The organism is Neolewinella agarilytica (assembly GCF_900110645.1).
Classification (GTDB): Bacteria; Bacteroidota; Bacteroidia; order Chitinophagales; family Saprospiraceae; genus Neolewinella; species Neolewinella agarilytica.
The window spans coordinates 230,685-313,553 of record NZ_FOFB01000002.1 but is presented as its reverse complement, the minus strand read 5'-3'; the positions used below and the strand labels follow the sequence as shown (position 1 = coordinate 313,553).

At 52.6% G+C, this 82,869-nt stretch carries 55 protein-coding genes (1 of these 55 cut by a window edge); 18 read left to right on the top strand and 37 right to left on the bottom strand.

The window, feature by feature from the left end; all coding sequences use genetic code 11:
• Both BM123_RS03480 and BM123_RS24540 read right to left on the bottom strand, forming a co-directional pair.
• On the bottom strand, nt 1-6,134 hold a 6,134-nt coding region (locus tag BM123_RS03480; RefSeq protein ID WP_175489232.1), incomplete at its 3' end, for an SdrD B-like domain-containing protein.
• A 568-nt stretch (nt 6,135-6,702) separates the two neighbouring features.
• Nucleotides 6,703-7,356, bottom strand: coding sequence for an NUDIX hydrolase (locus BM123_RS24540; protein WP_090165425.1), 654 nt, complete (start codon nt 7,354-7,356; stop codon nt 6,703-6,705).
• 90 nt (nt 7,357-7,446) lie between these two features.
• Between BM123_RS24540 and pyrE the strand changes: the two genes are divergently transcribed.
• Both pyrE and BM123_RS03465 read left to right on the top strand, forming a co-directional pair.
• Nucleotides 7,447-8,094, top strand: a complete 648-nt coding sequence (gene pyrE / locus BM123_RS03470; RefSeq protein ID WP_090165424.1) for an orotate phosphoribosyltransferase — start codon at nt 7,447-7,449, stop codon at nt 8,092-8,094.
• Between the two features lie 139 nt (nt 8,095-8,233).
• Nucleotides 8,234-9,319: a M42 family metallopeptidase gene (locus BM123_RS03465; RefSeq protein WP_090165439.1), complete on the top strand. Its 1,086-nt coding sequence runs from the start codon at nt 8,234-8,236 to the stop codon at nt 9,317-9,319.
• A 138-nt stretch (nt 9,320-9,457) separates the two neighbouring features.
• On the opposite strand, the gene BM123_RS03460 is transcribed toward BM123_RS03465, so the two are convergent.
• The gene (locus tag BM123_RS03460; protein ID WP_090165423.1) at nt 9,458-11,392 is read right to left on the bottom strand and encodes a vWA domain-containing protein; all 1,935 of its coding nucleotides are present in this window, start codon (nt 11,390-11,392) and stop codon (nt 9,458-9,460) included.
• 142 nt (nt 11,393-11,534) lie between these two features.
• Between BM123_RS03460 and BM123_RS03455 the strand changes: the two genes are divergently transcribed.
• The gene (locus tag BM123_RS03455) at nt 11,535-12,479 is read left to right on the top strand and encodes a UbiA prenyltransferase family protein (protein ID WP_090165422.1); all 945 of its coding nucleotides are present in this window, start codon (nt 11,535-11,537) and stop codon (nt 12,477-12,479) included.
• A 44-nt stretch (nt 12,480-12,523) separates the two neighbouring features.
• Here the strand turns inward: BM123_RS03455 and BM123_RS03450 are convergent, their stop codons facing one another.
• Nucleotides 12,524-13,870 carry a gluconokinase gene (locus tag BM123_RS03450; RefSeq protein ID WP_090165421.1) on the bottom strand — a complete coding sequence of 449 codons (1,347 nt, stop codon included), beginning with the start codon at nt 13,868-13,870 and terminating at the stop codon, nt 12,524-12,526.
• Nucleotides 13,871-14,123: 253 nt separating this feature from the next.
• Here BM123_RS03450 and BM123_RS03445 point away from each other — a divergent pair, with 253 nt between their 5' ends.
• Both BM123_RS03445 and BM123_RS03440 read left to right on the top strand, forming a co-directional pair.
• Complete coding sequence (locus BM123_RS03445) at nt 14,124-16,886, top strand: alpha/beta hydrolase family protein (RefSeq protein ID WP_090165420.1); 2,763 nt, start codon at nt 14,124-14,126, stop codon at nt 16,884-16,886.
• 346 nt (nt 16,887-17,232) lie between these two features.
• Nucleotides 17,233-18,801: a TlpA family protein disulfide reductase gene (locus BM123_RS03440; RefSeq protein WP_139211748.1), complete on the top strand. Its 1,569-nt coding sequence runs from the start codon at nt 17,233-17,235 to the stop codon at nt 18,799-18,801.
• A gap of 181 nt (nt 18,802-18,982) precedes the next feature.
• Here BM123_RS03440 and BM123_RS03435 read toward each other — a convergent pair whose 3' ends face one another.
• Nucleotides 18,983-19,756 carry a biotin--[acetyl-CoA-carboxylase] ligase gene (locus BM123_RS03435; RefSeq protein WP_175489231.1) on the bottom strand — a complete coding sequence of 258 codons (774 nt, stop codon included), beginning with the start codon at nt 19,754-19,756 and terminating at the stop codon, nt 18,983-18,985.
• A gap of 124 nt (nt 19,757-19,880) precedes the next feature.
• Here BM123_RS03435 and rsfS point away from each other — a divergent pair, with 124 nt between their 5' ends.
• The 5 genes from rsfS to argH all read left to right on the top strand — a co-directional run bounded on the left by rsfS (nt 19,881) and on the right by argH (nt 25,311).
• Nucleotides 19,881-20,273: a ribosome silencing factor gene (gene rsfS, locus BM123_RS03430; RefSeq protein WP_245748404.1), complete on the top strand. Its 393-nt coding sequence runs from the start codon at nt 19,881-19,883 to the stop codon at nt 20,271-20,273.
• A 74-nt stretch (nt 20,274-20,347) separates the two neighbouring features.
• The gene (ftsH, locus tag BM123_RS03425; protein ID WP_090165417.1) at nt 20,348-22,345 is read left to right on the top strand and encodes an ATP-dependent zinc metalloprotease FtsH; all 1,998 of its coding nucleotides are present in this window, start codon (nt 20,348-20,350) and stop codon (nt 22,343-22,345) included.
• Nucleotides 22,346-22,576: 231 nt separating this feature from the next.
• A complete protein-coding gene (locus BM123_RS03420; RefSeq protein ID WP_090165416.1) occupies nt 22,577-23,251 on the top strand; it encodes a nitroreductase family protein in 675 nt (224 codons plus the stop codon).
• A 47-nt stretch (nt 23,252-23,298) separates the two neighbouring features.
• Nucleotides 23,299-23,928 (top strand): Uma2 family endonuclease, encoded by a 630-nt coding sequence (locus tag BM123_RS03415; protein ID WP_090165415.1) that lies wholly within the window; start codon nt 23,299-23,301, stop codon nt 23,926-23,928.
• A gap of 42 nt (nt 23,929-23,970) precedes the next feature.
• Nucleotides 23,971-25,311, top strand: a complete 1,341-nt coding sequence (gene argH, locus BM123_RS03410) for an argininosuccinate lyase (protein ID WP_090165414.1) — start codon at nt 23,971-23,973, stop codon at nt 25,309-25,311.
• Between the two features lie 123 nt (nt 25,312-25,434).
• Here the strand turns inward: argH and BM123_RS03405 are convergent, their stop codons facing one another.
• The 18 genes from BM123_RS03405 to BM123_RS03320 form a co-directional block, all read right to left on the bottom strand.
• Nucleotides 25,435-25,773 (bottom strand): hypothetical protein, encoded by a 339-nt coding sequence (locus BM123_RS03405; protein ID WP_090165413.1) that lies wholly within the window; start codon nt 25,771-25,773, stop codon nt 25,435-25,437.
• Between the two features lie 33 nt (nt 25,774-25,806).
• Nucleotides 25,807-26,136, bottom strand: coding sequence for a hypothetical protein (locus BM123_RS03400; RefSeq protein WP_090165412.1), 330 nt, complete (start codon nt 26,134-26,136; stop codon nt 25,807-25,809).
• Nucleotides 26,137-26,519: 383 nt separating this feature from the next.
• Nucleotides 26,520-27,527, bottom strand: coding sequence for an NADP-dependent oxidoreductase (locus BM123_RS03395; protein ID WP_090165411.1), 1,008 nt, complete (start codon nt 27,525-27,527; stop codon nt 26,520-26,522).
• Between the two features lie 400 nt (nt 27,528-27,927).
• Complete coding sequence (pnp, locus tag BM123_RS03385; protein ID WP_090165409.1) at nt 27,928-30,171, bottom strand: polyribonucleotide nucleotidyltransferase; 2,244 nt, start codon at nt 30,169-30,171, stop codon at nt 27,928-27,930.
• Between the two features lie 330 nt (nt 30,172-30,501).
• A complete protein-coding gene (locus BM123_RS03380; protein WP_090165408.1) occupies nt 30,502-30,954 on the bottom strand; it encodes a DinB family protein in 453 nt (150 codons plus the stop codon).
• Between the two features lie 14 nt (nt 30,955-30,968).
• A complete protein-coding gene (gene murI, locus BM123_RS03375) occupies nt 30,969-31,847 on the bottom strand; it encodes a glutamate racemase (RefSeq protein ID WP_090165407.1) in 879 nt (292 codons plus the stop codon).
• A gap of 69 nt (nt 31,848-31,916) precedes the next feature.
• Nucleotides 31,917-32,423, bottom strand: coding sequence for an OmpH family outer membrane protein (locus BM123_RS03370; protein ID WP_090165406.1), 507 nt, complete (start codon nt 32,421-32,423; stop codon nt 31,917-31,919).
• Between the two features lie 143 nt (nt 32,424-32,566).
• A complete protein-coding gene (locus BM123_RS03365) occupies nt 32,567-33,085 on the bottom strand; it encodes an OmpH family outer membrane protein (protein WP_090165405.1) in 519 nt (172 codons plus the stop codon).
• Nucleotides 33,086-33,408: 323 nt separating this feature from the next.
• The gene (locus BM123_RS03360; RefSeq protein WP_090165404.1) at nt 33,409-34,113 is read right to left on the bottom strand and encodes a hypothetical protein; all 705 of its coding nucleotides are present in this window, start codon (nt 34,111-34,113) and stop codon (nt 33,409-33,411) included.
• Nucleotides 34,114-34,702: 589 nt separating this feature from the next.
• Entirely contained in the window at nt 34,703-37,057 is a 2,355-nt protein-coding gene (gene rnr, locus BM123_RS03355; protein ID WP_090165437.1) for a ribonuclease R, read from the bottom strand.
• A gap of 241 nt (nt 37,058-37,298) precedes the next feature.
• Nucleotides 37,299-38,036, bottom strand: a complete 738-nt coding sequence (locus BM123_RS03350; protein WP_090165403.1) for a hypothetical protein — start codon at nt 38,034-38,036, stop codon at nt 37,299-37,301.
• Complete coding sequence (locus BM123_RS03345) at nt 38,005-38,877, bottom strand: ATP-binding cassette domain-containing protein (protein ID WP_090165402.1); 873 nt, start codon at nt 38,875-38,877, stop codon at nt 38,005-38,007. The genes BM123_RS03350 and BM123_RS03345 overlap by 32 nt, the downstream gene beginning before the upstream one ends.
• A 104-nt stretch (nt 38,878-38,981) precedes the next feature.
• Nucleotides 38,982-39,275 carry a hypothetical protein gene (locus BM123_RS24855; RefSeq protein WP_406603236.1) on the bottom strand — a complete coding sequence of 98 codons (294 nt, stop codon included), beginning with the start codon at nt 39,273-39,275 and terminating at the stop codon, nt 38,982-38,984.
• A 106-nt stretch (nt 39,276-39,381) separates the two neighbouring features.
• Nucleotides 39,382-39,642 carry a hypothetical protein gene (locus tag BM123_RS03340; protein WP_139211746.1) on the bottom strand — a complete coding sequence of 87 codons (261 nt, stop codon included), beginning with the start codon at nt 39,640-39,642 and terminating at the stop codon, nt 39,382-39,384.
• A gap of 504 nt (nt 39,643-40,146) precedes the next feature.
• Nucleotides 40,147-41,118: a T9SS type A sorting domain-containing protein gene (locus tag BM123_RS03335; RefSeq protein ID WP_090165400.1), complete on the bottom strand. Its 972-nt coding sequence runs from the start codon at nt 41,116-41,118 to the stop codon at nt 40,147-40,149.
• A 6-nt stretch (nt 41,119-41,124) separates the two neighbouring features.
• Nucleotides 41,125-42,495: a M43 family zinc metalloprotease gene (locus BM123_RS23845; RefSeq protein ID WP_139211745.1), complete on the bottom strand. Its 1,371-nt coding sequence runs from the start codon at nt 42,493-42,495 to the stop codon at nt 41,125-41,127.
• Complete coding sequence (locus BM123_RS23840) at nt 42,492-42,866, bottom strand: hypothetical protein (protein ID WP_139211744.1); 375 nt, start codon at nt 42,864-42,866, stop codon at nt 42,492-42,494. The genes BM123_RS23845 and BM123_RS23840 overlap by 4 nt, the downstream gene beginning before the upstream one ends.
• Nucleotides 42,867-42,962: 96 nt before the next feature.
• On the bottom strand, nt 42,963-43,436 hold the full coding sequence (locus tag BM123_RS03320; RefSeq protein WP_090165397.1) for an Lrp/AsnC family transcriptional regulator: 474 nt from the start codon (nt 43,434-43,436) through the stop codon (nt 42,963-42,965).
• Between the two features lie 358 nt (nt 43,437-43,794).
• Between BM123_RS03320 and BM123_RS03315 the strand changes: the two genes are divergently transcribed.
• The gene (locus BM123_RS03315) at nt 43,795-44,775 is read left to right on the top strand and encodes an NAD-dependent epimerase/dehydratase family protein (protein ID WP_090165396.1); all 981 of its coding nucleotides are present in this window, start codon (nt 43,795-43,797) and stop codon (nt 44,773-44,775) included.
• 80 nt (nt 44,776-44,855) lie between these two features.
• Nucleotides 44,856-46,043: a glycine C-acetyltransferase gene (gene kbl / locus BM123_RS03310; protein WP_090165395.1), complete on the top strand. Its 1,188-nt coding sequence runs from the start codon at nt 44,856-44,858 to the stop codon at nt 46,041-46,043.
• 79 nt (nt 46,044-46,122) lie between these two features.
• Here the strand turns inward: kbl and BM123_RS24535 are convergent, their stop codons facing one another.
• From BM123_RS24535 to BM123_RS03240, 14 genes are all read right to left on the bottom strand, one after another.
• The gene (locus BM123_RS24535) at nt 46,123-47,175 is read right to left on the bottom strand and encodes a flavin monoamine oxidase family protein (RefSeq protein WP_090165394.1); all 1,053 of its coding nucleotides are present in this window, start codon (nt 47,173-47,175) and stop codon (nt 46,123-46,125) included.
• Nucleotides 47,176-47,274: 99 nt separating this feature from the next.
• Nucleotides 47,275-48,669, bottom strand: coding sequence for a sulfatase family protein (locus tag BM123_RS03300; protein ID WP_139211743.1), 1,395 nt, complete (start codon nt 48,667-48,669; stop codon nt 47,275-47,277).
• Between the two features lie 108 nt (nt 48,670-48,777).
• A complete protein-coding gene (locus BM123_RS03295; protein WP_090165392.1) occupies nt 48,778-51,150 on the bottom strand; it encodes an outer membrane beta-barrel family protein in 2,373 nt (790 codons plus the stop codon).
• A 276-nt stretch (nt 51,151-51,426) separates the two neighbouring features.
• Nucleotides 51,427-54,993, bottom strand: coding sequence for an ankyrin repeat domain-containing protein (locus BM123_RS03290; RefSeq protein ID WP_090165391.1), 3,567 nt, complete (start codon nt 54,991-54,993; stop codon nt 51,427-51,429).
• Complete coding sequence (locus BM123_RS03285; protein ID WP_090165390.1) at nt 54,990-55,379, bottom strand: BlaI/MecI/CopY family transcriptional regulator; 390 nt, start codon at nt 55,377-55,379, stop codon at nt 54,990-54,992. The genes BM123_RS03290 and BM123_RS03285 overlap by 4 nt, the downstream gene beginning before the upstream one ends.
• 116 nt (nt 55,380-55,495) lie before the next feature.
• Nucleotides 55,496-55,930 carry a DUF1801 domain-containing protein gene (locus BM123_RS03280; protein ID WP_090165389.1) on the bottom strand — a complete coding sequence of 145 codons (435 nt, stop codon included), beginning with the start codon at nt 55,928-55,930 and terminating at the stop codon, nt 55,496-55,498.
• A 106-nt stretch (nt 55,931-56,036) separates the two neighbouring features.
• Complete coding sequence (locus BM123_RS24665) at nt 56,037-56,207, bottom strand: DUF1731 domain-containing protein (RefSeq protein ID WP_090165388.1); 171 nt, start codon at nt 56,205-56,207, stop codon at nt 56,037-56,039.
• Between the two features lie 68 nt (nt 56,208-56,275).
• Entirely contained in the window at nt 56,276-57,055 is a 780-nt protein-coding gene (locus BM123_RS03270) for an amidohydrolase (RefSeq protein WP_090165387.1), read from the bottom strand.
• Nucleotides 57,056-57,272: 217 nt separating this feature from the next.
• Nucleotides 57,273-58,412 (bottom strand): methionine aminotransferase, encoded by a 1,140-nt coding sequence (locus tag BM123_RS03265; RefSeq protein WP_090165386.1) that lies wholly within the window; start codon nt 58,410-58,412, stop codon nt 57,273-57,275.
• Between the two features lie 311 nt (nt 58,413-58,723).
• Complete coding sequence (locus tag BM123_RS03260; protein WP_090165385.1) at nt 58,724-70,561, bottom strand: HYR domain-containing protein; 11,838 nt, start codon at nt 70,559-70,561, stop codon at nt 58,724-58,726.
• 209 nt (nt 70,562-70,770) lie between these two features.
• Complete coding sequence (locus tag BM123_RS03255; RefSeq protein ID WP_090165384.1) at nt 70,771-71,238, bottom strand: low molecular weight protein-tyrosine-phosphatase; 468 nt, start codon at nt 71,236-71,238, stop codon at nt 70,771-70,773.
• A gap of 10 nt (nt 71,239-71,248) precedes the next feature.
• Nucleotides 71,249-71,749, bottom strand: coding sequence for a GNAT family N-acetyltransferase (locus BM123_RS03250; protein ID WP_090165383.1), 501 nt, complete (start codon nt 71,747-71,749; stop codon nt 71,249-71,251).
• Nucleotides 71,739-72,704 carry a nucleoside hydrolase gene (locus BM123_RS03245; RefSeq protein ID WP_090165382.1) on the bottom strand — a complete coding sequence of 322 codons (966 nt, stop codon included), beginning with the start codon at nt 72,702-72,704 and terminating at the stop codon, nt 71,739-71,741. Before BM123_RS03245 ends, BM123_RS03250 begins: the two co-directional genes overlap by 11 nt.
• A gap of 98 nt (nt 72,705-72,802) precedes the next feature.
• A complete protein-coding gene (locus BM123_RS03240; RefSeq protein WP_090165436.1) occupies nt 72,803-73,285 on the bottom strand; it encodes a CIA30 family protein in 483 nt (160 codons plus the stop codon).
• 181 nt (nt 73,286-73,466) lie between these two features.
• On the opposite strand from BM123_RS03240, the gene BM123_RS03235 reads away from it, so the two are divergent.
• The 6 genes from BM123_RS03235 to clpB form a co-directional block, all read left to right on the top strand.
• The gene (locus tag BM123_RS03235; RefSeq protein ID WP_090165381.1) at nt 73,467-73,847 is read left to right on the top strand and encodes an SET domain-containing protein-lysine N-methyltransferase; all 381 of its coding nucleotides are present in this window, start codon (nt 73,467-73,469) and stop codon (nt 73,845-73,847) included.
• Between the two features lie 114 nt (nt 73,848-73,961).
• A complete protein-coding gene (locus BM123_RS03230) occupies nt 73,962-75,509 on the top strand; it encodes an alpha-L-fucosidase (RefSeq protein ID WP_090165380.1) in 1,548 nt (515 codons plus the stop codon).
• Nucleotides 75,510-75,689: 180 nt separating this feature from the next.
• Nucleotides 75,690-76,229 (top strand): heme NO-binding domain-containing protein, encoded by a 540-nt coding sequence (locus BM123_RS03225; RefSeq protein WP_090165379.1) that lies wholly within the window; start codon nt 75,690-75,692, stop codon nt 76,227-76,229.
• Between the two features lie 3 nt (nt 76,230-76,232).
• Nucleotides 76,233-79,103, top strand: coding sequence for a PAS domain S-box protein (locus BM123_RS03220; protein WP_090165378.1), 2,871 nt, complete (start codon nt 76,233-76,235; stop codon nt 79,101-79,103).
• On the top strand, nt 79,100-79,792 hold the full coding sequence (locus tag BM123_RS03215; protein ID WP_090165377.1) for a LytR/AlgR family response regulator transcription factor: 693 nt from the start codon (nt 79,100-79,102) through the stop codon (nt 79,790-79,792). Before BM123_RS03220 ends, BM123_RS03215 begins: the two co-directional genes overlap by 4 nt.
• Before the next feature lie 1,666 nt (nt 79,793-81,458).
• A protein-coding gene (gene clpB / locus BM123_RS03210; protein ID WP_090165376.1) for an ATP-dependent chaperone ClpB crosses the window boundary here: on the top strand, nt 81,459-82,869 show its 5' portion. The gene runs 1,214 nt beyond the window's last position; 1,411 of the gene's 2,625 nt are visible here — the first part of the coding sequence; the start codon lies at nt 81,459-81,461; the stop codon falls past the right edge of the window.

The window sequence follows — 82,869 nt, the reverse complement described above, 5'->3', positions numbered from 1 at the left end:
TGGTTGATTACTGTAATCGTGTAGGCAATCGTGTCACCTGGCTCAACTGACATACTCTGCGTTGGTGCAAGCATTTTGATCAGGGCAAGGTCAAATACCTGTAGAGAAACTTCTTCAAAGTCGCTTTCATCCTCGTCCTGACCTGGCATAGTACCGTCCTGGGTGATGTCGTCGTTGTCTACATCCTCAACTACATCAGGAGTAATACCATCCGTGTAGTCAGAATCAATATCAATTTGCTCATTACCGTTTGGATCTTCAGCGGACATAATCTCAGCAATATTGCGGAGATCCATGGTCCCCGGTAACTGTGGATTATTTACCGTCAATAGAATTTGAACAGTAGCAGATGTTTCGGGCAGGAGTCCTCCCATAGGGAGTTCCATGTCTGCTACCGTAAGAATAGTCATTGCACCTGCGCTTGTCGCCACCCAATCATTGTTGAGTGAAGCGTCAAAAGTGTAACCATCGGGGACGAAGTCCACTACAGCGATATTATCCGCTGCGATTTCTCCCTGATTGAATACCGTGATGTCGAAGCTTACTGTGTCACCAGGTCTTACGATTGCAGTCTGACCTGGACTTAGTGCTTTAACGAGCGCAAGGTCGAAAGTACGTACAGTAATGGTTTCTTCGTCAGACTCATCTTCGTCACCTGGATTGAGCGGATCTTCTCCATTCTCATCGATAACATCATTATCATTTTCATCAATATCGTCTGGAGTCTCCTCTTCGTCGTAATCAGAATCGTCGTCCTCCTGAGGGACATCCAGCGTATCTGTTGCCATGGTGATATTCGCAACGTTGTCGAACTGCGTACCAGCGGCAACAGGAACATCAACTACGAGACTTAGGCTAACTGTATCTGACGTACCTGGCGCGAGACCCTCTGCTGGGAGGAGGCCTCCTGCGGTGAGGGTTACTGTCCCGTCAGGAGCGAAGTCTGCATTATTGGTCGCATCAAAAGTCATACCAACAGGTATCATATCGGTGATTGCGATGTTATCAGCGTAGATGTTACCCTGGTTAAATACGATGATATCGTAGTTAATAGTATCGCCTGGGTTAACCATGGACGTTTGGCCTTCGCTCAATACCTTAATTAATGCCAGGTCAAAGCTTGGCACGAGGAAACCGAAGTCAATGGTCATATCACCGTTAGCGTCATAGTCGTCTCCGTCCTGGAGTCCACCTTGTCCACCTTCTTCAGCGCCAGTTGGCTCATCTCCGATCGACAACTCAAAGATTGGAGAAGTTGTAACTGCTCCAGCAGTAACCTGGGTACCGTTGTCATCTCCGTCGGTTTCATCATCAGCGGTACTGGTAGGACCAGATGAGAGTGAACTGTCCTCAAGAGCACCGCCCGGTGCGAACTGGTCTGCCGCAATCGAAATCTGGTACATTCCTTCAGGTAAACCTCCGAAGAAGTAATCTCCAGCTGAATCTGTGGTGTCTGTGGCAATGACGTTGTTCATATCGTCAAGCAGTGTAACGACGACACCTGGAATTCCGGTTTCACCGGCGTCCTGCATACCATTATTATTCGGGTCGTTGAAAACAGTAGAACCAACGGACAAGCCTGGGAACAGGCCTAGATCCAGAGTCATATTACCTGACAGGTCATCTTGCGAGCCATCAACACCATCTTGAGTGCCGCCTTGCCCGAGCTCAACGTTATCAGCAGGTTCAGGTCCGTCACCAAGGGTTACGACTCCAGTGTATATAGGAGATCCGGCACCGTCAGACTGAGTACCATTATCATCGCCATCAACTGGCGTAGTATCGGCATCATCTTCATCAAGTGTGTCATCAGAAGAAAGTGGGAGGTCTTCCGTTGGAAGAATACCTACCAAGTAGTCGCCAGCGGGAAGGCCATCGAAGAAGTAATCACCATTCATGTCAGTAGTGGTTGTAGCTACCACCATGTCTCCGGGGGAGAAATCACCACTCATGTCAGTGTCCTCATACAGGGTTACTTCTACACCTTCCACGCCTTCTTCGCCAGGATCCTGTTCGGCATTATTGTTGGTATCCTCGAACACAGTAGAACCGAGACTGAATTCAGGTACTACACCAAAATCAATGGTCATATTACCATTAGCATCGAAGACATTGTTAGCTGGGTCATCAGCATCCTGATCATCGCCAGTGGTACCATCGTTTTCAACAGGATTGTCACCTGCCGCAAGCATAATTACTTGAGAAGATATTGAACCGTCGGCTTGCATGGTACCATTCTGAAGGTCTGCATTCGTTGCCGTACCATCTACTGGTGTAGAAGCAACTGCGTCCTCCACACCATTAGGAAGAACCACTTGGTAGTTACCGTCTGGAAGATTAGAGAAGAAGTAGTCACCATTACCGTTTGTAGTAGTTGTGGCTACTACGGTTTCAGGAACACCATCACCGTCAGTGTCAGCAAGAAGCTGAACTTCTACACCAGCAATACCGGTTTCCGTAGCATCCTGCATTCCATCATCATCATAATCAATGAATACAGTAGAGCCTAGGCTGTTAGAAGGTACAAAACCAAAGTCAACCGTCATGTTACCGCTGCCGTCGTCCAGTGGAGCAGTATCATCCTGCTCACCGCCGGGGAAGCTTTCGTCTCCACCCTGTGGCTCATCGCCTGGTACCAGTTCAAGGATGGAAGAGATAGATTCCGTGCCGGAACCTCCCGCCTGCGTACCATCATTAGTACCATCAACGTCGTCGTCAGACGGCGTGGCAGTGCTCGAAGCTACCAGCGCGTCGCTGCCAGCAACTGGCGTTACACCAACCTGGTAGTTACCAGGAGCAAGGTCTTCGAAGAGATAGTTTCCATCAGCGTCCGTCATCGTCGTCGCAATCGGTGTGGTCAACTCCGTGCCCGTGATCATGCCGTCACCGTCAGCATCAAAGTACAGGTTAACCGTAGCGCCTTCAATGCCGCTTTCCAGTGGGTCAGAAAGATCCTGATCACCACTGTCATCCACATCATAGAATACTGTAGAACCAATGGACATCATCGGTACGAAACCGAAGTCAACAGACATGTTACCGTTCTCATCGGGGAAGCCATTATCGACGTCCTGCGTACCGCCCTGACCGGGCTCGTTGACGCCTTCCATTCCCGCTGTAAGCGTGAAGGGCGCTGAGCTCGTCGGTTCACCAGGTGCTGCCTGGTCACCATTCTCGAGCGTATCATCAGCAGTAATGCCTTCCGTTACGTCCTGACCCGTGGAGTTCATATCGGCTCCGGTGGGAGAGGTGGGGATAACGACCGTGTAAGTACCGTCCGGAAGGTTGCCGAAGAAGTAATCTCCGTTCATGTCCGTCATCGTAGTACCGACAAGCACCGGATCAGTTGCCGGATCATTATCGTCATCGAGGTAAAGCTCGACAGTTACACCAGCAATACCAATTTCGTTAGCGCCGGACTGCATACCGTCATCATTCATGTCGTAGAAGACTGTGGAACCAACGCTGTTCGTCGGGATGAAACCAAAGTCAACCGTCATGTTACCATTACCGTCCTGCAAAGGAGCAGAATCGTCTTGATCTCCACCTTGGAAGCTTTCGTCTCCACCTTGTGGCTCATCTCCTACGACTAACTCAACTAGGCCACTCAAAGATTCGTTTCCAGCACCTGCACCTAGACTTTGGGCACCATCATTTGTACCGTCAAGATCATCGTCAGCTACAGACTGAGTTGTTGACGCAGTAATGGCATCATCCGGAGCCAGAACTCCAACCTGATAGAATCCAGTAGCGAGAGAGTCAAAAAGATAATTACCATCTGCATCCGTCGTTGTCATGGCAATCGGCGTCGTCAGCTCAGCTCCGGTAATCATTCCGTCGCCATTGGCATCAAAGTACAGATTGACTGTAGCGCCTGCAACACCGCTTTCCAATGGATCAGAAGCATCTTGATCTCCACTGTCATCTACATCGTAGAAGACAGTAGAGCCAATGCTCATAGTTGGAACAATACCAAAATCAATTGTCATATTACCATTAGCATCAAAAATGTTGTTAGCAGGATCATCGGCATCCTGATCATCACCGGTAGTACCGTCAAGTTCAGTCGGATTATCGCCCGCAGTAAGGGTAAATTGACCAGAACTGATTGATCCGTCCGCCTGCATCGTACCATTCTGTACCATTTCATCTGCAGGGTCGTTACTAACAACTGAAGAGGCGTCTCCTCCACCAACACCATTAGGTAGTACTACTTCATAGTCTCCATCAGGTAAATTTGGGAAGAAGTAATCTCCGTTCGCGTCGGTAGTATCTGTAGCAATTACTTCAAAGATTCCGTCACCGTCAGGATCGCCAAGTAGCTGTACGATTACACCTTCTACCCCTACTTCGTTGGCGCCCATCTGAATACCATCGTCATTCATATCAAAGAAGACGGTTGAGCCAACGCTATTAGATGGAACGAAACCAAAGTCAACCGTCATGTTGCCATTAGAATCATTATCGTCATCCTGCATTCCGCCAGTACCAACTTCAGTGGTTGGCTCATTGTCGAATTCAAGTGTGATAGGTTGAGAGAACGATTGAGGGAAGGCCATGAAGTCAGGTCCCTGAGTGCCGTCATTAACGCCATCTATATTATCGTCAGGATCAGTCACTGTATTTGACGATGCCTGCAGAGCGTCATCAGGGGGTAATACACCAACAATGTATTCAACTCCTGGTAGTAGGTCATCAAAAAAGTAATCTCCGTTCGCGTCCGTAGTCGTCATGGCCAGAGGTGGCCCCACCGGGCTTCCCGTTAATGGGTCAACTGCATAAATAAATACATCAACGCCTTCAATGCCTCCTTCGAGCGGGTCCGTCAAGTCTTGCATTCCATCATCATTAGAATCATAGAACACCGTAGAACCCAGGCTCATACTTGGAGCAAAGCCAAAGTCAACCGTCATGTCTCCATTTGCGTCATCGTCGCTGGTAGCAGTTGCGGTAGACACATTGTCATCCTGATCTCCTCCCGTGCCACTTTCAGCAGTGCCTGTTGGTTCCATTTGGGCCGTGAGGGTGATAATACCGCTCATCACCGGATCGCCAGACATTGCCTGAATGCCACTATCCGTATCATCTGGTGTAGCGTCATCTGGAGTAGCCGCGTCCGTAGAACTGGTTGGGTAATCCGTGGGAGTAGTAGGAATAGAAACTACGTACATTCCTTCATCAAGTCCACCGAAGAAGTAATTACCATCCGGATCGGTGGTTGTAGTGGCAACTAAGCTATCTGCCATTCCTGTAGAAGACACCGCAAAAAGCTCTACCATAATTCCTGCAATACCCATTTCACCGGCTACCGGATCGTACATGGCATTATTATCGTTGTCCGTGAATACGGTTGAACCAATGCTCATACAGTTTACAGGAACTGGAGCAGCATCACATATGGTGTAACAGGCATTGTCAAGATCAGTACCGGTAGTCATTCCATCAAAGGCCTCCTGTACAGGATCGAAAGAACCACCTGGAATTAAAAACTCGTCCACTGTTTCACCATCCCGGTAGTTTACAGCATACACCATAAAAGTGTCGCTGTCAAGACCGGTAAACAATCCCGTCATATTTGATTGAACAATGATCCCCGCATCATCGACCAAAACATAAGTTTGCACCTGTCCGCTTGAACCGCCGGCCAAAAATGTACCTGGCTCTGACTGGACCAGAATTGCCCCCGTTGGTTCATCAGGGTCGTCCGTGACCATACAAAAACCACCAGAGGCTTGCCCACCATCCGGGCGAACGCCACAAAGAATCTCTGGCACTTCGGCAGTCCCTGATGCTCCGGCATTTGAATTATCATCAGCAGTAACTACTTGTACAGCACCTCCCGCACCGCTATGAGTGAAAGGTCCGAAAGTAAGTGGCGCTCCGGAAAATGTTTGTGTCGTGCCTGCGATCGTAACCTCAAAAGAAGTCACCGTAGTCGCCGTATCATTCGTTACCGCCGTAACGTCAACATAATACTGATTAGCTTCAGCTTGTACGCCCGCAAGATCTGAACAAGAAGCAGCAGCAGTTACAACTACCTGCGCACTCAAAGGCCCACTCAACATCAGGAAGAGCAGACTAAGAAAAACAACGGAGAGGCTTTCTCTTGTTTTCAAAAATCGAATTGAAGTCATGAGATTTCTGTTTCGGGGAACTTGACCAAAAATGTTGATAGAAGAGTAATTATCGAAAAATGTATTCATGAGCGCGGACGTCTAAAAAAAGTTACCTGAAAACTTCTTAACTAAGAGAATTCAGGAACCAAACCGAAGAATTCTGAGAACAGAAGAGGTCGATCTTTAAGGTTTAAGTTTTTCTTTGAGAGTTTAAAAGACAAGTAAAAACCGTCACGTCACCACTGATGTGATAGAGACTTAGACAACTCCTAAAAGAAAGAATAAACCCTTAACAACCAGCAGCTTAGAAAAAAGCTGACTCGTTTAGTGAAAGGCAAAATTTCTTAAAAGATTATGATTACTCTAGGTCTGTAACAATTAAAACTTTCGCAAACAGCCTTAAAACGGGTCTATCTACAGAGACAAATATAACAACAATCATTTACCCATCGGAGCTTCAGCGTGATTTTTTATGGTTGACGGTCAACCGATTGACTTTGGCAAAAAAAGTCGTCCCCAAAAAAATAGCTTTCCTGCACTGCTCTTGGCTACTTCTGGTTAACTGAAACAGCACTTTTAAGCACTCCTAAGCAGGACTAAGAAACTGACGAACAAGCCAATGCAGGCTCTGGTAAAAAGGAGCATCCTCTGCAAGAATTCCATCTACTGTTCTCCATTCCGCCAGCTCAATATCTTCTTCTTTCTGGGGTATTAAAGCCATCGGCTCAGTGCTCATTCTGAACCAAAAAGTCGGTTTCAAAATTCGTTTTTCTTTTCTGTTCCGGTAAGTATGGTAGGTCGTTGGAAGCGCCTCTCCGAGCACTAAATCATGCACGCCCGTCTCTTCCATCACCTCTCTTAAGGCAGCAGTAGGGGCATCTTCTCCGTCGTCAATTTTTCCTTTGGGGAGATCCCAATATCCGCGCCGGAAAATGAATAAAATCTTGTCTGTATCTCCCGTTGGAGAAACGACACCGCCTGCCGCCGGCACCCAGCGATAATGGCTTTTGAAAGCTTCCCATAATGCCTCTAAATCTTCACTTACGATATCAACAGAAGTGACTTTAGGGCTTCCCTTTTCAAGCATATCCGCATAATTCAACAAGGTTCTGGGCTTACCAATGTAGCGGGCCACGAGGTGTGTTTGGGGCCTTATATCATTGTGGGCGCGGACGCGGGTGCGGTGTTCTTCTTCAGAGAGCAGGGTAAGTGGACGTTCGTTGATGTAGATTACGTACATTTGCGGCGAAAAATTGAGTTACTGATGGCCTGCAAGTTACAGGTTATCGGATTGATCTGAAGTTGCACCAGCCCCCAAATCACCCAGCTTATGACTACCTCTGAGAAAATTGCCCGTCGTTTATTGGAAGCTGGCGCAGTGAAGCTCCAACCAGCCTCTCCCTTCACCTGGGCTAGTGGTTTGCGGTCTCCTATTTACTGTGACAACAGAGTACTGCTTTCCTACCCTTCCATACGCTCAGAGGTTATTGACGGGCTGGAAGAACTGGCCGCTGGCTTCAGCGACATTGAAGGTATTGCCGGCGTAGCAACTGCCGGCATCCCACACGGTGCTTTGCTGGCTGACCGGCTCAACCTGCCATTCGTATATATAAGGTCTAAGGCTAAAGAACACGGCCGGCAAAATCAAATCGAAGGCCGGGTGGAATCGGGCCAACGCTACCTGGTGGTGGAAGACCTGATTTCAACGGGAGGATCTTCCCTCAAAGCCATTGACGCCCTCAAAGGAGCGGGAGGAGACATTGCCGGGGCAGTGGCCATCTTTAGTTATGAGTTTCCCGCAGCTGTTCGTGCTTTCCAATTAGCAGATGTAGAACTAAGCACCATCAGTGGCTACGACAAGCTACTGCAGGAAGCTGCCGCTACTGGCTACATCTCTAAAGAAGATGCCCAGGCACTGGCCACCTGGCGCGAAGACCCCAGAGCCTGGAGCGAAGCCTTCCTGACCAGCGGAAAGTAAACGTCTTGCCTCCCCATTGCTTTTTCCCCTTTCTTTGCACCTGCGTGTGCGCCTCATCCGGAAAACCCAAAAGGCCTTTAAACGGCACTACTGATAAGTAAATATGCTTTTCCGGCTTGAACAAATTTCCAACTACTTCATGGCTACCCTTACCAAGCAATCTGAACAGTTCCTCAATAACTACCTGAATAATGCTTCGCCGACAGGCTTTGAGTCTGCAGGTCAAAAGCTCTGGCTGGAGTATATCCGCCCCTACGTAGACGAAGTTGGACTGGACAATTACGGGACAGCCTATGGCGTAATCAATCCTGGCAAGGATTACCGGGTCGTGATCGAAGGCCACGCCGATGAAATCAGTTGGTTCGTACACTATATCTCCGACAATGGATACATCAATGTCATCCGTAATGGCGGCAGCGACCACCAGATCGCGCCCTCGAAGCGCGTCAACATTCATGGCACTAAGGGAATCGTCCGTGGAGTCTTTGGCTGGCCAGCCATCCATACCCGCCGCGGTGACGAAGCCAAACTGCAAGCGCAGATTCACAACATCTTCATCGACGTAGGCGCTAAGGACAAAGCCGAAGTGCTGGAGATGGGGATTCACGTAGGCAGCGTAATCACCTACCCCGATGAGCTCGAAGTGATGAACGATCGCTTCTACTGCGGCCGGGCACTGGACAACCGCATGGGTGGCTTTTGTATTGCCGAAGTTGCCCGCCTGTTGAAAAAGAATAAGATCGAACTGGACTATACCTTATATATAGTCAACTCCGTTCAGGAGGAGGTTGGTCTGCGCGGTGCGCAGATGATTGCCGACAGCATCAAGCCTGACGTAGCCATCGTTACCGACGTTACCCACGACACGGGCACGCCCTTGCTGAACAAGAAAAAAGTGGGTGACGTACAGGCCGGTAAAGGCCCCAGCGTAACCTACGCCCCGGCAGTACACAACAAGCTGCTGCAAATGATCATCGATACGGCGGAAGCCAATAGCATCGACATTCAGCGGGAGGCCAGCAGCCGTGCCACCGGCACGGACACCGACGCCTTCGCCTACTCCAATGGCGGCGTCCCCTCTGCCCTGATCAGTCTGCCCCTGCGATACATGCATACAACCGTAGAGATGGCCCACAAGGACGACGTTGAGGGCGTCATTCAACTCATCTACGAAACGCTGCAGGTAATTAAGGGCGGGATGAGCTTTAAGTATTTTGAGGTGTAGGGAGGTTGCAGGTTGCAAGTTACAGGTTGCTGGTGCTACCGAATAGCCGGGGAAGTTGGATTCCTAAGATTAGGGTAGGATTTACAGGATGCCATCCTATATAAATCCTATCCTGTTTAATCCTAACCCATCTTTGTTTTACCGGCGTGCGTTGGTGAGTTCTTCTGCTTTGCGGATCAGACCGAGCATTTCAGCCCGGTAGCCTTTTTCATCCTTACCCAATGCTGCGGTGGCCAGGCTTTCACAATGAGACCAATCGGCCTTGCCGAGGTGCTCACTTCCACGTAGTAACATGGCGAACTCCGCCACGGCAGCGCCCCAGCGTAAATTTTCCGTTGCCTCCTCCCAACTGCGGACACGGGTCGTGATCATGGCCGACCGTTTGCGCGATCGCTTCCCTACTTTCTCTTTGTAGCGAAGGTGGAGCTCCCCGAGGTGATGATGGTCTTCTATGGTTTTAGCAGGAACAATTTCGTAGAGCACCGTAACGCTGTGGCCCGCCCCCATTTCGGCGGCGTCCTTTTTATCGTCGTCGAAGTCTTCAGTAGCCAGCAGGCGATTTTCGTAACCGATGAGGCGATAGGCCTTTACGGCTTCAGGCTTGAACTTTAGCTGAAGCTTGACGTCAGTGGCCACGGTGAAGAGCGTTCCACCGAATTCCTCAACGAGAACTTTACGGGCTTCGGCGGCGCAGTCGATGTAAGCGTGGTTGCCGTTGCCCCGGTCAGCGAGCTCCTGCATGGTGCCTTCGTTGTAGTTTCCGGTGCCAAAGCCCAGGACGGAGAGAAAGATACCCGACTTACGTTTGCCTTCGATCAGTTTGACCAAAGCTTCCTGGCTGGAGGTACCGACGTTGAAGTCACCATCCGTGGCCAGCACGACGCGGTTGTTGCCATCGGGGATAAAATTAGCTTCGGCGGTCTTGTAGGCGAGTTCGATACCGGCGGCGCCGGCGGTTCCACCGCCGGACTTCAGGCGGTCGAGGGCGGAGAGAATCGTCTCCCGCTCCGAACCTGGTGTTGGCGGCAAGACCAACCCCGAAGCCCCGGCGTAGACGACGATGGAGACGCGGTCTTCGGAGCTCAGTTCTGCCAGCAATAGCTTGAAGCTCTCTTTGACGAGCCCAAGCTTGTCAGCACTATTCATACTGCCAGAAACATCGATAAGGAAGACGAAGTTGGAGGCCGGTGCTTTGTCTCTGGACAGTGGCATGGCTTTGGTGCTGACGCGAAGCAGTCGATTTTTGGGCGCCCAGGGGCAGATCATCGTCTCCGCCGTGAGGGCGATTTTATTCTCGGCATCCGGCGAAGCATCGTCGTAGGGAAAGTAGTTGATCATCTCCTCGGTGCGGACAGCATCGGCGGGCGGCAGCTGGCCATTGTTCAGGAAGCGGCGGACGTTGGCGTAGGCGGCGCGGTCTACATCAGTACTCAAGGTACTGATGGCCTCGTCTTTGGTTCTGAGGAAAGGGTTTTCGGTGATTTTGTTGTAGCGTTCTCGGTTTTCACCTGACTGGCCTCCTCCACTTACCCGAACGCCATCGACAAAGTAATCGGTGTTGTTAGTTCGGGAACCTCGGATCATTATTGGCCCTCCTTCTTTGCTGAGCCCTGCCACTTTTCCCCGACGGGCTCCGACCCGGCGGCGAGGTAAACTTCGGATCTGCGCGGCGGTGACCGTTTGGCCGCTGGTGGTTTGGTCTCGCTGGGTGAGCGGGACTTTGTAAGCCTTTATAACTACTTCATTAAGGTTAACTCCTCCTTTACTGTCCATTCCTATCTCCACAAGTGAAGTATCAACGGGAACACTTCTTATCTGAGCCGAAGGGTAGCCAGTATAATCCACCTGAACATCAACCACACCCGATTTCGGAAGCGGGCACAACTCAAACTTGCCGTCCAGATCCGTTACTGTACCTGCAATAAGTTTTCCTTTCTGAAAAGCCTGCACCGTAGCGAATGGTAGTGGTTCTTTGTCGTCAACATCGATGACTTGTCCCGACAGGCAACTCGTTTGGGCGGTAAGGAAGCCGGTAGCAAGCAATAGGACATAAAGGAGTAGATACTTTCTCATAGCAAAAGGGGGTTTATGGTCGTTGATGCGGGCGTCTTACTGATTACACACCCGGAGAGCAACAGCCCCCTACATTTTGTCAGAGGATTTTTGACTTTGTCGGCCAGCTACCCTGATTACTGGAAGATGTACCTTTGCCCCCATGCCCCTGCGACACCTCTTCAACTGGATTTTTTATGGTCACATCTGGATTGCTGTGGCAGCCACGGGGCTGAGCTGGATGACGCTGCGATTAGCCTACGGCCCACCATACTGGGCCAGTGAAACGCCGGTGCTTACCTTTATTTTTTTGGCCACGTTGGGCGTCTACACCCTGCATCGCTACCTGAGTTTTCAACGGTCTGGCGTGCGCCCTACGACCCGACGCTATGAGTTGATAAGGGACCATCCGACGGCCTCACTAATCATCGGCGGCGGAAGTATGATCGCGGCCGGAGCCATCGGGACGACCTTCATCGAATCCATCTGGAGTTCCTTACTATGGGCGCTACCGATCACTGTTTTTTACCTGACGCCACCGATCAAGGGCTGGCGGCGATTGCGGGACTTGCCTTATGTGAAGGTCCTTTGGGTGGCCTGGGCCTGGACGATTATGACTTGGGATGTGCCGGTGGAGGTCATGAGAGATGCGATACAAACATCTTACGTTGAAAACGGTAGCGGCGGGCTAAACCTCCCCATTACCCCTGCTTCTCCACAACTCCCATTCCCGACGGAGATGCCTTTACGTTTCCTATTCACTCTTTCTATCGCCCTCCTCTTCGATTTTCGAGATGTAGTACTGGACAAATCACAGAGTGTAAAGACGGCCGCCAACCAATATCCGGTTCTAGCAAAGAGCATCGTCTCCGTAGCCATGACGATCTGCATTATCACGGTGTTCCGGGCGGATGGATATTCAACAGCAACGGCCTGGGCCTGCACAATGGCCTACGGAACTACCATCTTAGTTTGCTGGGCGACTAATGATCAACGCAGCGAAAACTGGTACGCGACGGTGGTGAACGGGATGCTGGTCTTGCTACCGGTGTTAGTGGGGTTAGCTTATTATTATGATTGGTATGTCGTAGGTTCTTCCCCTTTTTAGGGCGCGGACGCGGGTGCAAAGGGAGTGTTGTTGAAGCAATGTTTTTACACCCTCCGGCTGAAGCCGCGGGTACAGGCTTCGCGGGCAATGATGGCCGCGCCGTAGGCGCTGGCCTGGGCGGCATCAGCGAGGACAAGCTCGCAGTCGGCACGGCGGGCCAGGAGGTCCAGCCACTCCGGGCTTTTGGTAAAGCCGCCGCTGGCGTGTAAGCGTTGGGCGGGGCAGGTTGCGGCCTCGAGCTGGCGGAGGATGGCGACGAGGTTGTTCGTAACGCCTTCGAGCACGGCCCGGGCGAGGTGACGGTGGTCATGATGACCGGCCAGGCCGGTCAGTTCCGCCGTAGCCGCCGCGTCCCACACCGGCGCACGCTCCCCATAGAGGTAGGGCAGGAAGACGGGGCTTTCTTCGGCCGAGACGGTGAGCGCAGCATCGATCATGGTCCCGACGTCAGAGAAATGAGCCGAGAGGAGATTTTGCCAGTAGGCCAGCGCTTTACCGCCATTGTTGGTAGCGCCGCCAACGACATAGTAATCGTCGTAGAGCTGATAGTTGAACAGTCCGTGCACCGGGTCGATGCGCGACTGACGATGAGTAGTGCGCACGGCACCACTGGTGCCGACGGTGATGGCCACTTCGCCGGGCGCCAGGATGCCGCTGCCGAGATTGGCCAGTACGCCGTCCGAGCCGCCCAGAAAAAGGGGAACCCCTTCAACGCCCAATCTTTTGGCGATATGGTCTGCCCATTCTAAACATTGTTTCGCCGATTGAACGGGCGGGAGGTGGAAAGGGAAAGTCTCTTCGTCGCCCGCAGCCATAGCCAGCGCGCGGGCTGACCATTGCCCCGCTGGTGCATCGTACAGCCCGCTTGCGGAGGCAAGCTGCTGATCGATGACGGCGGTATTCGTCCAGTACTTCGTCAGGAAAGATTTAAGATCGTAGCAAAAGACGGCCTCTTCTTTCCATCCGGGATTATCCTTCAACAGCCAGCGAAGCTTCACCATCGGAGACATAGGGTGAACGGGCGTGCCCGTAAGGCGTAGGAGTTCTTCGCGTTCTGCCTTACTGAAATCATCCATTACGGCCTGAGCGCGGGTATCCGCCCAGGTGATGACATGGTCTATCGGCGTTTCGTAGGCATCACAGAGAATAACGCTGTGCATGGGACAGCTGAGGCCAATAGCGGCTGGTTTCTCTCCGACGGAGCTGACCAGATCGGCCAGGGCGTTCTCTGCGGCTTCGAGGATGACCATCGGCTCCTGTACGGCAGCACCCGGCTCCGGGTGAAGCAGTGGATAAGGGCGCTCTTCCGTTGCCAATAGCTTACCAGCAGGATCAAAAGCGCAGGCTTTGGTGGAAGTGGTGCCGATGTCGAGGCCGATGTGGTAAGTCATAGGCGTAAAGATAGAATCAGGGAGTGAGAGAATGGCATCGAGCCTCCGGCCCCGTAAGGCAATCGCCAACTCGGAGAGTGCGGACGCTTGAAGGTCCCGCCATACTGCGGGACATAGAAGTGCCCCAGCGGAGAGCTTCCGATGCCCTGCCCGGACCCGAAACAGCGTGCTTCACTTACTATTTCACGGGGGCGACCGCCTTCGCTTCCCGCAAAACCATTAGCTTGCAGCCTCAAACTATCCCCTGCAAGCTATGAGACGAGTCTTCCCTACCCTGCTACTGCTAACATTTCTTTGCACCTGCGCCAGCGCCCAAAAAGCCATCACAGTTGCGGATATGCAAGCCTGGAATCAGATTCGCGGCGAGCAGCTCAGTGCTGACGGCGATCATCTGCTCTATAGCCTCGTTCCGGACCTTGGCGATCCGGAAGTGGTGGTTCGGAACACCAAAACACTGGTGGAAACCCGCTTTCCCAGATTACACAACGCCAACTTCAGTTATGACGGCAAGCACCTGGTCGGGATGCTGAAACCAGCTCTGGCCGATAGCCGCGCGATAAAGCTGAAAGACAAAGCCAAAGCGAAGAAAAAACTGGCAAAAATGGATAGCCTGCTGGTGATTAATCTTGCCAGCGGAGTACGCCGTATCGTGCCAGAAGTTTACAGTTTTAAAACCGGAGAGCGCTGGTCAGATGCTTATGCGTACACCACTACATCCGCCCTTCCGGACAGCCTCCGTAAGGGAATGGACGACGACGCTCACCGCCTGCTCGTCCGCAACTTCAACAGCACTGACAGTTTTTACCTGGAAGGGGTAACGGCCTACGAATTAGCCAGGGACGAACCCGTCCTCATCGCTCAGCAAGCCAAAAAGGACAGCAGTTGGGAAGCGGGCGTTCTGCGGCTGGACACCAGAGAGCTTCGCTGGGAAGCCCTGAGCGCAGGCGAAGGAGATTATGGCGGCCTGGCCATCAGCACTGACGGAGATCAGGTGGCCTTCCTTACCTCCGACGCGGACTCCAAAGACAAGCAAAAGCCCTTCCACCTCCACCATTGGGAAAGTGGCGAGAACAAAGCCCGAATGATTAGCGAACAGCCCGGCAACTGGCTGGCCTCCGGCCATCGCATCAGCGACGATCGAAGCCCCGAATTCAGCGAGAACGGGAAGTATCTTTACTTCGGGACGACCCCGCGCCGCCCCGAAAAGGATACAACACTGCTGGATACCGAAGTCGCTGACGTTGAGGTCTGGACCACCGAAGACCCCCGCCTCTATACCCAACGAAATGTGCGCCTGAAGCAAGACGCCAAGCAGACCTATCTGGCGGTTTACCGTACCGGCAGCAACAACTTCCTGCAAATCGGCACACCTGAGCTCCCGTACGACTATCTGCCCCGCCACAGCAACGGCCCCTGGGTAGCCGTCTATGACGACCGCCCCTACGCCAAGCAAACCATGTGGGAAGGTTACCCCGGTGCCCGCAACACCAGCGTGATCAATCTGGAAACCGGAGATCGGCAGGAGATGGAAAACGGTCAGGTAACACCGGTCCGCTGGCTGGAAGGAGGAAAATTCCTGATCTGGTATAACCAGACGGATACTACCTGGAACAGTTTTGACCCTTCCAGTGGCCAGGCGCACGTTCTGACGACTAATGCTACGGGGACCTTTTACGACGAGATCAATGACCGCCCGATGCACCCCAGCAGCTACCGCTACGCCGGCACCCTGGAAGGAGGCAACCAGTTTCTGGTCTACGATCGCTACGACATCTGGCAGCTCGACCCAAAGGGGCAGGCCAGCCCTCACCGGATCACCGCCGGCCGGGAGCGGAAGACAACCTTCCGCCTACAGGATCTGGACCGGGAAAATGACTTTGTGGATTTTGATGAACCCCAGCTCGTCTCCATTTTCAAAGAGGAAAACTACCATAGCGGCTTCGGCTGGCTTGATCTCAAAACCGGTGGCGTAGAGACTTTGCATAGCGGGGCGAAGTCTTTCGGCGACTTCCTGAAAGCGCGGAAGTCTAAGACCTACGTCTATTCCCGCAGCGATTTCCGGGAATTTCCCGATTTGCGCATTACCAAAGATCTGGCTAAAGAAGGGGCGAAGATCACGAACGCTAACCCCCAGCAGAAAGACTTTGCCTGGGGCACGGCTGAGCCTTACGAATGGATCGATAATCAGGGGCGGACCTTACGCGGTATGCTGATCAAGCCCGACGGGTTTGACCCGAAAAAGAAATATCCGATGCTCGTCAATTTTTACGAGCGGAGCAGTCAGGGTGTCTACCGCCACCGGACGCCCGTTCCCGGGCGGTCGAGCATCAATTACAGCCACTACGTGAGTAAGGGCTACGTGATTTTCAACCCGGACGTCATTTATCGGGTAGGTTACCCCGGAGAAAGTGCTTATGACTGTGTGATGAGTGGTGTGACGAGTCTGTTGAGCAAGGGCTTCATCGACCGGGAGCGGATCGGGATGCAGGGGCACAGCTGGGGCGGCTACCAGGCCGCTTATCTGGTCACCAAGACGGACATGTTCGCTGCCGTGGAAAGTGGCGCGCCGGTGGTGAATATGTTCTCAGCCTACGGCGGTATTCGTTGGGGGTCTGGCGTAAGCCGTCAGTTTCAGTATGAACACACCCAGAGCCGGATTGGCGGCACGCCCTGGACGCACTTCCAGCGCTACTACGAAAACAGCCCCTTGTTCACGACCGACAAAATCAACACTCCGCTGCTGATTTTGCACAACGACAACGACGGTGCGGTGCCCTGGTATCAGGGGATCGAGTGGTTCACGGCCTTGCGCCGGCTGGGTAAGCCGGCCTGGTTCCTCAATTACCGCGGCGAGCCGCACTGGCCCGTTAAAACACCTAACCGCGCCGATTTCCAGACCCGCATGGCCCAGTTTTTCGACCACTACCTGATGGACGCGCCGATGCCCGTATGGATGGAGCGCGGCGTAAGCCCGATGGAACGGGGGAAGGAGCAGAATCTGGAGACGAGGGAGTGATTGGTATTTTGGTATTTTGGTTCTTTGGTTCTTTGGGCTGCCGCGCGTGGGAGGCATTGGATGCGTGGGAGGCGTTGGAGGCGTTGGAGGCAATATTGATTTTGAGGGGACGCCAGCTTGGAGGGCTTCGTAATACAGCACCGGGTGCGCTTTGCGTCTGCCTTCGGCGGTCAGCCGGACGCAGGGAGCCACGGTCGTTAGCCGAAGAGTTTAGGGATGGTCGTAACTGAACAGGAGGGCGACGGTGCGCAGGTGCAAGGGAAGGTTAAGGAGCAATTGACCTTTATCCCTTATATTTGAAATATACCCTTATAACTTTTCCTTATTAAACTAAACACCTTCCAAGATGCGTTTCCTCTACCTTTTAGTCTGCATACTCTTGTATGTGGGTAATTCTTTTGCCCAAACATCAACGACTATGCCTTCGCCCCACCATCCGGAGTTTAATGATTATTATCTTAATCCGGAGAACCGGGCGACCATTACCGGAAAGGTTTTAAACCTGCCGGATAGTGTTGATAGGGAAAAGTTAATTGGTTATGCTGCAGTAGCTATGAGTAGCGAGGACCAGGAGCAACTTACCGCCTCAGTGGCTAAAGACGGCACTTTCTACATTGAGTTACCCCAATCTGTACCGCTGCAGGAGGTGTGGTTTTGGATGGGAAAGCAATTTTACTCGGCGCTCAACGTCCGCTCAACGGTTCACGTGGAAATGGACTACGCCGCACTAGCGGCAGATGATGGTGCCCAGTGGACGCATCCGGCGGTCGTCTTTTCCGGCCCTGACGCAGAACTCTGTATGACCAGGGGAAAGCAAATCGCCACTGAAAACACCTCTGGAATTGACTTCATATCCATAATGATGGACCGGAAGTCTTCTACGCTGCAAAAATTATCAAAGCTTGATTCCATTCATACTCTCCTGATAGCCTTGGACGATGAAGTTCTGGAAGGCCGAAGCCAGGAGACAAGTGCAATTGTGCGCAACGAAAGGATGACAGAGTATTTATCCCAAATGAGCGTACTCTATTGGAATGAGCCCATGCCAGACGATCTGCTGCAAAAATACCTTTCTCACTCGCCGCTAGCGGTTAGTAACCGGAGCCGAGACTTCTACAGTCATTTTACCATGAGTCAGCTCATGGAATCCCGTAGAGCAGTAGCAAAAGAACTTGACATCACAAATATGGAGGCTTTCAACCATCCACTTTCAATAGAAAAATTTCTCGTCAAGATTGACAACGACTACTCCCCCACCAGAGCCGATCTGATGAAAATTTACCCGGAAGCGAAAGACCCCATCCTCCATACGTCCATGCTAAAAACTACGCTGGCTACCATGACTGTGCCATGGTCTAAGGCCAGCGTAGCCAGAAGATTGGCGGCTCTTCAGGCAGAAGTGGACCAATTGGCCAAAAGTTTGTCTGGCAAGGTTACCATCATCGACAAAAAGGAATTGGGAAAAGCCTTGGGTCATCTTGAATTCGAAGCCGATCTCTACAAATCCAACGCCACTTCAGGCCAGGAACTACTAGACCAGGTCCGGGGAGGCTTCCCAGGTAAGGCCATCTATCTCGACTTATGGGCCGTGTGGTGTGCCCCTTGTATCCAACAGCTCCCCTTCAGCAAAAAGGCACATGAAGCAGCCGGGGACCTTCCCATTGAGTTCGTCTACCTCTGTACGGAAAGTGGTGGTAACGAAGAGCAGTGGCAGAACCTGATCGCCGGCCATCAGGTACCAGGTACACATTTGTTCGTGCCGGAAGCTCCACACAACGAACTATTGAAATTGCTGCTGGGGCGGGGTTATCCGACCTACGTCCTAATCAAGCCAGATGGGACGGTGGTACATGATGTGCCCCGGCCATCGGAGCTGGACCGGGAGAAGTTGGAGAGATTGTTGGAAGGAGAGTGAGGTAGTCTGGTGGTTCGGTAGTCTGGTAGGCTGCCGTGCGTTGGAGGCGTTGGAGGCGTTGGAGGCGTTGGAGGCAATATTGTTTTTGAGGGGACGCCAGCTTGAAGAGCTTCGTAATGCAGCACCGGGTGCGCTTTGCGTCTGCCTTCGGCGGTCAGCCGGACGCCATTGATTCGTCAGTTCACCGCAAAAACCCAATCTCCCGCAAAGAGAATAATTGCTCTCGCCCGTCCGACATTTCCAGGCGGAGCTGGCCGGTGGGGGCAACACCACGGATGATGGCGGTGAAGTGCTCTCCCGTCTCCGTGTTTCGGTAAGGTGCCGGGATGTTTTTCAGGTAAAGAGATTGGTGGTAGGCCTGGTCCAGCTCCGGGAGGCGGGCCGGGCTGGTGAGTTCATAGGCTTTGCTGAAGGCGGAGAAAAGCTGGTTAGCGACGGTCTCCCGGTCGAAGTCCGTGCCCGCCAGCAGGCGAAGGGAAGTGGCCGTTGTCTTCAGCTCCTGCGGGAAGTTCTTTTCGTTGACGTTGAGACCGATGCCGAAGACCGACCAGGAGATTTGGCTCCCGCGTAGTCCGTTCTGTACAAGGATACCGGCTATCTTTTGCTTGCCGACGTAGACATCGTTGGGCCATTTGAGCCTGACCTCCGCCGCTCGCTCCGGTAAAAAGTGGCGGACGGTGTCGGCCACCGCCAGCCCCGTCAGCTGCGTAAGGGCGAATAAACGGTCGACGGGCAAATGGTTGGGATAGGCAACAATACTGATGGTCAGGTTAGCAGCCGGGGTGGCGTGCCAGCGGTTACTACCCTGCCCCCGGCCCTTACTTTGCTCCTCCGTCCAGTACACGGCACCTGCGTCCGCGCCCTTCCCTGCGTTAATATTCAGGATAGCTGTTTCGTTAGTGCTTGCCAAAGTGTCATACCAACGGGCAACTTTAGGAAAAAGCTTAGTGTTCATAAGGGAGTAATGTCGGCTTAATGTATTGATTTGTCGATAATTTCTATTCTCGCTAACCATATCGGCCCTAAGGCCGTTCTATTTAGGAACGGTTTTTGCTACCTTTAATAGTTAAAGTATAAATTTGAGTACCTCCACGACTTCGGCTCCGGCCAAAATTTCTGCTGACGTTCAAGAACGTCTGGCACTTATTCTGGACAGCATCCGGGATATCAAAGGAAAAAACATCCTGCAAATCGATCTGCGCAAGCTAGACGATCGGCCGGCGGATTTCTTCTTCATCTGTGAAGGAGAGTCCACGACCCAAGTCTCTTCTATCGCCGGCCGGATACAGCAACGGATGAAGCAGGAACTAAGCGAATTCCCCAAAACAGCTACCGGCGCACGCCATGCCAATTGGATTTGTCTGGACTATTTCGACATCGTCGTTCACATCTTCCACCCCGAAACACGGAAGTTTTACGAGCTGGAAGATCTGTGGAGTGACGGTATTATCACTGAATACGAAACGCTTTAGAGTACAATTTTTAGCTCCATTTTCCCCACAAGTAAGCCAACGAATTGGCTGATTGTACGTTAGCCTTTAGAAGTATGAGTACAAATAATCAAGATAATCAACCCGAGGGCAGCGGCCCCAAGTTCCAGAGCTACTGGCTGTATGCCATAATGTCTCTTGTCCTGCTGGCGCTGGTCGTCTCCAGCCTGGGTACCGGCACGAGTAACGAGATCGACAAATCCCGTCTCTATCAGATGCTACAGGATAAGGGTGCCATCACCCGGATTGACCTCGTCAATGGTCGATCAGCGGAAATTTACATCAGCGAAGACAAGAAAGGTGAAGGTGGCCCTTATCAGGATGCCGCAGAGAAGGGCCTTAGTGGTTCCCGCTATGATTACCGCCTGGAAGTGGCCGACGCAAATGTTTTCAACAGCTTCCTGAAGGATGCACAGGACAATCTGGACATTCCTTTTGAAGACCGCGTGCCCGTCAACTCCGTAACCCGCCACAACTATCTGGGAGATGCCCTGCAGTGGCTCCTGCCATTGGCGGTGATTGCCATCATCTGGATCGTGCTGATGCGCCGCATGAGCGGTGGTGCTGGCGGCCCTGGCGGTCAGATTTTCAACATTGGCAAGTCGAAGGCCACGCTTTTTGATCAAAACAGCAAGGTGAACATTACTTTCGCCGATGTTGCCGGGCTCGACGAAGCCAAGGAAGAAGTGATGGAAGTAGTTGACTTCCTCAAGAACCCAAAGAAATACACCGCCCTGGGTGGTAAAATCCCAAAGGGAGTTCTCCTCGTAGGCCCTCCCGGAACGGGTAAAACCCTGTTGGCAAAAGCGGTTGCCGGTGAAGCAGGCGTTCCTTTCTTTACGATGTCAGGTTCTGACTTTGTGGAGATGTTCGTCGGTGTCGGTGCAAGCCGGGTCCGGGACCTCTTCAAGCAAGCCAGGGAAAAAGCCCCCTGTATCATCTTCATTGATGAGATTGACGCCATTGGTCGCGCCCGTGGCCGCGGTGGCATGCAGGGAGGTAATGATGAACGGGAAAACACGCTCAACCAGCTGCTGGTGGAAATGGATGGTTTCAGCACGGACAAAGGCGTGATCCTGATGGCCGCCACGAACCGCCCGGACGTTCTCGACAGTGCACTCCTGCGCCCGGGGCGTTTTGACCGCCAGATCGGTATTGACCGCCCTGACCTGAAGGGTCGGGAAGCCATCTTCAAGGTTCACCTCAAGACCATTAAAACGGATGGTGTGACGGTAGACCCCTTCACCCTGGCGGAGATGACGCCTGGTTTCGCTGGTGCAGAAATTGCTAACATCTGTAACGAAGCCGCCCTGATTGCCGCCCGCCGGAACCAGGACAGTGTAACGCTGGCTGACTTCAACTACGCCCTCGATAAAGTGATCGGTGGCCTGGAGAAGAAGAACAAGCTCATCAACCCCGATGAGAAGGAGATCATTGCCTACCACGAAGCCGGTCACGCCATCTGTGGTTGGTTCCTGGAGCACGCCAGCCCGCTCGTTAAAGTAACGATCGTGCCGCGCGGCGTAGCCGCGCTGGGGTATGCACAGTACCTGCCGAAGGAGCAGTACATCACCCGTACCGAGCAAATGCTGGATATGATGTGTATGACCTTCGGTGGCCGTGCGGCTGAGCAGGTATTCTTCGGAAAGATCAGTACCGGTGCCCAAAACGACCTCGACAAGGTGACCAAACAGGCCTACGACATGATTACGGTGTACGGTATGGACGAAGAGGTCGGCCAGGTAAGTTTCTACGCCATGGGCCGGGATGCTTATCAGCGCCCTTATTCGGATGAGACCTCGACCCTGATCGATAACCGGGTACGGAAAATGCTCGATGGCCAGTATCAACGCGCTCAGGATTTGCTCATCGAGAAGAAGGCAGAAGTGGAGCTGCTGGCGAAGGAGTTGCTCGACAAAGAGGTGCTCAGCAGTAAGGACCTTGTTCGACTCATCGGCCCCCGCCCTTCGGATGCGGACAAGATGCCACCGGTAGAAATGCCCGGTGTGATTGACAACTCTGCCTCCCCGAACGGAAGCGGACCGATCGCTTAAAAAATAACAGACCTTGTGTCTTCATCACCGGCCGTCAGGAACCATCCTGACGGCCGTTTTTTTTATGCCCGAATACGCGATGGGTTCCCTCGCTGGCTTTACCAGCTCGATCAGCCATCGCTACTGATAGACGCCCTTCCAGGGCTCTCAGGTTCAGGGAGTCCCGGAGGTCTTTAGCGTATCTGCTACTACACGGCCTTCCAATTCCCCGGCAACGAATACCTTTGCCATATGGCACACTCGAACGCTGGCTTCCAGCCCTTACAGTACACGGAATATACTCCGGAAGAAATGTTGAACCGGGCGCGTAGCTTTTACGCGCAGCACGAAAGCCGGCGGACGGTAAGAGAATTCAGCGACCGACCGGTAGACCGGGAAATCATCGAACTGATCATCAAAACGGCCTCTACCGCTCCGAGTGGTGCCAATAAGCAGCCCTGGAATTTCGGGGTGATCTCGAGCCCGGAGATTAAGGCCAAAATCCGCGAAGCAGCGGAGAAAGAAGAGTTTGAGAATTACCACGGCCGAATGTCAGAAGACTGGCTGGACGACCTGAAGAAGTTCGGAACGGATTGGCACAAGCCCTTCATCACCACGGCCCCTTACATCATCGTGGCTTTCAAAAAAGCCTATGATCTGAACGCTGCCGGAGAGAAAGAAAAAAACTACTACGTGACGGAATCTGCCGGACTGGCCTGCGGCATGCTGATCTCCGCCATCCACAACGCTGGTCTGGTGACGGTGACGCATACGCCCAGCCCGATGAACTTCCTGAGTGAGGTGCTGGGCCGCCCGGCCAATGAGCGGGCGTTTCTGTTGTTGCCCGTCGGTTATCCGGCGGAAGACGCGCAGGTGCCGGTGATTGAGCGGAAGGGGCTGGGGGCAGTTAGTAGTTGGTATGAGTAACTATACTAGATAAAAAAGCGTTATCTTCTCGTATAAAATACTCAATAATGACCGCCTCACAAGTGAAGAGCCTTGAAAAAACACAGGTATCGTTAGAGATACCCGTTACTGTTTTTCCTCTAGTCGTTACTCAAGAGGTTTCTAATGAAGTATTTGAATCCATATGCTTTACCAACCCTGAATTAGTCATTGAACGTGAGCCTAACGGCAAAATAATTATCATGTCCCCCGTATCATTTAGTAGCGGTGATCGAGAACTGGAAATTTCTGCAGACCTCAAGTTCTACGCAAGAAAACATGGTGGGAAAGCACTAAGTAGCAGTACGGGTTTTACCCTGCCAGATTCCTCCGTCAGGTCACCCGATGCCTGTTATGTGTCTGAAGAAAAGCTAGCGGGCTTTACGGAAGATGATTTTAAGCATTTTCTCGCCGTTGTCCCTGATTTTGTCGTAGAGATACTATCACCAACCGACAGTTTAAAAACCGCCGAAGCCAAGATGCGTGACAGCTGGATTGATAACGGTGTAAAACTAGCCTGGCTGATTGACGTGGACAATGATCGATTATGGATTTACCGCGCTGACCGCTCCGTTGAGCTCGTAACGCCCCTGGATCACGAAATAACTGGCGAAGACATACTCCCCGGATTTACGTTCGATTTACGTTTACTCTCTTAGTGAAAAATACCGACCTTTGGCGGCCAACTAATCTACCCCGCCATGCCCACCAAACTCTGGGAAAAAGACTACGACCTCGATCAGAAAATTGCTGACTTCACCGTTGGCAGAGACCGCGAGCTCGATCTGGAGCTGGCGCCCTTCGACGTGCTGGGCTCGCTGGCGCACGTGACGATGCTATCCGAAGTAGGGCTGTTGGATGCGGGCGCAGCACGCAGGTGCCAGGGGAAGTTAAAGGAGCTGTATACAACCGCCAGCGCCGGAGACTTCGTAATCGAAGACGGCGTGGAAGACGTCCACAGCCAGGTAGAACTGATGCTCACCCGCGATCTGGGGGACGATGGTAAGAAGATTCACTCCGGCCGCAGCCGCAACGATCAGGTCCTGGTAGATCTCCGCCTCTATTTCCGCCATCGGATTCAGGGCATTGCAGAGCGCACAGCGGAGCTGAGCCGGACGCTGACGGAACTTAGCGAAGAACATAAGGACAAGCTCATCCCCGGTTACACCCACCTGCAGGTCGCCATGGTATCGAGCTTTGGCCTGTGGTTCGGCGCTTACGCCGAAGCCCTGATCGATGATCTCCGGATGTGGCAGGGTGTTTACGACGTGGTGGATCAAAACCCCCTCGGCTCCGCCGCAGGTTACGGCTCCAGTTTCCCGCTGAACCGGGATCGAACGACGGAGTTGCTCGGCTTCCGGGCGCCGGTCGTTAATGTAGTGGCGGCCCAGATGGGCCGGGGTAAAACGGAGCAACTGATGGCCTTCGCCATTGCTGGCCTGGCCCAGACGGTGGGCCGCATGGCGATGGATGTTTGCCTCTACAGCAGCCAGAATTTCGGCTTCCTGCAGCTGCCACCGGAGCTTACTACGGGCTCCAGCATCATGCCCCACAAGAAGAACCCCGATGTATTTGAACTGCTCCGCGGACGCTGTAACCTGCTGCAGTCGCTGCCGGGGCAAATCTCTCAATTGACCACCAATCTCCCCTCTGGCTATCACCGCGACTTTCAACTCCTGAAGGAAGCCATCTTCCCGGCGCTGGATCAACTGGAGGACGGATTGGACATTGCTCTTTATGCGCTGCCCCGCACCCGCGTCCGCGCCCAGGAGCTCCCGACCGACCCGCGCTACACCTTGCTTTACACCGTCGAAGCCGTCAATAACCTCGTCCTGGAAGGCGTACCCTTCCGCGATGCCTACACCCAGGTAGGCCGGGATGTAGAAGCCGGCACCTTCGTGCCGCCCACCGAGCTAAAGCACACCCACCTGGGCAGCCTCGGCAACCTCGGTAGTGAGCGGATCAGCGGTAAGCTGGAAGAGGTCATGGGAGCCTTTGGTTTTGAGCGGGCGGAAGTGGCGTTGCGGGAGCTTGCCGGTTAGCCTGGTCAGCACGCGCTCCCGCGCATGTACGGACTCAGCGCGCTTGCACGTTGAGGACAATCTGTCTTTGGGCACGCACGGAGCGCCCATTCACGCCCAGAGCGGCGTGGAGGCCGAGGCTTACTAGAAGCCTGTTACCAATTTAGCGAACAATAGACCTACGACGAACCCAAGAATCGCCAGCAGAAGCCCGCGAATTATCGGCAGTTCTCTTCGCTTTAAGAACTGTCGGATAAAGTAGATGGTAACCATGATGATCGGCAAGGTAGACAGCGCAATGTTTATGTACATCATGGTAAAGAAGTCCACACCCTGAAACCAGCCCAGCCCCCAGTTAACCACTTGGTTATGGCTCCAGGAGCCAATGCCAACACACATCGTAAAATTGACGGAAAATGTAAAAAGGAAAGAAATTAGCGCGAGGGGCAGGTAGTAATAATGGGGTAACCTTGGGGACTGCATATTAGGTGTTAAGGTTCTTACAATGGAAAATGATTACCGCAAAAAACCAGCGATCAAGGAAGTAAGAATATTAACAGCCGTCAGAATAAAGATGGTCTCCCGCAAAGACAAGTCATTCCGACGATTAAACTGCTGTACAAAGTGGACTGCTGCGGTGGCGGCGGGCAGTATGGTGAGAAAGGTCTTGAGATAAATTACTTCGAGTGGATCTCCCGCAGCGCTTACCCCAAAAACTTCAGGACCACCATCACAAGCGCTCAGAAAAAATAGCAGACGTTCCAAGCGGGACCAAATGTAGAAGCCCAGGAGTACGGCAATGGGGAGATTATAGAAATAGGGAAGTCGGATGTCGGGGAAGTACATATTAATGTAGTCAGGTGTCTGGTAAAGTTACAGCATTTGAAGAAAATCAGTCTGCAAAGCAATCCGTTAGATGCAACCTAATAAATCTTATTTAAGACCTTCTCTGAATATGCGCACTTCATCCCGCTATACTGTTTAGTTTTCATTTTTCTTCTTTGTGTAACAACTAACAGTATTAATGCTCAGCTATCAGTAGCAGGCCTGAAACTACCTTATGGACAAAACACGGACACGGTAGGCTACCAGCACAATATTGCTTACGACAGCTCACGAACCTACGGTTGATCATTCTTCAAAAGCCAGGTCTGTATCCTGGGGAATTTCACTTCCGTTCGGACGGGGCTTAGCCCCGTCCGTTTCGAAGCTTCCTGGATAGCGCTAAATCACTCCTCAATCACCTTCAACACCAGCTTACCCTTCTTCTCCCCCGTAAACAGTCGTTGAAAAGTATCGTGAAAATTCTCGATGCCTTCATAGATATCTTCCCGGCTTTTGAGTTTACCTTCCATCATCCACATGCCCATTTGCTGAGCGGCTTCGCGATATTTGGGAGCGTAGTCCATCACGACCATACCCTGCATCGTAGCACGGTTAACAAGCAGCGAGAGATAGTTGCTGGGTCCTTTGACGTTCTCCTTGTTATTGTACTGGCTGATGGCGCCGCAAATAACGATGCGGGCGTGCATCCGCAGGCGGCCCAGCGCAGCATCGAGTATTTCTCCACCTACGTTGTCGAAGTAGACGTCGAGGCCCTTAGGGCAATGTTCTTTAATCCCTTCTGCCACATCACCGTTTTTGTAGTCGATGCAGGCGTCGAAGCCCAGTTCTTCCGTGACGTATTTACATTTGTCAGCGCCGCCGGCGATACCGACTACTTTGCAGCCTTTGATCTTTGCGATCTGGCCAACGACACTGCCCACCGCTCCGGCTGCGCCGGAGACGAGTACAACGTCCCCTTCCTTGATCTTCCCTACTTCAAGGATGCCGAAATAGGCCGTCATGCCGGGCATCCCGAGCGTACCGATGTACATCGGCATGGGGGCAAGATTCGTGTCTACCGGATAATATCCTTCACCATTAGTGATGGTATACTGCTGAACACCACCCCAGCCGGTAAGCACATCGCCCACTTTATACTTTGGGTGATTGCTCGCCTTAACGACGATGCCGACGGTGCCGGCGCGCATCACCTCTCCCAACTCTACGGGAGGGATGTAGGAACGGGCGTCGTTCATCCAACCCCGCATGGCGGGGTCGAGGGAGACGTAGTGGTTCTGGATGAGGACTTCGCCCTCTTTCAGTTCGCGGACTTCGGTGGTGGTCAAAGTCCAGGTATCCGCATCGGGCATACCGACGGGGCGCTTGGCGAGGATTTGTTGTTTGTTGGTCATGTTGGCAAGGTATGAAATGGCTTGCTAAAATCGTGGTCTTATATCTGCTTACCGCGGGTCGTCGGCGATGGTATCCCATTTAGAGCCGCCGATATCTTCGCCGCGGGCGGTGGCGAGCATGATATCTAGCGACGCATAGAGCCTGTTGCCAAGAAATTCGACTAACGGGACTAAGTTCTCCTTATCTGCGGCCTGCAGGCAGGCGTAGTAATCTAAGCGGTCATCTACGGGAACAATTGCAAGTGTTAAGATTACGCATGGTTTACCTGCGACACAACTTAACACCACAAGGTTTCCTCCCAGGTATACTTTCTCTCAAAAGAAAACCGCCTCCCCCATGAAGGGAGAGGCGGCTTTCTTTCGTACTACTGATAGTCGACAATCCGACGGTCAGGCTGTTTTAGTCCCGGCGCGGGCGATCACGACGGTCACGGCGTGGTCCGCGGTCACCACGATCGCGGCGTGGGCGATCCTTGGCGGCTTTGCGTTCCGCTTCGAGTTCTTCGTCCGTAGGGATGGTTCCGTCAGCGCGCGGCATAATGGCCTTACGGCTGAGGCGAAGCTTCCCGGTACGCTCGTCGATGTCGACGATCTTGAAGGTTACTTCGTCGCCTTCGCTGAAGACGTCTTCAACGTTGTCAATCCGGCTGTGGCTCATTTCTGAGACGTGGAGCAGACCGTCCTTACCACCTTCGAAGCCGACAAACACACCGTAAGGCATGATGGTCTTAACCGTTCCGGTGTAGACACCACCCACTTCAGGGGTGAAGGTGATCTTCTTGATGCGGGCTACCGCATCTTCGATGCTCGCCTTATCGCTGGAAGCGATCGAGATGTGGCCCTTACCATCGATTTCGTCGATGTTGATGTTCGTGCCGGTCATTTCCTGCAGCTCCTGAATGATCTTACCACCAGGTCCGATTACAGCACCGATGTAAGACTTCTCGATAATCAGCTTAACGATCCGCGGAGCGTGTGGCTTCAGATCTTCGCGTGGATCCTCCAGCGTTTTGGCCATTTCGCCAAGAATGTGAAGACGACCTTCGCGGGCCTGCTTCAGCGCCTGCTCAAGTTGCTCGTAAGGGAGGCCATCAATCTTGATGTCCATCTGACAAGCAGTAATACCTTCGGTGGTACCGGTCAGTTTGAAGTCCATGTCACCGAGTGCATCCTCGTCGCCAAGAATGTCGGACAGGATAGCAATCTTGCCATCTTCAGCAACCATACCCATGGCGATACCGGCAACGGCACGCTTGAGCTTTACACCACCGTCCATCAGCGCGAGGGAACCCGCACAAACGGTAGCCATGGAAGAGGAACCGTTAGACTCCATAATGTCTGACACCAAGCGAATCGTGTGCGTCATCTCGTCGGGTAGTACCTGACGGATAGAACGGTGTGCGAGGTTGGCGTGGCCTACTTCGCGACGGCCAGGACCGCGCATGGGCTTCGTCTCCCCTACGGAGTAAGCGGGGAAGTTGTAGTGCAGGATGAAATCGGCGTAGCTGTTTTCGTAAGCGATGTCTACCATCTGCTGGTCCGTCTTCGTTCCCAGGGTGAGGCTCGTCAATGACTGGGTCTCGCCACGGTTAAAGATGGCAGAACCGTGAGCAGACGGCAGGTAGTCCACCTCCGTCCAGATATCACGTACCTGATCGAACTTACGTCCGTCAAGACGTACACTTTCGTTAAGCATCAGACCACGGATGGTCTTCTTCTGAATTTTGTCGTAAGCAGCACTGAGCTGTTCTTTATGCTCGGCCTGCCATTCTTCGCCTTTCTCTTCGAGGACGGCGGCTTTGTAGTCCTCCTTTACCTTCTTGAAGGCATCTTTGCGCTGCTGCTTATTGAGGGCACCGCGGGCAACCGTTTCAACGGCTTCCTTTACCAGGCCTTCAACGTAGCTCATGATCTCTTCGTCCACTCCAGCAATTTCTACTTCACGGGGGGTGGGGTCCACCTTGGCGCGAAGTTCGAGCTGTGCTTTACACTGCGTCTTGATGGCTTCGTGTCCGACCTTGAGGGCTTCGATGATCGACTTTTCGTCTACCTCCTTACACTCGCCTTCTACCATCATGATGTTATCCGCATCGGCGGCAACGATGAGGTCCAGGTCAGCATCCTTGAGTGCAGAGCGATCGGGGTTGATCACGTACTCTCCGTCGATACGGCCTACGCGGCACTCCGAGATGGGGCCGGCAAAAGGAATGTCAGAAACCATCAGCGCAGCAGAAGCGGCCAGACCGGCCAGTGCGTCGGGCATCACCTCGGGGTCGAGAGAGATGAGGTTGATGATTACCTGAGTGTCGAACATGTAGCCCTTGGGGAAGAGCGGGCGGATGGCCCGGTCGACGATACGGCTGATGAGGATTTCGTAGTCGTTCAGGCGGGTCTCCCGGCGGAAGAAGTTACCAGGGATGCGGCCTGCAGCCGCGAACTTCTCCTGGTAGTCTACGCTAAGCGGAAAGAAGGACTGGCCATCCCGTACACTGTGAGAAGAGACAACCGAACAGAAAAGCATGGTTTTACCACACTTTACTACGACAGAACCGTCGGCCTGGGTGGCCAGTTTACCGGTTTCGATGGTGACTTCGCGCCCGTTTGGCAGATCGAAGCTCACCGTCATTGGGGTTTTATTACCCATGATTTATATAATGACTTGGTTAGATATTCAAGATGACAGCTTGGTTCGTTTGCAATCATTCTTTGCTTTCAAACGATCCATTCACTGCACCTGCGTCCGCGCCTCCGATCTAATACAGAGGAGGCAGCATCGCCCGGTGCAATGGAGATAAAACAGCCTTGGAATGGGAGGGAGAGGTTGCCACGAAGGGCAGTCGACACTAATGTGTCAGAGGAGGTTCTTCATCCCGCCGGTGGTCCGCTTTAAAGACCGGCGGCTGCCGCACATTTGCAGGCAAATTCTTGTAGTCATTTTATTTCGCTGCGAAGATAAGGAAAATAGTGGAGGAAGCTACTTGAGCAGGTTCCAAATGGCCAGCATCGTTCCCAGGTGCATTGCCTCGTGTAAATTATTAAAGGCCAGGGCGTCATCGATATTGCTCAGGGTAACGCCATAACTGGTCGTGTATTCCCGGAAGTTACTGAAGTCAAGGCTCTTCAAATCTGCCTCGAGCTGAGTCACCCCTGAGAGCAGGCGATCGGCGATGTAAGCCTGTTCTTCCGCAGAAACGGGCCCTTCAGGCTTACTTCCCTTACGGTAGCGATCAATGAATTCCTTTCCGGAAGGCGTCTTCAGGCCGGCCAGACCATAGGTGAGTAACTCCATCGTGGCCACGACGTGGCCGGCATTCCAGACGAGGTTATTGTTGAGCCCTTCGGGGATGAGGTTGCGGAGTTCCGAAGAGTGCGCAGCGTAGAGCTTGTGAATGTTTTTCCGGGTGGGGTGCAGCAGGTCGAATGCCATAATGATAAAAGCCTTTACAAGGATTGATTGGGCACCAGCAAACGCCGGTGATCGTTGAGCGAAGGTAGGCAAAGGAGCGCACGTTGCAAGGGCTGGCTGCTGCCGGTAGCAAAGAAATCGTGGGCGCGGACGCGGGTGCAGGGGAAGTTACCAGAAAGCAATGAGGGACTCGCCTCCACTTCCAAGTCATGCTCCTGAAGCAAGCGCCTGACTTGCCGGGCTGCGGCAGGAGCCGGGTCAATGATAGTAACCCCCGATCCACAAACCGCCTGAATGTCTTCCCTGATCATCGGGTAATGGGTGCAGCCCAGCACCAGGGTATCCAGCCCGTCTTCCAGCATGGGGTCCAGAATAGCGTGCAATTTTGCCGCTAACACCTGGCTACCGGAGCTTTCCTGCTCAATCAATGGCACCAGGCCAACGCAGGGGTTTTCGTAGATGGGCCGATCCGCCAGGTAGCGCTCTTTGAGCGCCAGGTAGCGGGGGCTGTTCAGCGTAGCCGCCGTGGCCAACACGCCTACGCGCCGGCCGGCTGCCGCCGGCTTCACGGCCGGCTCCAGGCCGACGAAAGGTATTTCCGGAAAGCGTTCCCGCAGGCTGTCGATGGCAATGCTCGTCGCCGTATTGCAGGCAACAACAATCATCTTCGCTCCGGTGGCGATAAGCCAGCGGGTAATCTCATGGCTGTAAGCCAGAATGGACTCGGCAGGCTGGGGGCCGTAGGGCGCCCGGGCATTGTCCGCTACGTAAAGTATAGATTCCCGGGGCAATAGCCCGGAAATAGCATTGGCGACCGAGAGGCCGCCAATGCCGGAGTCGAAGACTCCAATTGTGCAGGTTGCAGGTTGCAGGTTGCGGGTTGCAGGTTGCAGGTTGCGAGTTGCAGGTTGCATGTTGCAGGTTGTGAGATGCAGGTTGCAGGTTGTCAGGGTACAACCTGCAACTTGCCACCTGCAACTTGTTTAAAGCCCGAGCTTTGTTTTAACGTCAGCGCTTACGTCAGCCGTTTCTTCTCCGAAGAGAAGTACCTGCTGATCGAAGATGAACTGGTAACCTTTCTCCTTAGCGACAGCAGCGATGGCGTCGTTGACGGATTTGTAGATCGGCTCGAGGAGTTCAGCGCGCTTTTTCTGGAGGTCAGCCACCATCTGCTGCTCGAAAGCAGCGATTTCCTTCTGGCGGGTTTCCAGCTTAGTAGCTTCTTCCTGCTGGGCCTTTGGCGTCAGCTCACCAGCCTGAGCCTTCTCCTGAAGGGCGCGGTAATCGGTTTCAAAATTCTGGACCATAGCCTGGCCTTTTTTCTGGAGCTGCTTCTGCAGACCTTCGAGGTTAGACTCGGCAGCTTTCATAGCTGGAAGTTCAGCGAGAATTTCGGCGGAGTTTACGTAGCCGAACTTCTGAGCAGAGGCCGTAGCCGTTGCAGCGAAGACCAGCACGGCCATCATGGCAATTTGGAGGAACTTTTTCATTTTCGTTGATTGAGTAGTTGTCAATTTTTTTAGCGGGTGCAAAGATAGTTAAGGAAACGCACCCTTAAAAGACAATAGTAATGATGCCCTTGGTTGGGCGTTGATTGGGATTATTTACGGATTGGGCTGTTTCGTCAGCAGCCTTAGTTCTTGAGGGCACGGAGGATGTCGTCGGTCTTATCGTAAGTATCATTGCTGAAGATGATACCTGCAGCACCGGCGCGGTCAAAGATGAAGTCATAGCCGCGGGTGCTGGCGTAGCTTTCAATTGCTTCGTAAACGGCATCCTGGATGGGCTTAACGAGCTCCTGACGGCGCTCGAAGAGCGCGCCCTCGGGGCCGAAGCGCTGGCGTTGCATGTCGCGAACAGACTTCTCCTTAGCGATGATCTCTTCTTCGCGCTGTACACGCTGATCTTCGCTTAGCAGCACCTGCTCGGCCTGATACTTGTTATACATGCCTTTGATGGCGTCGTATTGCTGGTTGATTTCCTGCTGCCACTTGGCGGCCAGCTGGTCGAGTTGCTCCTGAGCATCCTGGTATTCCGTAATGCTACTCAGGATTTTTTCCATGTCTACGGAGGCAATTTTCTGAGCATCCAGTTGGGCACCAAAGCCAATGAAAGCAAGCAGGGCAACGATGAAGGGGGTACGTATGCGCATGATGTTGGTTCTTTATTTAGGGTTCAAAAGTAGTTCCGGTCCGGCGGACCTTTCATAAGTAAAGACGTATAGAACGGTACTTAGTTATACCTGTTACCGTTTTTTAAGACTTTAGCGTTAAGCGTAATTTGCTACAAATTAAGGACTTACACCCACTTAGCTGGGAATTTAGCCCCGGGTGTTTAACGTAAAATTAACGGCCCCCAATCCCGATTTTTTATGCAAAAAGCGATTTTAAGTCTCTCTTTTCGCTAAAAAAACCGGACCATCCCCTTACAGGATGGCCCGGCCATGCATTCATTTGGTCTTGCGGACGAGGTCAATTATTTCACTTTCAGCTCGAAATGAGCGGTAGGGTTCAGCGGACAGCTGTACTGGTAGTCACCGGCGGGCAGGTATACGATTCCGCTGCGGCTGGTCTCACCATTGCCCACCAGTTCTTTCAGGCCGGAAGAAGCTACCTGAGCGCCTTGAGCATCCTGCAGGTAAAAACCGAGATCTTTCTCCACCCCCAGGTTTTCTACCTCAAAGACGTAGAAACCAGGCGTCAGGGCCAGGCCGGTGGTGGTGTAGGTTCCTTCGGTTTGCTCGAGGTGGATCACGCGGGGGGTACCTACGTTTACGGCGTAGTGTGGTGTCGGGTTTAGCGGGCAGCTGTACTGGTAGCTTCCTTCGGTGAGGGTAACAACTCCCGTGCGGCTGGTTTCTCCCTTACCTACGAGTGCTTCGAGGCCGGAGTTAGCTACCTGCGCATCCGTTTTATCCTGGAGGTAGAAGCCAAGGTCCTTGGCTACGTCTCGGTTAGTAACTTCAAAGATGTAGTCACCGGGAGCGAGGTTGAGCTGGGTAGTTTCGTATACACCTTCGGTCTGGCTAAGTTGAATGACCGTAGGAGCGGCTTTCTTCGCCATCATGGCATCTTCTCCTTTAGCGGACATGGCGTCTTTGTGCGCCATTTGGGCGGAAGCGGAGAAAGAAAAAGTCAGCACGAGGGCGAAGAGGGAAAGAAGTTGAACGAAATTTTTCATTGTATTATAAGTTAGTGGCCAACGGCCGTTTTGATTTGATAATACAAAGATGGAGCCCGCAAAGGGCCGAAGGCTTACCCGTTCTTCCCGAGAGGTGATCAATTTTTCCTTTTGGGTTAAAAATCTGCTTTTACGGATTGGATTTGCTGACGGAGATGGGCGGGAGATGGAAGTAAACCGGACAACGTAATACTCCTTTTAACCCATTGAGACGATGATGGCGGCCAACGAAGATGAAGCCGTAGACCAGCTCCAAGAGAAAAGCTCGAAGATGTAGGGTAATCGCAAGCTCGGGTCACGCGAACGCTTGAAGATCCCGCAATACTGCGGGACGCTTCGAGGTCCGCTTTACCTTCACTCAAAAGAAAACATGGCTCATCCCGGAGTTTGGGCAGCCTTTTCTGTGTTTTCTCGGATGGAACCTGGTTCGGTCGGTATAAAAAAGCGATCAGCGGACAGCATTCAGAGCCGTTTTGCCTGAATGCTGTCCGCTGACCGCTAAAAATCCTATTATTTACCAGAAAACACCGTCATCTAATCCGAAAATGAGGGACGACTCATGTTCCCGCTTTTATCACTAAACGAAAGCTTACTTCCGCTTCCGTGGTGTACGCGACTTCCGCGGCTTCGCCGCGGGTGCCGAGGAGGTCTTCTTTGCTCCCCTACCCTTCTTTGCACCTGCGGCCGCGCCTGCTCCTGAAGACGAACGCCCGGAACGAGACCTGGACGAAGACTTATTACCACTTTTGCCGGAAGAGGTATCGTCTCCATGTATTTCCAGGACTTTCACCAGTGCCATATCAATCCGGCGGCGCTCCAGGTCCACATCCTCGATGCGTACCCGCAAGCGATCGCCCATCTTGAGTTTCTTACCGGACTTGCGGCCGGTGATGGAGAGCTTACCCGAACCAATATCGTAGGGCTCGTCCATATCCGCGTAGGTGATCATGCCTTCCACATAATTGTCGGTAAGCTCCACGAAGACGCCAAAGTCAGCCAGGCCGTTAATGACACCGTCAAACTCTTCACCAACGTTGTCCAGCATGAACTCCGTCTGCTTATACTTGATGGATTCCCGCTCTGCCGTCACGGCTTTGCGCTCCTGGGCACTGATGTGCTTACAGATTTCCTCCAGCTTCATGGGGTTCATCTTGTAAAGACTTCCCTTTTCGAGGTTAGCCGCCAGGATGCGGTGCACCATTACGTCAGCGTAGCGGCGGATCGGGCTGGTGAAGTGGGTATAATCTTCAAATCCCAGTCCGTAGTGACCGATGTTTTCCGTGGTATAGACGGCCTTGGCCATGGTACGAATGGCGATGGGCGCGAGCATCTTCACCATCGGGTCTTCTTCCTTCTTGGCCAGCAAAGCATTGTAGCTGTTGGCGATGCTCTGCGGCGTCCGCAGGTCCATCTTATAGCCAAGGGCTTCGGCGAAGAGGGCCAGCTCTTCGACCTTCTCCATGTTCGGCTCGTCGTGTACACGGAAGACGAAGGGAATTACGTCCTTCAGCCGTTCACTCTTCTTGTTCATAAAGGCCGCCACCTCGCGGTTCGCCAATAGCATGAAGTCTTCGATGAGCATGTTGGTATCAATCCGTTCCTTGATGTAGACGGAGAGTGGGGTGCCGTCTTCGTCCAGCTTGAAGCGCACTTCGTTGGAATTGAAATCAATGGAGCCAGCCTTGAAGCGCTTCTTACGCAGGTGCTTCGATATCTTGTCCAGCAGGAACAGTTCTTCCTTGAAATCTCCCTTGCCCGTGTCGAGCACTTCCTGGGCCTCTTCGTAGGTGAAGCGGCGGTCGGAGTGGGTCACCGTACGGCCGAACCAACGCTTGCGGATGGCGTACGTTTTCGGATCCATAGTGAAGACAGCACTGAAGGTCAGCTTGTCTTCGTGCGGCCGCAAGCTACAGAGCTCGTTGGAGATCCGCTCGGGGAGCATGGGGCAAACGCGGTCGACAAGGTAAACACTCGTGGTCCGTTCGGCGGCTTCCTTATCCAGCGCGCTACCGGGGCGAACGTAGTGGGAAACGTCGGCGATGTGTACACCGATTTCCAGCTGACCGTTTTCGAGTACTTGTAAGGACAGGGCGTCATCAAAGTCTTTGGCCGTCAGTGGGTCAATGGTAAAAGTCGTCACCTCCCGCATATCGCGGCGAATGTTGATCTCCTGGGGGCTGATCTTGCTCGGCAGGGCCTCGCTTTCGCGGATCACGTCTTCGGGGAAGGTGATCTGGAAGCCGTTGTTGATGAGAATGGACTGCATCTCGATTTCACTCGACCCTTCTTCGCCGAGTACGGCGGTGAGGGTGCCGGAGAGTTGCTTGAAGCGGTTGGGCTCCCAGCTATCGATGCGGACCACTACTTTCTCGTTGTTCTCCGCACCGAGGTTTTCGGCCCGGTGTACGGCGACGAGTAGCTTGGGTGCGCCGACCATGTCGACCTCCACTTCGGCGTACTTCGGGTACTCTTTATAGGTGCCGACGAAGTGGGTTACGCTGCGTTCGAGCACTTCGACGACTTCACCTTCGGGCTTGCGGCGGCGGGTAGGCGTCCAGTAACGGACTTTTACCTTATCGCCGTCCATGGCACCGGCCAGGCGGCGGCCGGGGACGAAGATATCTTCGCCGTCACCATCTACGACGATGTAGGCATCGCCGGAGCGCGTTTGGTCAACGCGGCCTTCGAGGTAATCAGAGGATGTTTTTTGTTGGTAATCGCGAGCAATCTGGAACTTGTAGTTGTCCGTGGCCTTAATCGTACCGGCTTTAGCCAGTTTTTCGAGGGCGGAGAGCACGCTGTCCTGGCTGTTTTTCACTTTCAGCTTGCGGATCAGTTGCTTGGGGTTGTATTGCTTGCGGTCGTTGAGTTTTAACTCTTTGAGGATGGCGCGTTCTAAATCGCGCGCCTTGAGCTTAGTGCCCTTAATCTTATTCTTAGACATGTAAATATTGGGTGTTGCGGCAGCCCGTTGCTGCCGGGCCATCAGAGTGATGGCGCTTGGTTTGGGTTATTTGGTACTTGAAGAGGTAAACGGATGGGGAGGGGGAAAAGTTTCTTTGAAGGGCACTTCGGCAAGTTCAACGGGGGCGCGCGGGCACAGGTGCAAGATAGGATTGGCATTCATAGCAAGCCGCCAGAAAGCCCAGAGGCACTCTGAGTTCTTGGCTAGATTGGCTAAAAAACTACAGATTCCGACTTCTCCTTAAATAGAGAAATGTAGTCAAAGGGATTAACCCTACTGAAAACAGCAATGAAAAAGTGACAACTTTCCAACTCTCCACATCATTAATCTGAACATACAATTGTAAGCTATATGGCAAAACAGCAATGTTCTTTTCCATTACTATAGGAATGCACAAAATCAATAAAAATAAAGATGTTATCAGATACCCTTTCGCACTACGAATGATTGAGAACATTAAAAACGAAAAAGAAGACAAAAGAACACCACTAAAAAAAGCCTGAAGGTATTTGTGACAAGTCCTGATAAGTTCATTTTCTAAAATATCGTTGTACTCGAAATTATTAATCTTAGTTAAAAAAAGTGCATTAAGCGCATAATTAATCAAAGCTATACCTAAGCAAATATAGATCAGCACCGACAGTTTTGCTAGGAAAACATGTGCCCATTTCAAGCGATAAGACGAGTAAAACATAGCTGACTCGGCATCCTCTTCAGGGCTTACAATGAACCACGTTGCTAGTATTATTGTAATCGGATACAGCAATCCGAACCACAAAGCCATGTTATTTGTGGAATACACCCGAATATTATCTTTGACATACTCATCAAAGTCATCAGGAATTGAGGCATATGAAAACAAGTGAATGACCAGCCCTGCGAACAAAATAGAAAGCAATATTTTTCCAGTCTCTACTTTTCGAAACTCAATCGGTAAGGTTCTTGTGAGCCAACTCATTTAATACAATTTGAATTATTGGACAAAAATTAGAGATATAAGACCATTGAAGGTTATAATCCGTCAATAGCTGATGTAACTGATGCCTACTTAATTTGTCAGAATTTACGACCAAACAATTTCGAAAAACTTTAATCGTTTCAGGCCCAAAATGAACAATCATATCTTCTTTAAGCGACTGCTCATCCATTTTGTCCAGAATCACATAGTATGCATTTTCATTAAATGCATAATATTCATCAAAGTTCAGACAAACTAGGTTTCCATTCTTCAAAAAAAATACATTCTTGGTTATCTCCTCTATAGCTAACAGCTGATGTGTAGATAAAATTACGGCTTTCTCTTTTCCTTTTCGGATAAGAACTTTTTTTAAGTTTCGTTTTGACTTATCATCCAAGTTAGCAAACGGCTCATCAAGTAATATTAGATTACTATTTGTCAAAAAAGCTCTTACAATTTTAACTAATTGTTTTTGCCCTGAAGAAAGCAATTTAACTTTAGTTTTCAAAAAACCCGCCCCCTCACATATATCAAGAAATGTTTCTTGTATTAAGTCATCTTCTACTCCGGCAATATTACAATGAAACAACAAGTTTTGCTCAACAGTTAGATTCTTGTAAAGGCCGAACTTGTCCGACAACATTCCAAAGCTAGTTGGCACCGATATTCGTCCCGAATTTAGCGTATAAATCTTAGCCAAAATACGCAACAATGTGCTTTTCCCTGCCCCATTATCTCCTAACAAACCATAAACACCAGGTTCACTTATACTAAGATTCACTTTATTCAAAACTTGTACGGACAAATCATACCGGAAGCTACCATCTTGAATTTCAACCATCTGACTATTTTTCCTCAAATACAAAATTTATGGGTTAATAAGATATTCCAAAGAAACATCTCATTAACCCACACAATCATGTTTCAAACATTGTTAACAAATAATTATTCAGGAATACATTTATCCGTAAGTCGCCGGTAGCAACCTCCAAAGCCCAAAAACCCACAACCTCTTGCTGTGGGCTCGCATCCCTTTTCTGATTCTATACAAGGATCTATGGTTTCGACCGCGTCACAGGACCAATTACAGTTACACGAAGGTTTTTCGTTTCCTTCATCACTATTATCCTTTGCTTGGAGATGAAAATAACCGATACCGTTCCGGATATCATGAGCATGACTTGCATAAGATCCGACCGTTGACTCAAGGTCGCTTCCGGAAACATCAAGTAAAGACATAAAGGCCAACTTATAAAAATTCTCTGAAGATACTAGTGCTAAATCATAGCCTATATCAAGAAGTGGTTGCTCTAAGTCCGAAAATTCTGCTTTGGAAGAAAGGAGCTTAATAGCGGAAAGAACCAATTGATCCTGCTTTCTCCGAAACTGCCAAGCTCCGAACTTGGTCTAACTTATCAATCCAAAATAGTTTTTGCGTTTCGCTATCAAGTTCGCTAAACCGAATTGATCGGTTAGAGAGTGTGGTTTTAGTGATGAAGTCATCACGATCAAGGTACAACATCGGCTTTTCTGTAGGCTCTGTAAGCTCTGCATTGTAGCAGCCGAATAAGGATGTAAGCATAAAAACAAAGATGAGATATCTCATATAAAGGGTTTTTTTGTTTGCGTCTTGAAAAAATATAACAATAAACTCAAACCAAGCTATCTTGCTAAATTTCAATACACAAGTGTTAAAGATGTTTATGTAAAGTTATGAATTTCCACTGAAAAAACCAGGTTACAAAATCACACTATTCAAGAAAATATCAAATTTAAAGTTAACTAATTTACTTCATATCTGACCTGAATTCGCTAGGTAGATAATAAAGCAATGATATACTCCCCTCGGTCACGAAAGGTGAAATTTTGGCGAGCTGATTTTTTTATCTGGCGAACCGGCGAGACGAAGGCATAGCCATAGTTACGGCAAGGCTCGGCGGTGAAGCCAGATAGAAAAAGCGGCCGCCAAAAATCACCTGGTGTGGCCGAGGGGAGTACAATACCAAATTATTTTCACTTACAGTGATCAATTACAATATGATATCTTTAAATCAAATAGGTAAATAGCTCTGGTGTGAAAAATAAGCCTCCGAAAAGTAATAAAATCATACTACAACTTTATAAATCTTGTCCCGCCCACCAACGCATTAAAACGAGTCAAACGCAAAAAATAGACACCAGCAGGTAACGCTGCTACCTCAAGGCTTTCACCCGTAAACGTTCCGGATAGAAGGTTTTTGCCTTCGGCGGTAAAAATCTCGTATTGCGCACCGACAAGTAAACCATCTGAAACCGCACTTAACTGTAGACGATCTGTAACAGGATTGGGATAGACATTAACCTGTTCCCTCAATGACGAAACATCATCTACGTTGTCAATGATTTCCTGGCAGCCGTCGACTCCAACGAAGCCATCTTCCATCCTAAAGACAGTAAAAGTGTCAGGCTCCGTTGAGCTTCCAGCTACTTCGCCAACATAATAGGCTGCATGATTAACAGCTCTCCAGGGCACTTTTTGCGGGTCAAACTCGAATTCCCCTTTCTGCCTTAGGCAGATCGTTTCGATCCCACTTTTGGGCCACTCCGACCACCACCAATCATCAACTAAGTCTGTTATTCTTGTATTAAACAGATGTGGATTCCCCCAACATCCAAACTTATCTGGGTTCAACCACGGTTCAGTATCCCAATAAATTTTCGTAGGAGGATACTTATTATGAATAATAAAATGGAATGAACCAAAGTATTGAATACATCCAAAACGATAAGTTACAGACGCAGCAATATTATCGCCAATATATATTTGTGGATCAGAAACGCTATATCCCTTACCTACCCTTATATCAAATGAGCTATCAAAGGGCACATTCAGCAGGTTAATTTCACCCAAACTGGGACTGATTGAGTCTGTGTCAAAAGGCGTGACGAAAATATTGACAGTATCTCTTTCACCAATTGCGTTTTCAAAGTAGAAACAAAGGGTAAAATCGATAGAATCCGTCTGTGAAATTAGATTCGAAGAAAACAAAAGTAGGAATAGCAGACCAGAGACTCCCCCGATCATTTGGTTCGAACAGTTCATGGTTGACTATTTTATGATTTTTACACTGGAAGCTTTGTCCCCAATTTGGAAGAAAAGATAGTTAGTGCCTGGCAAGAAGTACTTTTCAGGAAAAACGTACTCATGACAGCCGGAAGCTAGAGAAGCTGGAAATTCTTTAACCGGTCTCAATACTACTCTGCCACTTCCCGCATCTACTCCAGCGGCAACAACCTTGATGGTCTCTCCACTCTGCACCTCTGGGACCGTGAAGCCAACCGTGGCTTGCTGAAGAACGGGGTTAGGAAATACTGTTTCGATCCAGATGGTGCTGGCTGCCGCAGTCACGGGGTTATGACAGCCTTCCCCACTGAACACTACGGATTGCGTATCGGATGCTCCGCAGTCATTAATGACCTCAAGCGTAAGCCGGTAAGTTAATCCTTCTTTTAGCCCAGGAACCAAAATATCTACCAATTTATTGACCGATCTCGAACCAAAACCGACGGTATATTCATCAGGAATACCTACTTCCCAGTCAGACTCAAAAGCTAGAATGTAGCCACTGGATGTTTCTTCCTCGATCCGGTATCGATGTTCTTCAACGTTCATACTGGCATCCAGTATGAAACGATAGTCACAAGATGCAATATTCAGGTTTTCGGTAGGCAAAGCAAGAATAACAGCGGCGGGTGGAGGGCAAACAGGGTCAACGGCTTCAATCAGATCGCACTTATTAGTCAGAATATCGTTTACAACCCGTCGCATCTGGCAGGGAGTCATACAACTTTCTGTCTGGTTTTGAGCCGCCCGACCGTAGCTCATACAATTATTGTTGCGGAACCTGGAATCACAGCAATAGTGGGTATTCTCCAATAAACCAGGGATAAGTTCACACAGTCCCTCTCTGTTTCCATCTCTATCAAGATCAAAGGAAGGCGCACTATCCTGACAATAATCAGTGTAGTTATTAACTCTGATGACTGCAGAAGCATCCGTTGGTCTAAATGTAGCTTTAGCTGAGGTTATTTGCCAGGTATCATCACATTCATCACCCTCAACTCCATTACCTCTTTGAGTATGAAACAGATTAAATGCATGGCCAAATTCATGGACAATGTTTTGGCCTGAGTAATTCCCCGTGGCAACATAGTCCACATTTCCGATATCATCAGCAAAACCATCCGCCAACCCGCTCCTAAACGGAACTTTTACAACAACAAGGTTCAATGCATCTTGCGTCTCTGAGTTGCTAAAATTACTAGCAATCCTATTAGTCTCAACCGACAAGCCTTGATTTCGAATGGCATCATCACACTTAAAAAAGACCCGATCAAGAATAAACCTAAAAATAACCGGCTGAATACCCGTTACGGTTGCACCATGAAAAGCCTGGTTATACTGCTGATGCAGACTCATGCTATCCGCAAACTTATTGGCCCGCTCAATGAGTACTTTGGCTCGTTCATGGCCCTTTCTGCTGAAAAGGCATCTCTGCTCTCATTATTGGCTCCGGTAGTCCCTTCACAGCTGGACGGCAAAACAAAGTGTACATTAGTTCGTAGCCAAATGACGGAATTATTTTGCAGGATACTATCTGATTCCAGCCCACAGGCAGATATATTACTCTTGAAGGTAGGAGCCACAACAATCGTAGAATCTACTACAGTTCCACAACTATTGTAATAGGTAGAATCCGGTGGTAGATAATTGTTTTTTTGCGCAAAAGCCGCAGAACTCAGTAGTAGAATCACTACGAGAAGGGGGACGGGAGACGGGAGGTGTTTCATTTCAAGGGTTTTAGTACAATATAAAAGTAGGGGTTTCAGTGCTGATTTCCTAATCCTGTTTTTGAAATAGATCACGCATGTAGCTCTAAATCCCCCTCAAATATTCAACGCCGAAGTATGCTTAATATCCTTCAGCACAAAGGAACTGTTCAGCTCGCCGATATTCTCAATTTTGGAGAGCTTGTACTTGATGAAGTTATGATAATCCTCGAGGCTTTGGCTGTTGATCTTCAGGATAAAATCCACCTTCCCCGCCATGTGATAGCATTCCTGTACTTCTTCCAGTGCCTGGATTTGCTCTTCGAACTGCTCGATAAAAGTCTTATCGTGGTAACGCATGGAAACCTGACAAAAGGCGGTGACGGGCAGGTCAAAGCGCTTCTTGTCCAGAATGACGACGTACTTCTTGATGAAGCCCTGTTTCTCCAGCCGTTTAATCCGCTCGTATACCGGGGAGGCGGTGAGGTTGAGGCGGGCGGCAATCTCCTTGGCGGACTTCTTGGAGTCCTCTTGTAAAATCCTGAGGATGGTCAGGTCCGTCTCATCCAATGAGTGGTTATTGGTGGCCATAATAATTCCCGTTAGTTAGCAAGACAAGTGTTTGTGACCGTAAATATCACTGTCAAATTCTCTTTAGCCATAAAATTTAGCTCATTTCTCATTTTTCTGGCTTCAAATTGTGGCTAAACCTAATTTTACGCTGTACCACCTGGTGCATTCAGAGAGCCTTTTAGGGCAATAAGAAGAAGGTAAATATGATGTAAAGATTCCGAATCAACGTTTTCAGCGTAGTAGCTCGAAGAGCTTTGTAACACAGGTTTGGGCTTCAGCCCAAATAAGGTTCCAAAACATTGATGAACGGGGTTTCTTGCATTTTGTCCCCTTTGCTCTGAGGTCCGGTCTCGTTTTAATCTAAAGCCAATCCATCATGCAACCAACCATCTTAGTTACGGGTGCCAACGGTCAGTTAGGCAGTGTACTGATACCAGCCCTGCGCGGCCGATATGGCTCAGAGCGCGTCATTGCCTCAGACATCAGATCCGTACCCAACTACCGTGGACGTTTTGAGCTCATTGATGCTACGGATGCGGATCGGCTGACGCAGGTGGTCCGGGAGCAGAACGTCACCCAGATTTACCACCTTGCCGCCATCCTCTCCGCCAGCGGAGAGCAACAGCCCATCCGGACCTGGAACATTAATATGTCCGCTTTCCTGAATGTGCTGGAGGTGTCCCGTCAGGAAGGAATTGACAAGGTATTTTACCCCAGCTCCATTGCTGTATTTGGCGAAGGGGCGGAGTTGGATCATACGCCTAACGACAGTGTCCTCGATCCACTCACCTCCTACGGCATCAGCAAGGCGGCTGGCGAAAACTGGGCGCAATACTATTTTGCGAAATACGGGCTCGACGTTCGCTCCATCCGCTATCCCGGTGTCATCGGTCATCAGTCCGACCCTGGTGGCGGCACGACGGATTATGCCGTGGAAATTTTCCACGCAGCGGTGCAGGGCAAGCCCTTTAGCTGTTTCCTACAGGCAGACGAACGCCTGCCGATGATTTTCATGGACGACGCCATCCGCGCTACGCTGGAACTGATGGAAGCGCCAAAGGAAAACATTCGTATCAGGACCTCTTACAACCTGGCGGGTGCCAGCTTTAGCCCGGAGGAAGTAACGGCGGCCATCCGGCAATACTACCCGGACTTTGATGTCAGCTACGTCCCTGATTACCGCCAGGAGATTGCCGCCAAATGGCCCAACAGCATTGACGACTCCGCCGCCCGCGGCGATTGGGGCTGGCAGCCGGAATACGACCTGAAAAAGATGGCGAAGACGATGATCGAAGCGCTACAAAAAAGATATAATCGGGAAACTCCCCTCCTTGGCAACAACCAATTTGCCGCCTAAAACCTTATCCGGTTCAGGAGTTGCACTCCGAGTTCATGAGAACTCGGAGTGCAACTCCCCGACCGACAAAATCTCTAACTATGTACGATATTAAAGAAGCCCTCCAGCAAGAACTCGACGCCATGAAAGCCGCCGGCGTCTATAAAGAAGAGCGTGTCATCACCACGCCCCAAGGCGCGGAAATTGATACCGTTAATACGGAGCACGTCCTCAATTTCTGTGCGAACAATTACCTGGGGCTCTCCTCCCACCCTGCCCTGCTGGAAGCCAGTAAAGCCACCATTGACAGCCACGGCTTCGGGCTCTCCTCCGTGCGCTTCATTTGCGGCACTCAGGATATTCACAAGGAGCTAGAGCGCAAAACCGCCGACTTCCTCGGCATGGAAGACTGCATCCTCTACGCCGCCGCTTTCGATGCTAACGGCGGCCTCTTCGAGCCCCTCCTCACCGCCGAAGACGCCATCATCTCTGACGCGCTCAACCATGCCTCCATCATCGACGGCATCCGCCTGTGCAAAGCACAACGCCACCGCTACGCTCACAACGATATGGAAGCGCTCGAAGAAGAACTCAAAAAAGCCTCCGGCGCCCGACGCAAGCTCATCGTCACCGACGGCTCGTTCTCCATGGACGGCACCATCGCTCAGCTGGACAAAATCTGTGACCTCGCCGACAAATACGGCGCCATGGTAATGGTCGACGAATGCCACTCCACCGGTTTCATCGGTAAAACCGGTCGGGGCGTACACGAATACCACAACGTAATGGGTCGGGTAGACATCATCACCGGCACCTACGGCAAAGCACTGGGTGGAGCTTCCGGTGGTTTCACCGCCGCCCGCAAAGAGATTGTCGACATCCTGCGGCAACGCTCCCGTCCCTACCTTTTCTCCAACACCCTTGCGCCCAGCATCGTCGGAGCCTCCATCAAAGCCGTGGATATGCTGACCGGGTCCACTGCTCTGCGCGACAAGCTCGAGGCCAACACCCAATACTTCCGCAAAGGAATGACCGAGGCGGGCTTTGACATCATTCCCGGCGACCACCCCATCGTACCGGTCATGCTCTACGATGCGCCGCTGGCGCAGCAATACGCCAGCCGTTTGCTCGAGGAAGGCATCTACGTCATCGGTTTCTTCTATCCCGTAGTACCCAAGGGTAAGGCCCGCATCCGCGTGCAGCTCTCCGCCGGACACGAGACCGAGCATCTGGATAAGGCGATTGCGGCTTTTGTGAAGGTGGGTAAGGAGTTGGGGGTGGTTTCTTAGTTTGTACCGCCGAGTGCGCTTCGCGTCTGCCTTCGGCGGTCAGTCGGCAGATTTATAGCTACGCCGACTGAAGTCGGCGCTACAAAGCAGCCACCCGCTGCCCACTCCGCACCGCCCCATCCATATACCCCGGATAAAGTACCGCCGTTTCCGCACCAGCCAACAGTAGTCGCCCGTCCAGATAAGCCTTTCGGAAGATCGGGTGGCCGTTGTGCTGATGCGGTAGCAGATGCTCTTCGTAAGGAAGAAAGGTATGGGATTCGTGCCGCCAGACAGCCTCTTCGTAGGAAGTATAGCTGTCCACTACATCACCGTAGTACTTTCGAAGTTGGTTCAACACCAGGTCACAGCGCTCCTCGCGGGTCAGGGAGTGATAGGCGCCGTTGAGGAAGCCCTTCAGGGCGTAGTGGTTGTCTTCCACATTGGTGTGGTCATACATTTCGGAAACGGGGCCAACATTACTGAAAATGGTGCCGCCCGGCCCGCCATCCGCCCGCCAGAAGGGGCTGGCGTAGCGCAGCCCCACCTTGATGGACTCGCCCATCCAGGTGTGGGTGCTGTTGGCAATACTGACGAAAGCATCCGGCAGGGCCGGTGTGATCTCGATACTGTTAGCCAGCAGGTAAGGGGGTAAGGTGGAAATGACGCGATTGGCAAGATAGCGACCTTGGTCCGTGGTCACTAACAGTTTCTCCTCCTTTAGTGTAATCGATTTAACCGTCTCTTTGAGGTGAAAAGATTCTTCGCTTAATGACAACTCTGCCAACTTGCGAACCAGCGTATCACTACCTCCAGCAATCCGGTAGCTCGGCTCATCGTTGTGCGGTAGCTGTACGACCTGAGCTGGGCTGGTAGAGATAGCTTCGTAGATGGCTCGCCCACCCGTGACTTGCTCAAAAGATGGAATTTTCAACTCTTCGAGCAGGGAGACTAGGGCCGTATGCTTTTTGCCAAACCAGGTGGCCCCCAGTTCCAGGGGGCTTTCTCCTTTCACCCGGGAGGTGAGGATGCGACCGCCGATCCGATCCCGGGCTTCGAGCAGCAGAAAAGGTTTACCGGCCTTGTGTAGTTCGTAGGCGGCGGTGAGGCCGGCCAGACCGGCGCCGATGATGAGGGTCTCGGTTTTCTCCATGCCGAGGTAACATTGCCCTTACCCAAAAAGATGATGCCCCCTGAGTAAGATCCCGACACATTGCCCTACAACCATCTTTGCATCCTGCGCTCCGTCGCCCTACTTCCCTGCTCGAAAAGCAGGCCGTTTCTCTGCGTCCATCTCCGCTTGCAACCGAGCCCCCAGCGCTTCCAGCTCTGCTACTTTTTCGGGAAACTTATCGGCTACATTATAAATTTCGCCAGGGTCTCCCTGCAGGTCGTAGAGCTCCACGCCAGTATCAACGTAATCATACTTTCCGCGCACGCCATCATCGCCAACTTCCTTCACAAAACGGAAATTATGGCTACGGTGCAGCTTCCATTTACCCACGCGAACAGCGTCCAGATTACCGGAACGATAGTAGCACATGGGCGCGGCCGCAGGTGCCATGAGATGGGTAAAATGAGCCGTGAGGTCCCGCCCATCCAGCTTTTTCTCTGGGAGTTCAGCCTTAGTTATCGCCGCCAACGTAGGCAGAATGTCCGTCAGCGAAGCCGGCGTATGACTCACCACCGCTGCCGGAATCCTGTCTGGCCAACGGACAATCATCGGTACCCGCATGCCACCTTCCCAGGTCGTCCCTTTTCCTTCGCGAAAGGGTCCCGCACTGCCGGCATGATTTCCATAGGTCAGCCACGGCCCGTTGTCAGAGGTGAAGATCACCAGCGTGTTATCGTCGATCCCTAATGCCTTCAGCTCTGCCAAAATGCGGCCTACGGAGCCATCAATCTCTCCCACAACGTCCGCATAAAGTCCCTGTCCGCTGCGCCCGTCAAAGGCCTCGGAGGCGAAGATCGGCACGTGTGGCATACTGTGGGCCACGTAGAGGAAGAAGGGACTGTCCCGCTTCGCCCGCATAAACGCCAGTGCTTCTTCCGTGTAGCGCCCGGTGAGTAAATGCTGATCGGGGTTCCGTTCCAGCGTGTCCGTATTGCGCAGCAGGATCAAGTCCGGATAGCCCTGCTCCGGCAGCATGTCATTACTGTAGGGCAGGCCGAAGAACTGGTCAAAGCCCTGCCGGGTTGGCATCGTTTCGGGGAAGTGTCCCAGGTGCCACTTGCCCACCATCGCGGTGGCGTAGCCGGCGGTTTTAAGGACCTCCGGCAGCGTCGTTTCGTTCGGGTGGAGGCCATTCTGTTTGTCCGCCGTCCAGTGCGGCCCGGGAGGACCAACCACATCGGGGATACCCACTCGCGGCGGATAGCAGCCCGTCAGCAGCGCTGCCCGGCTCGGCGAGCAGGAAGGGAAAGCGTAGAAGCTGGTCATTTTCATTCCCTCGGAGGCCATTAAATCCAGATGCGCCGTACGGACACGCGGGGAACCGTAGCAGCTCAGGTCTCCGTAGCCCAGGTCATCGGTGAGGATAAGGATGATGTTGGGTGGACCTTCCGGGGGTTTCTGAGCGGGCTTTCCTGCATTATCGCAGCTGGTTAGTGCTGCGAGGCAGAAGATTAGGGGTAGAATACGGTGCATGATCGGTTTCTTTTCGAACAGGTAAGATAAGGCCACCGATCTTACTGGTTTCGCGAGACTGAAGTCCGTTCTCAGGTGCGGATTAAAGTCCGCGAAACCAATTCCTACCTATCGAATACTCCCCCGCTGCCGCCGCTCATCCGCCTTAGCCCCCTTCTCGAAGCGGTACTGTACGTTAGCGCCGAAGGTCCAGCCCGTCCACTCAAAGTAGTTTTCTTCCACAAAAGATGGGCGAAACTGTGAGCTTCGCTGATAGCGTGGCGCACGAACGCTGAAAGAGGCCATAATTTTAGAACTCCACCGGCGACTAAGGCCCAGGGTGCCGTAATAATTAGCCCGTTGAATGGACTGTGCATCTTTACGCGGTGCGGAATAGGCCAGGCGGGCCTGCAGATCGATATCCAGCGGCAGCGTCACCTGCGCCCGGAGGCTACCGGACCAGGTCGCAAAGTCAAAGTCGAAACTTCGCTCTTCGAACTCACCGCGTTGCCGGTAGCCGTAGTAATGGATATCTCCGGAGAAATTCAATGCTTCGGTCGGGCGGTAACTGGCGAAGAGCTCAAGCCCATAGCTCGTCTCCTGATCCAGATTTACCGGGCTGGAAAGAATCGTTCCGTCTTCAAAACCGAAGATATTGTCAGCTGACTGCTCCACTACGTTCTGAAAATAGTCGGTCGTTGCGGAGGCGTAGATTGCGGGGTTAATCGTCACCTTCTCCCAGCGGGCCATCACATTCAACTCCGCCCGGTTGCTGTAGGCCGGGTTCAGGTCCGGGTTTCCGGTAAACAGAACACTGGGATTGCGAATGCCTCCGAATGTGCTCAGCTGCCAAAACTGGGGTCGGCGGATCCGCCGGCTAAAACTAAGTTGCGAGCTAAACACCTCATTAAATTTATAACTGGTGCTCAGCGACGGAAATAACTGGTTGTAGTTCTTTTGGATATCCTCCTGACTTTCCTGGGTGTTCTCTACCCGAATGCTGGTGTATTCATTACGCAGCCCCAGCTGAAAGCCAAAAGCTTCTTTCTCGTAGGCATATTCCATGAAGGCACCACCAACTTCCTCGAAGTAATCCAACTCGTTATCGAAGCCCAGAATAACATCCTCTCCCTGCTTCGCGAAGTAGTCGCTGCTGATGACACGGCTTTCCAGCCGGATACCCATTTCAAGTTTACTGTTTTCCCCGAGCGGCGTCACGTAGTCGCTTCGCAGCAGGTAATCCTTACTACTCTCTCCGCTGAAAGTATTGTATCCCAGTAGCTGCTGACTGTTGGGGGCGAGCTCCTGCAGGTCAACCCACTCATTCTCCCCTTCGCTCCAGGAATCGTGGTTAAAGTAAAGACTGAGTTTACGCCCCTTTTGCTCGAAGGTCTTGTCATAGATCACGTCGATTTGCTGGTAGGTGCCTGGCTCCAGATAATCCAGCCCCTGCTCTAGATTACGTTCGCTTCCGTCCTCTGACCGGTAAGCGTAGCTTGTGGTCGTGAAGTCGTCATTGATGACATCGTAGACGGAGTAGGAGGCCGTCAGGGTGGCCTGATCGCTCAGCTTATAGTCGAAGCCGGTGTAGGCGGACCAGGCCTTGTCGTTGCGGTCCATCCGGATGATTTGGTCCAGCATAGTCGTTTCTCCATTGAGGGTAGAGGCTCGCTGCAAATCGCCCGCGCCCCGGAAGTTAGCGTAGCGCCCCCCCAGATTGGCAAAGGCGTTAAACTTCTCATGCCGGTAGTTCAGGTTCAGGCTGCCCTGGAAGTCAGCTGGCTGGCCCACACCCAATCGTAGAGAACCTCCATAGCCACGCTCACTGTCTTTTTTCAGGATGATGTTGATGATACCAGCCGTGCCGGCGGCTTCGTAGCGAGCCGAAGGGTTGGTGATGACCTCCACACTCTCGATACTGGCGGCCGGGATGGCGTCCAGGGAGTTATTATCCGCCAGCGCCGAAGGCCTGCCGTTGATGAGGATGCGGACGCTGCCATTGCCCCGCAAGCTAACGTTGCCCGTAGCGCCGACCGTAACGGAGGGCACCTGAGCCAGCACCTCGTTGGCAGAGCCGCCCTGCGCCAGGGCATCAGCCCCTACGTTAAAAACCTTCTTATCCAGCTGGAGGCTCATCTGACTCTTACTGGCCCGGACCTCCACGGCATCCAGCTCCACCCCTCCGGCGGAGAGGGTGATGTCTTCCAGCTTCAGGTTTCCGTCCAGCACCACGGGTACCTCCGTGGTGGCAAAACCGAGAAACTCTACCCTCAGCACGTAATTGCCCTTGGGCAGCGACAGGGAAAATGTCCCGTCGGTATCGGTAACGGTACCGTCCACCAGCGTGCTGTCCGGCCGCAGGGCGGAGACCGTGGCGTATTCCAGAGGTGCTCCCTCGTCGGTGATCACCGTAGCGGAGAGATTAACTTTCAAATTGGGCAAGGCAGTAGCCAGTAGGTTACCGGCGAGGGCCAGTAACACTAGTATGATGAGGGGTCTCATGTTTTTGGTTGTTTTGTTCTCTTTCGCTTCGAGCGTCCGGACGCGACCGCCTCCGCTTAATCCGTGTTAGCGGAGACGGTAGGTTCGATCATTTCGCAAAAAAGCGAGCGAAGCAAAGGTTTTCGCAGCGAAATGTCGGTCCGGACGCTCGAAGCGCGGATGAAAAAGGTGATTAAAATATCTTTTAAATTAAGTTCGAGGCATGTCCGCTACGAGCGTCCGGAGGGGAAATTTGTCGCTTCGCTCCAAATTTATCCTTCCGACCGCCTTCGCTCATTACTTCAACAAAGCAGCCATCTCGGTAAAGCCGCCAGCCAGCGCTACGTCGTAAGCACTCATACCTTCTTTTGTTCTCCGGCGCTTATCCGCGCCGGCGTTCAGCAGGAGTTGAACGAGGCCGATTTCTCCAGTTTCGGCGGCTTCCATCAGGGGTGTCCAGTTGGAGGCTTCGTAAGTAAGTTCATGTTCCTGGCGGAGCTCTTCTTCCGTCAGATTTTCCAGCTGTATCCAGTTTTCGGCCATACGCTTCATGGCAAACCGCAATTTGCGGCATGGGGTATTCACATCGGCACCAGCGGTGAGCAGTGCCCTGGCTGAGTTCAGGTCTGACTCCGTCAAAGCAACGATCAGTGGGCTCGAATTGTGGTAAATCGCGATAGTTCCTTCAGCGGGACTGTCTTTCCGGCCAAAGAAGTCCGTATCGCGGAAGCTACAGCCCTTTTCCAGATCAGCTCCTCCTTTGGCTAAAATCCGGATCACTTCCGGGTGCCCTTCGCGGGCGGCGAGGAAAACAGGGTGACAACCTCTGCCCGCGTTGGGGTCAACGCCTTGTTCGAGCAGGAAGCCGACGGAAGCCGCATCTCCTTCCCGGGCGGGAAGGCTTAGCGGGGAATTACCTTCTTCGTCGAGGGCCGTCACGGAGGCACCGGCATCATTCAGTAGCCGCAGAATTTGCACAAAGCCTTCCCGCAGGGCATAATCTTTTGCAGCATTTCCTTTACGGTCGGCCAAGTCGGGATTTGCCCCCCGTTCGAGTAAGGTTCTTACGGTAGACTGGTGCCCTTCTTTAGCGGCCTCCGTCAATGGAGTATACCCACGGTCGTCCGCCCTATTGATGTCAGCTCCGGCACGGAGCAGGCGATCCGTATCAATGTTATGGTTTTCGTGAGAGGCCATCGTCAGGGGTGTAAAGCCGTTTGCGCTGTTACCATTGACGTCAGCTCCGGCAGCCAGCAGGTCGTCGTAGTTGTCGGCATCATCATCGTCAATTGCCCTGACCAATCGTTCGGTCATCTTTTGGTCGACGCGACCACTACGGCTGCCCATTATTTCAGAAGAGGCAGATACACTCCGTTGGCCGACGTGAACGCCACCACCGCCACGGTAGGTCCTGGCGTCCCGGTCCAGAATGTAGGGAAAGCCTACCCGCCCGTCAGACGAGCGTATCCACTTCTTTTGGGGGTGAATGCGATCAGAGGTAGCTCCGGCGTCCAGTAAAGCCCAGACGAGGTCTACCGATTCCCCTCGCGGATAACCAGTTTGTTCGTTGAAGGTCATACCTGATCCGAGGTTCGCAAGCGCATCATCCAGCATGTCCAGCATTTCGTCCAGGGCGTAGTCAAGGGCAGTATACTGAGTGATATCCTTTGCTTTCACATCGGCGCCAGCCTGTAGTAGTTGCCGGACGACCGGCAGACCTCCTTCGGCTGCGGCGTAGTGCAGGGCCGTCCTTCCCCGGGCGTCTTTGGCATCGACGTCAGCGCCATCCTTCAGGAGCTTAGTGACGACACCTTCGATGCCTTCCTCTGCGGCATAATGCAGTGGCGTAAGGCCTTCCCGGTCGCCACCGGTATCAATACCGCCCATGGTTTGCAGAATTTGGACAATGGAGCCATGGCCTTCTTCAGCAGCGTAGCTGATGGGCGTACGGCCGTGCCGATCGGTTGCATTTACGTGCCCCTGGGCCGCCAGGAGCGCGGCTACGGCACCATGACCTTCCTCGGCGGCGTAGCTCAGGGCTGTCCGCCCGGAAGCATCCTTTGCACCTGCGTCTGCGCCCGCCTGCAACAAGCTTTGGACCACAAAAAACTGTCCCTCTTCGGCAGCCTGGTGCAGAGGGGAAGTTTCCCGCCCTTTCCCCGAAATATCCGCACCATTTTCAGCCAGCAATTGCAGGATGTCGGGATGCCCTTCGGAGGCCGCCATATCTGCTGCCGAACGCGAAGTGCCCGGCAAGTCCGTTTTAGCTCCGGCGGCAAGTAGCTCTTTTGCAGCCTCGAATGCCCCTTCATCGGCGGCTTCGATCAGGGCCGTCCAGCCGCGACCGGAAACGTAGTTTACGTCAGCTCCTTTGCGGATAAGCAAGCGGATGATGTCTACCCGATTTTCCCCTGCAGCCAGGGCCAGCGGGGTCAGTCCGTTTCTGTTTGTCTGGTTAAAATCAATGTCTTTCTCCAGAAAGTAAGCGACCATCGACTCGCTGCCTTCTTTGATGGCTTCCATTAGAAAAGGAAATTCGAGGCTATCAGAGATGGGGGCAGTTGCCGCCTGCTTTTTCCAATTTTCGTAGGCTGTCGTATGCTCCGTTTCAGAAGGGCGCATGGCTTTGATTTCTTCGAAAACCTCCATTTGGCGGACTTCCTGAGCCGTCCGGTTTTCTGGCACTTCGGCAAGCTCAGCGGGGGGCGCGGACGCAGGTGCAGAGGAGGTTGCAGAAGCAGTGCTTTCCCGCTCCGCCATATCTGTCCGGTCCTGCGCCGACAGCGTCACCGCCAGCCCCATAAAGCAGAACAGGATAACGGCCGTGGTAAAGCCCTCTCCGTAAGTTCCCGTGCCGAGGTAACCGGACAGCAAGCGGGTGATTCGGTCCTTAAAGCCATCTCCTCTGCCCAGCACGCCCATGGCCAGCGGCGAGCCCGCCAGTTCACTCTCTTTCAGTTGCAGCAGGGTCCGGGCGTAGCCAACGGCTTCGCCGGTTACCTCGATGGCCAGGTCGTCGCAGCAGTGCTCCCGCTCTTCGTCGATCCGGGCCGAGATCCACCAGGCCGCCGGATGATAGAAAAAGAGGATGCAGAGTAGTGTCTGGATCAGATTCACCAGAAAATCGTAGCGCTTGATGTGCGCCAGCTCGTGGGCGATGATGGTGCGCAGCTGGGCTTCGTCCAGCTCCCCGAGCAAGCCACGTGGGAACAGGACGGCTGGCCGCAGCCAGCCCGCCGTGAAGGGAGATCCGACGCGAAAACTCGTCAGGTAACGCACTGGCTTCGTAATGCCCAGTTTGGACTCTAACTCCTGTAACATGGGCGCAAGCCTGGCGGGGAAGCGCTCCGTCCCGTAGTTTTTCAAACGCTGCAGGAAAGCCAGTTGTCCCAGAAAGCGAAGTTGCAAAATCAACACCCCCATCAGCCAGAGCGTCACGATCAACGGCAGGTGTTCGTTGTAATAGTTGATCACCCGTTCCCGAAAACCGGGACCACTGCTGGCAGTACTGATCACTGACGTTTCCCCGCTGGCGGATGGTGAACCGCTTGGTTCTCCGGCCTTGTCAGCCTCCGGCTTAATTGCCACCGGATCGCTGTTTTCTGCTGCTGAAGTCATGGCAGTCTCCACGCCAGCCAGGGGTGCTTCCTCAACGTACAGTTGGCTAAAGGTCAAGAGCGTCGTCAGGCAAAAAGCCGCCAGCACACCGATGGCCGTCACGTAACGGGTGCGGGCGCTGTACTTCCGCAGGAGCAGGAGCGCGACGCCGAGCAGCAGCGCGAATAAAGCCGCCTGCCAAAGGGTGTGCACCAGCGTCCAGCCAAGCGCCTGAATGAGTTCGGGGGAGAAGATTTGCTCAATCATTTCTGCTTGTTTTCCAGCTTATCAATGAGTGCCTTGAGGTCATCGATATCAGACTGGCTCGTTTTGTAATTGCCCAGCGCTCGCATAGCCAGTTCTTTAGCCGAGCCGCCGAAGGCCTTATCAATGAAAGTATCCAGCAGGCTATTCTGAGTGTCTTCCCGGGCAATGGCTGCTGCGTAGATGTGCTTGCGCCCCTGGCTTTCCCGACTCAGGAAACCGCGCTCAAACATCACCTGCATAGTTTTCAGTACGGTGGTGTACACCACGTCGCGCTCTTTCGACAGCTCTTCATGAATCTCTTTTACCGACAGCGGGCCCCGCTCCCAGAGGAGTTGAAGCACGGCCAGTTCCGAGGCAGTAGGCTGCGTATTCTTGTCTTTTGACATTCTATTACGATTTTGCTCGTAGCAAATGTACGAGCGTTATCGTAGTAGATGCAAGTTTATCTACGATTTTTATCGTAATAGGTGCTGAAATGGGCGTTTTTACTGACTTTCAGCGATTATTTTTCTATCCCAAGTCGAGGTAAATGTTTCAGTTCGTGATAACGAAGCGCCATGTGGATGCAGTCTTTGAGCTCCTTTTCGGGGACTTTCTGTCCCATCTTAAACAATATGGCGCGGTTGTTTTCGTACTGAAAGATATCTCCATACACTTCCCGAAAGGTTTCCACCAGCTTACTCGTACACTTAAAGTAGATGGCGTACTGATCTGGCGTTTTGGCTTTCCAGTCGATCCGGATCGTACTCCCCTTCTTCGCCAGGTAGCTGGGTTCTCCCCATTTGAGCGTTTCCTCAATGGAGGTGATGGAATCTTCCTCCCGGGCCACCTCCATGATCAGGCTGCGGAGGTGCAGCAGGTTGGCGCGGATATCTTCCGCATAAGACTGGAACTTAGCTTCCATGCGGGGGTCTTGCTTGATGGTGAGATTGTTCATCTATGGCGGTTTCGTGTTTGGCATGTTCTAAAAATACGGGTTTGCAGACTGCTTATCCTCCGGCTGACCGCCAAAGGCCGCCGCGAAGCGCACCCGGAGGGGCAAGTCACACCAAATTCCCCAAAGCCCCCTCCAAGTCAGGAAACCGGAAATCAAAGCCCTCCTCCAGTAACCGCTGCGGCACTACATACCGTCCATACAGCGCCAGCTCCGGGTCCGTCCGGAAGAGGGGTAAGAGAGTAAAGGGAGAAGGGGGTAAGTGCGATTGGTTGTACACCTGATCTTACACACTGGATGGACTTTGGCCCGACTCCGTCAGGCCCAAAGAGGCATCCGATGAGAAAATCAGCGGCTTATCTGAAAATCATCCCCGTCCCGTAAAAAGGGCAGGCGTTTTCTCACCTCCTGTAAGTGAGCTGCCGAGAGAGTCTCCGTGTGCACAGCCTCCACTTTTTCTACGTGGTAGAGGGTGTGTCGCCAGCCGGGGTCGATGATGCAGCTATCGCCGTTGTAGGCAAAGCCGTTAGCGTCCGTACCGACCCGGTTTACCGCCGCGACGTAGCACTGGTTTTCAATGGCGCGTGCTTTGAGCAAAGTCCGCCAGTCGTAGGATCGTTTGTCCGGCCAGTTTGCGGTGTAGATCAGCAGGTCGTAGTCGTTTTGGTTGCGCGCCCAGACCGGAAAGCGGAGGTCGTAACAGATGAGCGGGCAGATGCGCCAGCCACGATAGTCGACGATCAGCCGTTCCCGCCCGGCTTCGTAGTGTTCATGCTCGCCGGCCATGGCGAAGCGGTGGCGTTTATCGTAGGTGTGGTAGCTGCCGTCCGGGTTCATCCAGATCAGGCGGTTGAAGAATTTACCGTCTGCTTCCATCACCAGGCTGCCCACCACAGCGGCCTGATATTTCGCGGCCTGTACCTTCATCCACAGCATGGCCGTTCCGCCCATGGTTTCCGGGTGAAGTGCAGGCTCCATCGTGAAGCCGGTGGTAAACATTTCGGGCAGGATGATGAGATCGGTTGGCCCCTCGATCGTGGCCATCATCCCGGCGTAGTGCCTCAGGTTGGCGGAGGGATCGTGCCAGACGATGCTGGATTGGAGGAGGGTGACGTGGAGGTCGGTCATGTTTAGACGATTAGGAATAGGCAATGTAGGACTTTCATTGAAAGCAGATAATCGAGCCGAGACATCGGATGAGTTTTTGCCGACTACGTCAGGCAAAAAACGCATCCGATGACCGTCTCTTTGCCCCTTCAAGCTTCCATTGCACCTGCGGCCGCGCCAGAATAGCCATCATTTGGGCGCGGACGCAGGTGCAAGAAAGGGGATAAGGAGCAAAGCATCACCTTTTCAACCGCTCCGCCGCCGCCAGTAAGCTCTCCTCTGTCTTCGCAAAACAGAAGCGGACAATGTGCTCATCCGTCCCGTCAGAATAGAAGGAAGAAATTGGAATCGTCGCCACTCCTTTTTCCCGGGTCAGCCAGCGGGCGAATGCCTGATCACCGAGGTCGGAAAGCTGGCGGTAAGCCGCCAGCGCAAAATACGTCCCCGAACATTCCAGTAACTCAAAAGGCGTATCCTGCATCGCCTCCCGGAAAACATCCCGCTTGCGCTGGTAAAAATCCGGAAGGAGGCGATAGTGCTCCGGCTCCGCCAGGTAATCCGCCAGCGCGTGTTGCAACGGCCGGTTGATACTGAAGGTATTGAACTGGTGCACCTTCCTGATCTCCGCCGTTATCTCCGGCGGGGCAATACAGTAGCCGATCCGCCAGCCCGTGGCGTGGAAGGTTTTTCCGAAGGACATCGTAACGATGGACCGGCAGTATAAGTCCGGATACCGCAGCACACTCTCGTGCTGCCGACCGTCAAAGATGAGATGCTGATAAACCTCGTCGGAGAGAATCAGGATGTCCGTATCATCGGTGATCGACTGCAATGCCTTCAGGTCCGTCTTATCAAACACCGTCCCCGTTGGGTTGTGCGGTGTATTGATTATGATCATCCGCGTACGGGGGCTAATCTTGTCCCTGACTTCGTCCCAGTCGACCCGGTAGTCCGGACTCCTCAGCTGTAGGGGCACGACCACTCCGCCATTCACCTCAATGGCCGGTACGTAGCTGTCGTAGGCCGGCTCGAAGACGATCACTTCATCGCCCGCCCGCACCAGGGCGGTAATGGCGCTAAAGATCGCCTCCGTGGCACCATTCGTAATGGTAATCTCTGTCTCGGCATCCAGGCGGCTAGCGTAAAGCTCCCACTTCTTTTTGGCAATGGCCTGCCGCAACTCCCCTACCCCGACCATCGGCGCGTACTGGTTATAGTCCGCCTGCACGTAGTGATTAATCAGATCCTTCAACCGCTGGTCTACCGGAAAATTGGGAAAGCCCTGCGAGAGGTTAATCGCTTCGTGCTCGACGGCCAGCTGGCTCATCTGAGTGAAGATGGTGGTGGTGGTTTGGGGGAGTTTGGATTTAACTGTCATCGGAGAGAGCCCTTAGGGTAGGGCTAAGGTAGGACCTCCCTATACAGATCTAAAACTATAGATCCCGTTAGGGATCGAATATCCTTAACCCCGGGTGAGGGTGCAAAGCGCCCTTACCCGGGGAAGGATACAGCTGTTTTAAGCCATACGGCGCTGGGCGCCGTATTGACCGGTGAAAGACTCTCTATCCCCGGGTTGGCACCCGGGGATAAGGATGGTAGACCCCATCCGGGGTCCAAACCTTAGAGTGGCTTCAAAATTCCAGAGCGTCTATCAATCACTAGTACCCGAAAACCAAGCATCACTTCCACCTAATTCCCATCCCAAAAGAAATTCCCGCCGCCAACATTGTTGAGCTGTACCTCAATCGTACGCGGTACGGAAGGCACCTCCGGCCCGTCGCCGTAGTCTTCGAAGAACTGGTATTCGAGGGTGAAAGTGCCGGAGCTCAGGCCCTGGGTAGGGATCATGATCACCTGTTGGTCGGTGTTCATCAGGGAGGCATCGGTGATGCGGGTGGTGCCCGCATCAATCAGCCGCCATTGATGGCGGTCGATGACGGTGCCCTGGCCACCGGGGCTGGGCAGTCCGTCAATCTTCAATACGGTACCGGGTCTGTTACAAACAACGGAATCAACGGCGCCGCTGATGCCCGGATCACGGGGCTTAATCAATATCTGACTCAGGGTGAAACAGCCCGTCTCCGGATCTTCGATCCGGGCAATCACCACCTCTCCGCGGATGGCAGGGTCGAAGGCTGCTGCGGGGATGGCCCCGGTTTCCGCATCGGCATCCGCCATCGAGGTGTAGTAGGTTACGAGGAAGGGCGCAAAGCCGGGGTTGAGCATTCCATCGAGGTCAATGCCACTCAGGTTGGAGGTGGCTGCATTGTCGAAGGCATCGTCAAGGTTGACGGTACCACTGCCCGTTGGGCGGTTCACGACGGCCAGCATGACGGTGTTAGTCGCCGGTGGCGGCGAATCGCTCACGGTCGTCACCGTAAAGGAACAGCTGGCGGAGTTGCCGCTGTTGTCCGTTACCGTCAGGGTAACCTCCTGGCTGGTGCCCAGGTCGGTTAAAACGGTGTCTATGGACGGAGACTGGGTGATGATCAGCGGGGTGACTACGCAGTTGTCCGTCAATAAGGCCAGGTCACGGTAGTCGGGCAGCGTAAAGCCACAGTCTACGCCGAAGTCGATGTCCTGTGCATCCGGGCAGGTAATGCCAGGGGCGTCGTTATCTTCCAGCAGCACCACAAACGAACAGGAGGTTGTATTCCCGTTGCCGTCGTCAGCCGTCAGGGTAACCGTAGTGGAGCCTACGCCATCCAACGTAAAGCCGGGTGCGGGGTCCTGGGTGACGGTGATCATCGACGGATCCGTACAATTGTCCATCACCGTTGCCTGGGCGGTATAATCCAGCAATTCGTCCGTACAGCTGCCGTCCGTAAACTGCGTCTGCGTCGGTGGACACTCAATCGTCGGAGCGGTCGTATCGTCTACACTGATTTCCAGCGTACAGCTGCTGGTGTTTCCGTTGCCATCGTCCGCGGTGAGGGTGACGACCTGCGTCGTCCCGTCTTCGCTGAAGGTCGTTCCGGGAGCAATATCCTGAGTGACCGTGATGCTTCCACTACCGGTACAATTATCGGAGGCGATGGCCTGAGGGCGGTAGTCCGGCAGCTCCACTTCACAGCTTGCGTCAGCGATCAGCACTTCGTTGTCCGGGCAGGTGATCATCGGGCTGATCGTATCCTGCAGCGTGACCGTCACGACACACTGGCTCGTATTACCGTTCCCATCATCGGCCATCAAAACAACCGCTACTTCTGTATCGTCACTGCTGTATTCGGTCAGCGCCAGCGGAGACTGGGTGATAACAATACCACTCCCACCGGTGGCATCAGCACAGTTATCGGTAGCAGTTGTCACGGCTACCAGATCCGGCAGTAATGCCATACAGCCCGCATCAACGTAAATGGTAGAGTCCATCGGACAGCTGAGTACCGGCGCGATAACATCATCAAGGATAACCGTAAAGTCACAGCTCATTGTATTTCCGTTACCGTCATCAGCCGTCAGAGTGACCGTGAAGCTATCCCCTTCGTTCTGATCAGTAATGACCGTTCCGGCCAGCGGACTTTGGGTGACGGTAATCATCGTCGGATCCGTACAGTTATCGTTCGTTACCGCTTCATCGGTGTAGTCCGGCACCGTGAATTCACAGTCCGCTGTCAGTTCTTCCGTTTGGTTCGCCGGGCAGTCGATGCTGGGCGAGATCGTGTCCTGCAGCATCAGATTGAACGTACAGGAAGTCGTGTTCCCACTGGCGTCCTCTACCGTCAGGGTAATGTCCTGGCTGAAGGCCTGTCCGCTGATGACCGTTCCGGCGGGTGGGCTTTGGGTAACAACCAGATCGCCGTTATCCGTGCAGTTATCCGCTACCTGTGCCCGGCTGCGGTAATCCTCCAGGGCGAAGTCACAGCCGGCATCGGGGTTGGCGACCGTGTCCATCGGGCAGACGATGGTGGGCGAGATCGTGTCCACCAGCGAGAGCTCAAAGTCACAGCTAACCGTGTTCCCGTTGCCGTCATCGGCCGTCAGGGTGATGGTGGTCACCGTGAAAGCATCCATCAGCACCGTTCCCGGAGGCGGCGTTTGGGTGTAGACGATCTGGTCGCCGGTGGCCGTTGTCGCGCTTGTTCCGGTCGGGCGGCAGTTGTCTTCGGCAGTCGCCGGACCAATGGCCCAGTAGTCAGGCAGGGTATATTCACAGCTGGCCGTCAGTATGCCCGTCGTATCGTTCTGGCAGACGGTGATGGTTGGCGGTTCACGGTCCAGTAGCGTGACCATAAAGCTGCAGTTTGTCATGTTTCCACTGGCGTCCGTGGCCGTCAGGGTAATGGTTTCGGTCGCGTTATGGCCACTGATCGTTGTACCAATAGCTGGCACCTGAGTGATCGTGATCATGCTCTGATCACACGCACTGCTGGCAGTGGCAACACTGGTGTAATCCGGGATTACGACTTCACAATCGTCGTCAGCGGTCAGTTCCTGATCAGCGGGGCAGGTGATCATCGGTTCGGTACTGTCTTCGAGGACCACCCTGAGCTTACAGCTATCGATATTGCCCGACTCATCGGTGGCGATGATGGTTACTTCCTGAGTAGTGCCATCGCCGCTGAGCGGCGTACCGGGAGCGGGGATTTGCGTAAGGGTAATGGCGGTGGGGTCGGAGCAGTTATCCGTCGGGGCAGCATTAGGCCGGTAGTCGGGCAGCATGATTTCACAGGCACCGTCTACGCTGATCAGATCATCCGCCGGGCAGGTGATCATCGGCGGGATGCTGTCAATGAGTTGCACACTGAAGTCACAACTCAGGCTGTTGCCACTTTCGTCGGTGGCCGTCAGGGTGACGGTAATCAGGCTCGCTTCGTCGCTTACCATGGTGCCGGGCACCGGCACCTGAGTGACCGTGATTCCCGCAGGGTCATTACAATTGTCGGCGGTTTCCGCCAGGGAGGTATAATCCGGAATCAAGGCAGCGCAGGCGGCGTCAACGGCGAGTGTGGTATCGTTCGGGCAGATGATCGTGGGCCGGGTGGTATCGGCCAGCTCAACGGTGATGACACAGGAGGTCATGTTTCCGGAGGGGTCAGTGGCGGTGATGGTCACGCTTTGCGTGGCGTTCAGGCCATCAATCATTGCTCCGGCAAGCGGACTTTGCACCAGCGTCAGCGCCCCCATCTGTGCACTCATCGGCCCACAGTTATCGGTCACCATGATGCTGTCGCGGTAGTCTGCAATCGTCACTACACAGCCCGGGTCGGCGGGGATGACACTTAGTGGCGGACAACTCAATTCCGGGGGAGTATTGTCTTTCACCTCCACCATGAAGGTACAACTGCTGGTGTTGCCATTACCGTCATCGGCCGTAAGGGTCACCATCTCCGTACCAAGCCCCGTCAGGGAAGTACCGGCAGGATTATTTTGCGCGATCGCAGGTGCCGGGGAACAGTTGTCAGCAGCAGTGGCGAGTGGGATATAATCGGGCAGCACCTCCGTGCAGCTTCCGTCCACAAAGATTTCCTGCGTTGGCGGGCAACTAATCGTCGGCGGGGTATTGTCCAGCAATGTGAGCATAAAGGAGCAACTCACCGTATTACCGTTGCCATCATCTGCCGTCAGGGTGATTTCCTGGCTGGTGTTGTGGCCGCTAAAACTCGTTCCCGGAGCGGGCGACTGCGTCACCACAATCGCTGCCGGAACCGTACAATTGTCCTCTACCGTTGCGTTGCGGTAATCCGGCACCAGAGCATTACAGCCGGCGTCTACGAATATCTCCTGATCTGCCGGGCATTCGATTGTCGGGTCCGTCGTGTCCACCAGCGTAATCCGGCTCACGCACTGCGCCGTATTTCCGTTCCGGTCGTCCGCCGTGAGGGTAACGACAATCTCCGTCCCGTCTCCGGTGAAGGTTTGTCCGATTCCGATATTCTGAGTTACGATGATATCAGCCTCCGCCGTACAATTATCCAACACGTCCACCTGAGTGGTGAGGTCTTCGAGGTCGTAGGCACAGTTGTCATCCAGATCGATGGTCTTATCTGCCGGGCAACTGATCGAAGGCGGTACGTTGTCTTCCAGGGTGACCCGGAAAGTACAGCTATCGATATTGCCGTTACCATCATCGGCAATCATCGTCACGTCCAGCGCGTCGCCCTGACCGTTAAGCACCGTTCCCGGGGCCGGGCGCTGGGTGAGCGTGATGGCTCCCGGGCTGGTACAGTTATCCGTAGCAACTACATCTTTGCGGTAGTCGGGTAACAGCGCATTACAGTCCGCATCGGGGCGAACGGTTTGATCACCCGGACAATTCACTTCCGGCACCTCTTCGTCTTTTGCCGTTACGGGGAAGGTGCAAGTGGTCATGTTTCCACTTCCGTCAGTAGCGGTTATGGTGATAATTTCTGTCGTCAAATGCCCCATGATCACCGTTCCCGGAGCAGGGTCCTGGGTGAGAATAATATCATCCTGCGCCGTACAATTATCGGTAGCCAGTGCCCTGCCGCGGTAGTCCCCGATGGTCACTTCACAATCTCCGTTGGCCAACAGCGTATCCGGCTCCGGGCAGGTGAGCAGCGGTGGCAAATCATCAGAAACCGTCAAATCAAACGTACACTGGCTCCGGTTACCGCTCGGGTCCGTTGCGGTGATGGTAACCGTTTGTGTAAAGTCCGGCCCGATCAGGCCGCTGCCCGGCGGGGGACTTTGGGTGATGGTCAGTTCCGTCCGGTCAGCACAATTATCCATGATGTCGGCCAGGTCGCGATAATCCGGGAAAGTGAAATCACAAGCTGCCCGTACGACGGTGTCAATGTCCATCGGGCATACCATCACCGGCGGTAAGGTGTCGACCAGAGTCACCTCAAACGTACAGCTGGAAGGGTTGTTATTCAGGTCCAGCGCCGTAATGCTTACCGTTTGCGGGACGTCCAGATCAGGCAGGGCAAGCACCGTTCCGGCTACCGGGCTTTGGATGTATGTCACGCCTGCTGCCGGCACCATACATTCATTCACGGCGGTTACCAGAGCGGTATAGTCTTCAAATACACCGTCGCAATTGTCGCTACTGGCAATCACGATCTGTCCTCCGGGGCAGGTAATATCCAGAGCGTTTTCATCCACCAGGGTTACGTCAAACGTACAGTCCGCCGTATTCCCGTTACCATCATCGGCGGTCAGCGTAACGGTGACGACCGTTCCGGCCGTCATCAACATTGTTCCGGGAGCGGGAGACTGAGTAATAATAATGTCTTCCTGGGCCCGGCAGTTGTCCAATACTGTTGCGCCGTCGGTATAATCCGGTAGTGGGACCGGACAACTATCATCTACGTTCAATTCCTGATCGACCGGGCAAACGACCGGGTTCGGCGGCGTCTGGTCTTCAAAGGTTACCGTCGCCATACAGGTCACTTCGTTGCCACTGGCGTCTGTCACCGTGAAGGTAACCGGCACCATAGTTCCATCTCCCCCGAACTGCGAGCCCGCTGCGGGCTCCTGAATGATGGTCAATACATTGGCCGAACAGTTATCATCCGTAATCAATGTCGGAATCAGGTCCGGCATCTCGCCGTTGCAATTCTCGTCCAGCGCAATGGTTTGGTTGGCCGCTGAGCAATCTACCGTCGGGTCGATCTCATCTTCAATAAAGACGGTAAAGGAACAATCTGCCGTGTTTCCGGATTCGTCTTCTGCCGTCAGGGTGACGGTAATACTCGGAGGCACCAGACCGTTGAAGACCGTTCCGGGGGCGATGTTCTGGGTAACGGTGATCGCCATCGGGTCCGAACAATTGTCCAGCGGTGTTGACAGGGAGGTGTAGTCTCCCAGCGTGGCGTCACAGTTGGCGGCGTTCAGCAGAATGGTCTGTGAGGCCGGACAGACGATGCTTGGGTCCGTCTCGTCCACGGGGGTAATTTCGAAAGTACAGCTCTGGCTGTTTCCGGCGGCATCGGTGGCCGTCAGGGTAATAGTCTGTGGCAGGTCGAGTTGTGCTTCAGGAATTACCGTTCCTACTGCCGGGCTCTGGGTGATCGTAATGGCGGGGCCGTCGGAGCAGTTGTCCATCGCTGCGGCCTCGCCGGTATAATCCGGCAGCGTAAAGTCACAGCCAGCGCTGACGTTCTCGTCCCGGTCTGCCGGACAGACAATCATCGGCGGAGTCGTATCCTCTGCCGTAACCGGGAAAGTACAGCTGGCCTTATTTCCGTTGCCGTCATCAGCGGTAATGGTGACCATCACGCTTGCCCCGTCAAAAGACAAGATGGTGCCCGCCGCCGGGCTTTGCACGTAAGTGATTTGCCCGCTCATCGCACAATCGTCCGTTGCGGAGGCCATTCCGGTATAGTCGGGCAAGGTCGCCGAACAGTCCGTGTCAAGGGTGAGTGGCCCCGGCGCCGGGCAGGTGATCATGGGGTTCGTAACGTCGATCAACGTCACGTCGAAGCTACAGCTGGCACTGTTGCCGTTGCCGTCGTCAATATCAAAAACGATGGTTTCCACTGTGTTCGCACCACTGACGATTGTGCCCGCTGCGGGCATTTGCTGAATGGCGAGCGCGCCTGCTGCCGTACAGTTATCGTCGAGAATAAGCTGTCCGCTAAAGTCTGGCAAAGCGACCTGACAGCCGGTGGCGTCCAGATTTACGGCCTGTGCGGCGGGGCAGGTGACGGTGGGCGGTGTTACGTCGTCCAGCGAGATGGTTACGGTACAGCTGGCCGTCAGGCCGGCGGCGTCAGTGGCCGTTAACACGACTATTTGGGTGGTACCGTCGTTGCTCAGGATGGTGCCGGCAGCAATGTCTTGCGTTACCGTCACCAGGCCGATGGCGGAACAATTATCTGTTGTCGTAGCGGAGGTTGTCAGGTCCGGAACGACGGCCATGCAGGCGTCGTCAACTTCCAGCACGGGGTTAGGCGGGCAGCTGATGGTGGGTGGAGTAGCGTCGGTCACGATCACCTCAAACGTACAATCGGCCTCGTTGCCCGCCTCGTCCGCTACGGTCATCGTTACGGTGGCCGAGCCCGGGCCGGTGAGCGTTACGCTCCCGGCAAGCGGTGCCTGGGTAACCGCAAACCCGCCAGCCATGGTACAGTTATCGGTTGCCGTCACCAGACTGGTGTAATCCCCGATGGTGAAGCTGCAATCAGCCAGGAGTACCTCGTTCTGATTCGCCGGGCAGGTGGGTACGGGCGGCGTCGTATCTTCTGTCGTCAGATTAAACGTACAGCTGAAGGTATTGCCGGCGGCGTCGGTGGCTGTAATGGTAATCGGAGTTACGGTTCCGTCTCCGGTTACGGTGCTACCCGCCACGGGGTCTTGCGTGATGGTAAGATTTGGCGCGGGCGCAGGTGCAATGGAGGAACAGTTATCCGTGATGGTCGCCATGCCGGTATAATCCGGCACGAGGAATTCACAGTCTCCGTCCAAAGATTCGGTTTGATCATCCGGGCAGACGATCATCGGATCCGTATCGTCCACCGTTTGGTAGTCAAAGGAGCAGCTTACGGTATTCCCCTGTCCGTCGTCGGCGGTAATGGTAACGGAGACCGTTTGTTCGCCGCTGATGACGGTACCGGGCGCGGGTACTTGCACCAGCGTAAATCCACTCATTGAGCAGGTACTGCTCACCATGGCCTGCGGGCGGAAGTCGGGCAGGCTGGCATCACAGTCTCCGTCGAGAATGTCTACCTGCGGGCTTACCGGGCAGCTGATCATCGGTGGCTGGTTATCCATAAACTCCACCTGAAAGGAGCAATTGGCCACGTTTCCGCTCGCGTCGGTGGCCGTCAGGGTTACCGTTACGGGGCTATCGTTGATATCGTACATCGTGCCGGCAGCGGGAGACTGCGTGACCGTAACCGGCCCCTTGCGGGGGTCACAATTGTCGGACACACTGGCCTGGCCGGTGTAATCAGGCAGCGGCACCTCACAGGTGCCATCCACGGCGATGGTCTGAGGGGCGGGGCAGGATATGACGGGTGGGGTCTGATCCACGACGGTAACGTCAATGGTACAACTCGTCTGCAGTCCGGCATTATCCGTCGCCGTGATCGTTACCGTCAGGTCGTTGGAGACATTGGTTCCCGGCCCGGGCGTCTGGACGACGGAGACGCCGCCACAGGCGTCAGATGCCACCCCGTTCATATAGTTGGGCAGGATGGCCAGGCAGTTGTTCGCGTCTACGACCAGAGTTTGGGGGCCGACACAGTTGAGAACTGGTGGTGTTACGTCTTCTTTAATGAAGGTCGCGCTACACTGACTGCTGTTACCCGCTGCATCGGTAGCCGTTACCACTACGTTTTGGGTTGCGGCGGTGAAGGTCGTTCCGGCGGCGGGCGATTGCGTAATGGTGATGCCCGCAGCACCGCAGTTGTCCGTAGCGGAAGCCAGGCCCGTTACATCGGTGACCGTTCCTGCACAGTTGATGGCATCGGCATCTACCGTGATGGGAGCCGGACAGGTGATCATTGGCTGCGTCCGATCTACCGTTATCAGGTCGAAAGTACAATTACTGCTATTGCCATCCTGGTCGGTAGCCGTCAGGGTGATCTGAGTTGTGGTGGCGGAGGTGATCATGCTGCCTGCGGCGGGGCTTTGCGTTACCGTAATCTGATTGCCCTGGGAACAATTGTCCTGCACACCGGCCTGACCGGTAAAGTCCGGCACCACCACTGAGCAGTCGCTGGAAGAGACATCCCGGGTCTGGGTGCCGGGGCAATTGATGGTCGGCGGGGTTTCGTCGTCAAGCGTGAGGGTGTAGGTACAGTTGCTCACGTTGCCGGCTTCGTCAGTAGCGGTGATGGTGACCAAAACGTTCGTCCCGTCATTGCTTCTAACCTCCCCTTGCACCGGCGTTTGCGCCAAAGTAATGCCGGCACCCATCGAGCAATTATCCGTTACGGTAGCATCTCCCGTCAGGTCGGGAATCTGGTACTGGCAGTTTTGATCCACCGTTACATCGGTGTCTGCCGGGCAGGTAAGTGTTGGCGCAATACGGTCTTCGCCCGTTACCGTAAACGTACAGCTACTGGCATTCCCGCTCTGGTCCGTAGCCGTAATGGTGACGGTGTTCGCGCCAATGTTCAGGGTACTTCCCGCCACCGGAGACTGGGTAATGACGATGTCGTTGGTTGCCGTACAGTCGTCACTGCTCTGTGCATTAGCGGTGTAGTCCGCCAGGGTAATTTCACAGTCTGCATCAACGGACACAATAGCATCTCCCGGACACTGCACCGCTGGCGGCACATCATCCACGGTGGTCACCATTACGTCGCCAACACAGATGCCGTCATCGTAGCGAATCGTTTCCGTAACCGGTGCACCGGTGAAGTTATTTCCCAGGGTAACCACCCCGTTCTGATCGACCGTGGTGCCAATGGCACTGCCACCAACGACGCTCCAAACGCCGTTGGGCACATCGGCCGTGATGGCCTGCAGTACGTCACCCGGGCAGCCGGTGTCTTCAAACTGGGTCAGGTTCGGTTCATCAATGAAGCCGTCTCCGTCGTTGTCAATTCCATCGTTACAGATTTCGCCACAGCGGGCATTACCCAGGAAGTTGACGTTGTTCGAGTAGTCACATTCCGGCGTTCCGGTAAGCGGGAAATCGCTGTCTTCAAAAGGAAGGTCAGCTGCCGCAAAGCCCGGGTCATTTACGCTCAGGTAAATGAAAGCACCTGCGGGAACCGCACTAATGGGAATAGTGACCTGTACCGTCGTCTGATCGCCTGCTTCTACCTGCACGGGCAGCGAGGTCGTCTGGATTAGGGTAGCCATTGTCACCCGCGGATCATCGATATAGTAAGAGATGGGCGTGGAAGCCGGCAGTGGTGCCGAACCTGCGTTCTCAATCACAAGAGTTGCCAGAATTTCGTCGGGGCATCCGGAAAAGTCGATGACGGGTAAGCCGTCTCCACCAATTTCCACCATGATGATGGCATCCGGTGCGGGGTATGTGATGACCGCCTCGGGCCCTCCTCCCACAGAGGTCTGTACTAAAAAGTTATTGTACCGCTGCCCGAGCGCCGGGTTCAGGTTATTCTGCTGAAACTGAGGCACCGTCAGGTCATCATTGATGTTGGTGACGTTGTAGCCGTGCTGGTTCCAGACCTGGCGGGCGGGCACCCAGGGTTGGTTGGCACTTTCGTAGACACTGATCCAGTCCGTTCCGGAGGCACCCGGGCCGTTACCTGTCTGAGCCGTAACGATTATTTCTGCCGTTCCGTCACCGTTGACGTCGGCAACGATGGGGTATTCTGTCCGGGTACCGGCCCGGCTCTGAATACGGAAGAGCTCCATCCCCGTTGCACCGTCATAGATGAATAGGTTCTCCTCTTCAGAGTAGACCACTTCCACCGTTCCGTTGCCGTCAAAATCAAAAAGGGTCGAACCGGTTCGTTGCGAGCCGTCATCGAGACCTGTATGCTGCCACAGTGTAACCCATGTTCCGTTGTTCGGGTCGGCATCTCCGTCGTTGTCGATATAGTTACGAACGATATAAATGTTCCGGCCAGCGAAGCCCAGCTCCACGTCGCCGTCGCCGTCGAAATCACCGATGTTGATGCGGCCTCCGGCGACCGTACTGGGGACCTGGTAACTTGGTCCGATAAGTTCATTGGTGTAAGGGTCCCAGGCGTACACATCGCCGGCATCCATGACGGCAATGTCCATCCGTCCGTCGCCATTGATGTCGGCGATGGAGGTAAAACCGTCGCGCAAATTAGTGGGCCCACTGTACTCCGCTGCCAGCTGGTAGGTTCCGTTGTCCATTCCTCCGGCGGGGTCAAAGTCGACGGTCCATACCTGGTTGCCGGCAATGTATTCCATGCCGGCAGCTTCGGGGCCGAAAGTTCCCATTCCATCCGGCCGGGGGTCCCCCGGCTGGTAGAGGTCGAAGTAGATGGGGTAACGATCGGAGTTACCACCGGTACCATAGCCACCAACGTTGACGCTGGCGTCTCCATCAACGTAGCGTTCGCCGGTAATGGCATTGAAGATTCGGTCACCGACGTATATTTCAGGAACTCCGTCCTGATTAATGTCAGCAATTTGTGGGGTAGAGACCAGGTTGTCGTCTCCGATGTTAGTCGCCGTTGTCCAGACCGGGTTCGGGTTGCCGAATTCGTAGCGGGCCAGTACGCCGGTATATTCAATCTGGAAGGCATCTCCCAGGCCATCTTCATCCACATCAGCAATGGCGACCTGGCCGAAGGGGTGGGTTCTTGGGGTGACGATACTTTGCAGGATGCTTCCGTCGTCTCCGCTGAAAATGTGGAGTCGGGAGGGATTATTGTCCCGGCTTACCAGATCCGGTATTCCGTCTCCGTTCATATCTCCAATTACCACGCCTGACCGCTGATCAATGGGATACATCGTCTGATCCGTTTGATACAAGAGGTTGAGCTCGATCTCTTCCAGTTCCGGAGGGGTGAAACCACAATCGGGGACAGGCTGCCCGAAGAAAAAGTCTTCACAGCCAGCTACCCCCGAACAATCGGGGTCAAAGCAGTCAATGAGGCCATCCGCATCATCATCAATACCGTTGCCGCAAATTTCTGCCTGTGCGGATAAGCTATTGCTTACCACAACAAGGGCAAAAAAACATATGAGCTTGTAGAATTCTTTTTTGGGGATAACAAATAAATTTCATGAGACACTAAGACTATAAAGGTAAGACTTTCATGGCTTTAGCGGCAGCACTATACGCACATAAAGCATTAACCCACCACAAAGCTAATCCTGGCAACAAAAAACACCGCCTTACAACCCAAAAACGACTCTCCACCCGCCTCTCGTCAGTAAGCTGAAAGCAATCGGCCAACGGTATTTTCAGCCGCACGTTGCACCAACTCGAATACGCCGGCGTAGGCATGATCATCGTAGTAGGGATCAAAAACATCGGGGCCGTCGGTCTCCTGCAGGCCGGCGTAGTCGAGAAAAAGGTGAATTTTTCGTCTTTGTTCTTCCGTAGCAGCTCTGGCCATCAGGTCCTTTACGTTTTGTCGGTCCATCCCGAAGACAATGTCAAAATTTTCGAGATCTTCCACCGTTACGCGGTGGCTCCGCTGCTCACTGATATCTAATCCGTTCTCCCGGGCGACGGCAATGCTTCTCGGGTCCGGCGGGTTACCCGTATGGTAGCCGGCAGTGCCTCCGCTGGCGACTTCCCAGTCCAGTCCACGGGTTTCTATTTCACGGCGCAGCAGGCCTTCGGCCAGAGGTGAGCGGCAGATGTTGCCGAGGCAGACGGCGAGTATTTTCATGGGAAACGATTTAAATATTACGTTCGAAACACCAAAAGGGCATTTCTCGTTGAGGGAAAAATACTTCTCCTCTTATCCGGTATCCCCTTTGCTCGTAGAACTGGCGTGTTCGTGCATGGCCGGTGTAGGCATCCAGGCGGATGCAAGTGTATCCTTCATCCGCCGCCAGCTGTTCGGCAAAAGTCATTAATTTTTGTGCCAGCCCCCTTCCCTGCAGATGGGGAGCCACCACCAGCCGATGCACCACCATCACCTTACTTCCATCCAGTAACCAATTGATGTCCTTGTACTGCTCATCCTGCCGCTGGTTGAGACAAATGGCACCGGCTATTTGGTCATTGTCGGTAATCACATACAGTTCCCCCCGGCCAATGTCCGTTCTTACGGTCTGTTCCGAGGGGTAATCGTCCGGCCATTGAAAGATGTTTCTTCTCCGCAGGTCGGAGCGGGCGTCGTCATACAACTTATAAGTCTTGACAATATCCTGAGAGGTTGCGGTTCTAATTTGCATTAACTGAAGGGCTTAATCGTTGCCAAAAGTCCTGCTCCATGGCCACTTCATCAATGTCGGTATACATCCAGACACTCCGTTGGGTATTCTCCGGAGGGGTGAGGACACTGATTTCCGGTGCTTGCTCCGGCTTCAGGAAAGCTTGCAGCAGAGCGACATCCCACATTGTTCTCCGGGCATCTCCCGCAGCATTGGTTTCCCAGCGGCGGCGGAGGTAAGCCCCCATTTCACCTGCGCGGGAGAGATGATCAAAGGTGGCATCCATCCCCCAGGTATACTGAATAGCTACGGAGATGGGCATCACGTGCAGCTCCAGGCCTTCGGCATTGAGTAGGAAGTTGGCGGCGTTGAGGTCACGACGGATGTTGAACTCATCCTTGTTCCAGAACTGCCCTTCGAAGTCGTAGCGAAAGCCCAGGGTATAGGCCACCAGCCGCTCGGCGATTTCCGGTTTGAGGGCGATGGCAGAAGCAAGGTTAGTGGAGGCACCGATGCACATAACGGCGAGTTTTTCGCCGGGTGGCAGGGCCATGGCCTGCTCGATGATAAATTGGGCGGCGGGGCTGTCGCGGGCATCGTAATCGCCCCAGGGTTTGCCCATGATGATGTCGGCACCGAGGGGGTGTGGCAGGTCCATCCGATCCGCAATGCGCAGCATGTCTTCGTTTAGTTGCTGGCTTTGGTAGACGGTACTGTCTCCGCTCCAGACGTGGTACCACTGAGCGGAGCTGAGACCGAGCCATTCGATGGTGGGGTCGTCTTCGGCCAGGAGATAGGCGATGGCGAAGAGATCATCGATTTCGTTAGCGGTATCGGAGTCGAGGATAAATTTTCGGGCCTGGTTTGCGGGCCATTCGTGCAGATCGGCCGTCGGAGCATCTGCAGCAGGTTCTGTGGGCGGCGGCGCGCAGGTGCAGAGCAGGGGTAAAAGAAGCAGAGTGAGGAGGTGGCGCATGATGGTTCAGGCTTGGGTTAGAAAGGGAAGGTAAGAAGGTTAAAACATTGCTCCCGGAAATCCCTTTGCATCCTGCGCGCCGTCGCCCGCTCTGTTTCCTATTCCAGCCGCAGCCAGTCCAGTTCCAACTTAAACGTTTGCTCCTTTTTATTGCCGATCAGGATGGCCATTTCGGACAACATTTCCGCCGGGTAGTTTTCCATATTAAGCGGGCGGCCACGAAACTGCGGCGCCAGGGCTTTCAGGTCCAGTACGACTTCTTCCCATTCCCCTGAAGTTTCGAAATAGGCGACATAGGAATGCCGGTCATTATCACTCGTTTTCACTCTGAACTGGTAGCGTTTACCGTCTCCGCGCAACCGCAACCGGACCTTGGTTTTCCCCTCAATCCGGATGGTGGGCATCCGGTAGCGCAGGGAGCTGAAGCCGCCATTATTTTCCAGGGATACCCTGCCGCTATACTCGCCGTGGCCTTCTTCATTGAGGCGAAAATGGCCATCGGACCGGCCACCCATTACCGTATCGTCGACGGTACTCCAGTTTGAAATATCACTTGTGTGGGTAAAGTCGAAAATGGTCATGGGAGTGGGTTGTACGGTCAGCAAAATTAAACAGAGAAGCAGGTGCATATTGCTCTAACCCCAACCAGCCCCAAGAGGTTTTGGTGAGTCTTTTGTTATCTTGTCAGATCAAACCGGTCATACCTGTCTGACCTCCGCAATGTGGTAGCCTACGAGACCAACAAACTTCAAGACTACCAAAATGCTTTCTCTCCCCCATCTTTACGTAGCTCCCAGCGACCTCGGTGGCCGGGGCGTATTTACGGCCCGTTCCATTCCGCCGGAGACCATCATTGAGCTTGCTCCGGTAATTCTTCTCTCTGCTGAAGACCGGGTCATCATTCATGAAACCCATCTGCACGATTACTACTTTCAGTGGGACGGTAACCGTGCAGCCATTGCCCTCGGTCTGGGCTCTATTTACAACCATGCCAACCAAGCCAATGCGGCGTTCAAATTAGACTACGAATTTAAGCAGATCCGATTTGCTGCTGTGTGCGAAATTTCTGCGGGAAGCGAGATCACGGTTGACTATCGTTTGGGGGCTCCGGACATGAAGCTGTGGTTTACGGATGAATCATAACAGATATGGTGAATAAGCTATTCATCATTGTTCTTGTCACCTTTTTGAGCGATGACCTTAGCGAGTAAGCTCTATATTCTGATTCCAACAACTGGCTTACTTAATAGTATCGTTATGCCCACCTTTCTCAGATTCACTTTCCTTTGCGCCCTTTCGGTATTCATCAGCTTTTGTACATCCCCCGCTTCTTCCACTGAAGCGGTACAGGCGGCGAGCTACACCGAAGACTGGACCTCCCTGGCCAAAAATGAAAAAGAGCCCGATTGGTTTAAGGATGCAAAACTGGGCATCTACTTCCACTGGGGCGTCTACAGTGTTCCTGCTTTTCAGAGCGAGTGGTACCCCCGCTGGATGTACGTAGCGGACCGGGGCGACAAATGGGGAGGAAAAATTTACGGTCATCATCAGGCTACCTACGGCAAAGATTTCAACTATCACGATTTCATTCCTGATTTCGGTGCTGAGCAATTTGACGCTGCAGAGTGGGCGGAGCTGTTTAAGAGCGCTGGCGCCAAATTTGCCGGCCCCGTTGCTCAGCACCACGATGGCTTCGCTATGTGGGATAGTGAAATAAACCAATGGAACGCGATGGATAAAGGTCCGGGGAAAGATATCCTGGGAGACATTTTTTCGGAGCTAAAAAAACGTGACTTAAAAACTATCGCCACTTTTCACCACGCCAGGCTGCTGCAGCGCAACGCTCAGGATTCCACGGAGTGGGCGGGCAGTAGCATTAACCCGGGCTCCGGCAGTCATTATCCATATCACCCTGATCTGATTACTTCAACAAACGACCCTGAGCTTAAGTATCTCTACGGCAATATCCCCGCCGATGAATTTCATGATTACTGGCTGGGGCAAGTCAATGAGGTGGTAGACAAATACTCACCGGACATTATCTGGTTTGACTCCTGGCTGGACCAGATTCCGGAAAGTTACCTGCGTAAAATGGTGGCACATCATTTTAATGCTGGTGCGGCAAATGCTCAGGAGGTGCTCGTTGCGTATAAGCAGGAAGACCTGCCGGCTAACGTAGGTGTTCTCGACATTGAGCAGGGCGGCAAGAAAGACATTTCTGATGATTACTGGCTTACGGATATCACCATCAGCCGCAACTCCTGGAGTTACATAGAGGGGCAGACGTATAAGTCGCCTTCGCTTCTTATCCGGAACATGATTGACGTCTGGAGCAAGCGGGGCATCGTGCTGCTAAATGTATCCCCTATGGCGGCGGGTGTAATTCCCGAAGAACAACGTGTTGTGCTGGCCGGTATCGGCCAGTGGATCAGCCAACACGCCGAGGCCGTCTACCCAACCCGCCCCCACGACATTTTTGGCTATGGCCTGGCGGAGATTAAAGATGGCCACTTTGGCGGCCAGGCGGCCAACATTGCCTATACCGAAAACGACCTGCGTTTCACCCTGGCTAAAGATGGCTCTGCACTGTACGTCTACGCTCTCGGGCTCCCCCCTGCGAACACAGAAATGGAAGTAGAGCACATCCTTGGCGGCACTAAGGACTACCAGGTGAAGGGTGTCAGTGTAGTGGGTAGTGAGGTTGCGCTCGATTGGTCAGTTGAGGGAGAACTGCTGAAATTCAGAACTCCCGCACAAGAGGAAATGAATGAAATTGCAACGGTGTTCAGGGTCGAGCTTCAGTAGCTTTTCGTTTATCTATTCCCTAACGATAATAACCTTGACTCTCCCTCCGCTACTGTGAAATCATCGGGAGACAGAGGAGCTATTTACTTTATCCTCCCACTTTTTACGTAAAAAAGCCCCGTCGTTACTTACTTTGTGGTCTGTTTTTGGTTTTGAAAGCTTTTTTTAATTTCATCTCTTATGAAAGGTATAGTTTTTACGGAATTTCTTGAAATGGTCGAATCCAAATTTGGTTACTCTGTAGTAGATCAGATTCTTGATGCATCGGATCTGCCCTCACAAGGAATCTATACTGCTGTCGGCACTTATGATCATGCGGAAATCATTCAACTGTTATCTAATCTATCTTCAGAGGTAGATCTTCCGGCAACAGTCTTGCTGAAAGAATTCGGGGCCTACCTGTTCGATGCTTTCCTGAAGAACTATCCTATGTTTTTCAGCGAAGTGGATAACGTTGTGGATTTCCTGAAATCAATAGACGGCCACATCCACGTAGAGGTGCAAAAGCTTTACCCCGAGGCTGCACTTCCCACCTTTGACTATGAGCTTGATGAAAACCGCTCCATAACATTGATTTACAAGAGTGAACGCAAAATGTCCGCTTTGGCAGAGGGGCTTATCGAAAAGTCCATTGCACATTTCGGTGATCCTTATCAGGTGACTTCGGAGCTCTTAAAAGAAGATGGCAGTAAAGTAAAGTTCTTCATTTCAAAAGTGTAGGTAATGACTGAACTGGAGCTTCTGAAAAAAAAATTAGCGCGTGCGGAAGCGGCGAGAAAGCAGGCAGAGGACATCCTTGAAGCCAAGGCTTTAGAACTGTATGAGGCAAACCAGTCTTTATTGGCATTTAATGCTTCCCTGGAAGAGGAAATAGAAGTTCGCAGCCAGCAATTACTCTCCAAAGAGAACCAATACAAGGCACTAATCAACAATGCGAGTGATATCATTTTCACGGTAGACGAGGAAGGTTATTTCCTGATGATAAACCCCATTGGATTACAAAAATTTGGCTACAAACAGGAAGACATTATCGGGGCCAGATACGTAGATTTCATCCTCGAGGATTACCGGGAAGAAGTTTTTGTTTATTACACCAGGATTAAAGAAGAAAACATTGCTGAAAGCTATCTTGAATTCCCGGTGTTAACGGCCAACAATGACGTCATTTGGGTTGGCCAGAGCGTAACCAAATTGGAGGAACAGGGGAAGGTGCTTTTCTCCGCTGTTGCCAGAGATATTACGGAAAAGGTGAACAACCTTCAGGAACTTAAAAAGGTAAACAGCCGGTTTTCTGCCCTGTTGGAGAACATGATTGACGGCATCCTCGTAGAAGATGAAAACCGCAAGGTAGTACTCGTCAATCAGGCATTTATTAGTCTTTTCAACATTCCACTGACACCTGAAGAAATGGTTGGGCTGGACTGCGCCGATCTTGCTCTTGCAGCAGCGGACTATTTCGTTGAGCCAGACCAGTTCATGGAGCGCATTTTAGAAATCATAAGAAACCAGGAGATCGTCATTGACGAAGAGCTTCCTACTAAGGATGGAAAGGTGTTTTCCCGCAACTTTATACCCATTCTGATAGATGGTGAAAACCAGGGAACTCTTTGGTACTATTCTGACATATCGGATCGGCGAAACCGGGAAATTATCCTGAAACGAAGCGAAGAAAAATACCGGGGGATAATTGAAAACATGGAGCTCGGCATTCTGGAAGTCGACACGGAAGGTGAAATCATCAGAGCCTACGACCGCTTCAATGAAATGACGGGATATACGAATGAAGAGTTGATTGGCAAAAAGGCAAAAGAAACTCTGGTTGTAGATGAATACAGTAGAACTTTTGCCGAACAGACCATAAAGCGGAAAAACGGGATTTCCAGCGCCTTTGAGATGAAAATCCGCAGAAAGGACCAGTCTGAGATCTGGGTCCTGGTAAGTGGAGCGCCGTTTTACAATGAAAAAGGGCAAGTCGTAGGGTCTATCGGTTTGCACTATGACATCACCTCAAGAAAAGAACTTGAGCATGATTTGAAGATGGCCAAAGACGTTGCGGAAAAAGCTCAGCAGGCTGAAAAGCAGTTTCTGGCCAGTATGAGCCATGAGATACGCACCCCGCTTAACGCCATCATTGGCATGACACATCTTCTGGCGGACACCAGGCTGGAATCTGATCAACAGGAATACTTAGAGGTATTGTCTAACTCCGCCAGTCTGCTTCGCAATCTTATTTCGGACATTCTGGATATCTCCAAAATTGACGCTGACACTATTGAGATACAAGAGAAGCCCGTTGACATCGGTTTAATTGGCAAGAAAATACTCCCGACCATTAGTGTTAAAGCAAGGGAAAAGGATTTACAATTTCAATTTAACCTGGATGATGGTATTAGGAATACTGTCTTGTCCGACAACCAACTATTGAGCCAGGTTCTGCTCAACCTTTTAAGTAACGCAGAGAAATTTACGGCAGCGGGATCCATAGACCTGACCGTGAATCTTGAAAAGGAAACGGATACTCACTATCATTTATACTTTGCCGTGACGGACACCGGAATTGGGATGACAGATCGGGAAGCCAGCCTCGTTTTTGACCAGTTCACGCAAGCCAACGCAGCCATCAGGAACGAATACGGAGGGACCGGACTGGGTCTTTCCATATCCAAAAGATTGGTCTCTCTTATGGGAGGAGAACTGGAGGTAAAGTCTAAGAAAGGGAAAGGATCAACTTTTTATTTCCGGCTGGTGCTGAAAAAGGGGCCTCTTCTGTTAAAGGAGAAGACAAATTCGCTTACGGTTAAAGATGACAGAAGCCTCTTCAGCAACAAGAAAGCTTTGATCGTTGAAGACAACTTGATGAACATCAAGTATCTCTCTACCTTACTGAAGAAATGGGGCTTCCAGTTTTCTATCGCCAATAATGGACAAGAGGCCGTTGACATTTTCGGGGAGAATGATTTCGATATCATCTTCATGGATTTGCAAATGCCCGTCATGGACGGATACGAGGCGAGCAAAAAGATCCGAGCGATGGATGCCCGGGGGGAAATTGTGCCCATCATCGCCCTGACGGCCTCCACCTTCCTGTCCAAGAAAGAATTGGCCATGAAGGCAGGAATATCTGACTTTGTCTCCAAGCCATTTACCCCTGATCAACTATTGAATGTAGTAGGAAGGCTCCTGAATACGACAGGCCAACCTCAGGAGGTTGCTACCGAATTTTCGTTTAGTGACCGACTTGACCGAGCTTACCTGAAAAAGATATACGGCTCGGACACTGCGTACGCTTTTGAAGTATTCTCAATATTTCTGGATATTATCGACGGAGAATTCGATTCCATCTTTGCTGCCCTTAAAGCGGAAGACCCCAATGAACTGCAACGCAGTCTTCATAAAATAAAGCCTACCTTTTCCATGGTCGGGCTTACCGGCATAACGAAAAAGCTGGAGATTTTAGAGAAAAACGTTGCTCAACAGTCGATTCAGGAAAGTCGCCAACAGGTTGACGAACTATTTGAGGCTCTGGCTTCGATTAAGCCCCTGCTGGAGGCAGAGAAATCTGCTCTTTACAAGCAATTAAACGTAACCCCATGAAGTGTATTATCATTGAGGACGAGGTGATGGCCCGCAAATCATTAGAGCATCTCTGTGCTAAAGTGGACACCTTTGAGATGGTAGGTGTTTTTGAAGACGCGAATCAGGCAGTTGAGACCGTTGACAAGGGCGACATTGACTTAATGTTCCTGGACATTGAGCTTCCGGGCATGTCTGGCATTGAATTCCTGGAGCAACTCCCTTACCTGCCGCAGGTGGTGTTCACTACTTCAAATACGGATTACGCTTTTGAGGCTTACCAGTATGACGTAACCGATTTCCTGAAAAAACCGATTACTTTACAGAGGTTTCTAAAGGCCGTTGAGAAAATAGAGCTCCGTGAGAAAGAGCTCAAAGCAATTGCTTACGCCAGCGCCACCCACGAAATTTACATAAAGAGTGATGGAAGATTTATCCGCCTACCCTTTGAAAACATCCTCTACTTTGAAAATACCGGCGACTACGTCAAAGTAGTAACCAATAAAGAAACCCACGTCATTCACGGCAGCCTTAAGTCCATTGACCATCGCATCAAGAACCCCCGCTTCTTAAAGATCCATCGATCATATATTGTCAATATGGATAAGATCAAGGACATTGAAGACAATACCCTGGTCGTTGGGTCAAAGGTCATCCCCATTAGTAGAGCGCATAAGCCTATTTTGATGCGAAGCATTAATCTGCTTTGATTGATTCCTGAGCTGAATCAGGAGTAAACTACTCCAAAAAAAGAAGCTCTGCTACCGATAATCGAATTTCACCGGTCAGGCCCTCTTGCCTGGCCCATCTTTGCCGTGCAATTAGCCGGGAACTAGTCACTGGTCAACCTTACTAACGGGTAAGGTTCTTACCAAACTCCTCCGCTACTGTGTAGTAATAGTCCCTATGGTTTTTAGATTTTAATCCCCCTTGTACATATTTTAAGCATCTTATTTTCAACATCTTGATGGGTAAGTCACATAATGTGGCTTACCCTTTATTCTTTCGCCGGAGAGCGTTTGCCTGATCAGGAGCAGCTTCCCGAAAAACGAAGGTTTCCTACCAAAAATAGAATTCTGCCGGCTCCGGGCTCTGCTCCCGTTCATCTTTGCCCTGCAATCAACGAAAAGCAGTTAAGACCACAACAGCCTGCTGCTTACACATCGATCGCACTGATGATATAAGCTTCCACAGCGCTCAACTCATAATAAACCTTTTCATTTTGTAGCGTCTCTCAATTTCACACTCTCAAACGGGCAAGTCACATAATGTGGCTTACCCTTTATTCTTTCGCCGGAGAGCGTTTGCCTGATCAGGAGCAGCTTCCCGAAAAACGAAGGTTTCCTACCAAAAATAGAATTCTGCCGGCTCCGGGCTCTGCTCCCGTTCATCTTTGTCCTGCAATCAACGAAAAGCAGTTAAGACCACAACAGCCTGCTGCTTACACATTGATCGCACTGATGATATAAGCTTCCACAGCGCTCAACTCATAGTAAACCTTTTCATTTTGTAGCGTCTCTCAATTTCACACTCTCAAACGGGCAAGTCACATAATGTGGCTTGCCCGTTTTCTTTCGCCGAGGAGAGAGTTTGCCTAATCAGGAGCAGCTTCCCGAAAAACGAAGGTTTCCTACCAAAAATAGAATTCTACCGGCTCCGGGCTCTGCTCCCGTTCATCTTTGCCCTGCAATCAACGAAAAGCAGTTAAAACCACAACAGCCTGCTGCTTACACATCGATCGCACTGATGATATAAGCTTCCACAGCGCTCAACTCATAGTAAACCTTTTCATTTTGTAGCGTCTCTCAATTTCACACTCTCAAACGGGCAAGTCACATAATGTGGCTTGCCCGTTTTCTTTCAGGGCAATTGAGTCAAAATCATTGATGTGTACCAAAAAACGGAGGTTTCCTACCAAAAATAGAATTCTCTCCGTCCCTGCCTGGTCTTCCATTCATCTTTGCAGCGCAATCAACGGGAAGGGAGCGACTCCGGACGCTTTTATCTCTTTAGAACCTTGATCGCAGTAATGATATAGGCTTCCACAGCTCTCAACTTGTAATAAACCTGATCGTCTTTTTTTCTTGTGCTAAGCTATTCACAGATTTTAGCGTCTCTCAATTTCACACTCTAAATGGGTAGGTCACATAATGCAGGCCTGCCCATTCTTTTGTCCCTGCCCCAACAAGTCCCTGCCTGAAAAAAAGTCAGGCCCAAGCACAAAATACATGACGAAATTACCGATACGTGCACCGGGCACCTCCTTTGCTATGCTAAATACGTGACACCAACGAACCAGAAGCGCTGGTCGTTTCGTTTCGATAGTGTCGCTAATTACTTGACAACCATCCGCTTACCGCGGCAAACATTTGCATAATGAACTTTAACAACTTTACCATAAAGTCTCAGGAGGCTTTACAGCGTGCGGGAGAGATTGCTCTCGGTAACGGGCAGCAAAATATTGAACCCGGCCACTTGCTGAAAGCTATTTTTGAAATTGACGAAAACGTTACGCCCTTTCTCTTCAAGAAGATGGGCGCTAACCTCAATGCGGTCAAGCAAGCAACAGATAGTATTGTTGCCGGCTACCCGAAGCAATCCGGGGGGCAGCAGATGCTTAGTCGCCTTGCCGCAGAAATGATGCAGCACGCTAATGTGATTGCTCGTGAGATGGGAGACGAATTTGTCTCCCTTGAACATATCTTATTAGCTGGTTTAAAAATTAATGAACAGTCTACCCAGGTCATAAAGGATTCTGGCGTTAACGATAAGGTATTGAAGCAAGCCATTGAGGAGTTGCGTCAGGGAAAAAAGGTGACTTCCAACTCTGCCGAGAACAGTTATAACTCGCTGGAAAAATATGCCATTAACCTGAACGAGCAAGCCCGAAAGAACAAGCTTGACCCCGTTATCGGCCGCGACGAAGAGATTCGCCGGGTTCTGCACATCCTTGCCCGCCGGAGTAAAAACAACCCTATCCTCATCGGAGAACCCGGTGTTGGTAAAACGGCTATTGTGGAAGGGCTTGCCCACCGGATAGTTAATGGAGATGTACCGGAGGACCTACGTGAAAAGGAAATCTACAGCCTTGATATGGGAGCCCTCATCGCCGGTGCAAAGTATCAGGGCGAATTCGAGGAACGGCTGAAGGCCGTCATTAATGAAGTTACTCAGGCCGAAGGCCAGATCTTCCTCTTCATCGACGAGATCCACACCCTCGTGGGTGCGGGTAAAGGACAGGGCGCGATGGACGCCGCCAACATCCTCAAGCCAGCCCTGGCCCGCGGCGAACTCCGCGCCATCGGTGCCACCACCCTGGCCGAGTACCAGAAGTACTTTGAAACGGACAAGGCCCTCGAACGCCGCTTCCAGCAGGTAAACGTAGCCGAGCCTAACGAAGAAGACGCTATCTCTATCCTCCGTGGCCTCAAAGAGCGCTACGAAACGCACCATAAGATTAACATCCTTGACGAAGCCGTCGTAGCCGCCGTCCAGCTCTCCGAACGCTACATTAGTGATCGATTCCTGCCGGACAAAGCCATCGACCTCATCGACGAGGCCGCTGCCCGCCTGCGCCTGGAGATGAACTCCATGCCGGAAGAGCTGGACGAAGTTGAACGTAAGATTCGCCAACTCGAAATTGAACGGGAAGCCGTTAAGCGGGAAAATGATGAAACCAAAATGGACCGCATTGCGGCTGACCTGGCGAACCTCGAGGACCGGCGTAACGAACTCCGTGCTCAGTGGGAAACCGAGCGGGAAGTGGTGCTGGGGATTCAGCAGGCAA

What these genes read in the sequence shown, in the direction of transcription:
- BM123_RS03465 (WP_090165439.1), top strand. Translation starts at nt 8,234, where the DNA reads ATGGCTACCCTTACCAAGCAATCTGAACAGTTCCTCAATAACTACCTG.
- ftsH (WP_090165417.1), top strand. Translation starts at nt 20,348, where the DNA reads ATGAGTACAAATAATCAAGATAATCAACCCGAGGGCAGCGGCCCCAAG.
- BM123_RS03300 (WP_139211743.1), bottom strand. Translation starts at nt 48,669, where the DNA reads ATGCACCGTATTCTACCCCTAATCTTCTGCCTCGCAGCACTAACCAGC.
- BM123_RS03230 (WP_090165380.1), top strand. Translation starts at nt 73,962, where the DNA reads ATGCCCACCTTTCTCAGATTCACTTTCCTTTGCGCCCTTTCGGTATTC.
- BM123_RS03415 (WP_090165415.1), top strand. Translation starts at nt 23,299, where the DNA reads ATGACCGCCTCACAAGTGAAGAGCCTTGAAAAAACACAGGTATCGTTA.
- BM123_RS03280 (WP_090165389.1), bottom strand. Translation starts at nt 55,930, where the DNA reads ATGAACAATCTCACCATCAAGCAAGACCCCCGCATGGAAGCTAAGTTC.
- BM123_RS03370 (WP_090165406.1), bottom strand. Translation starts at nt 32,423, where the DNA reads ATGAAAAAGTTCCTCCAAATTGCCATGATGGCCGTGCTGGTCTTCGCT.
- BM123_RS03215 (WP_090165377.1), top strand. Translation starts at nt 79,100, where the DNA reads ATGAAGTGTATTATCATTGAGGACGAGGTGATGGCCCGCAAATCATTA.
- BM123_RS03335 (WP_090165400.1), bottom strand. Translation starts at nt 41,118, where the DNA reads ATGAACTGTTCGAACCAAATGATCGGGGGAGTCTCTGGTCTGCTATTC.
- BM123_RS03400 (WP_090165412.1), bottom strand. Translation starts at nt 26,136, where the DNA reads ATGTACTTCCCCGACATCCGACTTCCCTATTTCTATAATCTCCCCATT.
- BM123_RS03445 (WP_090165420.1), top strand. Translation starts at nt 14,124, where the DNA reads ATGAGACGAGTCTTCCCTACCCTGCTACTGCTAACATTTCTTTGCACC.
- BM123_RS03235 (WP_090165381.1), top strand. Translation starts at nt 73,467, where the DNA reads ATGCTTTCTCTCCCCCATCTTTACGTAGCTCCCAGCGACCTCGGTGGC.
- murI (WP_090165407.1), bottom strand. Translation starts at nt 31,847, where the DNA reads ATGCAACCTGCAACTCGCAACCTGCAACCTGCAACCCGCAACCTGCAA.
- BM123_RS03285 (WP_090165390.1), bottom strand. Translation starts at nt 55,379, where the DNA reads ATGTCAAAAGACAAGAATACGCAGCCTACTGCCTCGGAACTGGCCGTG.
- BM123_RS03340 (WP_139211746.1), bottom strand. Translation starts at nt 39,642, where the DNA reads ATGAGATATCTCATCTTTGTTTTTATGCTTACATCCTTATTCGGCTGC.
- BM123_RS03350 (WP_090165403.1), bottom strand. Translation starts at nt 38,036, where the DNA reads ATGAGTTGGCTCACAAGAACCTTACCGATTGAGTTTCGAAAAGTAGAG.
- BM123_RS03225 (WP_090165379.1), top strand. Translation starts at nt 75,690, where the DNA reads ATGAAAGGTATAGTTTTTACGGAATTTCTTGAAATGGTCGAATCCAAA.
- BM123_RS03270 (WP_090165387.1), bottom strand. Translation starts at nt 57,055, where the DNA reads ATGACCGACCTCCACGTCACCCTCCTCCAATCCAGCATCGTCTGGCAC.
- BM123_RS24855 (WP_406603236.1), bottom strand. Translation starts at nt 39,275, where the DNA reads ATGTCTTTACTTGATGTTTCCGGAAGCGACCTTGAGTCAACGGTCGGA.
- BM123_RS03395 (WP_090165411.1), bottom strand. Translation starts at nt 27,527, where the DNA reads ATGACCAACAAACAACAAATCCTCGCCAAGCGCCCCGTCGGTATGCCC.
- BM123_RS03450 (WP_090165421.1), bottom strand. Translation starts at nt 13,870, where the DNA reads ATGACTTACCACATCGGCCTCGACATCGGCACCACTTCCACCAAAGCC.
- BM123_RS03320 (WP_090165397.1), bottom strand. Translation starts at nt 43,436, where the DNA reads ATGGCCACCAATAACCACTCATTGGATGAGACGGACCTGACCATCCTC.
- BM123_RS03420 (WP_090165416.1), top strand. Translation starts at nt 22,577, where the DNA reads ATGGCACACTCGAACGCTGGCTTCCAGCCCTTACAGTACACGGAATAT.
- BM123_RS24535 (WP_090165394.1), bottom strand. Translation starts at nt 47,175, where the DNA reads ATGGAGAAAACCGAGACCCTCATCATCGGCGCCGGTCTGGCCGGCCTC.
- kbl (WP_090165395.1), top strand. Translation starts at nt 44,856, where the DNA reads ATGTACGATATTAAAGAAGCCCTCCAGCAAGAACTCGACGCCATGAAA.
- BM123_RS03290 (WP_090165391.1), bottom strand. Translation starts at nt 54,993, where the DNA reads ATGATTGAGCAAATCTTCTCCCCCGAACTCATTCAGGCGCTTGGCTGG.
- argH (WP_090165414.1), top strand. Translation starts at nt 23,971, where the DNA reads ATGCCCACCAAACTCTGGGAAAAAGACTACGACCTCGATCAGAAAATT.
- BM123_RS03440 (WP_139211748.1), top strand. Translation starts at nt 17,233, where the DNA reads ATGCGTTTCCTCTACCTTTTAGTCTGCATACTCTTGTATGTGGGTAAT.
- BM123_RS03315 (WP_090165396.1), top strand. Translation starts at nt 43,795, where the DNA reads ATGCAACCAACCATCTTAGTTACGGGTGCCAACGGTCAGTTAGGCAGT.
- BM123_RS24540 (WP_090165425.1), bottom strand. Translation starts at nt 7,356, where the DNA reads ATGTACGTAATCTACATCAACGAACGTCCACTTACCCTGCTCTCTGAA.
- BM123_RS03455 (WP_090165422.1), top strand. Translation starts at nt 11,535, where the DNA reads ATGCCCCTGCGACACCTCTTCAACTGGATTTTTTATGGTCACATCTGG.
- BM123_RS03460 (WP_090165423.1), bottom strand. Translation starts at nt 11,392, where the DNA reads ATGAGAAAGTATCTACTCCTTTATGTCCTATTGCTTGCTACCGGCTTC.
- pnp (WP_090165409.1), bottom strand. Translation starts at nt 30,171, where the DNA reads ATGGGTAATAAAACCCCAATGACGGTGAGCTTCGATCTGCCAAACGGG.
- BM123_RS03240 (WP_090165436.1), bottom strand. Translation starts at nt 73,285, where the DNA reads ATGACCATTTTCGACTTTACCCACACAAGTGATATTTCAAACTGGAGT.
- BM123_RS23845 (WP_139211745.1), bottom strand. Translation starts at nt 42,495, where the DNA reads ATGAGTCTGCATCAGCAGTATAACCAGGCTTTTCATGGTGCAACCGTA.
- BM123_RS03360 (WP_090165404.1), bottom strand. Translation starts at nt 34,113, where the DNA reads ATGAAAAATTTCGTTCAACTTCTTTCCCTCTTCGCCCTCGTGCTGACT.
- BM123_RS03365 (WP_090165405.1), bottom strand. Translation starts at nt 33,085, where the DNA reads ATGCGCATACGTACCCCCTTCATCGTTGCCCTGCTTGCTTTCATTGGC.
- BM123_RS03220 (WP_090165378.1), top strand. Translation starts at nt 76,233, where the DNA reads ATGACTGAACTGGAGCTTCTGAAAAAAAAATTAGCGCGTGCGGAAGCG.
- BM123_RS03380 (WP_090165408.1), bottom strand. Translation starts at nt 30,954, where the DNA reads ATGGCATTCGACCTGCTGCACCCCACCCGGAAAAACATTCACAAGCTC.
- BM123_RS03255 (WP_090165384.1), bottom strand. Translation starts at nt 71,238, where the DNA reads ATGAAAATACTCGCCGTCTGCCTCGGCAACATCTGCCGCTCACCTCTG.
- BM123_RS03295 (WP_090165392.1), bottom strand. Translation starts at nt 51,150, where the DNA reads ATGAGACCCCTCATCATACTAGTGTTACTGGCCCTCGCCGGTAACCTA.
- BM123_RS03245 (WP_090165382.1), bottom strand. Translation starts at nt 72,704, where the DNA reads ATGCGCCACCTCCTCACTCTGCTTCTTTTACCCCTGCTCTGCACCTGC.
- BM123_RS03265 (WP_090165386.1), bottom strand. Translation starts at nt 58,412, where the DNA reads ATGACAGTTAAATCCAAACTCCCCCAAACCACCACCACCATCTTCACT.
- BM123_RS03250 (WP_090165383.1), bottom strand. Translation starts at nt 71,749, where the DNA reads ATGCAAATTAGAACCGCAACCTCTCAGGATATTGTCAAGACTTATAAG.
- BM123_RS03435 (WP_175489231.1), bottom strand. Translation starts at nt 19,756, where the DNA reads ATGAACACTAAGCTTTTTCCTAAAGTTGCCCGTTGGTATGACACTTTG.
- rnr (WP_090165437.1), bottom strand. Translation starts at nt 37,057, where the DNA reads ATGTCTAAGAATAAGATTAAGGGCACTAAGCTCAAGGCGCGCGATTTA.
- pyrE (WP_090165424.1), top strand. Translation starts at nt 7,447, where the DNA reads ATGACTACCTCTGAGAAAATTGCCCGTCGTTTATTGGAAGCTGGCGCA.
- BM123_RS23840 (WP_139211744.1), bottom strand. Translation starts at nt 42,866, where the DNA reads ATGAAACACCTCCCGTCTCCCGTCCCCCTTCTCGTAGTGATTCTACTA.
- BM123_RS03405 (WP_090165413.1), bottom strand. Translation starts at nt 25,773, where the DNA reads ATGCAGTCCCCAAGGTTACCCCATTATTACTACCTGCCCCTCGCGCTA.
- BM123_RS03345 (WP_090165402.1), bottom strand. Translation starts at nt 38,877, where the DNA reads ATGGTTGAAATTCAAGATGGTAGCTTCCGGTATGATTTGTCCGTACAA.